This is a genomic window from Allobosea sp. UNC402CLCol, from assembly GCF_000745475.1.
GTDB classification, from domain to species: Bacteria; Pseudomonadota; Alphaproteobacteria; order Rhizobiales; family Beijerinckiaceae; genus Allobosea; species Allobosea spartocytisi.
Window position 1 is genome coordinate 113353 of sequence record NZ_KN050692.1, and the last position, 112239, is coordinate 225591.

General features: G+C 67.0%; 106 protein-coding genes and 2 pseudogenes (2 of these 108 cut by a window edge). 38 read left to right on the forward strand and 70 right to left on the reverse strand.

The genetic code is table 11. The features are described from left to right. Positions 1-468, forward strand: the end of a protein-coding gene (locus GY40_RS23045) for a UbiH/UbiF family hydroxylase (protein WP_038367517.1). The gene continues 708 nt to the left of window position 1, outside the view; 468 of the gene's 1176 nt are visible here — the last part of the coding sequence; its start codon lies beyond the left edge, outside the window; its stop codon occupies positions 466-468. A gap of 196 nt (positions 469-664) precedes the next feature. Here GY40_RS23045 and GY40_RS23050 read toward each other — a convergent pair whose 3' ends face one another. From GY40_RS23050 to GY40_RS23060, 3 genes are all read right to left on the reverse strand, one after another. Then, positions 665-1786, reverse strand: coding sequence for a CaiB/BaiF CoA transferase family protein (locus tag GY40_RS23050; RefSeq protein ID WP_038367520.1), 1122 nt, complete (start codon positions 1784-1786; stop codon positions 665-667). An 11-nt stretch (positions 1787-1797) separates the two neighbouring features. Continuing rightward, positions 1798-2769, reverse strand: coding sequence for an AEC family transporter (locus GY40_RS23055; RefSeq protein WP_051988442.1), 972 nt, complete (start codon positions 2767-2769; stop codon positions 1798-1800). Positions 2770-2942: 173 nt separating this feature from the next. Continuing rightward, positions 2943-4058, reverse strand: a complete 1116-nt coding sequence (locus GY40_RS23060) for an acyltransferase family protein (RefSeq protein ID WP_038367523.1) — start codon at positions 4056-4058, stop codon at positions 2943-2945. A gap of 264 nt (positions 4059-4322) precedes the next feature. On the opposite strand from GY40_RS23060, the gene GY40_RS23065 reads away from it, so the two are divergent. Further along, on the forward strand, positions 4323-5372 hold the full coding sequence (locus GY40_RS23065) for an HpcH/HpaI aldolase/citrate lyase family protein (RefSeq protein ID WP_038368671.1): 1050 nt from the start codon (positions 4323-4325) through the stop codon (positions 5370-5372). A gap of 113 nt (positions 5373-5485) precedes the next feature. Then, positions 5486-5815, forward strand: coding sequence for a heat shock protein HspQ (hspQ, locus tag GY40_RS23070; RefSeq protein ID WP_038367525.1), 330 nt, complete (start codon positions 5486-5488; stop codon positions 5813-5815). A 105-nt stretch (positions 5816-5920) separates the two neighbouring features. On the opposite strand, the gene GY40_RS23075 is transcribed toward hspQ, so the two are convergent. Then, the gene (locus GY40_RS23075) at positions 5921-6715 is read right to left on the reverse strand and encodes an invasion associated locus B family protein (protein WP_038367528.1); all 795 of its coding nucleotides are present in this window, start codon (positions 6713-6715) and stop codon (positions 5921-5923) included. A 289-nt stretch (positions 6716-7004) separates the two neighbouring features. Here GY40_RS23075 and GY40_RS23080 point away from each other — a divergent pair, with 289 nt between their 5' ends. The 3 genes from GY40_RS23080 to GY40_RS23090 all read left to right on the forward strand — a co-directional run bounded on the left by GY40_RS23080 (position 7005) and on the right by GY40_RS23090 (position 10205). Then, the gene (locus GY40_RS23080) at positions 7005-8822 is read left to right on the forward strand and encodes an extracellular solute-binding protein (protein WP_051988443.1); all 1818 of its coding nucleotides are present in this window, start codon (positions 7005-7007) and stop codon (positions 8820-8822) included. A gap of 10 nt (positions 8823-8832) precedes the next feature. Then, positions 8833-9846, forward strand: coding sequence for an AMP-binding protein (locus GY40_RS23085; RefSeq protein ID WP_038367529.1), 1014 nt, complete (start codon positions 8833-8835; stop codon positions 9844-9846). A gap of 68 nt (positions 9847-9914) precedes the next feature. Beyond that, positions 9915-10205, forward strand: coding sequence for a hypothetical protein (locus tag GY40_RS23090; protein WP_038368674.1), 291 nt, complete (start codon positions 9915-9917; stop codon positions 10203-10205). Here the strand turns inward: GY40_RS23090 and GY40_RS23095 are convergent. Further along, on the reverse strand, positions 10186-10872 hold the full coding sequence (locus tag GY40_RS23095) for a ceramidase domain-containing protein (protein ID WP_038367531.1): 687 nt from the start codon (positions 10870-10872) through the stop codon (positions 10186-10188). The two genes, GY40_RS23090 and GY40_RS23095, sit on opposite strands and share 20 nt — an antisense overlap. Before the next feature lie 133 nt (positions 10873-11005). On the opposite strand from GY40_RS23095, the gene GY40_RS23100 reads away from it, so the two are divergent. From GY40_RS23100 to lexA, 9 genes are all read left to right on the forward strand, one after another. Continuing rightward, entirely contained in the window at positions 11006-11338 is a 333-nt protein-coding gene (locus GY40_RS23100; RefSeq protein WP_081925627.1) for a YARHG domain-containing protein, read from the forward strand. Between the two features lie 128 nt (positions 11339-11466). After that, complete coding sequence (locus GY40_RS23105) at positions 11467-12978, forward strand: helicase HerA domain-containing protein (protein ID WP_038367534.1); 1512 nt, start codon at positions 11467-11469, stop codon at positions 12976-12978. Positions 12979-13218: 240 nt separating this feature from the next. Beyond that, positions 13219-14253, forward strand: coding sequence for an aldo/keto reductase (locus GY40_RS23110; RefSeq protein WP_038367536.1), 1035 nt, complete (start codon positions 13219-13221; stop codon positions 14251-14253). A gap of 190 nt (positions 14254-14443) precedes the next feature. Further along, on the forward strand, positions 14444-15061 hold the full coding sequence (locus GY40_RS23115; RefSeq protein ID WP_038367539.1) for an anthranilate synthase component II: 618 nt from the start codon (positions 14444-14446) through the stop codon (positions 15059-15061). 16 nt (positions 15062-15077) lie between these two features. Next, complete coding sequence (gene trpD / locus GY40_RS23120) at positions 15078-16091, forward strand: anthranilate phosphoribosyltransferase (protein ID WP_038367540.1); 1014 nt, start codon at positions 15078-15080, stop codon at positions 16089-16091. 11 nt (positions 16092-16102) lie between these two features. Next, positions 16103-16915, forward strand: coding sequence for an indole-3-glycerol phosphate synthase TrpC (gene trpC, locus GY40_RS23125; protein ID WP_038367541.1), 813 nt, complete (start codon positions 16103-16105; stop codon positions 16913-16915). After that, positions 16912-17394 (forward strand): cyclic pyranopterin monophosphate synthase MoaC, encoded by a 483-nt coding sequence (gene moaC, locus GY40_RS23130; RefSeq protein WP_038367542.1) that lies wholly within the window; start codon positions 16912-16914, stop codon positions 17392-17394. The genes trpC and moaC overlap by 4 nt, the downstream gene beginning before the upstream one ends. A 1-nt stretch (position 17395) precedes the next feature. Further along, positions 17396-18607: a molybdopterin molybdotransferase MoeA gene (gene glp / locus GY40_RS23135; protein ID WP_038367544.1), complete on the forward strand. Its 1212-nt coding sequence runs from the start codon at positions 17396-17398 to the stop codon at positions 18605-18607. A gap of 83 nt (positions 18608-18690) precedes the next feature. Beyond that, complete coding sequence (lexA, locus tag GY40_RS23140) at positions 18691-19401, forward strand: transcriptional repressor LexA (RefSeq protein ID WP_038367545.1); 711 nt, start codon at positions 18691-18693, stop codon at positions 19399-19401. On the opposite strand, the gene GY40_RS23145 is transcribed toward lexA, so the two are convergent. Further along, positions 19395-21674: a ComEC/Rec2 family competence protein gene (locus GY40_RS23145; protein WP_051988444.1), complete on the reverse strand. Its 2280-nt coding sequence runs from the start codon at positions 21672-21674 to the stop codon at positions 19395-19397. The two genes, lexA and GY40_RS23145, sit on opposite strands and share 7 nt — an antisense overlap. A 169-nt stretch (positions 21675-21843) precedes the next feature. On the opposite strand from GY40_RS23145, the gene gltX reads away from it, so the two are divergent. From gltX to GY40_RS23160, 3 genes are all read left to right on the forward strand, one after another. Continuing rightward, the gene (gene gltX, locus GY40_RS23150; RefSeq protein WP_038367548.1) at positions 21844-23262 is read left to right on the forward strand and encodes a glutamate--tRNA ligase; all 1419 of its coding nucleotides are present in this window, start codon (positions 21844-21846) and stop codon (positions 23260-23262) included. A 306-nt stretch (positions 23263-23568) separates the two neighbouring features. Then, the gene (gltA, locus tag GY40_RS23155; RefSeq protein ID WP_038367551.1) at positions 23569-24858 is read left to right on the forward strand and encodes a citrate synthase; all 1290 of its coding nucleotides are present in this window, start codon (positions 23569-23571) and stop codon (positions 24856-24858) included. 136 nt (positions 24859-24994) lie between these two features. Then, positions 24995-25984, forward strand: coding sequence for a Bug family tripartite tricarboxylate transporter substrate binding protein (locus GY40_RS23160; RefSeq protein ID WP_038367554.1), 990 nt, complete (start codon positions 24995-24997; stop codon positions 25982-25984). A gap of 14 nt (positions 25985-25998) precedes the next feature. On the opposite strand, the gene lpxB is transcribed toward GY40_RS23160, so the two are convergent. From lpxB to frr, 11 genes are all read right to left on the reverse strand, one after another. Next, a complete protein-coding gene (gene lpxB, locus GY40_RS23165) occupies positions 25999-27177 on the reverse strand; it encodes a lipid-A-disaccharide synthase (RefSeq protein ID WP_038367556.1) in 1179 nt (392 codons plus the stop codon). Continuing rightward, positions 27177-28028, reverse strand: a complete 852-nt coding sequence (lpxI, locus tag GY40_RS23170; protein ID WP_038367557.1) for an LpxI family protein — start codon at positions 28026-28028, stop codon at positions 27177-27179. The genes lpxB and lpxI overlap by 1 nt, the downstream gene beginning before the upstream one ends. Then, positions 28025-28834 carry an acyl-ACP--UDP-N-acetylglucosamine O-acyltransferase gene (lpxA, locus tag GY40_RS23175; RefSeq protein ID WP_038367559.1) on the reverse strand — a complete coding sequence of 270 codons (810 nt, stop codon included), beginning with the start codon at positions 28832-28834 and terminating at the stop codon, positions 28025-28027. The genes lpxI and lpxA overlap by 4 nt, the downstream gene beginning before the upstream one ends. Before the next feature lie 36 nt (positions 28835-28870). Next, entirely contained in the window at positions 28871-29329 is a 459-nt protein-coding gene (gene fabZ, locus GY40_RS23180) for a 3-hydroxyacyl-ACP dehydratase FabZ (protein WP_038367560.1), read from the reverse strand. A 186-nt stretch (positions 29330-29515) separates the two neighbouring features. Further along, complete coding sequence (lpxD, locus tag GY40_RS23185; RefSeq protein ID WP_038367562.1) at positions 29516-30577, reverse strand: UDP-3-O-(3-hydroxymyristoyl)glucosamine N-acyltransferase; 1062 nt, start codon at positions 30575-30577, stop codon at positions 29516-29518. Positions 30578-30613: 36 nt separating this feature from the next. After that, a complete protein-coding gene (gene bamA, locus GY40_RS23190; RefSeq protein WP_038367565.1) occupies positions 30614-33118 on the reverse strand; it encodes an outer membrane protein assembly factor BamA in 2505 nt (834 codons plus the stop codon). Positions 33119-33342: 224 nt separating this feature from the next. After that, on the reverse strand, positions 33343-34491 hold the full coding sequence (rseP, locus tag GY40_RS23195) for an RIP metalloprotease RseP (RefSeq protein ID WP_038367566.1): 1149 nt from the start codon (positions 34489-34491) through the stop codon (positions 33343-33345). A gap of 22 nt (positions 34492-34513) precedes the next feature. Next, positions 34514-35695 (reverse strand): 1-deoxy-D-xylulose-5-phosphate reductoisomerase, encoded by a 1182-nt coding sequence (dxr, locus tag GY40_RS23200; protein WP_038367569.1) that lies wholly within the window; start codon positions 35693-35695, stop codon positions 34514-34516. Between the two features lie 4 nt (positions 35696-35699). Continuing rightward, entirely contained in the window at positions 35700-36527 is an 828-nt protein-coding gene (locus tag GY40_RS23205) for a phosphatidate cytidylyltransferase (protein WP_038367570.1), read from the reverse strand. Beyond that, positions 36524-37282: an isoprenyl transferase gene (locus tag GY40_RS23210; protein ID WP_051988445.1), complete on the reverse strand. Its 759-nt coding sequence runs from the start codon at positions 37280-37282 to the stop codon at positions 36524-36526. The genes GY40_RS23205 and GY40_RS23210 overlap by 4 nt, the downstream gene beginning before the upstream one ends. A 61-nt stretch (positions 37283-37343) precedes the next feature. Beyond that, the gene (gene frr, locus GY40_RS23215; protein ID WP_038367572.1) at positions 37344-37907 is read right to left on the reverse strand and encodes a ribosome recycling factor; all 564 of its coding nucleotides are present in this window, start codon (positions 37905-37907) and stop codon (positions 37344-37346) included. Positions 37908-38158: 251 nt separating this feature from the next. On the opposite strand from frr, the gene GY40_RS23220 reads away from it, so the two are divergent. Continuing rightward, positions 38159-38572 carry a VOC family protein gene (locus GY40_RS23220; RefSeq protein ID WP_038367574.1) on the forward strand — a complete coding sequence of 138 codons (414 nt, stop codon included), beginning with the start codon at positions 38159-38161 and terminating at the stop codon, positions 38570-38572. A 95-nt stretch (positions 38573-38667) separates the two neighbouring features. Here the strand turns inward: GY40_RS23220 and pyrH are convergent, their stop codons facing one another. From pyrH to coaD, 12 genes are all read right to left on the reverse strand, one after another. Next, positions 38668-39375 carry a UMP kinase gene (gene pyrH, locus GY40_RS23225; protein WP_038367577.1) on the reverse strand — a complete coding sequence of 236 codons (708 nt, stop codon included), beginning with the start codon at positions 39373-39375 and terminating at the stop codon, positions 38668-38670. 109 nt (positions 39376-39484) lie between these two features. Continuing rightward, positions 39485-40408 (reverse strand): translation elongation factor Ts, encoded by a 924-nt coding sequence (gene tsf, locus GY40_RS23230; RefSeq protein ID WP_038367580.1) that lies wholly within the window; start codon positions 40406-40408, stop codon positions 39485-39487. A gap of 182 nt (positions 40409-40590) precedes the next feature. Next, positions 40591-41592, reverse strand: a complete 1002-nt coding sequence (locus tag GY40_RS23235; RefSeq protein WP_038367582.1) for a 30S ribosomal protein S2 — start codon at positions 41590-41592, stop codon at positions 40591-40593. 243 nt (positions 41593-41835) lie between these two features. Beyond that, positions 41836-42219 carry a pore-forming ESAT-6 family protein gene (locus tag GY40_RS23240; RefSeq protein WP_051988549.1) on the reverse strand — a complete coding sequence of 128 codons (384 nt, stop codon included), beginning with the start codon at positions 42217-42219 and terminating at the stop codon, positions 41836-41838. 249 nt (positions 42220-42468) lie between these two features. Continuing rightward, the gene (locus tag GY40_RS23250) at positions 42469-42846 is read right to left on the reverse strand and encodes a VOC family protein (RefSeq protein WP_038367587.1); all 378 of its coding nucleotides are present in this window, start codon (positions 42844-42846) and stop codon (positions 42469-42471) included. Positions 42847-42928: 82 nt separating this feature from the next. Then, positions 42929-43624, reverse strand: coding sequence for a helix-turn-helix transcriptional regulator (locus tag GY40_RS23255; RefSeq protein WP_038367590.1), 696 nt, complete (start codon positions 43622-43624; stop codon positions 42929-42931). A gap of 9 nt (positions 43625-43633) precedes the next feature. Beyond that, positions 43634-44362 (reverse strand): bifunctional nicotinamidase/pyrazinamidase, encoded by a 729-nt coding sequence (gene pncA, locus GY40_RS23260; RefSeq protein ID WP_038367592.1) that lies wholly within the window; start codon positions 44360-44362, stop codon positions 43634-43636. A gap of 88 nt (positions 44363-44450) precedes the next feature. Beyond that, positions 44451-47927 (reverse strand): DNA polymerase III subunit alpha, encoded by a 3477-nt coding sequence (dnaE, locus tag GY40_RS23265; RefSeq protein ID WP_038367595.1) that lies wholly within the window; start codon positions 47925-47927, stop codon positions 44451-44453. 631 nt (positions 47928-48558) lie between these two features. Beyond that, the gene (locus tag GY40_RS23270; RefSeq protein ID WP_038367597.1) at positions 48559-49248 is read right to left on the reverse strand and encodes an ABC transporter ATP-binding protein; all 690 of its coding nucleotides are present in this window, start codon (positions 49246-49248) and stop codon (positions 48559-48561) included. Beyond that, complete coding sequence (locus GY40_RS23275) at positions 49248-50540, reverse strand: lipoprotein-releasing ABC transporter permease subunit (protein WP_051988446.1); 1293 nt, start codon at positions 50538-50540, stop codon at positions 49248-49250. The genes GY40_RS23270 and GY40_RS23275 overlap by 1 nt, the downstream gene beginning before the upstream one ends. A 28-nt stretch (positions 50541-50568) precedes the next feature. After that, on the reverse strand, positions 50569-51900 hold the full coding sequence (gene proS / locus GY40_RS23280) for a proline--tRNA ligase (RefSeq protein WP_038367599.1): 1332 nt from the start codon (positions 51898-51900) through the stop codon (positions 50569-50571). A gap of 211 nt (positions 51901-52111) precedes the next feature. Next, the gene (gene coaD, locus GY40_RS23285; RefSeq protein WP_038367602.1) at positions 52112-52612 is read right to left on the reverse strand and encodes a pantetheine-phosphate adenylyltransferase; all 501 of its coding nucleotides are present in this window, start codon (positions 52610-52612) and stop codon (positions 52112-52114) included. A 363-nt stretch (positions 52613-52975) separates the two neighbouring features. Here coaD and GY40_RS23290 point away from each other — a divergent pair, with 363 nt between their 5' ends. Next, positions 52976-54847, forward strand: coding sequence for an ABC-F family ATP-binding cassette domain-containing protein (locus GY40_RS23290; RefSeq protein ID WP_038368686.1), 1872 nt, complete (start codon positions 52976-52978; stop codon positions 54845-54847). A 149-nt stretch (positions 54848-54996) separates the two neighbouring features. Continuing rightward, positions 54997-55683: a DUF2161 domain-containing phosphodiesterase gene (locus tag GY40_RS23295; protein ID WP_038367605.1), complete on the forward strand. Its 687-nt coding sequence runs from the start codon at positions 54997-54999 to the stop codon at positions 55681-55683. 80 nt (positions 55684-55763) lie between these two features. On the opposite strand, the gene GY40_RS23300 is transcribed toward GY40_RS23295, so the two are convergent. The 4 genes from GY40_RS23300 to GY40_RS23315 all read right to left on the reverse strand — a co-directional run bounded on the left by GY40_RS23300 (position 55764) and on the right by GY40_RS23315 (position 59016). After that, positions 55764-56474, reverse strand: a complete 711-nt coding sequence (locus tag GY40_RS23300) for a L,D-transpeptidase family protein (protein ID WP_038367608.1) — start codon at positions 56472-56474, stop codon at positions 55764-55766. 136 nt (positions 56475-56610) lie between these two features. Continuing rightward, entirely contained in the window at positions 56611-57024 is a 414-nt protein-coding gene (locus GY40_RS28395) for a hypothetical protein (RefSeq protein ID WP_248311265.1), read from the reverse strand. Next, positions 57021-57473, reverse strand: coding sequence for a DNA polymerase III subunit chi (locus GY40_RS23310; RefSeq protein WP_038367611.1), 453 nt, complete (start codon positions 57471-57473; stop codon positions 57021-57023). Before GY40_RS23310 ends, GY40_RS28395 begins: the two co-directional genes overlap by 4 nt. Positions 57474-57522: 49 nt before the next feature. Further along, a complete protein-coding gene (locus tag GY40_RS23315; RefSeq protein WP_038367613.1) occupies positions 57523-59016 on the reverse strand; it encodes a leucyl aminopeptidase in 1494 nt (497 codons plus the stop codon). A 157-nt stretch (positions 59017-59173) separates the two neighbouring features. Between GY40_RS23315 and lptF the strand changes: the two genes are divergently transcribed. From lptF to rsmA, 5 genes are all read left to right on the forward strand, one after another. Beyond that, a complete protein-coding gene (gene lptF / locus GY40_RS23320; protein WP_248311266.1) occupies positions 59174-60367 on the forward strand; it encodes an LPS export ABC transporter permease LptF in 1194 nt (397 codons plus the stop codon). Beyond that, positions 60367-61461 carry an LPS export ABC transporter permease LptG gene (gene lptG, locus GY40_RS23325; RefSeq protein ID WP_038367618.1) on the forward strand — a complete coding sequence of 365 codons (1095 nt, stop codon included), beginning with the start codon at positions 60367-60369 and terminating at the stop codon, positions 61459-61461. The genes lptF and lptG overlap by 1 nt, the downstream gene beginning before the upstream one ends. A 49-nt stretch (positions 61462-61510) precedes the next feature. Then, positions 61511-64063: an LPS-assembly protein LptD gene (locus GY40_RS23330; RefSeq protein ID WP_248311267.1), complete on the forward strand. Its 2553-nt coding sequence runs from the start codon at positions 61511-61513 to the stop codon at positions 64061-64063. Positions 64064-64193: 130 nt separating this feature from the next. Beyond that, entirely contained in the window at positions 64194-65225 is a 1032-nt protein-coding gene (gene pdxA / locus GY40_RS23335; protein WP_248311268.1) for a 4-hydroxythreonine-4-phosphate dehydrogenase PdxA, read from the forward strand. Then, positions 65222-66094, forward strand: a complete 873-nt coding sequence (rsmA, locus tag GY40_RS23340) for a 16S rRNA (adenine(1518)-N(6)/adenine(1519)-N(6))-dimethyltransferase RsmA (RefSeq protein ID WP_038367624.1) — start codon at positions 65222-65224, stop codon at positions 66092-66094. The genes pdxA and rsmA overlap by 4 nt, the downstream gene beginning before the upstream one ends. On the opposite strand, the gene gmk is transcribed toward rsmA, so the two are convergent. The 7 genes from gmk to fabD all read right to left on the reverse strand — a co-directional run bounded on the left by gmk (position 66067) and on the right by fabD (position 73001). Next, positions 66067-66714, reverse strand: a complete 648-nt coding sequence (gene gmk, locus GY40_RS23345; protein WP_038367626.1) for a guanylate kinase — start codon at positions 66712-66714, stop codon at positions 66067-66069. The two genes, rsmA and gmk, sit on opposite strands and share 28 nt — an antisense overlap. A gap of 3 nt (positions 66715-66717) precedes the next feature. Beyond that, a complete protein-coding gene (locus GY40_RS23350; protein ID WP_038367628.1) occupies positions 66718-67599 on the reverse strand; it encodes a YicC/YloC family endoribonuclease in 882 nt (293 codons plus the stop codon). 132 nt (positions 67600-67731) lie between these two features. After that, positions 67732-68964: an endolytic transglycosylase MltG gene (mltG, locus tag GY40_RS23355; protein ID WP_248311269.1), complete on the reverse strand. Its 1233-nt coding sequence runs from the start codon at positions 68962-68964 to the stop codon at positions 67732-67734. A 448-nt stretch (positions 68965-69412) separates the two neighbouring features. Then, a complete protein-coding gene (gene fabF, locus GY40_RS23360; RefSeq protein WP_038367631.1) occupies positions 69413-70684 on the reverse strand; it encodes a beta-ketoacyl-ACP synthase II in 1272 nt (423 codons plus the stop codon). A 77-nt stretch (positions 70685-70761) separates the two neighbouring features. Continuing rightward, complete coding sequence (locus GY40_RS23365; protein WP_038367632.1) at positions 70762-70998, reverse strand: acyl carrier protein; 237 nt, start codon at positions 70996-70998, stop codon at positions 70762-70764. Positions 70999-71255: 257 nt separating this feature from the next. After that, entirely contained in the window at positions 71256-71993 is a 738-nt protein-coding gene (gene fabG / locus GY40_RS23370) for a 3-oxoacyl-[acyl-carrier-protein] reductase (RefSeq protein ID WP_038367635.1), read from the reverse strand. A gap of 63 nt (positions 71994-72056) precedes the next feature. Then, positions 72057-73001 (reverse strand): ACP S-malonyltransferase, encoded by a 945-nt coding sequence (gene fabD, locus GY40_RS23375; RefSeq protein ID WP_038367638.1) that lies wholly within the window; start codon positions 72999-73001, stop codon positions 72057-72059. A 338-nt stretch (positions 73002-73339) separates the two neighbouring features. Between fabD and rpsF the strand changes: the two genes are divergently transcribed. From rpsF to GY40_RS26750, 11 genes are all read left to right on the forward strand, one after another. Beyond that, a complete protein-coding gene (gene rpsF / locus GY40_RS23380) occupies positions 73340-73771 on the forward strand; it encodes a 30S ribosomal protein S6 (protein WP_038367640.1) in 432 nt (143 codons plus the stop codon). Positions 73772-73774: 3 nt separating this feature from the next. Continuing rightward, a complete protein-coding gene (rpsR, locus tag GY40_RS23385) occupies positions 73775-74020 on the forward strand; it encodes a 30S ribosomal protein S18 (RefSeq protein WP_038367644.1) in 246 nt (81 codons plus the stop codon). A gap of 170 nt (positions 74021-74190) precedes the next feature. Further along, entirely contained in the window at positions 74191-75138 is a 948-nt protein-coding gene (locus GY40_RS23390) for a DUF2232 domain-containing protein (RefSeq protein WP_038367647.1), read from the forward strand. Between the two features lie 31 nt (positions 75139-75169). Then, positions 75170-75733: a 50S ribosomal protein L9 gene (gene rplI, locus GY40_RS23395; RefSeq protein WP_038367650.1), complete on the forward strand. Its 564-nt coding sequence runs from the start codon at positions 75170-75172 to the stop codon at positions 75731-75733. A 217-nt stretch (positions 75734-75950) separates the two neighbouring features. Then, on the forward strand, positions 75951-77438 hold the full coding sequence (locus GY40_RS23400; protein ID WP_038367653.1) for a replicative DNA helicase: 1488 nt from the start codon (positions 75951-75953) through the stop codon (positions 77436-77438). Further along, positions 77438-78565: an alanine racemase gene (gene alr, locus GY40_RS23405; RefSeq protein ID WP_038367655.1), complete on the forward strand. Its 1128-nt coding sequence runs from the start codon at positions 77438-77440 to the stop codon at positions 78563-78565. Before GY40_RS23400 ends, alr begins: the two co-directional genes overlap by 1 nt. Then, positions 78565-79965, forward strand: coding sequence for a DNA repair protein RadA (gene radA / locus GY40_RS23410; RefSeq protein ID WP_038367658.1), 1401 nt, complete (start codon positions 78565-78567; stop codon positions 79963-79965). Before alr ends, radA begins: the two co-directional genes overlap by 1 nt. A gap of 107 nt (positions 79966-80072) precedes the next feature. Continuing rightward, positions 80073-80690, forward strand: a complete 618-nt coding sequence (locus tag GY40_RS23415) for a CvpA family protein (protein ID WP_038367659.1) — start codon at positions 80073-80075, stop codon at positions 80688-80690. A gap of 45 nt (positions 80691-80735) precedes the next feature. Then, positions 80736-82208, forward strand: a complete 1473-nt coding sequence (gene purF / locus GY40_RS23420; RefSeq protein ID WP_038367662.1) for an amidophosphoribosyltransferase — start codon at positions 80736-80738, stop codon at positions 82206-82208. 14 nt (positions 82209-82222) lie between these two features. Then, the gene (locus GY40_RS23425; RefSeq protein WP_038367664.1) at positions 82223-82963 is read left to right on the forward strand and encodes an SDR family NAD(P)-dependent oxidoreductase; all 741 of its coding nucleotides are present in this window, start codon (positions 82223-82225) and stop codon (positions 82961-82963) included. 157 nt (positions 82964-83120) lie between these two features. Beyond that, complete coding sequence (locus GY40_RS26750) at positions 83121-83804, forward strand: tetratricopeptide repeat protein (RefSeq protein ID WP_197062806.1); 684 nt, start codon at positions 83121-83123, stop codon at positions 83802-83804. On the opposite strand, the pseudogene GY40_RS28400 reads toward GY40_RS26750, so the two are convergent. The 4 genes and pseudogenes from GY40_RS28400 to GY40_RS23445 form a co-directional block, all read right to left on the reverse strand. After that, positions 83791-83967, reverse strand: a pseudogene (locus GY40_RS28400) (sarcosine oxidase); the annotation flags it as partial. The gene GY40_RS26750 and the pseudogene GY40_RS28400 overlap by 14 nt on opposite strands. 69 nt (positions 83968-84036) lie before the next feature. Beyond that, a pseudogene (locus tag GY40_RS28575) lies at positions 84037-84111 on the reverse strand (FAD-dependent oxidoreductase); the annotation flags it as partial. Then, positions 84111-85508 (reverse strand): ribosome biogenesis GTPase Der, encoded by a 1398-nt coding sequence (gene der, locus GY40_RS23440; protein ID WP_038368697.1) that lies wholly within the window; start codon positions 85506-85508, stop codon positions 84111-84113. The pseudogene GY40_RS28575 and the gene der, both read right to left, overlap by 1 nt. Positions 85509-85654: 146 nt before the next feature. Next, positions 85655-86317, reverse strand: coding sequence for a tetratricopeptide repeat protein (locus GY40_RS23445; protein ID WP_038367668.1), 663 nt, complete (start codon positions 86315-86317; stop codon positions 85655-85657). Positions 86318-86506: 189 nt separating this feature from the next. On the opposite strand from GY40_RS23445, the gene GY40_RS23450 reads away from it, so the two are divergent. Further along, positions 86507-87541: a purine-nucleoside phosphorylase gene (locus tag GY40_RS23450; protein WP_081925629.1), complete on the forward strand. Its 1035-nt coding sequence runs from the start codon at positions 86507-86509 to the stop codon at positions 87539-87541. 110 nt (positions 87542-87651) lie between these two features. Here the strand turns inward: GY40_RS23450 and queA are convergent, their stop codons facing one another. From queA to GY40_RS23580, 26 genes are all read right to left on the reverse strand, one after another. Next, positions 87652-88737, reverse strand: a complete 1086-nt coding sequence (gene queA / locus GY40_RS23455) for a tRNA preQ1(34) S-adenosylmethionine ribosyltransferase-isomerase QueA (protein WP_038367670.1) — start codon at positions 88735-88737, stop codon at positions 87652-87654. Positions 88738-88838: 101 nt separating this feature from the next. After that, positions 88839-89309: a peptidylprolyl isomerase gene (locus GY40_RS23460; protein ID WP_038367672.1), complete on the reverse strand. Its 471-nt coding sequence runs from the start codon at positions 89307-89309 to the stop codon at positions 88839-88841. Then, a complete protein-coding gene (locus GY40_RS26755; RefSeq protein ID WP_051988449.1) occupies positions 89309-89953 on the reverse strand; it encodes a hypothetical protein in 645 nt (214 codons plus the stop codon). Before GY40_RS26755 ends, GY40_RS23460 begins: the two co-directional genes overlap by 1 nt. 76 nt (positions 89954-90029) lie before the next feature. Beyond that, on the reverse strand, positions 90030-90584 hold the full coding sequence (locus tag GY40_RS23470; RefSeq protein WP_038368701.1) for a peptidylprolyl isomerase: 555 nt from the start codon (positions 90582-90584) through the stop codon (positions 90030-90032). Positions 90585-91118: 534 nt separating this feature from the next. Beyond that, a complete protein-coding gene (locus tag GY40_RS23475) occupies positions 91119-91754 on the reverse strand; it encodes a DUF1062 domain-containing protein (protein ID WP_038367674.1) in 636 nt (211 codons plus the stop codon). A gap of 410 nt (positions 91755-92164) precedes the next feature. After that, a complete protein-coding gene (locus GY40_RS23480; protein WP_038367676.1) occupies positions 92165-92395 on the reverse strand; it encodes a DUF1467 family protein in 231 nt (76 codons plus the stop codon). Continuing rightward, complete coding sequence (locus tag GY40_RS26760; protein ID WP_051988450.1) at positions 92392-92784, reverse strand: RidA family protein; 393 nt, start codon at positions 92782-92784, stop codon at positions 92392-92394. The genes GY40_RS23480 and GY40_RS26760 overlap by 4 nt, the downstream gene beginning before the upstream one ends. Before the next feature lie 3 nt (positions 92785-92787). Then, positions 92788-93192 carry a methylmalonyl-CoA epimerase gene (gene mce / locus GY40_RS23490; RefSeq protein ID WP_038367679.1) on the reverse strand — a complete coding sequence of 135 codons (405 nt, stop codon included), beginning with the start codon at positions 93190-93192 and terminating at the stop codon, positions 92788-92790. A 172-nt stretch (positions 93193-93364) separates the two neighbouring features. Beyond that, a complete protein-coding gene (locus GY40_RS23495) occupies positions 93365-95035 on the reverse strand; it encodes a ribonuclease J (protein ID WP_038367681.1) in 1671 nt (556 codons plus the stop codon). Between the two features lie 261 nt (positions 95036-95296). Next, positions 95297-96052 (reverse strand): biotin--[acetyl-CoA-carboxylase] ligase, encoded by a 756-nt coding sequence (locus GY40_RS23500; RefSeq protein WP_038367683.1) that lies wholly within the window; start codon positions 96050-96052, stop codon positions 95297-95299. A gap of 139 nt (positions 96053-96191) precedes the next feature. After that, positions 96192-97619: an NADH-quinone oxidoreductase subunit NuoN gene (nuoN, locus tag GY40_RS23505; protein WP_038367685.1), complete on the reverse strand. Its 1428-nt coding sequence runs from the start codon at positions 97617-97619 to the stop codon at positions 96192-96194. A 10-nt stretch (positions 97620-97629) separates the two neighbouring features. Further along, complete coding sequence (locus GY40_RS23510; protein ID WP_038367688.1) at positions 97630-99141, reverse strand: NADH-quinone oxidoreductase subunit M; 1512 nt, start codon at positions 99139-99141, stop codon at positions 97630-97632. A gap of 4 nt (positions 99142-99145) precedes the next feature. Beyond that, complete coding sequence (nuoL, locus tag GY40_RS23515; RefSeq protein WP_038367691.1) at positions 99146-101176, reverse strand: NADH-quinone oxidoreductase subunit L; 2031 nt, start codon at positions 101174-101176, stop codon at positions 99146-99148. Between the two features lie 29 nt (positions 101177-101205). Further along, positions 101206-101514 carry an NADH-quinone oxidoreductase subunit NuoK gene (gene nuoK, locus GY40_RS23520; RefSeq protein WP_038367693.1) on the reverse strand — a complete coding sequence of 103 codons (309 nt, stop codon included), beginning with the start codon at positions 101512-101514 and terminating at the stop codon, positions 101206-101208. Next, positions 101511-102134, reverse strand: a complete 624-nt coding sequence (locus GY40_RS23525) for an NADH-quinone oxidoreductase subunit J (RefSeq protein ID WP_038367696.1) — start codon at positions 102132-102134, stop codon at positions 101511-101513. Before GY40_RS23525 ends, nuoK begins: the two co-directional genes overlap by 4 nt. Positions 102135-102356: 222 nt before the next feature. Next, positions 102357-102845 carry an NADH-quinone oxidoreductase subunit NuoI gene (gene nuoI, locus GY40_RS23530; RefSeq protein WP_038367698.1) on the reverse strand — a complete coding sequence of 163 codons (489 nt, stop codon included), beginning with the start codon at positions 102843-102845 and terminating at the stop codon, positions 102357-102359. A 19-nt stretch (positions 102846-102864) separates the two neighbouring features. Then, positions 102865-103101: a hypothetical protein gene (locus GY40_RS23535; RefSeq protein WP_038367700.1), complete on the reverse strand. Its 237-nt coding sequence runs from the start codon at positions 103099-103101 to the stop codon at positions 102865-102867. Beyond that, complete coding sequence (gene nuoH, locus GY40_RS27770) at positions 103098-104150, reverse strand: NADH-quinone oxidoreductase subunit NuoH (protein ID WP_038367703.1); 1053 nt, start codon at positions 104148-104150, stop codon at positions 103098-103100. The genes GY40_RS23535 and nuoH overlap by 4 nt, the downstream gene beginning before the upstream one ends. A 6-nt stretch (positions 104151-104156) precedes the next feature. Beyond that, positions 104157-106220, reverse strand: coding sequence for an NADH-quinone oxidoreductase subunit NuoG (gene nuoG, locus GY40_RS23545; protein WP_038367706.1), 2064 nt, complete (start codon positions 106218-106220; stop codon positions 104157-104159). Between the two features lie 4 nt (positions 106221-106224). Continuing rightward, positions 106225-107529 carry an NADH-quinone oxidoreductase subunit NuoF gene (gene nuoF, locus GY40_RS23550; protein WP_038367709.1) on the reverse strand — a complete coding sequence of 435 codons (1305 nt, stop codon included), beginning with the start codon at positions 107527-107529 and terminating at the stop codon, positions 106225-106227. Positions 107530-107540: 11 nt separating this feature from the next. Beyond that, on the reverse strand, positions 107541-108758 hold the full coding sequence (nuoE, locus tag GY40_RS23555; protein WP_038367711.1) for an NADH-quinone oxidoreductase subunit NuoE: 1218 nt from the start codon (positions 108756-108758) through the stop codon (positions 107541-107543). 290 nt (positions 108759-109048) lie between these two features. After that, positions 109049-110239 carry an NADH-quinone oxidoreductase subunit D gene (locus tag GY40_RS23560; protein WP_038367714.1) on the reverse strand — a complete coding sequence of 397 codons (1191 nt, stop codon included), beginning with the start codon at positions 110237-110239 and terminating at the stop codon, positions 109049-109051. Continuing rightward, entirely contained in the window at positions 110236-110679 is a 444-nt protein-coding gene (locus GY40_RS23565) for a GFA family protein (protein WP_038367716.1), read from the reverse strand. The genes GY40_RS23560 and GY40_RS23565 overlap by 4 nt, the downstream gene beginning before the upstream one ends. Then, positions 110679-111284 carry an NADH-quinone oxidoreductase subunit C gene (locus GY40_RS23570; RefSeq protein ID WP_051988451.1) on the reverse strand — a complete coding sequence of 202 codons (606 nt, stop codon included), beginning with the start codon at positions 111282-111284 and terminating at the stop codon, positions 110679-110681. The genes GY40_RS23565 and GY40_RS23570 overlap by 1 nt, the downstream gene beginning before the upstream one ends. A 41-nt stretch (positions 111285-111325) precedes the next feature. Continuing rightward, complete coding sequence (locus GY40_RS23575) at positions 111326-111910, reverse strand: NuoB/complex I 20 kDa subunit family protein (RefSeq protein WP_038367718.1); 585 nt, start codon at positions 111908-111910, stop codon at positions 111326-111328. A gap of 63 nt (positions 111911-111973) precedes the next feature. Next, positions 111974-112239: the 3' portion of an NADH-quinone oxidoreductase subunit A gene (locus GY40_RS23580; protein ID WP_038368706.1), read on the reverse strand. Its footprint extends 100 nt past the window's final position; 266 of the gene's 366 nt are visible here — the last part of the coding sequence; its start codon lies beyond the right edge, outside the window; it ends in the stop codon at positions 111974-111976.

Consider the following 112239-nt stretch of genomic DNA (forward strand, 5'->3'; position numbering starts at 1 on the left):
GCGGCGCTCGACGATGCCGCTTTCGCCCGGCGGGTCGAGACACAGGTGCAGTCGCTGCTCGGCGCGATGAGCGTCGCGGGGCCGCGCGGACGCATCCCGATGGGTGGGCTCTCGGTGGATCGCTTCGCAGCCGGCCGCATGGCGCTGATCGGCGAAGCCGCGCATGTCTTCCCGCCGATCGGGGCGCAGGGGCTCAATCTCGGCCTGCGCGACGTCGCGGCACTGCGCGATGCGGTCGCAGAGCGTGACGATCCGGGCGCGGAAGGGGCAATGACCGCCTATGACGCGGCGCGGCGCACCGATGTCCGGTTGCGGACGGGCGCCGTCGATGCGCTCAACCGAACCCTCCTGAGCGATCTGCTGCCGGCCGATCTGATGCGTGGCGCGGGCCTGCTGGCGCTGTCGCGGATCGGGCCGTTGCGCCGCTTCGTCATGCGGCAAGGGCTGGCGGGCGGCGCGGCGCGGTAAGATCCAGGCGTCATGCCCGGGCCTGACCCGGGATCCATGCCGGAGCATTGCCGATCAGGGTTCAGGCATGGATCCCGGATCTCCGCTTCGCTCCGTCCGGAATGACGCAGCGCTTCCGTGAAAACCCAACTGACTCCAGCCTGAACTTCTCGGGTCTGCGCCTCGCTGCGCTCGAGAATGACGGTCCAGAGTTCCGTCACTGTTCTCCCAGCACGATCCTGGTATCGGCGCCGCTTGCCGCGACGCGCCGCGTCTCGGCGGCCTTGTCCCGAAACACCGGTGCCAGCGGCAAAGGCGTCGAGACGAGCCGGCGCCCGCCCGGCTCCTGTGCCTGGGCGTCGAGCAGGCCGCGCGCCGTGACATGCGGGTCGGCGACCGCCTCCTCCAGCGTGCGGACCACGGTGCAGCAGCAGTCGAGCGGCTCCAGATGGGTGCGCCAATGCGCGGCGCTCTCGCCGGCGATGATCGCGGCGATGGCAGCGCGCGTCGCTTGCGGGTTGCGGCGGTCGTCGCGCAGGGCCTCGTCGAGGCCGATGCCTTCGCAGAAGCCCTGCCAGAATTTCGGCTCCAGCGCTCCGACGGCAAGAAACCAGCCATCGGCGGTCTCGTAAAGGCCGTAGCGCGGGCTCGCGCCCGTCAAAAGCGCCTCGCCGCCATCCGGGAAAGAGCCGGTCGCCTGGCCCTGCGCCAGCCCGTACCAGGCGAAGGTCGGCATGGCGTCGGCCATGGCGATGTCGAGATGGCAGCCCTGCCCGCTGCGCTCGCGCTGGCGCAGCGCCAGCAGGATGTTGAGCACCGCCGGCATGGTGCCGCCGGCAATGTCGGCGACCAGCGGCGGCGGCAGCGGCGGGGCGGCGCCACGCTGCAGCGACTGGCCGAGCAGGCCGCCGACCGCCTGGTAGTTGATGTCGTGGCCCGCCTCCTGCGCGCGCGGCCCGTCCTGGCCGTAGCCGCTGATCGAACAGTAGATCAGGCGCGGATTGAGCGCGGCCAGCGCTTCGTAGCCGAAGCCGAGGCGCTCCATCACGCCCGGCCGGAACTGCTCGATCAGGATGTCGGCCTGAGCGACCAGTGGCTTCAGCCGCTCCAGCGCATCGGGCGCCTTCAAATCGAGCTCGACGCTCTGCTTGCCGCGATTGAGCACGGCGAAGGGAGCGGACGTCTCGCCGAAGCGCGGCGGAAAGCCGCGCATGTCCTCGCCGCCCGGCCGCTCGATCTTGATCACCCGCGCCCCGGCTTCCGAAAGAAACAGGCTCGCCAGCGGGCCGGGCAGCAGGGTCGAGAAGTCGAGAACCAGCAGATCGTCCAGCGGCAGCATGGGCGGCTTTCTCAGTGGAAGAGATCGGCCGCTATCCTGCCTGTCTTCACCAGCCACAGGAAGCCCGGCAGCGTGATCATCGAGACGATGGTGCCGACGAGGATGCAGGCCGAGGCGCGCTCGACGCCGACCCTGTACTGCGTCGAGATGACGAAAATGTTCAGCGCCGGCGGCAGCGCCGCCATGATGAGCGCGACATAGATCCAGTTCGCCGGAATGCCGCCGACGGCCGAGAGCAGCAGCCAGACCAGCAGCGGATGCAGCAGGAGCTTGATGACGACGAGACCCGGCACCTCGCCCGGCATCGACTTCATCGGCCTCAGCGCCACCGTGACGCCAAGCAGGAAGAGCGCGCAGGGCGCGGCCGCCTGCGAGAGCCAGAGCGTCATCCGGTCGATCGCAGTGGGGAGCTCGAATTTGAGATAGCTTGCCAGCACGCCGGCCAGTGTCGCGACATTGAAGGGATGGGTCAGCACCCGCCAGACCACCTCGCGCAGCGTGGCGGCGAGGCTGCGTTTCTCGACGCCCGCGAAAGCCATCAGGAGCGGCACGAGCGAAAACAGCAGGACGCTGTCGAAGACGAAGATCAGCACGACCGGGGCGCTGGCCTCCGGCCCGAGCGCAGCCAGGATCAGGGGCGGCCCCATATAGCCGATGTTGGAATAGGCGCCCGCGACGCCCTGCATCACGGCCTGGGGCATGTTGCCATGCGCATGCTTGAGCCCGAGCGCGAAGGAGAGACAGAAGGCGCAGAAGGTCGCCGTGGTGGTGCAGGCGATGAACTTCCAATTGGCGAGCTCGCTCAACGGCTTGTCGGCGATCAGCCGATAGAACAAGGGCGGCAGCGCGACATAGATCAGGAAGAACTGCAGCCAGGCGAGCCCCTCCTCCGGCAATTGCTTCCAGCGGCCGATGACGAAGCCGAGCAGGATCAGCCCGAAGAAGGGCGCGACCAGATTGAAGATGCTGAGAAGGTCGGCCATCGCGAAACGTTCGGATCCTTATGGGTGCCGACCGAACCGGCCGGGTGATCCGTCGATGGCTGGATCAGGTGGCCAAAAAGCTTCCGGGCCGGCGCGTGCACAGGCCCCGAAGTGGATGGCAGCGCCTCGAAACAATCCGAAGGATCGGCCCGGAGCCTAAAACCCGGGCGCGATCAGTTGGCAATCCCCGCCCGCGGCCGCGCCCCATTCGCTGGAAGCAAGGCGCCGGCCGCGGCCAGCCCGGTCAGGGTGGACTTCGTCCAGCTCTGAGCCGGGCGCTCCACAAAACGCCAGATCAGGCAGGACAAAACCAGCAGCACCAGCGTCACCGCCGCAACAAGGGCCGCCGGCGAAAGCGCATCGCCCAGCCGGTTGAACGCGACATAGCCGATGTGCTGATGCAGCAGGTAGAACGGATAGGTCAGCCCGCCAATGGCCAGCGTCACCCCCGACGGCAGCGGCAGGCGTGGAAACCTGATCGCAGCCGCCACGATCGCGACGATCGCCACGCAGGAAGCGGCGACGGCGAAGTCGTCATAGGCAGCGTGGTAGTTCGCCCTGTACCACTGCGTCAGTTCGAGAGCTTGATAGATGGCCACGGTCGTGGTGAGCGTGAGAAGGGCGAGGTTGCGCCGCGTATGTCCGTCCCGGAAGGCGGCATAGAGCAGGAGCCCAGCGCAGAAGAACGCGCTCTGATCGGTCAGGAGGAGATAGCGCAGGATTTTGCTGGACAGGAAGGCGCGATCGAGAACGGAAACCAGAAGCCAGACGAGAACGATGAGCGGATAGCGATCGCGCCGAAAAGCTCCCAGCGCCATCAGCAGGAGAACCCAGCCGTAGAAGATCACTTCGTAGAAGATCGACCAGTAGGAGCCATCCATGGCCTGATAACCGAGCAGCTCGGGCTTGATGACCAGATTCGCTGCCCATTGCGCAGCGCTGGCCTGCAGGAACGGCGCGCCCCAGGCGAGCACCACCAGAAAGGTGAGCGTCATGCAGAGCAGGAAAGTGGGATAGATCCGGGCGAAGCGAGCAATGGCGAACTGAAGCGGCGTCCGCCCCTCGGCGGAATAGGCGATCACGAAGCCACTGATCACGAAGAAAAGCGGCACGCCAAGATAGCCGTATTTCAGCACGCTCTCGCCGGCCGGCAGCGACGTCTGCGTAAAGCCGATCGCCAGACCGCAGAACCCGAAATGGAACAATGCGACCGACAACGCCGCGAGAAGGCGCAGGCCGTCGAGCGTTTCGAGGCGAAGACCGGGCTGGAGGTGGTTCGGCTGACTCATGGCTCACGTCACGTTTCGGCACAGGTTCCGGGCGATGCGGCTCACGCAGCAAGCCGCGCGCCAGACCGTTGGGAGCCTTCATGGTTTCGCCAGACCGCCGCAGGTCAAGGATATTGATCCTAGGCATATTTACCTAATTCGCCGGTTGAGCTTATTTTCCTAAAGCCTTATCTCTTCGAAGCCCCCTTCCCGCTCGACAAAGGCATGATGGACGGCCTCGCCAAGGCATGCTCACATTCGCTGCATCGCAGCATGGAGCCCCCGATGACGAGCAAGACGCCACGCCAGTTCTTCCGGCCGCTCGCCATCGGCGCCCCCGAGCCCTATCGGGAACTCCCGCTCAAGCTCGAAAGAATGATCCATTTCGTGCCGCCCCACCTGGAGAAGGTGCGCGCCAAGGTCGGCGAGCTCGCCGGCCAGGTCGATATCGTGCTCGGCAATCTCGAGGATGCGATCCCGGTCGAGGCCAAGCAGGCGGCGCGCGACGGCTTCATCGCCATGGGCAAGGCGGTCGATTTCGGCAAGACCGGGCTGTGGACCCGCGTCAATGCGCTGAACTCGCCCTGGTTCCTCGACGACATCACCGCGATCATGGCCGAGATCGGCGGCAAGCTGGACGTCGTGATGGTACCGAAGGTCGAAGGGCCGTGGGACATCCACTATGTCGACCAGCTGCTCGCGCAGTTCGAGGCACGCCATGCGCTGCCCAAGCCGATCCTGATCCACGCCATCCTGGAGACGGCCGAGGGCGTGAAGAATGTCGAGGCGATCGCCACCGCCTCGCCGCGCATGCATGGCATGAGCCTCGGCCCCGCCGACCTCGCCGCCTCGCGCGCGATGAAGACCACCCGCGTCGGCGGCGGGCACCCCGAATACAAGGTGATCGCCGACCCCTCTCCCGATGGCGGCCCGCGCGCCGTCGCCCAGCAGGATCTCTGGCACTACACGCTGGCCAAGATGGTCGATGCCTGCGCGGCGGCGGGCATCAAGCCCTTCTACGGTCCCTTCGGCGATTTCGCCGATGCGGCCGCCTGCGAGGCGCAGTTCCGCAACGCCTTCCTGCTCGGCTGCGCCGGCGCCTGGACGCTGCACCCCTCGCAGATCGAGATCGCCAAGCGGGTGTTCAGCCCGGACCCGACCGAGGTGATCTTCGCCAAGCGCATCCTGGAAGCGATGCCGGACGGCTCGGGAGCGGTCATGATCGACGGAAAAATGCAGGACGACGCGACCTGGAAGCAGGCGAAAGTGATCGTCGATCTGGCGCGGCAGGTTGCCGCAAGGGATCCGGCATTAGCAGAACGTTACGGATTGTGATGGGACTGCGTCCTTGGCTCGATTGATTTTGACGCATTTACGACGCATTGCTCTCGCAAGGGCGGCGACGACCCCGGCCGGCAAAGGATCGGCGGGGATAGCGTAGGTTTGTCATGGAAGCGCGTTCGGCCAAATTCTGCATCGGGCAAGTGGTCAAACACCGCATCTATCCGTTTCGCGGGGTCATCTTCGACGTCGACCCGGTCTTCTCCAACACCGATGAGTGGTGGGAGGCGATTCCGGAGAACATGCGCCCGTCGAAGGACCAGCCCTTCTACCATCTCTTCGCGGAGAACGAGGAGACGGAATACGTCGCCTATGTCTCCGAGCAGAATCTCGTCGTCGATGATTCCGGCGAGCCGGTCCGCCATCCGCGGGCGCGCGAGTTCTTCCGCCGCGACCGCAAGGGGCGCTACCGGATCGACCGCACCGGATTGAACTGAGGGCGACGCCCCAGCGCCCAAGCCCCTGCGCGCTGACGTTTTTGCTCAAAAGAAAAAGGCCGACCCTTTCGGGCCGGCCTTTTCGATTCTCGACCTGTTGCCCGATCAGGGCTTCGGCGGCGTCGCCGGGGCAGTGCCGGGAGCAGGCGCGGCACCGGGAGCTGCGCCCGGGGCGGCGTTGGCGCCGCCGGCGCCGAGCCGCTGGCGCAGCTCTTCCTGGCGCTTCGCCACCTCGTCCTGAAGCTTCTTCTGCTGCTCCTCGAGCACCTTCGGGTCGATCGGCGCGCCGTCGAAGCCCTTGGCGAAATCGGCGAGCGGGATCTGGAAGGTCACCTCGCGGGCGCCCTGGTTCTGGACGCTGACGTTGAGGTTGGTGCCCTTCTTCATCGAATTGATGAAGTCGTCCTTGATCTGCGCCTCGGCGAAGCAGCCGTTCGGGAAGCAGATCGCATAGCGGCCGCCGACCGGCTGGGCGCTGTCGACACCGAAGCGGATGCCCGGCTGGAGCAGGAGGCCGAGCGGCATCAGGAAGCGCACGATCTTGTTCGGATCGCCCTTCACGTCATAGATCGCGACGGCCAGCACCGGCTGGTCCTGATCCGAGACGAAGTCGCGGGTCGTGTAGCAGATTTCCTTGTTGGCGGCCTGGTCCTTGCCGCAGACCTTGGTCCAGCTGGTCTGCTCCGGATTGGACTTGACCTGCACGACGGTGGGGCCGGCAGGCGCGGCAGCGCCGGGCTGCTGGGCGGGAGCGGCCGGCTGCTGGGCCGGGGCGGCCGGACGCGCGGGCGCCGGCCGCTGGGCCGGGGCCTGAGCGAAGGCCGCGATGGGCGAAAAGCCCACGGCCGCGCTGAGCACGAGCGCCAGGGCAGACGATGACAAGCGAAACGGAGCGGGCATTCCTTGCTTTTCCTCACAGGCGAATTCGGGATCACGACTTCGCAAGCCGCGTGCGTCACCGCCGGCGGCCCAATCGCATGGTTGCGCCGGCCACCGCAAGCCGTGCACATCAAGGGCGATTGAGGCGTTTGAATGACACCCGCCCTCGCCTTTAGCGAGTTCGCCCGCCCAATTCCAGCCCGAATAACTGCCTGACGAGCCCATCCCCATGCTATTCTTCGGCAGGGAATCAGGTCGTGCGATGGATTTGCCTCGATTAATCGTGACGCCGTCGCGTCGCGAATTCAGTTTGCTGCTTGCCTTGGGCTCCTTCGCCACCGCGTCGGGCAGGCCCGCTCGCGCCGATTCGGTTCCCGCAGGCCAAGCCATCGCCAGCCATGCGATCGCGATGCATGGCACGCCGGCCCTGCAGCCAGGATTCGGCCACCTGCCCTATGCCGACCCGAAGGCGCCGAAGGGCGGGCGCATCGTTTTGGGCATCCAGGGCACCTTCGACAGCCTCAACCCGCTGATCGTGCTCGGCGTCGCGCCCGACGCGGTCCCGAAATACGTCCAGCAGAGCCTGCTCTACCGCTCGGCCGACGAGCCCTTCACCGCCTATGGCCTCCTCGCCTCGCAGGTCGAGCTCGATCCCGACAGGACGATGCTTGCCTTCGAGATCGATCCGCGCGCAACCTTTTCCGACGGCAAGCCGGTCACGGCCGAGGACGTGCTCTTCACCTTCGAGATGCTGAAGACGAAGGGAAAGCCGTATCACCGCGCCAGCCTGTCCGGCGTCACTGGGGCGTCGGCGCCCTCGCCCCACCGCGTCGTCTTCGCGCTCGGCGACGGCGCCAATCGCGAATTGCCGCTGATGATCGGCGCCATGCCGATCTTCGCGAAGCACGCCACCGACGCCGAGACCTTCGGCGACACCAGCTTCAAGCCGGCGCTCGGCTCGGGTCCCTATGTCGTCAGCGAGGTCAGGCCCGGCGAATCGCTGACGCTGAAGCGGCGCAAGGATTTCTGGGCCGAAGAGCTGCCCGTGATGCGCGGCCTCTTCAACGCGGACGAGATCCGCTACGATTTCTATCGCGATTCCAACGCGCTGTTCGAGGCGTTCAAGGCCGGGCTCTACGATCTCCGGCTCGAAGGCGATCCGACCCGCTGGATGACGGGCTACGACATCCCGGCCGTCCATGACGGGCGCATCCGCCGCGAGACCCTGCATTTCGACACGCCGAAGGGCATGACTGGCCTGGTCTTCAACACGCGCCGGCCGATCTTCGCCGATATCCGGGTACGCGAGGCACTCGGGCTCCTGTTCGACTTCGAATGGGTCAACCGCAACCTGTTCCACGGCGCCTATCGCCGGGCGGGCAGCTTCTTCTCCGATTCGGACCTGTCGGCGCTGGGCGTGCCCGCCGATGCGCGCGAGACCGCGCTGCTCGCGGCCTTCCCCGGCGCCGTGCGCGAGGACATCCTCGCCGGAACCTGGCGGCCCTCCGAGACGGACGGCTCCGGCCGCGATCGCGAGCAGGCGCGCCGGGCGCTCGACCTGCTCAAGGATGCCGGCTTCACGCTGCAGGACGGCGCCCTGCGCAACGGCAAGGGCGAGCCCTTCAGCTTCGAGATCATGGTGACGAGCCGGCCGCAGGAGCGGCTGGCGCTGAACTTCGCGCAGTCGCTCGGCCGCCTCGGCATCGCCGCGCAGGTGCGGCTGATCGACGACGTGCAGTATTGGCGGCGACTGTCCGCCTTCGATTTCGACATGATCCAGTGGACCTGGCCCGCTTCGGCCTCGCCCGGCAACGAGCAGATCGGGCGCTGGGGCTCCGCCAATGCCGCGCGCCGGGGCTCGCTCAACTATGCCGGGGTCAAGTCGCCGGCCATCGATGCCGCGCTGCAAGGCCTGCTGAAGGCACGCGAGCGGGAGGATTTCGTCGCGGCGGCGCGCACGCTCGACCGGCTGCTGATCTCGGGCTTCTACGTGGTGCCGCTCTATTACCTCCCGGACACATGGCTCGCCCTTGCACGCGACGTCGTGCTGAGCGGCCGGCAGCCGGCCTATTTCCTGTCCACCGAAACGCTGGCGCGGCTTCCGGCCGCTCCGCCCGCGGCGAACTGAAGGACCGTCGATGCGGGCTGAACAGGACGAAGCCACCGCCTTGCTCGACGGGCTCGATCTCGACGCGTTGCTTTCGGCGCTGACCCGTGGGCGCGGCTATGAGGCAGCCCTGCGCGATCCGCCCGGCCGGCGCGGCTGGAGCGACGTCAACCCGGCCTCGATCAACTTCCTGCAGCTCGACCAGCGCATCGACCGGCTGGCGAGGCTGCTCTCGATCAACAAGGGGCAGCCCGGCGCGAGTGTCGCGATCCTGGCTCCGCTCGGCCCCGAGGCGATCGTTTCCATTCTGGCCTGCCTGCGCGCCGGTCTTTCGCCCCTGATGCTGCCGCTCCACGGCAACGAGCTCGAATTGCTCCGGCTGATCGAGGCATCGGACGCGGTGATGGCGCTCGGCGTCAGCCGGGTCGGTCCGCTGCGCCCCCTGCTGACGCTGCGGAATCTGGCGATGCGCGCCTTCAGCACCCGCTTCGTCGGCGGCTTCGGCCCCGATATCCCCGACGGCGTCGCACCGCTCGACATGCTGATGGCGAATGCCTCGCTGCATCCGCTGCCGACCATCACCGAGCGGCCGTCGCTCCAGGTCGTGGATGCGGCGACGATGGCCGGGCCGCTCGTCGTGCCCGAGCGCGACGTGCTCGGCAAGGCGCTGGAGCTGTCGCGGCTCTTGAAGCCGGTCACCTCCTCGCGCATCGTCACCACCCTGGTCGGGGGCGACCTCGCGGCGCTGGCCAGCGGGCCGGGCATGGCGATGCTGACGGGGGTCGAGCTTTTACCGCTCGGCCTGTTCAGCCTCGGCGACCTGCAGGCCTGCATCGAGGGCGGCCGCCATGTCCATCTCGTCCTGCCCGGCGAGATGGAGCCGGCGCTGGCGCATTCGCGGCTGGCGAGCCACCATGCGCTGGCCAGCGTCGTCTTCGTGCAACGGACCGGCCAAAGCGCCTATCCGGCGCTCGACAGGCCCGATCTCGCCATCGTCGACATCGATGCCCGCTCGGCGGCGGACATCACGGTTGCGAGACGTTAGAATCAGAGGCGGAACAGCGCCCGTATCTACGCGTTGATCAGGCCGGGCGCGCCAATGGAGAGTTCGCCATGCTCATCGTCAGCCTCGTTTCGCTTTCGCTCTCCTCCGGCCTGATGGTTCCCGTCGCCGATGGGCCGCCGAAGTTCAACATCGAGGCGACCTGTCGCGATGTCGGCAAGTCGAGCAACAGCGTCGGCGGCACGGTCAGCGCCTGCCGCACGGATGAGGAAAAGGCCCGCAACGACCTCACCGCGAAATGGTCGCAATACCCTGCCGCCAAGCGCAACACCTGCGTCGAGGGGGCGAAGCTCGGCGGGCCGCCGAGCTATGTCCAGGTCATCACCTGCCTGGAGATGTAGGCCCGGCCTCCGCGCCCCTGACTGCTTCACGGCCCGGAAGCGCCGCGCGCAGCAGACAATAGAGCACCAGCGCGTTCATGAGGTGCCAGAGCCAATGCGTGCCGATCGGCAGCGCCCCGCAGAGCGCGCCATCCGTGCTGCGCCATGTCAGCGAGACGGCGAAAGCGAGGCCGGCCAACGAGACGAGCCGCCGCACCCGGCCCAGTTCCGGCCGGCGCGGCAATGCGGCGGCGATGCCGAACAGCCCGAGCAGGAAGGCGGCATAGCCGGCGGAGCCGGCCATGATCGGCGGCAGCACGGCACGCCCGGCCCAGGACAGGGCCAGCGCAAAGCCGAAGAAGGCGAGCGTTCCGGCCGCGGTCACGGCCGGGGAAGCGCCGAGGAAGCGGCGCAGGGCAAAAGCGAAATAGCCGAAGGCGAAGAGCTGGATCGGCACGACATCGGCCGCCAGCGTCCAGCCATCGGGCATGGTGTGGAACAGGAATGAGCCGATGCCGATGGTCAGGACGAGCAGGATCAGCGCGAGCGTAGCGGCCTCGCCCCTGCCATGGCGCCGCCAGAGCCACAGAGCGCCGATACCGGCGATGAGAAACGCCGCATTCGTCACGGCGTTGAGCGGCTCGGCCCAGAAGCCAGCATCCAGCCTCTCGCAATAGCCGAATCGCATCCGCAGGGTTCCCGGTTCGAGCCTGTGCCAGCGGAGCCTGTCGCCATGACGCCGTCATGTCGCGGTTTCCCGCTTGTTTCGGGCGCCGGGCTTCTTCACAACGTCGCGAGAACCGGCTGAGGAGGATATCGCCATGCGCCGCTGCATTTCTTCGGGCCTGCCGCTCCGCGGCGCACTGGCCGGATCGGCCGTGGTTGGATCGGGCTTGGTTGGATCGGTCTTGGCGATCCTGCTGGCGGCCGGTCCGGCCCAGGCCCAGTCGGAACGCTGCGCCGACTTATGGACGTCGCGCAACGAGATCTACAAGGCGCGAGGCTACTGCTTCCGGACCCAGCGCGCGATCGACGCCTTCGGCAATGCCGGCTGCCAGTACGACGCGATCGAGGACGTGCCGCTCTCGGCCAATGACCGGCGCACGGTCGCCGACATCGTCCGGCAGGAACGGGAGCTGCGCTGCCCGCGCTGAGCTGACCTCACCCCACCGGCGATTGCCTGTGGAATGCAGCCCTGCCCTGCGCCCGGCGGGGACGAGGCCATGCTAGAAGCGCCGGCCGCGCTTCTGCGCACCATCATTCAAGGCGATTCACGACCGGCATGACGACGGCAATCGAGATGGGAACGACACGGACCGGCGAGCCCGGTCTCATCGATCTCGCCGAATTGCTGGCGACGCGCCTGCTCGTCCAGGGCAATTCCGGCTCGGGCAAGTCGCATCTGCTGCGGCGCTTGCTGGAGCAGAGCGCGCCGCTCGTCCAGCAGGCCATCATCGATCCGGAGGGAGACTTCGTCTCGCTCGCCGACCAGTTCGGCCATGTCGTGGTCGATGCCGAATGCGGCGAGGCGGAATTGCAGCGCGTCGCGCTGCGCGTGCGCCAGCACCGCGTCTCGGTGGTGCTGAACCTTGAGAACCTCGAAGCCGACGATCAGTTGCGCGCGACCGCCGCCTTCCTCGGCGGGCTTTTCGACGTCGACCGCTCGCTCTGGTTCCCGATGCTGATCGTGGTCGACGAAGCACAGCTCTTCGCGCCGGTGATGGCGGGCGAGGCCTCCGACGAGGCGCGCCGGCTCTCACTGGGCGCCATGACCAACCTGATGTGCCGGGGCCGCAAGCGCGGGCTCGCCGGCGTCATCGCGACCCAGCGCCTCGCCAAGCTCGCCAAGAACGTCGCGGCGGAAGCCTCGAACTTCCTGATGGGCCGCACCTTCCTCGACATCGACATGCAGCGCGCCGCCGACCTGCTCGGCATGGACCGGCGCCAGGCCGAGATGTTCCGGGACCTGGAGCGCGGCCAGTTCGTCGCGCTCGGCCCCGCTTTGTCGAAGCGCCCGCTGCCGATCCGGATCGGCGCGGTGAGTTCCGTCGACCGTGGCAGCGCGCCGGGGCTGATGCCCCTGCCCGAGCAGGCGCCGGAGGATGCCGGCAAGCTGATCTTCACGCCGGGCGAGGACGAGCCGCCGCCGATGGCCCGGCCGGTCCGCCCGGCTCCACGCCCGCGCCCGAATCCGAGCGAGGTGCTGCGCCAGATCGAGACCTATCGCCCTGCCCCGCTGCCGGAGCCCGAGCCGGAGATCGAGCTCGAGCCGGCGGAGCGCGAGGCGATCATGGCCGAGATCCTGCGCGAGCTGATGGCCGACCCCGAGGCGCGCTCGCGCCAGGTCGCGGTGCTGTATCAGGATTTCACCGTGCGCTGCCGGATGCGGCGACTCGGCCGGACCCATCTCAGCCTCGAGGAATTCCGCCGCAAGCTCGCCGTGGCGCGTGCCGGCGTGAACGACAGCATCGCAGCGAGCGAGGGCTGGCAAGCGGCGGTGGAAGCTTCCGGCACCTTGCCGGAGGACCTGCAGGGGCTGTTCCTGTTCATCGCGCGCACGGCGATCGAAGGCGGAACCTGCCCGAGCGACGCGGAGCTGGCGCGGGTCTATGGCAGCCATTCACCCAGCCGGGCGCGGCGGTTGCTCGGCTATATCGAGGAGCGCGGGCTGATCGTCTGTCATGTCGATTTCCGCGGCCAGCGCACGCTGGCCCTGCCGACGCTCGGCGTCGAGACCGCGCCGGGACTGGCCCAGCCGCGCACCGCCGGCATGCCGCGCAGCGCGCGCGGCTGAACCACCTTTTCTACAAAACCTCCAGCTCATCCCGGGCTTGACCCGGGATCCATCGTAAGGCTTCCAGCTCGACGATGGATCTCGGATCTCCGCTTCGCTGCGTCCGGGATGCCCCGCGCTCCGATGTCCGCCGCGTGGTGCGGGATCGATGACTTCAACTCACGAATGATGTTCCCCTGGACGGGCTAATCGCGCCGGCACGGCGCCTCCATGTTTGCGGCCTCACAGGAGATTCTGACCATGGACTATCGGCGTTTGGGCCATTCGGGACTGAAGGTTCCCGCCCTCAGCTTCGGTGCGGGCACTTTCGGCGGGCAGGGGCCGTTGTTCAGCGCCTGGGGCAATACCGACGCCCAGGAGGCTCGCCGCCTCGTCGACATCTGCCTCGAAGCCGGGCTCAACCTGTTCGACACCGCGGATGTCTACTCGAACGGCGCTTCCGAGGAGGTGCTCGGCGAAGCGATCAAGGGCCGGCGCGACAAGGTGCTGATCTCGACCAAGACCACCCTTCCGATGGGCGACGGCCCGAACGATGCCGGCTCCTCGCGCAGCCGGCTGATCAAGGCGACCGAGGATGCGCTGCGCCGCCTCGGCACCGACTACATCGACCTGCTGCAATTGCATGCCTTCGATGCCGGCACCCCGGTCGAGGAGGTTCTCTCGACGCTCGACGAGCTCGTCCGGGCCGGCAAGCTGCGCTATGTCGGCGTCTCCAATTTCTCCGGCTGGCACGTGATGAAATCGCTCGCTGCGGCCGAGCGTCATGGCTGGCCGCGCTATGTCGCGCATCAGGTCTACTATTCGCTCGTCGGGCGCGACTATGAATGGGAATTGATGCCGCTCGGCCTCGACCAGGGCGTCGGCGCCCTGGTCTGGAGCCCGCTCGGTTGGGGCCGCCTCACCGGCAAGATCCGCCGCGGCCAGCCCCTGCCCGCTTCGAGCCGCCTGCATGAGACCGCCGCATTCGGGCCGCAAGTCGAGGACGAGCAACTCTATGCCATCGTCGACATGCTCGACGCGATCGCGCAGGAAACCGGCAAGAGCGTGCCGCAGATCGCGCTCAACTGGCTGCTGCAACGGCCGACCGTGTCCTCGGTCATCATCGGCGCCCGCAACGAGCAGCAATTGCGCGACAATCTCGGCGCCGTGGGCTGGAACCTGACGCCGGAGCAGGTCGCGAGGCTGGACGCCGTCAGCGAGCGCCCTGCGCCCTATCCCTATTCCCCCTATCGTCGACAGGAAGGTTTCGCACGCCTCAACCCGCCTGCGGTCTGAGCTGCCTCTCAAAAAACCGAGCCCTCATCCTGAGGAGCGCCGCGAGGCGCCATTCCCAAGGGAATGGCGCCTCAGGATGAGGGCTCGGAATCTTGCCCGCCGACTTGGAACCTCGTCCGCGCCCCGCGCAAAACTTGACCACCCCGCCCCCGAACGTGCATGACCTCAAGCCGCATTCACAGGTCCGGCCATGCGCGTTCTGTTGATCGACAACTACGACAGCTTCACCTGGAACCTGGTCCACCTGATCGGTGGGCTGGGCGCCGAGGTCGATGTCTGGCGTAACGACGCGCTCACGGTCGAAGAGGCGCTCAACGGCGAGCACGACGCGATCGTGCTCTCGCCTGGCCCCTGCACGCCCAACGAAGCCGGCATCTGCCTCGATCTCGTGCGCGAGGGCGCCGGCGTGAAGCCGATCTTCGGCGTCTGCCTGGGCCTGCAGGCGATGGGACAGGCCTTCGGCGGCGATGTCGTGCGGGCGGCCCTGCCGATGCACGGCAAGGTCTCACCGATCAAGCACCGGTCGCGCGGCCTGTTTCGTGGCATCAACGGCCCTCTGCAGGCGACGCGCTATCATTCGCTGGTCGTCGACCGCGCCACCTGCCCCGCGGTCTTCGACATCGAGGCGGAGACCGATGACGGGCTGATCATGGCGCTGTCGCATCGCGAATTGCCGATCCACGGCGTCCAGTTCCATCCGGAGAGCATCGCCTCCGAGCATGGCGCCACGATCCTGCGGAACTTCCTCGATCTCGCCCAGCGATGGCGCAGCGAGCACGAAGCTGCCGCCCTGTCCCCATCCGCCTGATTTCCGCAGAGTTTCCATGGACGATTTCAAACCCTTCATCGCCAAGGTCGCCACCGGTGCGAGCCTCTCGCGAGAGGAGGCGCGCGACGCCTTCGACACGATTCTTTCAGGCGAAGTGACGAACGCGCAGTCCGCCGCCTTCCTGATGGCGCTGCGCGTGCGCGGCGAGACGATCGACGAGATCGCCGGCGCCGTCGGCGCCATGCGCGGCAAGATGATGCCGGTGAAGGCCCCGGCCGATGCCATCGACATCGTCGGCACCGGCGGCGATTCGTCGGGCTCCTACAATGTCTCGACGCTGGCCTCGATCATCACCGCCGCCTGCGGCGTGCCCGTCGCCAAGCATGGCAACCGCGCGGCCTCCTCGCGTTCGGGTGCGGCGGATGTGCTGACTGCGCTCGGCGTCAAGGTCGGGCTCGATGCCGCCGGCACGGAGCGCTGCATCCGCGAGGCCGGCGTCGGCTTCATGTTCGCGCCGACGCATCATGCCTCGATGCGCCATGTCGCGCCGGTGCGCACCGAGCTCGGCACGCGCACCATCTTCAACCTGCTCGGCCCGCTCTCCAATCCGGCCGGCGTCAAACGCCAGCTCGTCGGGGCCTTCTCCGAGACCTGGCTGGAACCGATGGTCAAGGTGCTGGCCACGCTCGGCTCGACCCGCGTCTGGGCCGTGCACGGTTCGGATGGGCTCGACGAGATCACCACCACCGGCCCGACCCGCGTCGTTTCGCTGGAGAACGGCAAGATCGAGAGCTTCTCGATCAGCCCGGCCGATATCGGCCTCGCCCTCGCCAAGCCCGAGGATCTGCGCGGCGGCACGCCCGAGCAGAACGCCGCAGCCCTCAATGCCGTGCTTGGCGGCGAGAAGACCGCCTTCCGCGACATCGCGGCCTTCAATGCGGCGGCGGGACTGCTCATCGCCGGCAAGGCGGGGGATCTGAAGGACGGCTTCGCCCAGGCCACGGCTGCGCTCGATTCCGGCAAGGCCAAGGCGGTGCTGGCGAAGCTCATCGCCGTCTCGAACGGCTGAGGAGGCTGGCCATGACCGACATCCTCGCGAAGATCGAAGCCTATAAGCGCCAGGAGATCGCCGCCGCCAAGGCTGCGATCCCACAGGCCGAGATCGCGCGCCGCGCGCGCGCCGCCGGCAAGCCGCGTGGCTTCGCCGACGCGCTCGCCGCCAAGGTCGCGGCCGGGACGCCGGCGTTGATCGCCGAGATCAAGAAGGCGAGCCCGTCCAAGGGGCTGATCCGCGCCGATTTCGATCCGCCGGCGCTGGCACGCGCCTATGCGGCGGGCGGGGCAGCCTGCATCTCGGTGCTGACCGACGCGCCCTCCTTTCAGGGCCAGCCGGAATTCCTGACGCAAGCGCGCGAGGCTTGCGGCCTGCCGGGGCTGCGCAAGGATTTCCTCTACGACCCCTATCAGGTCTTCGAGGCTCGCGCCTGGCGCGCCGATTGCATCCTGATCATCATGGCCGGCGTCGACGACGCCACCGCCCGGGTGCTCAACGACACGGCGCGCGAGCTCGGCATGGATGTCCTCGTCGAGATCCATGACGATGCCGAGCTCGACCGGGCGCTCAAGCTCGAAAGCCGGCTGCTCGGCATCAACAACCGCGACCTGCGCAGCTTCAACGTCGATCTCGCCGTGACCGAGCGGCTGGCGCCGCGCGTGCCGTCCGACCGCATCGTCATCAGCGAGAGCGGCATCTTCACCCACGCCGACATCCAGCGTCTCGGCAAGGTCGGCGTCGAGACCTTCCTCGTCGGAGAAAGCCTGATGCGGCAGGCCGATGTCGCGGCCGCGACAGCGCTGCTGCTCACCGGCAAGGCGCGCGAGAACGCGGCGTGAGCCGGCTCAGCCATCTCGACGCGCAAGGCCAGGCGCATATGGTCGATGTCGGCGACAAGGCCGAGACCGGGCGCATCGCCATCGCCGAAGGCTGCGTCGTGATGGCGCCGGAAACCATCGCGATCGTGCGCGACGGCAACGCCAAGAAAGGCGACGTGCTCGGCACCGCCCGGCTCGCCGGCATCATGGCGGCCAAGCGCACCCATGAACTGATCCCGCTCTGCCACCCGCTGCTGCTGAGTAAGATCGCCGTCGATCTCGAACTGGACGAGGCCCTGCCCGGCGTGCGCGTCCGCGCCGAGGTCAAGATGAAGGGCCAGACCGGCGTCGAGATGGAGGCGCTGACCGCCGTCTCCGTCGCCTGTCTGACCGTCTACGACATGGTCAAGGCCGTCGACCGCGCGATGCGGATCGAAGGCATCCGCCTGCTGCACAAATCCGGCGGACAATCCGGCGATTACGACGCCAAGGCGCTCTGACATGGCTCTCACCCCGGTCCCCGTCGCGCTCAAGGCCCTGCTCGACAGCGTTCCGGGGCCGACGGGCAGCGAGATGCTGCCCCTGCCGCGCTGCGCCTGGCGCGTGCTCGCGGCCGATGTGAAGGCGCTCCGCACCCAGCCGCCTTTCGCCAACTCCGCCATGGACGGCTATGCCGTCCGCGCCGCCGACATGGAAGCCGGCAAGCAACTCCGCGTGATCGGCGAATCCGCGGCGGGGCGGCGTTTCGACGGCAGCGTCCGCCCGGGCGAGGCTGTGCGGATCTTCACCGGCGCGCCGATGCCGGAGGGCGCAGACAGCGTCCTCATGCAGGAGAATGCCGATGGCGTCGGCAGCGAAACCATCACGGTGCGCGTGCCGGCCCATAAGGGCCAGTTCGTCAGGGCGGCCGGGCTCGATTTCCGCGAAGGCGACGTGCCGCTGACGGCCGGGCGCATGCTCGACAGCGCCGCGCTCGGGCTCGCCGCCGCGATGGGGCATCCGCAATTGCCGGTACGCTGCAAGCCGCGCGTCACCATCCTCGCCACCGGCGACGAATTGGTGGCGCCGGGCGAGCCGACCGGGCCGGACCAGATCGTCGCCTCGAACTCCTTCTCGCTGATGGCGCTGGTGGAAAAGGCCGGCGGCGAGGCGCTCGACCTCGGCATCGCCCGCGACGATCACGACGACCTCGCCGCGCGGATCGCCGCTGCCCGTGCCGCGGAGGCCGACGTGCTGATCACCCTCGGCGGCGCCTCGGTCGGCGAGCACGACCTCGTGCAGGAGGCGCTGAAGCGGGCCGGCATGAGCCTCGGCTTCTGGAAGATCGCGATGCGGCCGGGCAAGCCGATGATGACCGGTCGGCTTGGCCGGATGGTCGTGCTCGGGCTGCCCGGCAATCCGGTCTCGTCGATCGTCTGCGGCCATCTCTTCCTGCTGCCGCTGATCGAGGCGCTGCTGGGCATGGCCGATCCGGATCGTGACCGCAGCATTCCGGCGATTCTCGGAAAAGATATGCCGGCTAATGACGAGCGCGAGGACTATCTTCGCTCGGATCTTGCCCTGACGCCGGCCGGCTGGGTGGCGACACCGTTCGACAGGCAGGATTCCTCGATGCTGGGCACCTTGGCGCGCGCCAAGGCCCTGACGATCCGACCGGCCTATGCAGAGCCGGCTCACAAAGGCGATATCTGCCGCATTCTGCCGCTGCGGTAGCAGTCGCTTGCGGAACACAAGGCGAACAGTTATAGTGTTCTGGCTTTGTTTCGAATCTGTATCGCGGGGCACCGGCGGGGATCATGCTGACACGCAAGCAACACGAACTCCTGCGCTTCATCCAGGAACGCTTGCGCGAAAGCGGCGTGCCCCCCTCCTTCGACGAGATGAAGGATGCGCTCGACCTGCGCTCGAAATCCGGCATCCACCGGCTGATCATGGCGCTGGAGGAGCGCGGCTTCATCCGCCGCCTGCCCAATCGGGCGCGGGCGCTCGAAGTCATCAAGATGCCGGACGGGCTCGCTGGCCCGCAGCCGCGACGCTTCAACCCGGCCGTCGTACAGGGCGGCCTCGGCTCACAGCCCTCTCTCGCCAAGCCGCGCCCTGCCCCGGCCGATGACGATGCCCGTTCCCCGGTCGCGATTCCCGTGATGGGCCGCATCGCCGCCGGCACGCCGATCTCGGCGATCCAGAGCCGCAGCCATACGGTTTCGCTGCCGCCGGACATGCTGGGGTCGGGTGAGCATTATGCACTGGAGGTACGCGGCGATTCGATGGTCGAGGCCGGCATCCTCGACGGCGACACCGTCATCATCCGCAAGCAGGACACGGCAAACACCGGCGACATCATCGTTGCGCTGATCGACGAGGAGGAGGCGACGCTGAAGCGTCTGCGCCGGCGTGGCTCCTCGATCGCGCTCGAAGCGGCCAATCCGGCCTATGAGACACGCGTCCTGGGCCCCGACCGCGTCAAGATCCAGGGCCGGCTGGTCAACCTGCTGCGCCGCTACTGAGCGAACTCGGTCTCGTCCGACGCGACCTCCGGAGCAGCAGAGGCCCGTGTCGCAGCGGGGGCCGGCGCGCCGGACCGAGCTGCGGCTTCGGAAGGCTTGCGGCGGCTCCAGGGCCGGTCTGCGACGGCGTTTTCCGAGGAATGGCTGCGCCAGCCGAAGGCGGCGCGGTAGAGCGAGGTCGCGCCGTCCCGCGACAGCGCCATCCGATCGACGAGCCTGGCCTCGCAAGGCGCGCTCCAGGGAATGTTGGTGACGACGAGATCGGCGCGGCGGCAATCCTCGATGATGGCGATCCGATCCCGGGCATAGGAGATGCTGCGCCCGTCGGCGGTCCGGACGATGCAGGCATTGCTGTCGCAGGCGCTTCCGGCCCGCAGGGTCGCGTCGTCCGGCGCGCGGCTGTCGCCATCGGAAGCGAGCCATTGCTGCAGGACGAAGCGGCTCGGCCGGCCGGCGATGGCGAGGCGGCCGTCGCTGCCGCGCACGGCGATGCCGGAGCCGTCACGCTCGATCAGGATCTCCGGCCGCTCCGGCTTCGCGGCGAAGGCGACGCCGAGGATGAGCGGCAACGCCGCCAGCCAGCGCAGCCCCGTGGTCCAGAGCGTGATCCAGAGCAGCGAGGCGGCAAAGGAGAGCAGCACGGCCGGGCCGAATGCCACCACCGTCACGGTCGAATGGTCGATGGTGGCGACCCAATGCGCGACTTTCAGTACGATGTCGGAAGCGAGCCCCATCAGCGCCCAGGCCGGCCAGTCCAGACCGAAGGGGTAGGCCAGCACGCCGAACACCGCCGCCGGCATCACGAAGAGCGAGACGAAGGGCAGCGCCATGGCATTGCCGAGCAGGCCGAAGGGATTGAAAGTCTGGAAGTGATAGGCGCCGAAGGGCGCCGTCGCGGCCGTGGCGAGGAGCGTCGTCACCACGATGCCGAGCGAGGCCGTCCAGAGCGCGCCCAAAGGCCAGGGCAAGGCCGCCGGCGGCTTCGACCGGTCGCGCTTCTCCCAGCGCTCGGCGAAAGCGACCAGCGCCGCGACCGCACCGAAGGACATCTGGAAGCTCGGGCCGAGCAGGGCCTCGGGCTCGCGCAGCAGCACGATGATCGCGGCGAGCGCGAGATTGCGCATGCTGAGCGCCGCCCGGTCGACGAGGATCGCGCCGAGCATGACCAGCGTCATGATGAGCGAACGTTCCGTCGCGACGTCGCTGCCGGAGAAGATGCAATAGGCGGTGGCGCCGATCATCGCCGCGATCGCCGCGATCTTCTTCACCGGCCAGCCGAGCGCCAGCGTCTGCGACAGCGCCAGCAGAGCCCGCACGAGCCAGAAGATCGTCCCGGCTGCAAGCACCATGTGCAGGCCGGAGATCGAGACGATATGATAGATACCGGCGGCGCGCAGATCGTTGTTCGACGCCTCGGTGATGAGGCCGCGCTTGCCGGTGACGAGCGCGGCCGCGACCGCCCCGCCCTGCCCGCCGCCGACGCTGGCGATGCGCTGCGTCAGGACGTTGCGGGCCTTGTCGATCTCCACGTCGAGCGCGAGGCGCCATGGCAGGGGATGCGGCGCCGGGACGAGTGCGATCTTGCCGGCGATGCTGCCGACGGCGCCGATGCCGCGGAAGAAGGCGTCGCGCCCGAAATCATAGCCTCCGGCGCGGGCCGGCCCCGGTGGCGGCAGGAGCCGCGCGGTGCCGGCGATATGGTCGCCGGGCGCGACCGTGCCGCTGCGAATGTTGACGCGCACGCGCTTCGGCCGGCTCTCGGGCGGCACGCCGGCGATGTCCGTCACCACCAGGACGAGGCGGGCGCCGGCATCGCGCGCCTCGACGCTCTCGACGAAGCCGGTGATCTTGCCGATGCGCGGCCGCTCCAGCATCGGCGCGGCGATATCGGCCGCGCGCCAGACGCCTGCTGCGAAGCCGGCGAAGGCCGCGGCGAAGGCGATGCAGACTGCGGCAGCGGCGGGTCGCAGACGCAGTGCGACAGCGAGGCCGCCGGACAGGACGAAGCCCGTGAGCGGCGCCCAGAGTGCGGGTTCCCGATCGGCGGCGAAATAGAGCAGGATGCCGAAGCCCATCGCCACGGGCAGCCAGAGGAACGGGCGGCGGCGCTCGGCCTCCTGCGCCAGCGACGCGCCAAGCCAGTCCCGCAGCGCCTGGAGGCGCTCGGCCAGCGGCAGGCTTCCCAGTGCGACAGGCGGCAGGCGCGCCGGCAGGATGCCGGCGACAGCCCTCAGCGCGCTCCGGCGCTCCGGCGATGCAGGTTGCCGCGCCATCCCCCTTCCCAGCCCCTGCCTGTCGGTTGCGCATTGAACGCTTAACCGCCCGGCGAAGCCATGTTACAGGGCGCGCGCTGGTTGTCATGCACGCTTTGGCGTGAAGGCCGGCGCCACATCCTCAAGTCTTGCCCCGGGCGGTTTCATCGCCCGGTCGGAGCTGCCTTCCATGAGCAACGCCGTCGTCACGCGCTTTGCGCCGTCCCCCACCGGATTCCTGCATATCGGCGGCGCCCGCACCGCGCTGTTCAATTGGCTCTATGCCCGCCGGCACGGCGGCAAGATGCTGCTGCGAATCGAGGATACCGATCGGGAACGCTCGACCGACGCCGCCATCGCCGCGATCCTCGACGGGCTGGAATGGCTCGGCCTCGATTGGGACGGACAGACGGTCTACCAGTTCCAGCGCGCGGCACGGCACCGCGAGGTGGCCGAGCAGATGCTCGCCGCCGGCAAGGCCTATTATTGCTATGCCAGCCAGGCCGAGCTCGAGGAAATGCGCGAGAAGGCGCGCGCCGAAGGCAAGCCGCTGCGCTATGACGGGCGCTGGCGTGACCGCGATCCGGCGACCGCCCCGGAAGGCGTGAAGCCGGTGATCCGGCTCAAGGCGCCGCAGACCGGCGAGACGGTGGTGAACGACGAGGTGCAGGGCCGCGTCGTCTGGCAGAACGAGAATCTCGACGACCTCGTGCTGCTGCGCTCGGACGGCACGCCGACCTATATGCTCGCGGTCGTCGTCGACGACCACGACATGGGCGTCACCCACATCATCCGCGGCGACGACCACCTGACCAACGCCGCCCGCCAGACCCAGATCTACGATGCGCTGGGCTGGGACGTGCCGAGCATGTCGCATATCCCTCTGATCCACGGGCCTGACGGAGCCAAGCTGTCCAAGCGCCACGGCGCGCTCGGCATCGATGCCTATCGCTCGATGGGTTATCTGCCGGCGGCGCTGCGCAACTATCTCGTGCGGCTGGGCTGGAGCCATGGCGATCAGGAGATCTTCTCGACGCAGGAGATGATCGACGCCTTCAATCTCTCCTCGATCGGCCGCTCGCCGGCGCGCTTCGACTACGCCAAGCTGGAGAACCTCAACGGGCTCTATATGCGCCAGTCGAGCGATCGTGATCTGCTTGAGGCCCTCAAGGTCATCCTGCCCGAGATCGGTCCGGCGCGGGGGCTCGGCCCCACGCTCTCGCCCGAGCTGGAGGCGAAGTTCCTGGCCGCCATGCCGGGGCTGAAGGAGCGCGCCAAGACGCTGATCGAACTGCTCGACAGCGCCTTCTATCTCTATGCGCAGCGCCCGCTGCAGCTCGACGACAAGGCCAAGAGCCTGCTCGACGAGGCGGCGCGCGGCCGCCTGCCCGCGATCGCCGCGAAGCTCGCCGCCGTCGGCGACTGGGCGGCGGCGTCGCTGGAAGCCGCCGTGCGCGCCTTTGCCGAGGAGAACGGGCTCAAGCTCGGCCAGGCCGCTCAGCCGCTGCGGGCCGCCCTGACGGGCCGGGCGATGTCGCCGGGATTGTTCGACGTCATGGCGGTTCTGGGCCGCGAGGAGACGCTGGCGCGGCTGGCCGACCAGGGTTGAGGCGGCGCCTGCGCGTGCCTGGCGCGACAGCCGGATCGCTATGCTTGGGAGGCGGCACAAACCGCCTTTCGGCTCGGTTGAATGCATGGGGCAAATGGTCTAGTGACGCGCAAGTGCATTGCGCCGCACAACGGCACAGGGCACGAAAATTGCTTGTAAATCAGTCGCATGGATTGCCTTTGCCCCTTCCGTTGACATGCTCTCGTCACGTCAGGCTATTCGGATGAAGGACCTTCCGCGGAGAACCGCGGACGGGGCGCGCAAAACACGGCCGAACAGCAGCGAGCCTTGAAAGGATCGGTATCGATGAGCGGAAACACCAGCCAGCTGAAGGTCGGCGACAAGACCGTCGACATGGCGATCAAGGAGGGGTCGGTCGGCCCCGCCGTCATCGACATCGCCAAGCTCTACGCCCAGACGGGCATGTTCACCTACGACCCCGGCTTCACCTCGACGGCGAGCTGCGAGTCGCAGATCACCTATATCGACGGCGATGCGGGCGTGCTGCTCTATCGCGGCTATCCGATCGAGCAGCTCGCCGAGCATGGCGACTTCCTCGAGACCTGCTACCTGCTGCTTTACGGGGAGCTGCCGACGGCCGCGCAGAAGGCCGATTTCGACTATCGCATCACGCGCCACACCATGGTGCACGAGCAGATGGCCCGCTTTTTCCAGGGCTTCCGCCGCGACGCGCACCCGATGGCCGTCATGGTCGGCTCGATCGGCGCGATGTCGGCCTTCTATCACGACTCGACCGATATTTCGGACCCGCAGCAGCGCATGATCGCCTCGATGCGGATGATCGCGAAGGTCCCGACGCTCGCGGCGATGGCCTATAAGTACACGGTCGGCCAGCCCTTCGTGTATCCGCTGAACTCGCTGGACTACACCTCGAACTTCCTGCGCATGTGCTTCGCCGTCCCGGCCGAGGAGTACAAGGTCAATCCGGTGCTGTCGCGCGCGCTCGACCGCATCTTCATCCTGCACGCCGACCATGAGCAGAACGCCTCGACCTCGACGGTGCGTCTGGCGGGCTCGTCGGGCGCCAACCCCTTCGCCTGCATCGCGGCCGGCACGGCCTGCCTCTGGGGCCCGGCCCATGGCGGCGCCAACGAGGCGGCGCTGAAGATGCTGGAGGAGATCGGGACGGTCGACAACATCCCGAAATTCATCGCCAAGGCGAAGGACAAGAACGATCCGTTCCGCCTGATGGGCTTCGGCCACCGGGTCTACAAGAACTACGATCCGCGCGCCAAGATCATGCAGAAGACCACGCATGAGGTGCTGAACGAGCTCGGCATCAAGGACGATCCGCTGCTCGACGTCGCGATCGAGCTCGAGCGCATCGCGCTTTCGGACGAGTACTTCATCGAGAAGAAGCTCTATCCGAACATCGACTTCTATTCAGGCATCACGCTGAAGGCGATGGGCTTCCCGACCTCGATGTTCACGGTGCTCTTCGCCGTCGCCCGCACGGTCGGCTGGATCGCGCAGTGGAAGGAGATGATCGAGGATCCGTCCCAGAAGATCGGCCGTCCGCGCCAGCTCTACACCGGCTCGCCGAAGCGCGACTACACGCCGATCGGCCGCCGCTGAGAGCAATGCCAGCGTAAGAACGACAGGGCGCGGCCAGATGGCCGCGCCCTTATTGTTTCGGATAATTGATATCGCCGGTGGCGATGACGCTCCGGACGAGGCCGCTACAGTCGTCTCCCTTTTCGGGAGACGCTTCATGACCAGCCATAGCTTTATCGACCGCCGCTCGTTCCTGGTCGGTGCCGGCGCCGCCGGACTCGCGGCCACCGCGGCCGGCGCGCAGGACAAGTATCCGACCCGCCCGATCACGCTGATCGTGCCCTTCGCCGCAGGCGGCTCGACCGACATCGTCGCCCGGCTGGTCGGGCAGAAGATGAGCGAACTGCTCGGCCAGAACGTCGTGATCGAGAACCGCAGCGGAGCCGGCGGCAATGTCGGCTCCACCGCCGTCGCCCGCGCGGCGCCCGATGGCTATACGCTGCTGCTCGGCACGATCTCGACACACGCCCTCAACCCGGCGATCCTGAAGACCGTCACCTTCGACGCCGTGAAGGACTTCACCCCGATCTCGCTCCTGGCGATCGTCCCTAATGTGATGGTGGTGAACCCCAGCTTCCCGGCCAAGACGGTCAAGGAGGTGCTGCAGGTGCTGAAGGACAATCCGGGCAAATATTCATACGCCTCCTCCGGCGTCGGCACGCCGCTGCATCTCTCCGGCGAATTGTTCAAGTCGATCGGCAACGTCCAGATGAACCATGTGCCCTATCGCGGCGCCGGCCCGGCGCTGAACGACGTCGTCGCCGGCGCGGTGCCGATCATGTTCGACAACCTGCCCTCCTCCGCCGGATTCATCCGGAACGGGCAATTGCGGGCGATCGGCGTCACCACCCGGGAACGGGTCGCCTCCTTCCCGGATGTTCCGACCATCGCCGAGGGCGGGCTCACCGGCTATGAGACCTATACTTGGAACGCGCTGTTCGGGCCGGCGAACCTGCCGCGCCCGATCGTCGAGAGGATCAATCAGGCCGCGAACCAGGCGCTCAAGGACGAGACCGTGAAGAAGCGGCTCAACGATGTCAGCGCCGATATCGTCGGCTCGACGCCGGAGCAGCTCGGCGAGCACGTCAAGACCGAACTCGCCAAATGGGGGCCGATCGCCAAGGCGTCCGGCGCGGTCGTCGAGTAAACCGGCTTACAGGCTCAAGCTTCGCGGCGCGGCCGAGAAGCGACGAGTGCCAGCGCCGCTTCGACGGCGTTGGCGGCTGGGCTCGGGCCGGCCGAGCGCATGATGTTCTCGACCTCGGCGAAGCCGTCGAGCTGCACCTGCCGGTCCGGTCCCTCGATGAGCGCCGCCAGCATATGCCGGCTCAGGGCCTCGGCCGTCGCATCGTCCTGAATGAACTCCGGGACGACGTTCCGCCCGAGGATCAGGTTGGGCAGGATCACGCTTGGTAGCTTGACCAGCCGTCGGGCCAGCACGGCCTCCCAACCTGCCCCGCGATAGGCCGCAACCGTCGGGACGCCGGACAGGGCCAGTTCGAGCGTGACCGTACCGGAAGCGGCCAGGGCCGCGCGGGCATTGCGGAACGCTGCGAGCTTGCCCGCCTCGCCGGTGACGATCTCCGGCGCGACCGGCCAGCGCGCCGCCGCCTCCGCAATCATGGGCTGGAGCCGGGCGACGGCCGGCAGGATAAAGCGCGCGCCGGGAACAGACGCCGCGATCCGGGCGACCGCCTCGCCAAAAACCGGCATCAAATGATGGATCTCGGAGCGCCGGCTGCCGGGCAGGACCAGCACCTGCGGCCGCAATGCATCATCCCGCACGGCCTGCTCGACCGGGCCCGGCCGAAATTCGGCGAGACGCTCCATCAAGGGATGGCCGACATAGATCGTTTCGGGGCCGTGCAGCCGCGCGAGAGCCGCCGGCTCGAAAGGCAGCAGCGCCAGGATGCGGTCGACATGCGGCGCCATGCGGCGCGCCCGGCCGGAGCGCCAGGCCCAGACGCTGGGGCAAACCCAGTGCGCAATCGGGATATGAGGAGCGCGCGCGCGAACTTTCTTCGCCACCCGCAAGCAGAAATCAGGACTGTCGATGGTCAGCAGCAGATCCGGCTGAAAAGCGGCGATTCCCCGCGCCGCATCCTCCATCCGCCGCAACAGCAGCGGCAGGCGCGCGATCACCGGGCCAAAACCCATCACCGCGATGTCGGCCTGCGGAAAGAACGGCTGCAACCCCGCTTGCGGCAGGCCGTGATCGCCCACCCCGCGCAATTCGATGGGACGATTTCCCAACCGCTCTCGCAGCGCCGCAAGAAAGCGCAGGGCGAGCGCGTCGCCGGAGGCCTCGCCCGCGATGATGGCGAGCTTGAAGGGGCGCATCAGGCGCTGCCCTCGATGAACAGGCCGAGCTGATCGGCCTGCCGCCCAAGCGCCGCACGGTCACCGACCAGCACCTCGCCCGCCCTGAGACCGATGCCCGACAGGCCCGCTTCGGCAATGTTGCGAAGCGTGTCCGGGCCGATGGCCGGCATGTCGACGCGAAGATCCTGCCCCTTCTTCGGAGCCTTCACGAGAACACCGTCGCCCTTGCCGATCTTGAGACGTCCCCGCGCGACGAGATCCGCCACGCGCTTGATCATCGCGTCGGTCCCTTCGGCGGCCTCGACCGCGACGACGCGGTGGTCGGCGAGGATTGCCGCCTGGCCGATATCGAATGGCGACAGCGCCGCCAGCAACGAGAATCCGTGTTCAAGCAGAGCCTGCTGCTTTGCCGTGGCCGGCTTGCGGCCGAGCGGCCCCCGCGGCGCCGTCAGCTCCGGTGCGATATCCGCAGGACCGTGGACGCGGAAGCCCTGCTCCTCGAAGAAACGCACGACGCCGCGCAGAAGGTGGTCGTCACCACCGCGGAAGGCGCGGGCGAAATAGGGCAGATATTGCAAGGTCGAAGCTTCGGGCCGCAGCGCCCCGAAGCTGGGGCGCGGCAGGCTCCCGAGCATGACGATGTCGCTGACGCAGCGTCGGCGCAATTCGCCCAGCAAGCTGCCGAGCTGGCCAAGCCGGTAGCTCCGCACATCGGCATCGCCGAAAGCAGCCGGATCGGCCGCGCCCTCCAGCGCCGCGATGAAGGGAGCCTCGCCCTGATCGGAAAGGATTCGCGCCAGCCGCAGCGGGTACTCGCCTGCACCGGCGATCAGGACGAGAGGGCCACGTACGGTTCCCGCGGCGCTCACCTGTCCGCGGCGGTGACGTCGCGCGGCACGCACAGCGCCTTGTCGCCGCCCTCCCTGATGAAATCGAGAATCTCGTGGATCAGCGGGTGCGCGGCGAATTCGCTTGCGACATCCTCGACGCGCTCCGCGAGCGTGCCTTCATCCGCAAACAGCAGACGATAGGCCCGGCGCAGCTCGTGGATCTGCTCCCGTGTGAAGCCGCGGCGCTTCAGGCCGATCAGGTTCAGCCCCGCCAGATGCGCGGGGTTGTCGCGGATGGTGCCGAAGGGAATGACATCGCTCAGCACCCCGGCGCCGCCGCCGATGAAAGCATGGTCGCCAACGCGGATGAACTGCTGCAAGCCCGCGCCGCCACCGACGACGACGAAGTTGCCGATGGTCACGTGCCCCGCGCACATGACATTGTTCGAGAAGATGATGTTGTTGCCGAGCCGGCAATCATGGCCGACATGGGAATTGGCCAGGAAGAAGCAGCGGTCGCCGACGGAGGTGACCATGCCGCCGCCCTCGGTGCCGGGGTTCATCGTGACGCCTTCGCGGATCTGGCAATCCGCGCCGATGGTCAGCGTCGATGGCTCGCCGCGATATTTCACATCCTGCGGCGGGTGGCCGATCGATGCGAAGGGGTAGATGCGCGTGCGCGGGCCGATCGTGGTCCGGCCGGCGACGACGACATGGCTGACCAGCTCGACACCCTCGCCAAGCACGACGTCCGGGCCGACCATGCAGAAGGGGCCGATGCTAACCCCGTCCCCAAGCTGTGCCTTGGGGTCGACGATCGACATGGGGTGGATGGTAACGCTCATCGAAAGCTGCCTGACCTTAGTGGCACGACAATGGGTTCAGGACACCATCGCCGAGATCTCGGCCTCGGCGACGAGCGCGCCGTCGACCTTGGCCTCGCCGCGATAGAACCAGATGTTGCGCTTGCGTGCGATCTTGGTGAGGTGGAAGCGAATCTGATCGCCCGGGATAACCGGCTTGCGGAACTTCGCCTTGTCGATGGTGGTGAAGAGCACTGTGTTAACGTGCTGCTCGCCGTCGGGGCGGGCATTCACGACCAGAACGCCGGCCGTCTGCGCCATGCCTTCGATCATCAGCACGCCCGGGAAGACCGGCCGTCCGGGAAAATGGCCGGTGAACTGGGGCTCATTGGCGGTGACGTTCTTGATGCCGACGCCGGAATCGTCGCCGTTGATCTCGACGACGCGGTCGACCAGCAGGAACGGATAGCGATGCGGGATGCTGGTCATGATCTTCTGGATGTCGATCACATCCAGCGTCGTCTTCGGCTCGCTCATCGCCCTTGTTCTCCACAACTGCGGCGCGCCGCCGAAGCGCTCGCGCCGTTTGATCTATCGTCCTGCTGATGCGGGCTTTTCACGCCGTGCAGGTTTTCGGAAATTCATGCCCCTTTGCCGGAAACCTGACGCCTTCGGCAACAGAAATCTCCCGCCAGCACGCCGGAGATGCGGGTTTCCAGTCGCTCATTCCTGGCTATCGCCCGGCTTGCGGCCACGTCGCGCCACCGCCGCCTTGAGCCAGGCGCTTTCGCGGGCCCAGCTCAGCGCCGGCTGCGCGGGGTAGCCGCCGTAACGAGCGCCGCGCGGAACATCGCCGGCAACGCCGCTCTGTGCGGCAATCTGGGCGCCGGCGCCGATGGTCAGGTGACCGGCGAGGCCGACCTGGCCGCCAAGGACCGCGAAATCCTCCAGCGTCGAGGACCCGGCCAGGCCCGACTGGGCACAGATCACGCAATGGCGCCCGATGACGCAATTATGGCCGATCTGGACGAGATTATCGATCTTGGTGCCCTCGCCGATCACCGTATCGCGGCTGGCGCCACGGTCGATCGTGGTGTTGGCGCCGATCTCGACATCGTCCTGGATGATGACGCGGCCGATCTGCGGCACCTTCATGTGGCCCTTCGGGCTCATGGCGAAGCCGAAGCCGTCCTGGCCGATGCGGACACCGGGATGAACGATGACGCGGTTGCCGAGGAGCGCCGCCTGGATCGTGCTGCCGGCGCCGATCGAGCAATTGCGGCCGATCCGGACCTGCGGGCCGATGACGGCATGCGAAGCCACGACCGTTCCCGCGCCGATTTCGGCGCCCGGCCCGATCACGGCGCCCGGATCGACCGTGACGCCCGCCTCGAGCACCGCCGTGGCATGGACGATGGCGCCAGGGGCCACGCCTTGCGAGGCGAAGACCGATTCAGGCCGCAATGCCGTCGGGAAGAAGCGTGCGAGGATGCGCGCGAAGGCGTGATAAGGCGTCGGGGAAATCAGGGCGACGGTGCCGGCCGGCACCCGATCGGCGAAGCGGGCCGAGACGAGGCACAGCCCGGCCTTGGTGGCCGCCAGCGCCTCGACATATTTCGGGTTGTCCATATAGGCGAGATCGGCCGGGCCGGCCGTCTCGAGCGCCGCAGCGCCTTCGACGCGGCGGCGCGCCTCGACTCCCTCCGGCAAGGAGGCGCCGCAAATGCTTGCGACCTCGCCGAAGTCGAGCGAGGTCGCGAACGGAAAGAAAACGGGATCTGCCATCGGATTGATCCGAAGCGGGGCCGAAGCCCCGCCCCGTCAGAAGCGCGTGCCGCCCGAGAAGCGGAAGGCCTGGAGGCGGTCGCCACCATACTTGGCGAAGCCGAGCGGGCCGAGGCCGTACTGGCCGTCATCCTTGCTGAGCGCATAGGCGTAATCGAAGCGGATCGGTCCCAGCGGCGACTGCCAGAGGATCGAGGCGCCGATCGACGAGCGGAGCACGTTCTTGTCGCGCACGCAGGCGATGCTCGACTGCGCACCACCGGTGACGACGTTGAAGGCTCGCGCCTCGGAGCCGGCGGGGCAGCCACCGAGCGCCGTCTTCGTGCCGCCGTCATAATTGAACAGCGTACCGGCGTCGGCGAAGATCGCGCCGCGCAGGCCGATGTCGCGCGGCAGGCCCCAGATCGGGAACTGCACTTCGAGCGTGCCACCGAAATAGGTCGTGCCGCCGAGAGCGTTGGCCGTCGGATCGTTCAGCACGTCGCGCGGACCGATGCCCGAGGGCGCGAAACCGCGGACCAGTGTCGGTCCGAGGAAGTAGTGATCGGCCATGCGGAGATTGCCGCTGGTCGCCTGGACGTGGCCACCCTGAAGCCGGACGAAGCCGACGACGTCGTCGAAGATCTCGCGGTAGTAGCGCGCATCCGCCGCGACGCGAAGGAACTTCGAGTCGCCGCCCACACCGGCGAATTCCGGCTTCAGCTCGGCGATGAAGCCGTTGCGCGGGTTCTGAACGCTGTCGAGCGAGTTATAGTTGAAGTTCAGGCCGACGAGCGAGGTCAGGGTGTCGCCCTGCGCTTCCTTGACCGCGACCGAGGCCTCGCCGTTGGTGACGCAGTTGTAGAGCTGGTCCGAAGCGACAGCGCCAGCCGTACCGGGAGTAATGCCCGGGATCGGGTTGGTACAGTCGTTATACGGCCGGCTGACGTCGTTCGGGATCTTGATATTCGTCACGTAGAGCGAATAGCGCGGCGTGATCGAGAATTCTTCCGTGATCGGGAAGGTGAAACGCACCTGACCGCCGGTCACACGGCTCTGGAAGCGGCCGACATTGTAGTTGTCGTTGTACTTCGAGAACAGGTCGAAGCCGGCCGCGACGCGGTAGCCGAGGAAATACGGCTCGGTGAACGAGAAGTCGATACCCTGGGTACGCTGGCCGAGCGTGCCGGCGATGCGGACGAACTGGCCGCGACCGAGGAAGTTCGACTCCGAGAGCGAGACCTCGCCGATCATGCCGTCCGAGGTCGAGTAGCCGCCGGCGATCGAGAAGGAGCCGGTCGCCTTGTCCTCGACGTCGATGTTGACGACGACGCGGTCCGGAGCCGAGCCCGGCTCGTTCGTGACGCGGACCTTGTTGAAGAAGCCGAGATTGTTCAGGCGCCGCTCGGCGCGGTCAATCATGACCTTGTTGTAGGCGTCGCCTTCGCCGAGATCGAGTTCGCGGCGGATGACGTAGTCGCGGGTGCGGGTGTTGCCGCGCACATTGATGCGCTCGACATAGACCCGCGGGCCCTCATCGACGACATAGGTGATGCCGATCAGGTGGCCGGAGGCGTCGCGATCGCCGCGCGGACGAACCTGCGCGAAGGCGTGCCCCTCGCGGTTGACCTCGGTGGTCAGCGCGACGAGCGACTTCTCGACCGCCTCGGCATTGTAGGTGTCACCCGTCGAGGTCGCCAGATAGCGCTGCAGGCGCGCCGCATCGACGCCCGGCACCGAGGAATCGACGGAGACGTTGCCGACCTTGTACTGCGGGCCTTCCTCGACCTGGACATCGACGACCCAGCCGCCGGCAGACTCGTCGAAGCGCGCGGTGTTGTTGACGATCTGGAAGTCGGCATAGCCGTTCTTCAGATAGAAGCGGCGGATCAGCTCGAGATCGGAATTGATGCGATCCGGATCGTAGACGTCGGACGTCTTGATCCAGCTCAGGAAGTTCGATTCGGTCGACGTCATCAAGCCGCGCAGGCGCCCCGCCGAATAGACGTTGTTGCCCGAGAAGTTGATCGACTTGATGCCGGTCTTGCCGCTCTCGTTGATGGTGAAGACCACGTCCTGCCGGCCATTCGGCAGCGGCGCGATGCGGCCGCTGACCGAGGACAGGCCGTAGCCGGCGCGGCGGTAGGCCTCGCGCAGGCGCTCGACGTCGGAATCGATCAGGGCCTGGCTCAGCGGACCGCCGGCCTTGGACTGCACCAGCGGCGTGAGCTGGTCACTCTTGAGGCGGCGATTGCCCTCGAAGGCGACGCGGTTGACGGTGCCGTTCTGCTCCTGGACGGAGATCACGGTCTGCGCGCCGCGGCGGCTGACCTGAACGTTGGAGAACAGCCCCGTCGCCAGCAGGCTCTCGCGAATCTCCTGCGGGTTGTCGCGGCCGACCGCGTAGGAGCGGATCGTCTCGGCATCGACTCGCCGGTTGCCGTGGACAACCACGGCCTGAGCGAACGCAACGCCACCACTCACGGCCAAGATCAAGGCCGAAAGTCCGATCGATCGAGAGAGCCGCGTCTTGGTCGTCCGGCTCTTTTGGGTCGACGTCATCGGGTCGCCTATTCCATTTCTCTGGTCACCACCCCAACAGGGGTCCGCCATCCGGGAGATGGCGGCAGGGCGAGATTTGCAGTGCAATCGCTTCTACAAAGTTTCCCGCGGGGTGCAAACCGCCATCGTCGTTAATAAAGTATTTTTAGATGGCTCGTTGCCAGGACGCCACGCGCGCTGCCGTGATTCCGCCGCAAAGCGGCCACGCAGCGAGGCGGTAACCGTCAGAGCAGGCCCTTGACGTGGACGAGATCGTTCCAGGTCACGAACAGCATCAGCATCAGAACGAGCGCCAATCCGAACCGGAAGCCGATCTCCTGCGCGCGCGGGCTCAAGGGGCGCCCGCGAACCGCCTCATAGAGATAGAAGAGCAGATGCCCGCCATCGAGCATCGGCACGGGCAGCAGATTCATCAACCCGATCGAGACCGAGAGGATGGCCGCGAGGTTGATGAGCCCGAACAGGCCGCCATTCTGGGCGACCGCTCCGGACACCTGCGCGATCCGAATCGGACCCGAGAGCTGGTCGGTCGAGGCGCGCCCCTGCACCAGCTTGGCGACGTAGTCATAAGTCTGCGCGACGATGAACCAGCTTTCGGAGACGCCCTGCTTGACGGAATCGACCAGGCCGAAATGCTGCGTCGTCCAGTCTTCCGGCCGGGGCGAAGCCTTGACGCCGATCACGCCGATGCGCTGCTTGCCGAGCGGGGAATCCATCTCGAGCAGCGCCGGCGTCACCGGCAGGGTGACCGTATCCGTTCCGCGCTCGACGGTGACCGATAGGCGCTCGTCGGGCCGTGTCGAGACGATACGCTGCATATCGGAGAAGCTGACGATCCGCTGCCCGTCGATGGCGATCACGAGATCGCCCGGCCGCAGGCCCGCGCGCTCGGCCGCGCTGCCGGCCACGATCTCGTCGACTCGCGGCGTCAGCACCTGCTTGCCGAAGATGAAGGCCGAGCCGGCGAAGATCAGGATTGCCAGCACGAAATTGGCGATCGGTCCGGCTGCGACGATGGCGGCCCGCTCTCCGATCGACTGCGCCGGGAAGGAGCGGGCGCGCTCCTGCGCGGTCATCCGGCTCACGGCCTCGTCGTCCGGCGCACTGGAGGCATCCGCGTCACCCGAGAACTTGACGTAGCCGCCGAGCGGAATCAGCGCGAAGCGCCAGCGCGTGCCGTGTCGGTCGTTGAACCCGAAGATCTCGCGCCCGAAGCCGATGGAGAAGGTCTTCACATCGACGCCGCACCAGCGGCCCACCAGGAAATGCCCGAGTTCGTGGACGAAGACCACCAAGGTGAGAACGAAAAGGAAAGGCACGAGATAGCCGAGCACGAAATGGCCCGCGCTGCCGATCGACCCCAAGATTTCCATCGAACTCTCCTGCTACGTTCCCCTAGGTGGCAGCGAATGGCGCTCGCGACAAGAGCAAGGCAGCCCGCTGGCGTGCGTCATGGTCAACAGCCAGCGCCTCGGCGACGTCCTGCGGCGCGCGCGCGGTGCCGAAATCCTGCGCGCAGACCGCCTCGACGAGCGCGGCGATCCCCGGGAACCGGATCCGGCCGGCGAGAAAGGCCGCGACCGCCATCTCGTTTACGGCATTGAGAATGGCAGGCTTGGCCCCGCCTTCGGCCAGGGCCGCCAGCGCAAGGCCCAGCGCCGGGAAGCGCTGCAAATCAGGCCGTTCGAAGGTCAGCGGCTCGCCGGAGGCGAGATCGAGGAAGCGAGCCGGCGGCGCGTCGAGCCGGCCATCGATCCCCAGGCAATGGGCAGCCGCGACCCGCATGTCGGGCACCGCCATGCCGGCGCTGACCGAACCGTCCCGGAACGTCACGAGGCCGTGGACGACCTGCTGGGGATGCACGAGGACATCGAGCTGCGCCGGCTCCAGGCCGAAGAGGAAGCGGGCCTCGATCACCTCCAGCCCCTTGTTCATCAGGCCAGCGGAATCGACCGTGATCTTGGCGCCCATGGCATAGTTCGGATGCCGCAGCGCCTGCTCGGGGCCTGCATTCGCGATCGCCTCCGCACTCCAGGTGCGGAACGGGCCACCCGAGGCGGTGAGCGTCATGCTCCGGATCGAATCCAGCGGCTCGTGTCCGAGCACCTGGAACAGGGCGTTGTGCTCGGAGTCGAGCGGCAGCATCCGGGCTCCGGCGGCGGCGGCGCGCGCCATCACCGCCTCGCCGGCGCAGACGAGGCTTTCCTTGTTGGCGAGGGCGATCGTCCGGCCCGGCAGGAGGGCGGCGAAGGTCGCCTCCAGGCCCGCCGCCCCGGAGATCGCGCTGACGACGATATCGGCCGGGCGGGCGACAGCCTCGAGCACGGCCGAACGCCCTGCCCCGCTTTCGATGCCGCTTCCGGCGAGTGCGCGCTTCAGCGCGTCGCCGGCGGTCGCGTCGGCAAGCGCCGCGAAACGCGCTCCCGTCTCGACCGCGACACGGGCCAGCGCCTCGGCATCGCGGCCGCCGACGACCGTTCCGATCGCCAGGCGCTGCGGATTCTCGGCGACGACATCGCGGACGGAACGGCCAACGGAGCCAGTGGCGCCCAGGAGCGTGATGGTGCGAAGCGGCATCGGGTCAAATGTCGATCTGGAACGCGAAGAGCGCGAGCCCGGCCAGGACCAGCACGGCCCAGTAGCCGTCGAGCCTGTCGAGGAAGCCGCCATGGCCCGGAATGAGATGGCTGGAATCCTTGGTGTCGAAACGGCGCTTGAGTGCGGATTCGAACAGGTCTCCGGCCTGGCTTGCGACCGAGGCGGCGAGCGAGGCGGCGATCACCCAGCCATTCGCGCCCGGCGCGCCGAGGGTCGCGAAGCTCCAGATCAGCGTGCCCGCGACCGTTCCCGCGAGGGTGCCGCCGATGGCGCCCGACCAGGTCTTCTTGGGGCTGACACGCGGCATCAGTTTCGGGCCGCCGAAGCTGCGGCCGGTGAAATAGGCGGCGATGTCGGTCAGCCAGACGACGGCAAAGCTCCACAGGATGAGCGCGAGCCCGACCACGGGCCAATCGCGCAGGGCCGGCGTGATCAGGGCGAAGGCGAGCGCATAGGCGACGCCGCATAATTCGAGCGCCAGGCGCGCCCGCACGAAAGGCGCCGCCAGCGCGCCGATGAGAGCGGCGGCGGCCGTCGCGCCCGCGAGGGCGGCGGGAGCGATCGGCAGGAAGGACAGGGCGAGCCCGGCCACGACGACGCCGGCTCCGGCCGCGACCGCGTTGCCCCGGCTGACGATCGAGAACCATTCATAGGCGACGATACCGGCGACCAGCACCCAGACCAGCCGGAACGGCCAGCCGCCCCACAGCGTCAGGGCCAGGACGACGGCTGCGAGGACGAGCGCCGAGACGACGCGCCGCTTCAGTTCGCCCGAGCCCGATCCGGGCGAGGCGGGAGCAGGTTCATTCACGCGACGTCCACGCTGCGGTCTGGCGGCGCCGCGACGCCGCCGAAGCGGCGCTCGCGCTGCCGGTATTGTGCCAGCGCGTCCTCGAAGGCGGCGCGGTCGAAATCCGGCCACATCACCGGCGTGAAGACGAATTCGGCATAGGCCGCCTGCCAGAGCAGGAAATTGGAGATGCGCGTCTCACCCGAGGTGCGGATCACCAGTTCGGGGTCGGGCAGGTCATGGGTATCGAGCCGGGCGGTGAGCGCCGCGTCGTCGATGGCGGCCGGATCGATCCGCCCGGCCGCGGCATCGGCCGCGAGTTGGCGCGCTGCGCGGACGATCTCGTCGCGCGAGCCGTAATTGAAGGCAATCGCCAGGATGAGCCCGGTATTGCCGCGCGTGCGCGTCTCGGCATGCTCGACCAGGCGACGCAGATCCGGCGCCAGATCCAACCGGCTGCCGATGATGCGCACCTGCACATTGGCGGCGGAGAGCTCGGCCAGATCCTTCTCGACGAAGTGCTTGAGCAGCCCCATCAGGAAGCTGACCTCGGCATGGGGCCGCCGCCAGTTCTCGGTCGAGAAGCTGTAGAGCGTCAGCACCGCGATGCCGAGATCGCTGGCGTTGCGCACCGTGCGGCGCAGGGCCTCGAGGCCACGCCGGTGCCCTTCCTGACGCGGCAGGCCGCGCATCTGCGCCCAGCGGCCGTTTCCATCCATGATGATGGCGACATGGGCCGGGTTGGAAACGCCTGCGTCGCGCTGGCCAGATGACATGCGATTGAGCCTCGTTGGGCCTTGGCAGAAACCGATGCGCGCAGCCCCGGAGGGCTGCGGATCAGACGTGCAGGATTTCCTTTTCCTTCGCCGCCAGCGCCTGATCAATCTCGGCGATATGCTGGTCGGTCGCCTTCTGGACCTGGTCGGTGTGACGGGTCACGTCATCCTTGGTGATGTGACCGTCCTTCTCCAGCTTCTTGATCACATCGATGCCGTCGCGGCGGACATGGCGGACCGAAACCTTGGAATCCTCGGCATATTTATGCGCGACCTTGACCATCTCCTTGCGGCGCTGCTCGTTCAGCTCGGGGATGCGGATGCGCAGCACCTGACCCTCGGTCTGGGGGTTGAGGCCGAGATCGGATTCGCGGATCGCCTTGTCGACGGCCTGGACCATCGAACGGTCCCAGACCTGGACGGAAAGCAGGCGCGGCTCCGGCACGCTCACCGTCGCAAGCTGGCTGAGCGGCGTGCGCGCGCCGTAGGCCTCGACCTGGATCGGATCGAGCATGTTCGAAGAAGCGCGACCACTACGCAGCGAAGCCAGATCACTCTTGAAGGACTGCACGGCACCCGCCATGCGGCGCTTTATGTCATCGAGGTCGAACGTCGTCTGGGCCATTTCAATCAAGACCTTACGGAACATCAAAAATCGGCGCGACCATGGCGGGGCGGCCGCGCAGGGTCAAGAACTACCTGCCGGAACAGCATTTTCCCCGCCGATGGGCAAGGGTAAAGCTGTCAGTGCAGGCAAATCATAGCCGGGCGGCGGGACAGGCCGTTGGCGGACCGCTCGCGGAAACCCATCTCCACCCTACCGCCTCGCCTTGCGGCGAGCCAGTTCCGGCTTGCAGAAACCTTGGGAGAAACAGAGTGCCCCGCCTGAACCGCATCATCGAGACCGCGCTCTATGTCGATGATCTCGAACGCGCCCGCGACTTCTACGAGACGAAGCTCGGCCTCGCGCCGCTGCTCAAGACCGCGACGCTGTTCGCCTATGATGTCGGAGGGCAGAGCGTGCTGCTGCTGTTCCAGCGCGGGGCGTCGCTGCAGACGCAGCGCTCCGACAACGGCAGCATCCCGCCGCATGACGGCAGCGGCCCCCTGCACATCGCCTTCGCCGTCGAGGAGGCGGAGCTGGCCGCCTGGGAAGAGAAGCTGGAACAGCTCGGCATCGCCGTCGAGGGGCGCATGCAGTGGGGCGGCGGCGGCAAGAGCCTCTATTTCCGCGATCCGGACGGGCACATGCTCGAGCTGGCGACGCCCGGCCTCTGGCGTACTTACTGAGAATCCGTCCGCTCTTCCGCAGCCCTCATCCCGAGAAGTGCTCGAAGGATGAGGGCTTGAGCTCTTCAAGCGGGGCCAGTGAAGGTGCGCCCCGCTCAGGGAGTCACATAGGTCGCCCGCCCCTCGCCCCGGAGCACGGCCGCGAGAGCGCCCGACTCGGCGATGGAGAAGACGACGATGGTGAGGCCGGCATCGCGGGCGAGCGCGAAGGCGGCGGTGTCCATCACCTTGAGATCGCGCCGGATCGCGTCCTCATGGGTCAGGGTGTCGTAGCGGGTCGCGGTCGGATCCTTCTTCGGATCGGCGCTGTAGACGCCGTCGACCTGCGTCGCCTTGAGCAGGTGGCTGCAATCGAGCTCCGCCGCGCGCAGGGCCGCGCCGGTGTCGGTGGTGAAATAGGGATTGCCGGTGCCGCCGCCGAGGATGACGACCTTGCCGTTGCTGAGATGGTCGAGCGCGCGCTTGCGGGCATAGCTCTCGCAGAGCGAGGGCATCGGCACCGCCGACATGGCGCGGGCCGGCGCACCGGCCGCCTCGATGGCGTGCTCCAGCGCGAGCGCATTCATCACCGTGCCGAGCATGCCGATCGAATCGGCGGTGGTGCGGTCCAGCCCCTTGTTGAGCCCCTGCACGCCGCGGAAGAAGTTGCCGCCGCCGACGACGATGCCGACCTCGACGCCTTCGCGCGAGGCATGGGCGATGTCGGCCGCCAGCGCCACCAGCGTGCCGCCGTCGAGGCCGTAGCCCTGCGCTCCCGCAAGGGCTTCGCCGGAGAGCTTCACGAGAACGCGTTTGGGTCGCATCGATGATCTCTCCGTCCATTCGGGCCGCCGCCGGGAATCGGCGCGGCCCTTCTTCCTACAAAAAAGGCCGCGCGATGCGCGGCCTTTCTGTCATTCCTGAACAGGCTTGTCAGCCCGTGGTGCCGCCGGCAGCAGCGACTTCGGCAGCGAAGTCCTGCTCTTCCTTCTCGATGCCCTCGCCGAGCGCGTAGCGGACGAAGCCCGTGAGCTTCACCGGAGCGCCGAGCTTGCCTTCGAGCTCCTTGAGCACCTGCGCGACCGACTTCGAGCCGTCATGGATATAGGCCTGCTCGAGCAGGCAGTATTCCTTGGCGTAGCTCTTCAGGCCGCTCTCGGTGATCTTCTCGAGCACATGGGCGGGCTTGCCGGCATTCTTCTCGGCCAGGATCGCCTTCTCGCGCTCCAGCACGTCGGGAGCGACCGAGGCGAGGTCGAGCGCGACCGGGTTGGTCGCGGCGACGTGCATGGCGAGCTGGCGGCCGAGCGCGACGAGCTCGTCGCTCTTGGAGGTCGTCTCCAGCGCGACGATGACGCCGATCTTGCCGAGGCCCTCGGCGATCGCGCCGTGGACATAGGAGCCGATCAGGCCCGAGGAGACCTTGAGCGCGGCGACCCGGCGCAGCGTCATGTTCTCGCCGATGGTGGCGATGGCGTTGGCGATGGCTTCCTGCACCGTGCCGCCACCCGGATAGTGATGGCCGAGCAGCGCCTCGGCGTCGCCGCCGCGCTCCAGCGCGACATCGGCGATGCTCTTGGCGAGCGCCTGGAATTCGGGGTTGCGGGCGACGAAGTCGGTCTCGGAGTTGACCTCGACCACGACACCCTCATGGCCCTGCACGGCGACGGCGACAAGGCCCTCGGCGGCGACGCGGCCGGCCTTCTTGGCGGCCTTGGAGAGGCCCTTGGCGCGCAGCCAGTCGATGGCGGCCTCGAGGTTGCCGTCATTGGCGGAGAGCGCGGCCTTGCAATCCATCATGCCCGCGCCAGTCTTGTCGCGGAGTTCCTTCACGAGTGCGGCGGTGATCGCTGCCATTGTCTCAAATCCTTAGCTGTCGTGCGGTGCGGGCCCGGGAGGCCGGCCGCGGATCTCTCGTTGCGACGCCATCGATGGGGAAACGCCGACGCTCCGTTTCCGGCCGTCGGCGCTGTTTGGCATCACATCAGAAGCCTGATTGCGACGCGCGAATGACGCGCCGCCATCATTCATTCGGCCGATCAGGCGTCGGCGAGCTCGCGCGCCTGGGCGACCCAGCCCTCGCGCTCGATCTTGCCACCGAGCTTGAGGTCGTGGTCGATCTTGGTCACGTCGGCCGGCGACATCGCCGCGATCTGCCAGAAGTGGTAGATGCCGCCGTCGTTCAGCTTCTGGACCGCGTCGGGGCCCATGCCGGAGAGCTTGGTGAGATCGTCCGGAGCGCCGCGCGGCGTGGTCAGCACCTCGAAGACCTGGCCTTCGGCCGCAACCGGCTCCAGGGCCTCCTCGACGATCGGAGCTTCCGACGCGCCGAGATCGACGCCGTGGTCGCCCGAGGCGCGGCCGATGCCGTCGATCGCCGAACGGGCGATCAGGTCGCAATAGAACTGGATGGCGCGGCCGGCGTCGTCATTGGCCGGGACCGGGAAGGTGATGCCGTCCGGATCCGAGTTCGAATCGACGATGGCGGCGACCGGGATGCCGAGGCGCTGGGCCTCCTTGATCGCGAGCGCTTCCTTGTTGGTGTCGATCACGAAGATCATGTCCGGCGTGCCGCCCATGTCCTTGATGCCGCCGAGCGCCTTCTCGAGCTTGTCGCGCTCACGCGACAGCATCAGACGCTCCTTCTTGGTCAGGCCGGAGCCGCCGCCATTGAGCAGCTCGTCGACCTTGCGCAGGCGCTGGATCGAGGCCGAGATGGTCTTCCAGTTGGTCAGCATGCCGCCGAGCCAGCGGGAGTTGACATAATACTGGGCCGAACGCTTGGCGGCATCGGCGATGGCATCCTGCGCCTGGCGCTTGGTGCCGACGAAGAGGACGCGGCCGCCCTTGGCGACGGTGTCCGACACGGCCTGCAGGGCGCGATGCAGCATCGGCACCGACTGCGACAGGTCGAGGATGTGGATGTTGTTGCGGACGCCGAAGATGTACGGGGACATCTTGGGGTTCCAGCGGTGGGCCTGGTGGCCGAAATGGGCGCCGGCCTCAAGGAGCTGGCGCATCGAGAAATCAGGCAGAGCCATGGTATTCGTTATCCTTCCGGTTGAGCCTCTGGAGCGCGAATGAACAGGCATAGGCTGCCGCGTCACCGGAACGCCTCTTAGGACAGAGGCGATGCGCTCCATGTGGGATGGCGTGCGCCATACAAGGGATAGCGCCGCAATGCAAGCCGGCAAGGCATAGAAAAGCCGATGGAGCCGGCAAATACCCCGCGCGAGCGGCTCGCGCGGGGTCGTTCCTGACGAAATCGGTGCCCGATCCGCCCCTTACTGCGGCAGCTTGGCGCCCATCTGCTTCACGAGATCGCCGATCTGCTTGCAATAGACGGCCGACGTGCCGTTCTGCGCCTTGGCGATGGCCTCGATGTCCTGCTCCATCCCCATGGCGGAGATCTTGCCCTTGCGGCCGGCAGCCTCGGCGGCATCACCGCCGCTGAGATCGGCCGGGGCCGGGATCAGCGCGACCAGCTTCTTCTGGACCTCGACCGCACCGCCATCGGTGTAGCCCTTGTCGACGCAATAGCCGAGAAGGCCGAGCTGATTGCGCGCCGCCTGATAGGCGAGCTTGAGCTGGTCGGCCTGGGTCTGGGCGAAGGACGGCAGGGCGGAAGACAGCAGCGTGGCGGCCGCAACGACAACCTTCAATGACATTTTCGAGATCATTTTGGAGTATCCTTCAAGCTTTCAAATCAATCGCATGCGAGACATGCGCTCCCTCCCCCCGCCTCGTGCCTAACCGCCCCGGCCCATGCCGACAACCCCCGCTGCCGAACGGCACGCATGCCGTTCGTGCCAGGCCGGAAACCGCTGCTGGGCGGCTCCTGAAGGACCGACCATCCAGGCAGGTTCCTGCCAAGCGGTTCTTGCCAGGCAGGTTCCGGGAAACACCTGCCGGACGCTTCAGCCTTCCGCCGGAAACGGCCAGAACACGCGCAGGCGATGACCGTTGGGATCGGACGCCGTGAAGGTGCGGCCGAAATCGAGATCGGTCGGCTCCTGCAGGATCGCGATGCCACGCCCACGCCACGCCGCGCAGGTCGCATCGACGGCCGCGGCAGACGGCGCCATCATCGCGACCTCGGCCGCTCCGCCCTGCGCGGTTGCGGCAGGCTCGACCGTATGGCGCGACCAGAGCCCGAGCCGGATGCCCGAGGGCAGCACGAACATCGCGAAGGTCGGCGACAGTTCCTTCGGCTCCTGACCGATCAGATCGGCATAGAAGCGCGCACTCGCTGCCGGGCTCTCGACATGCAGCAGGATGAAATGAGCATCGAACATGATTGGCCTCCAGGGCTCGTCTTCGGCGGTTTCGACGATGCAGACCGTAGAATCAGATGCTGCCAATTTCCGGCAGTGTCCGTCACTGAGGCGACGGAATGCCCTCCTTCTCGCGCCAGGCCTTGAGCAGCACTGCGCGCCGCTGCGGATAGCGCGCATCCAGCGGCTCGAACCGGTCGATACGATCGACCCGGAAATGGCGAAAATCCTGCCGCAGTTCGCACCAGGCGACGAGGACGCGGACATGATCGAAGAAGGACAGCGCCAGCGGCCAGACGATGCGCTCGCTCGCCCGCCCCTGCCCGTCGCCGTAGGCCATGCGAGCCCGGCGCTCGGCGCGGATCGTGCGCCGCAGGGCGGCGAGATCGATGCCCTCTCCGGCGGCGATCGCCCGACCCGGCCCGAGGATCAGCACCGCATCCTCGACGCGGCGCGTCAGGTCGGTTGGCAGCACGGCGACGATCTTCGCCATGGCATCGCGCGCCGCGAGCGCGAGCGGGCCGTCGGCGCGGTCCGCGACCCAGCGCGAGCCAAGCAGCAGCGCCTCGATCTCGTCCTCGCCGAACATCAGCGGCGGCAGCATGAAGCCCGGTTTCAGCACATAGCCGAGGCCGGGCTCGCCCTCGATCGGGGCGCCCTGCCCCTGCAGCGTGACGATATCGCGATAGAGCGTGCGAATGCTGACGCCGAGTTCATCGGCGAGCCGGCGACCGGAGACCGGACGCCGGTGGCGGCGCAGGAGCTGGATGAGATCGAGCAGGCGCTGGGCGCGCGACACCGACGCGGCTCAGCCCGGCAGGTCGCTCACCCTGATCCGGGTGATGTCGTTCTCGGCCATCTCGGCCCAGGCCTTCTCCAGCGAACCTTCGAGATCGATGGCGCGGCAGGCATCCTCGACGACATAGGTCTCGAAGCCGGCGGCGGATGCATCCTGCGCCGTCCAGCTCACGCAGAAATCGGTGGCGAGCCCGACGATGACGGCGCGCAGGATGCCGCGCTCCCTGAGATAGCCGGTGAGGCCGGTCGGGGTCTTGCGGTCGGCCTCGACGAAGCCGGAATAGCTGTCGACCTCGCGGCGATAGCCCTTGCGGATGATCGCCTGTGCGCTGGAAACGTCGAGATCGGCGCGGAACTCCGCCCCCTTCGAGCCCTGGATGCAGTGATCCGGCCAGAGCACCTGCCGGCCGTAAGGCATCTCGACCGTCTCGAACGGCTTCTTGCCGGGATGGCTGGAGGCGAAGGAGGAATGCCCGGCCGGGTGCCAGTCCTGCGTCAGCACGATGTTCGAGAAGCGCTTCGCCAGCGCGTTGATGACCGGGACGACCTCGTCGCCCCTGGGAACGGCAAGGTTGCCGCCGGGGCAGAAATCGTTCTGGACATCGACGACGATGAGAACGGCGCGCTCGTCGATCACGGGTGTCTCCTGTGCCCGGGCGCCATGCGGTACGCCGGCAACGGTCAGCACCGTCGCCCCCGCGATCAGCATGCGCCTGTCGATCTCGAACGGTCCAGCCATGGCCGCCCTCCTTGCGGTCTACAGCGTGCTTCAACCCTATGCCGCGGGCAAGTGCCGGCAAGGCGGGAAACAGGCCGGCCGGCAGGTCTCAACGCAGTTCGACGCTCACAACACCGGGAGCGGCGCGCACCGCATTGGCGACCTGCTGGGTGACCGGGTATTTGCCCGGCAGCTCGATCTCGACCTCCTGCGCACCATCGTCGAGAATCATGACGATCGATACCTTGCCGTCGGAGCGCGAAGCCTCGCCGCGCGGCCGGATGCGCTCGGCGATGGAGGGCACGGCCTTGTCGTCGCGCAGATAGATCAGGAGGTCCTGCTTCTGGCGCGAGGCGAGATCGTCGAGCACCTCGACATCCTCGATGCGCGGACGCACCTCCTCGCCGTCGAGCACGGCGGAAAGCCGCAGCACCAGCGCCCGGCCCGGCTCCAGCAAATCGCGGTAGCGCATCAGCCCTTCCGAGAACAGGACCGCCTCGAACTGGCCGCTCGGATCCGACAGGTTGACGATGCCCATCTTGTTGCCGGATTTGGTGCGCCGCTCCGACTTGTCGATGACGGAGACCGCGACCTTGCCGACGCCGGTGCCGTTGGCGCGCACGGTCTGGGCGAAATCGGCATAACGCTGCACGCGCAGGCGCTTCAGCACATGCTCGTAATCGTCGAGCGGATGGCCCGAGAGGAAGAAGCCGACCGCCTCGTGCTCGCGCTTGAGCTTCTCGGCCGGAGCCCAGGGCTCGACCTGCGGGATGCGGAAGGCTTCCTGGACGACGCCGCCGCTCAACAGGTCGAACTGGCCGGCGGCCGCCTCGTCGCGGGTGCGGTTGGAGAGCGCCAGCATGCCATCGATGGCGGCCATGGCGCGGGCCCTGTCCTCCTGGAGCTCGTCGAGCGCGCCGGCGGCGATGAGCGCTTCCAGCGTGCGGCGGTTGACCAGCCTGGTGTCGATGCGGCGCGCGAGATCGGCGAGATCGCGGAAGGGACCGCCGGACTGGCGCGCCGCGACCAGCGCCTCGACCGCCGCCCGGCCGACGCCCTTGATGGCGCCGAGCGCGTAGAAGATCTTGCCCTCGGCGACGTCGAACTCGACGCCGGAATGGTTGATCGCCGGCCGCTCGACCTTGATACCGAGCCGCTCGGCATCGCGGCGGAATTCCGAGAGCTTGTCGGTGTTGCCCATGTCGAGCGTCATCGACGCGGCGAGGAACTCTACGGGAAAGTTCGCCTTGAGATAGGCGGTCTGGAAGGCGACGACCGCATAGGCCGCCGCATGGCTCTTGTTGAAGCCGTAGTCGGCGAACTTCGCCAGGAGGTCGAAGATCTCGGAGGCGATGTCCTTCTTGATGCCGCCCTCGATGGCGCCCTTCACGAAACGGTCGCGCTGGGCGTCCATCTCCGCCTTGATCTTCTTGCCCATGGCGCGGCGCAGCAGGTCGGCTTCGCCGAGCGAATAACCCGAGAGCGCCTGCGCGACCTGCATCACCTGTTCCTGGTAGACGATGATGCCGTGCGTCTCGCGCAGATAGGGCTCCATGCCGGGGTGGAGATAGGTCGGATCCTCCAGCCCGAGCTTGCGGCGGCAATAGGTCGGGATGTTGTCCATCGGGCCGGGACGGTAGAGCGCCACCAGCGCGATCAGATCCTCGATCCGGTCGGCCTTCATCTCGACCAGCGCCTTGCGCATGCCGACCGATTCCACCTGGAACACGCCGACCGTCTCGCCGCGCGCCAGCATGGCGTAGGTCGGCGGGTCGTCGAAGGGCAATTGGGCGAGGTCGATCTGGATGTCGCGCTGGGCGATGAGCTTCACCGCCGTGGTCAGCGTGGTCAGCGTCTTGAGGCCGAGGAAGTCGAACTTCACCAGCCCGGCCTGCTCGACCCATTTCATGTTGAACTGGGTGACGCGCATGCCGGTGCGCGGATCGACCGAGAGCGCGACGAGCTGTTCGAGCGGCCGGTCGCCGATCACCACGCCTGCGGCGTGAGTCGAAGCATGGCGGTGAAGCCCTTCCAGCTTCTGGCCAATTTCGAGCAGCCGCGCGACGATCGGCTCCTCTTCGGCCGCCTGCTGCAGCTTCGGCTCGCCCTCGATGGCATCCTTCAGCGAGATCGGCTTGGCCGGGTTCTGCGGCACCAGCTTGGTCAGCTTGTCGACCTGGCCATAAGGCATTTCCAGCACGCGGCCGACGTCGCGCAGCACGCCGCGCGCCAAGAGCGTGCCGAAGGTGATGATCTGGGCGACGCGCTCCTGTCCGTAATGATGCTTGACGTAGTCGATCACCTCTTCACGCCGGTTCTGGCAGAAGTCGATGTCGAAGTCCGGCATCGAGACGCGATCCGGGTTGAGGAAGCGCTCGAAGAGCAGGCCGAAGCGCAGCGGATCGACGTCGGTGATGGTCAGCGCATAGGCGACGAGCGAGCCAGCGCCCGAGCCGCGACCCGGGCCAACCGGGATATCCTGGGCCTTGGCCCATTTGATGAAGTCCGAGACGATCAGGAAGTAGCCCGGGAACTTCATCCGGGTGATGATCGAGAGCTCGAAATCGAGCCGCTTCTCGTAATCCTCGACGGAGAAGCCCTCGGCCGGGCCATGCTTGGCGAGCCGCGCGGCAAGACCGGCGCGCGCCTGTTCCTGCAATTCCTCGGCCTCGTCGCGGCCCTCCTCGCCGAAGCGCGGCAGGATCGGCTTGCGGGTGGTGACGCGCCAATGGCAGCGCATCGCGATCTCGACGGTGTTCGCCAGCGCCTCGGGCAGATCGGCGAAGCGCTTCTTCATCTCGGCGCGCGAAGCGAAATAGTGCTCGGGCGTGACGCGGCGGCGCGTGCCATCCGAGACGAGGCGCCCTTCCGCCACGGCCAGCAGCGCGTCATGGGCGTCGAAATCGGCGGGCTTGGCGTAGAAGGGCTCGTTGGTCGCGACGATCGGCAGATCGGCATCATAGGCGAGGCGCAGGAGATGCGCCTCCAGCGCCGCCTCGTTCTCGCCGCCATGGCGCTGGATCTCGACATAGAGCCGGTCGCCATAGATTTGAGCGAGCGTGGCGAGCCGCGCCGCCGCCACGGGAATCTGGCCATTGCGCAGCGCCGTATCGACCGGCCCTTCGCTGCCGCCCGTCAGCGCGATCAGCCCGTCGTGATAGGCCGCAAGGCGCTCGATCGTGGTCACCGGCTGGCCGGCGCCACCGGTCGCCAGCGCGGCCTCGCTGACGAGCTTCATCAGATTGCCGTAACCGGCCTCGTCCATGGCGAGCAGGACGATATGCGGCAGGCGCTGCGGCTGCACCGGCCTGCGGCCGCCCTCGCCCTCATCGGCAAAATCGACCGAGAGCTGCACACCGACGATCGGCTGCAAGCCGGAGCCGGACAGCTTCTCGGAGAATTCCAGCGCGCCGAAGAGATTGTCAGTGTCCGTCAGCGCCAGCGCCGGCTGGCCGTCGGCGGCGGCCATCTTGGCGAGCGTCGTGACCGTCATCGCGCCTTCGAGCAAGGAATAGCTCGAATGGACATGGAGATGGACGAAGCCGATATCCGACAGGATGCGTGTCTCGCCTGCGTCCCGTCCCATGTCCCTCTCCCGCCGCCGCGCCGCGACTCGCTCACCCGTGCCTTTTCTTATGGAACTCCCCGGGGGCGCCCGTCGATAGCCTCTTCGGGCCGGCTGTGGACGGCGCGCCTCCCGCCCCCTCCTGCCATGATCAGACCTGCGGCCCTGAGAGAAGAGCGGCCCAGAGCCAGATCATGCCGAGGAAGACCGCAAGCGAGGCGATCTCGGCCAGGCCGGCGGCGAATTTACGCGCTGCAGTCATAGCGAACCTCCGTTGTTCTCGATAGGTTCATGTTAGTTCATCTTTTGTTCTCGTCAATTGCCGAGGCGAAAGGGACCGGCCCAGCCTCCTTGAAGAGTCAACGATTGCTTAACGATTGACGCTTGTGGCGCCTCGCCTGGCGTAAAACCGCGTCATGCTCGGGCTCGACCCGGGCATCTCTCGCAAAATGAACTGCGGAACCACCCCGTCATCCCGGACAAGTGGCGAAGCCGCGTAGATCCGGGATCCATCGTAGAGCGGAGCGCCCTATCATGGATCCCGGCCCTCCGCTTCGCTGCGGCCGGAATGACGGGGTGGTTCCGCAGTTCATCATCAGGCAGGGGAGCTCCGGGTCGCCGCTCCGCGGCGCCCGGGAATGGCGGCAGGCTCTTAAGCCAGCGGCACGACCAGCCCTTCGCGGATGGTGACCTGGCGGTCCATCTTGCGGGCGAGATCGAGGTTGTGCGTCGCGATCAGCGCCGCGAGCCCGGAGGCGCGGGCGAGCGCGATCAGCGTGCCGAAGACATGCTGCGCGGTTTGCGGATCGAGATTGCCGGTCGGCTCGTCCGCCAGCAGCAGGCGCGGACCGTTGGCGACAGCGCGGCCGATGGCGACGCGCTGCTGCTCGCCGCCCGAGAGCTCGCCCGGCAGATGGTCGAGCCGCTGGCCGAGACCAAGGAAGCTCAGGAGCTCCGCCGCCCGTTCCTCCGCGACATCCCGGTCCAGCCCGCGGATGCGCTGCGGCAGCACGACGTTCTCCAGCGCCGTGAATTCCGGCAGGAGATGGTGGAACTGATAGACGAAGCCGATCTCGGTGCGGCGCAGCCGCGTGCGGCCCTTGTCGTCGAGCTTGGTGGTGGCCAGCCCGCCGACGAAGACCTCGCCGCCATCCGGCTTCTCCAGCAGGCCGGCGACATGCAGCAGGGTCGACTTGCCGGTGCCGCTCGGCGCCACCAGCGCGACGACCTCGCCCGGCCAGAGCGCGAAATCGGCCTTGCGCAGCACTTCGAGCGGCGCATCCGCCTGCGGATAGAAACGCTCGACCTGCGACAGGAAGAGCGCGGGCGTTTCCTGCGCCATCAGCCCATCCTCAGCGCTTTGACGGGGTCGAGCCGTGCCGCCTTCCAGGCCGGATAGAGCGTCGCCAGCAGCGACAGCGTCAGCGCCATCAGGACGACGTTCACGACATCGCGCCAGTCGAGCACCGAGGGGATGTCGCTGAGGAAGCGCACCGTCGGGTCCCAGAGATTGGCACCGGTGATCCAGTTCAGCGCGGCCATGATCGACTTGATGTAGTGGGAGAAGAGAACGCCGAGGATCAGCCCGGCGAGCGTGCCGACGACGCCGATCGCTGCGCCGGTGATCAGGAAGACGCGCAGAACCGTGCCGGCCGTCGCGCCCATGGTGCGCATGATCGCGATGTCCTCGGTCTTGTCCTTCACCAGCATGATCAGGCCGGAGACGATGTTGAGCGCCGCCACCAACACGATCAGCGTCAGGATGATGAACATGACGTTGCGCTCGACTTCCAGCGCATTGAAGAAGCTGCGATTCCGCTGCCGCCAATCGGAGAGGACGAGCGGGCGCGGCGCATCCGCTTCGATGGCGTCGCGGACCTTCTGCGTGTTGTCGGGATTGTCGACGAAGATCTCGATGACGTTCACATCGCCGTCGCGGTTGAAATAGGCCTGGGACTCGGCGAGCGGCATGTAGACGAAGGTGCCGTCGAACTCGGTCATGCCGATAGAGAAGATCGCCTTGACCGGGTAGGCCTTGATGCGCGGCGCCGTGCCGAAGGGCGTCGAGGCGCCCTGCGGCGTCACCAGCGTGATCGTGTCCCCGACCTGGACGCCGAGCGCGTTGGCGAGGCGGATGCCGATGGCGACGCCGGGCGGAGCGGCATCGAAGCCATCGAGCGTGCCGGACTTGATGTTGCCGCCGATGAAGGGGATCGCCTTGATGTCGGCCTCGCGCACGCCGCGCACGAGCACGCCGTTATTGCCGGTCTGGGAGGATGCCAGGGCCTGGCCCTCGACCAGCGGGATGGCGAGCTGGATGCCGGTGATCTTGCGCAGCCGCTCGGCCACGCTGTCGTAATCGTCGAGGGGCCGGTCGATCGGGGTTGCGAAGATATGGCCGTTCACGCCAACGATCTTCTCGAGCAGCTCCTTGCGGAAGCCGTTCATCACCGACATCACGATGATCAGCGTCGCGACGCCGAGCATGATGCCGAGAAAGGAGAAGCCGGCGATGACCGAGACGAAGCCCTCGCGCCGGCGCGTCCGGAGATAGCGCCCGGCGAGCAGCCATTCGAAGCCGGCAAAAGGCTTCGTGCCGGTCGGGATGTCCGAACTTTCGGCGACGGCGCTCATGCCCAATATCCCGCTGCCCGATATCCCGTCACGCCGCCTTGCCCTTGAAGCGATCGAGAGCGGCCTCCAGCGAGACGAGCTCGCGCTCGCCGCCGGCACGGCGCTTGATCTCGACCTTGCCCTCGGCCAGCCCCTTGGGGCCGACGATGATCTGCCAGGGCACGCCGATCAGGTCGGCGGTGGCGAATTTGGCGCCCGGCCGGTCGTCGGTGTCGTCGAGCAGCGCGTCGTAACCCTTGGCGAGCAGGTCCTTGTAGAGGCGTTCGGCTGCGCCGTCGGTTGCGGCGTCGCCAGCCTTGAGGTTGATGACGGCGATGTCGAAGGGTGCGATCTCCTCGGGCCAGACGATGCCGGCATCGTCATGTCCGGCCTCGATCAGCGCCGCGACGAGGCGGCTCGGCCCAATGCCGTAGGAACCGCCATGGAGCAGGACCTGCTGGCCGTCCGGGCCAGTGACGCTCGCGCCCATGGGCTCGGAATATTTCGTGCCGAAATAGAAGATGTGACCGACCTCGATGCCGCGCGCCGAGACGCGCTTCTCCTCGGGAATCGCTTCGAAAGCGGCCTTGTCGTGCATCTCCTCCGTGGCGGCATAAAGGCTCGTCCACTTGTCGACGACGCCCTGCAGGCCCGGAACGCTGTCGAAATCGGTGTCGGCCGCCGGAGTCTGGAAGTTCAGATAGTCGCTGTGGCAGAACACCTCGCTCTCGCCGGTCGAGGCCAGAACGATGAACTCGTGAGACAGGTCGCCGCCGATCGGGCCGGTATCGGCGCGCATCGGGATCGCCCTCAGGCCGAGCCGCGCGAAGGTGCGCAGATAGGCGGTGAACATGCGGTTATAGGCGTGGCGGGCCGTGTCCTTGTCGAGGTCGAAGGAATAGGCGTCCTTCATCAGGAACTCGCGGCCGCGCATCACGCCGAAGCGCGGACGCACCTCGTCGCGGAACTTCCACTGGATGTGGTAGAGATTGAGCGGCAGGTCCTTGTAGGACTTGACATAGGCCCGGACGATCTCGGTGACCATCTCCTCATTGGTCGGGCCGTAGAGCATGTCGCGATCATGCCGGTCCTTGATGCGCAGCATCTCCTTGCCATAGGCGTCGTAGCGCCCGCTCTCGCGCCAGAGATCGGCCGATTGGATCGTCGGCATCAGGATCTCGACGGCGCCCGAGCGGTTCTGCTCCTCGCGCACCACCTTGCAGATCTTGTCGAGCACGCGCAGGCCCAGCGGCAGCCACGCATAAATGCCGGCCGATTCCTGACGGATCATGCCGGCGCGCAGCATCAGCCGGTGCGAGACGATCTCCGCTTCCTTGGGCGTGTCGCGCAGAATGGGCAGGAAATAGCGGGAAAGACGCATCGGAAAACCTGTCGGAGGGCGTCGCGCAGGGCCCTGCACGACGAGTCGCTTCACCTGAGAGACACCATCGCTCTCGGCAAAATGCAAACCAAAATCGGCAGAAAGCGGCGGAAGATGGCGAAGTTATGTGTCTTGCGCCCCGCCCCGTCGGCCGAGCTGGAACCGGACCCGTCATTCCGGGCCATGATCCGGAATGACGGCCGTTTATGCTTCAGCCTTTGGCGAAGCGCGCCTTCAGCGCCGCCAGCACCGGCGGCGGCACGAAAGCCGAAACATCGCCGCCCATCGCCGCGATCTGCCGGACCAGCGTCGCGGTGATGTGGCGCACACCGGGCGAGGCCGGCAGGAAGACCGTCTGCACATCGGGCGCCATCGTGCCGTTCATGCCGGCCATCTGCATCTCGTAATCGAGATCAGTGCCGTCGCGCAGGCCGCGGATGATGAGCGTGGCGCCCGCGCGACGGGCCGCGTCGACGGCGAGATCGTCGAAGGTCACGACGTCGAGCACGGCCCCCTTCGCCGCCAGCAGCGGGGATGCGACTGCGCGCACTAGATCGGCGCGCTGCTCGACGGGGAGAAGCGGCGCCTTGCCGGGGTGAACGCCGATCGCGACGACCAGCCTGTCGCAAAGCCCTGCTGCGGCGGCGATGACGTCGGCATGGCCGTTGGTCACGGGGTCGAAGGAGCCGGTGTAGAAAGCGGTGCGCGTCATGATCCAGCGTTAGCGGCTGGCATCGCCGGCGACAAGCACCGCCGGCTGCAAAGCCGCGTGCCGCCGCATCGGTTGCCGCAACAGGATCAGGAGAACGGAACGATCGCCGTAAGCGCCGCAACGCTGCCGAGGATGATCGCGACGCAGATCATCAGGGGCGCCAGGAAGGAAACAGGGCGGGACGCGACTTGGAACGGGTAGGCATGCATCGAAGACAGCCTCGCGAATCAAAGAATTACTGCATTTCCGTTGGGTGAAGGCGCCAGCGGGCCGCGCCGCGGCAGGATCGTGACGAAATCGTGACGTTTGCCCCGTTTCGCGCTTTCGATTGGCTTTTCCGGCCGACCGCCCTACATCGCCGGAATGCTGACGATCAACGACATCACCTATCGCCTCGGCGAGCGCCTGCTGCTCGACCACACCGGCGCCGCAATTCCCGATGGCGCGCGCGTCGGCTTCGTCGGCCGCAACGGCACCGGCAAGACCACGCTGTTCAAGATCATCACCGGTGATCTCGGCACCGAGAGCGGCAATATCAGCCTGCCGAAGGGACGGCGCATCGGCGGCGTCGCGCAGGAAGCGCCGGGCGGGCCGGAATCGCTGATCGAGGTGGTGCTCGCCGCCGACATCGAGCGCACCGCCCTGATGAAGGAGAGCGAGACCGCGACCGATCCGCATCGCATCGCCGAGATCGAGACGCGGCTCGCCGATATCGGCGCCCATTCCGCGCCGGCCCGCGCCGCGATGGTGCTGCACGGGCTCGGCTTCAACGAGGAGGCTCAGCAGCGTCCCTGCTCCGATTTCTCGGGCGGCTGGCGCATGCGCGTCGCCCTGGCGGCCGTGCTGTTCTCGGAGCCCGACCTGCTGCTGCTCGACGAGCCGACCAACTATCTCGATCTCGAAGGCACGCTCTGGCTCTACGACTACCTCGAGCGCTATCCGCATACCGTGATCGTCATCAGCCATGATCGCGAATTGCTGGACACCTCTGTCGACCACATCATGCATCTCGACCAGGGCAAGCTCACGCTCTATCGCGGCGGCTATTCCTCCTTCGAGAAGCAGCGGGCTGAGAAGCAGATGCAGCTCGCCCGCGCCAAGGAGAAGCAGGACGCCGAGCGCAAGCATCTCCAAGCCTTCGTCGACCGCTTCAAGGCCAAGGCTTCGAAGGCGCGGCAGGCCCAGTCGCGCGTCAAGCGGCTGGAGAAGATGCAGACGATCGCCGCCATCACCGACCGCGACGTCCAGCCCTTCGCCTTCCCGGGCCCCGAGAAGCCGCTCTCGCCGCCGATGATCGTGCTGGAGGATGCGAGCGCCGGCTATGGCGAGCGCAAGGTGCTGTCGCGGCTCAATCTCAGCCTCGCGCCGGACGATCGCATCGCGCTGCTCGGCTCCAACGGCAACGGCAAGTCGACCTTCTGCAAGCTGATCGGCGGCCGGCTCGACGCCATGTCCGGCGAGATGAAGAAGTCGAGCAAGCTGGAGACCGCCTATTTCGCCCAGCACCAGCTCGACGAATTGCGGATCGAGGATACGCCGGTCGGCCATCTGCGCGATCTGATGCCGGATGCGCCTGAGGCAAAAGTGCGCTCCAAGGCGGCGCAGATCGGCTTCCCCGCGTCCAAGGCGGATACGCCGGTGAAGCTGCTCTCCGGCGGCGAGAAGGCACGGTTGATGCTCGGGCTCGCGACCTTCCACGGGCCGCATCTGCTGATCCTCGACGAGCCGACCAACCATCTCGACATCGACAGCCGCACGGCGCTGGTCAATGCGATCAACGACTATCCCGGCGCCGTCATGCTGGTCAGCCACGACCGCTTCCTGATCGAGGCCTGCGCCGACAGGCTCTGGCTGGTCGCGGGCGGCACGGTGAAGAATTTCGACGGCGACATGGACGACTACCGCACCTATGTGCTCGGCGCAGCCAAAGCCGAAAGGCGCGGCAAGCCGGCGCCGGAGGCCACTGCGAAGCCGAAAGCGGACGAGCGCAAGGAAGCGGCGACCAAGCGCGTGGCGCAGGGGCCGCTCCGGCAGAAGCTCAACCTCGCCGAGGCACGCATCGCCAAGCTGACGGGCCTCATCGAGAAGGTCGATGCCGCGCTCGCCAACGGCGCCTTTTCGCGCGAGCCCGACAAGGCGCTGCAGCTCTCCCGCCAGCGGGCCGAGCTGGCGGAAGCGCTCGCGGCGGCGGAGGAGGAGTGGCTGGTGCTGGGCGAGGAGTTGGAGAGCGCCTGAAGCACGCGCTTCGGGCCGAACGAACATGGTCCGAGCCAGGCACGCGTTTATCCGAGCAAGCGGCGCATGTCGTGCGCCCGTTCGCGGCGGCGTTTGCCTCTCTGAAACGACTATCGGGGCATGCTCGACGGGTTGCCCGGAGATCCGATGTGGAAACGTCCCTTTATCTACCCGTCAAACGCTTCCTCGAGGGCCTCGGCTATAGCGTCAAGGGCGAAATCGGGCATTGCGATCTCGTCGGGCTGCGGGATGACGATCCGGCCGTGGTGGTCATCGGCGAGCTCAAGCTGACGTTCAATCTGGAGCTCATTCTGCAGGGTGTGGACAGAATGAGCCTCGGCGACGAGATCTGGCTGGCCGCCCAGCTTTCCGCCAAGGGCAAGGGCCGCGAAAGCGATCCGCGATATCGCAATCTCTGCCGACGCCTCGGTTTTGGACTGCTGGGCGTCTCCTCATCCGGCCGCGTCGACGTCCTGGTGTCTCCCACCGCGCCGACGCCCCGGAAGGATCCGCGCCGGCGCTCGAGATTGGTCGAGGAGCATAAACGACGCCAGGGCGACCCCGCCGCCGGCGGAGGCACGCGCAAGCCGATCATGACGGCCTATCGCCAGCAGGCGCTCGCCTGCGCGGCAGCGATGACATCGGCGCCGCAACGGCCGCGCGATCTCAAGCGATCCTTCCCCGATGCCCAGAAGATCCTGCGCAGGAATGTCTATGGCTGGTTCGAGCGCTCCGAGCGCGGCGTCTACGCGCTGACCGAGACAGGCCGCAGCGCGTTGGCGACATGGCTGCCGGAGCCTCCTGCGGGCCAGGATGGCAGCGGAGTGGCTGCCTGAGGTCCGGGCATCCGCCATCGGCAGCGCCGCGCAGCGAGCATCAACTGCCCGCTGCCCGCACCGGAGGCTGACGCCGTCGCCTAGGCCGGCAGGACGACCACCTTCGTCTTGACCGGCGTGCGATTGTACAGGTGGATCATGTCCTGGCTGAGCAGGCCGACACAGCCGCTCGTGACCCCCGAGCCGATCGACTCGGGATCGCTCGACGCATAGATCGTGTAGAGCGTGTAGACGCCGTTCTGATAGAGATGGAGCGTGCGGGCGCCGAGCGGGTTGTCGAGGCCACCCGGCATGCCGCGGGCGTATTTGGCGGCCTCGGGCTGGCGCTTGATCATTTCCTTGGGCGGTGTCCAGGTCGCCCATTCGGACTTGCGCCCGACATAGGCGTCGCCGTTCCAGCGGAACCCGTCGCGGCCGACATTGGCGCCGTAGCGTGTGGCGGCCCCGTCTTCCTCGATGCGGTAAACGTAGTAATTGCCGGGATCGACGATGATCGTGCCGGGCGCTTCCTTGGTTTCGTAGCGCACGGTCTTGCGGAAATATTTCGGATCGACCTTGGTGACGTCGACCGCCGGGATCGGGAATTTCTCCTCAGGCACGGGCCCGTAGACCTTCTCCGCCTCGGCGAGGCTCATGCCGTCGGAGATCGCGCAACCGCCCAGCGTCAGCGCGCCGAGCCCCATGGCGGAGCCGGCCAGAAACGACCGGCGGTTGAGAAGCCCCGCGCGACGCTCCAGCAGAGCAATCTCGTCCATCTTGCCGGAATCGGCATTCCTACCGTCCATGATCATCTCTGGTCGCTTCCCATGTCCTGCTGCCCGACGAGAACATACGCCGGTCTAGTTCCGCTGAACGTCTTGTTGAATTGAGAGTGCCGCCACGGGGCTCGACTGGCAAGCCCGGGGATGACGGCCGAGCAGACGCCGCTCAGCCCTCCCCGCCCGGCTTCACGATTCGGCCCAACCTGTTGTCGGTGAACAGATAAAGCTCGCGGCCACCAGGCTCGGCATAGAGCACCTGCACCTCGCGCTGACCCTTGCCGCTCTCGCCGATCAGCACGTCGGTCGGGGCCTTGCCCTTGAGCTTGACCAGCTCGCATTCGGTGATGCCAGGCGCGATCTCCTTGGGCAGCGGCCGTGTCGAGGGGTCGAGCGAGACGCCGACGCTGCACTCGCCTTCCGGCGTCAGCACCGGCTCGCGCGTCGAGATGCCGGCGCTGCCGGTGGTCGTCGTCGTGGTGGTGACGCCACCTTTCGTCTCCGACTGGAAGGCGAAGCCGCCCATGTCGACCGAGCAGCCGCCGAGCGCCGCGGCGCAGAGGAACAGGACAGGCAGTCTCACGCTTTCTTCTCCCAGCGGCCGGCCTCGTCCTGCTGCCAGTAGCTGGCGGCATGTCCGGAAGCCCTCGCCTTCTTCCAATCCTCGCGAGCGGCACTGAGCGCCTCGGGATCGTCACCATCGAATATCAGAACGACGCGCTCGTAGTCCTGCATTGCGTCCGGAATGCGAACGCCATCCGCGCAGATTCTCACCTGCGCGGCATTGGGGTTATGCGCCTGCGTCGTCACCACGATCGGGTTCTTGGCCGCGTCGGCTTCCATCGCCGTGACATGCGGCAGGAAGCTCTCATCGGCATAGGTCCAGAGATGGTCGTCGACGACGCTCATCCGCTCCTGGCTGGAAACCTCCACCACGACCTTCTGACCACGCGCCAGCGCCCGGTCGAGGATGGTCGGCAGGACCTGCTCGAGCGGGCGCGACTGCAGATGGAAGAACAGGATCTCAGCCATAAAAACCCCTGCGACCCAAAACTTTACCGATACTTCCTGAGAAAGCGAATCACCCTTCGTAATGGTCCTTCACCAGCCGGTCGAGCAGGCGCACGCCCCAGCCCGGCCCCCAGGAGCGGTTGATCTCGCTGTCCTTGGCCGCCATGCCCGTGCCGGCGATGTCGAGATGAGCCCAGGGCGTGTCGTTGACGTGGCGCTGCAGGAACTGCGCTGCGGTGATCGAGCCGGCATAGCGGCCGGACGAGTTCTTCATGTCGGCGAATTTCGAATCGATCATCTTGTCGTAGGCCTTGCCGAGCGGCATGCGCCAGACCGTCTCGCCCGTCGCGAGGCCGGCCGCCGTCAGGCGCTGCGCCAGCTCGTCGCTATTGGTGAAGAGGCCGGCATTCTCCTGCGCCAGCGCGACCAGGATCGCCCCCGTCAACGTCGCCAGGTTGATCATGAAGCGCGGCTTGAAACGATCCTGCGCGTACCAGAGCACATCGGCCAGGACGAGCCGGCCCTCGGCGTCGGTGTTGATGATCTCGATGGTCTGGCCTGAGAGCGAGGTCACGATGTCGCCCGGGCGCTGGGCATTGCCGTCCGGCATGTTCTCGACGAGGCCGATCACGCCGATGGCGTTGACCTTGGCCTTGCGGGCCGCGAGCGCATGCATGAGACCGACGACGCAGGCCGCGCCCGCCATGTCGCCCTTCATGTCCTCCATGCTGGCGCCGGGCTTTAGCGAGATGCCGCCGGTGTCGAAGGTGACACCCTTGCCGATGAAGGCGACCGGCGGCTCGTCCTTGCCGGCGCCGTTCCAGCGCATGACGACGACGCGGCTCTCGCGGCGCGAGCCCTGACCGACGCCGAGCAGCGCCCGCATGCCGATCTTCTTCAGATCCTTCTCGTCGAGAATCTCGACCTCGACGCCGAGCTTTTCGAGCTTCTTCGCACGATCGGCGAACTCCTCCGGATAAAGGACGTTCGGCGGCTCGTTGACGAGATCGCGCGCCAGAACGACACCGGCAGCGATGGCATCCGCCGCTTTCAGGGCCTTCTTCGCGGCCGCGGGATCGGCCACCCGGAGCGTGACCGCGATGGAGCCGGTCTCGTCCTTGTCCTTGCTCTTCGTCTTGTAGCGGTCGAAGACATAGCTCCGCAGCCTGAGGCCCAGCGCCAGATCGGCGGCCTGTTTCGCCTCCACCATGCCCTCCGGCAGAGCGAGGACGATCTCCGCGCTACGCCCGGCGGCAAGCCGGCCTGCGATCACTCCGCCGAGCTTCACGAAATCGAGTTCGCCGCGATCAGCGGCGGATCCGGTGCCGATCGCGATCAGCCGCTCATAGGCGGCGCCTTCGGGCGCAGGCAGCGTCAACCCGGCATAAGCCTTGCCCTTGAAGCGCTCGGCGGCGGCGGCACGCGTGAGCAAAGCCTGCGCGCCCGGCCCCGCAGCCTCCTGCGCCGCTCCCGAAAGGGTCAGCGCGTCGGAAACGAGGACGACGAGATCGTGCCCCTCGACCGTATCCGGGGCTTTGATCTCGAGCTTCAGGCGCTGCGACATGATCCGCTCACAATCTTGCGAAAATTGCTTGGAAGAGACAGTTGGAGGACACGGCGCCGACGATTCCCGTTTGCGCCGCAAATCCGCCTATACCATAGGGTGAGTTCGACGAACCACCTCGGGGCCCTTCGGTTCCCCGCCTGCCGGAAAGCAACGCGTGTTCCTGAACCGCCTCGACCGATACATCCTCAAGACCGCGGCGGGCGCGGCGATCGTGCTGCTGCTCGGCCTCACCGGCGTGATCTGGGTAACGCAGGCGCTGCGCGAGGTCGACCTCATCACCGGCAAGGGCCAGACGGTCCTGATCTTCCTGACCGTGACCCTGCTCTCGCTGCCGGCGCTGGTCGCGGGCATCGCGCCGGTCGCGCTGTTCATGTCGACGCTCTACACGCTGAACAAGCTCAACGGCGATTCCGAGCTCATCGTCATGAACGCGGCCGGCATCGCGCCGCACCGCGTCACGCGCCCCTTCCTGGTCCTGACCGTGGCGACGGCCGTCGTCGTCGCCTGGATGACGGTGTCGGTGATGCCGGCAAGCTTCCGGATGCTGCGCGACCTCATCACCCTGATCCGGGCCGATTTCGTCACCAACGTCGTCAAGGAAGGCCAGTTCGTCTCGCTCGATTCCGGTGTGACCTTCCACTACCGTGAAAAGGTGGGCGACTCGCTGGTCGGCATCTTCATGCAGGACCGGCGCGACCCGACGCAGCCCTCGATCTACCTCGCCGAGCGGGGACGCACCGTCGAGGCGGAGGGCCAGAGCTTCCTGATGCTGGAAAAAGGCACGATCCAGCGCGAGGCCAAGAACACCAACACGACCTCGATCATCTCCTTCGAGCGCTACGCCCTCAATCTCTCGGCGCTGACCGGCGATCCGACCGGCGGGGCCGGCGAAGGCGACGGCGACAAGGTGGTCTACAAGCCGCGCGAGCGCTCGACCTGGGAGCTGATCAACCAGAACCCGAACGAGGCCTATTACAAGATCCAGGAAGGCCGGTTCCGGGCCGAGCTGCATAACCGCCTCTCGGCGCCGCTCTACCCCTTCGCCTTCATGCTGATCGCCTTCGCAGCCATCGGCGAGGCGCGCACCACGCGCCAGGGCCGCGCTCTGGCGATCCAGGCGGCGATCATGATCGTCGGCGCGACGCGCATCGCAGCCTATGCCGCCTGGACGGCGAGCGTGCGCTCGCCCGTCGCCGCCGCGATGCTCTATATCCTGCCTCTCCTCGCCATCATCCTGGCGGTAACCCTCATCTATTACGGCGAGCGGCTGCGACCGGTCCTCGCCCGGATGACGGCCCCGCTGACATTGCCGCTGGTCAACCTGGCGGCCCGGTTCCGGCGCGCCTGATGCTGCTCTTCACAACCCTCGGCCGTTATCTGACGCTGCGCTTCACCCGCGCGATCATCAGCGTGTTCGGCACCTTCTTTTTCCTGATCGGTACGCTCGACTTCGTCGAGCTGATGCGCCGGGCCGGCGACTCGCCGATCGCCACCACGCCGCGCATCATCATGCTGGCGCTCTATCGCGTTCCGAGCGTCGCCGAGCAGATCTTCCCCTTCGCGGCCTTGTTCGGCGGCATGTTCGCGCTGCTGACGCTGAGCCGGAAGCTCGAACTGGTCGTCGCCCGTTCGGTCGGTGTCTCGGCCTGGCAGTTCCTGCAGCCGGCGGCCGTGGTGGCGGGGGTGATCGGACTGATCTCGATCACGGTCTACAACCCGCTCGCCTCCGAGATGAAGCGCCGCGCCACCGCCCTCGAGACCCGGCTCTTCGTGCGCACGGGCGGACCGGCGGCCGCGAGCGTGCCGGAAATCTGGCTGCGGCAGAGCAGCGTCGACGGCCAGGCGATCATCCGTGCCGCCGGTGCCTTGCCGGACGAGGACGGGCTCTCGCAGGTCGCGATCTTCAACTTCAACCCGGACGGCTCCTTCAGGGACCGAATCGATGCCCGCCAGGCCATCCTGCGACCCGGGCACTGGCAGCTCTCCGATGCGCGCGTGATCTCCGCCTCGGAAGAGCCACAGAATTACAAGAACTACGATCTCGCGACGACGCTGGAGCCGGATCAGATGCGCCAAAGTTTCACACCGCCCGCGGCGGTCGGCTTCTGGTCCATGCCGACGGCCATCGAGCGGACGAAGCGCGCCGGCCTCGACACAACGCCTTATGAGCTGCGATATCAATCGCTTATGGCGCGCCCGCTGCTGCTGATCGCCATGGTGCTGGTGGCAGCATCCGTTTCTTTAAGATTTTTCCGCTTTGGTGGTGTCACGAAACTGGTGATCGCTGGCGTCGCGGCGGGGTTCGTGCTCTATGTGGCGACACAACTGTCGGAGGAACTCGGATCGTCGGGAATCGTCAATCCGGTCGTCGCGGCGTGGCTGCCCGCAGCATTGGGGACGATGCTGGGCGCTCTCGCCCTCCTCCATCAGGAAGACGGGTAAATCTTACTGTGCCTATGGTTAATTTTGCGTTTCACGGATGGGTCAAGGCGTGACGAGCGTGGCACGATTTGCTGCGGCGACGGCGCTTGCCTCCAGCCTCGCCTTCCTGCTGGCCGGCCCGGGCTTCGCCCAGGGCAAGCCCTCGGCAGGCGGCAAGCCGGCGGCGGGAGCCGCAGCGCCTGCCAAGCCGCAGGACCGCATGGTCGTCGATGCGCGTGAACTCGTCTACGACAACGACAAGAAGACCGTCGCCGCCGTCGGCGACGTGCAGATCCTTTATCAGGGCCGCACGATCGAAGCCGACAAGGTCATCTACGACCAGGCGAACAAGCGCGTCACGGCGATCGGCAATGCGCGCATCACCGAATCGAACGGTAGCGTCATCACCGGCGACCGCTTCAACCTGACCGACGATTTCCGTGACGGCTTCATCGATTCGCTCAGGGTGGTGAACCCCGACAAGACCCGCTTCTCGGCGCCCCGCGCCGAGCGGACGGACGGCGAGACCTTCGTCTTCGACAAGGGCATCTACACGGCCTGCGAGCCCTGCAAGGACAACCCGGAGCGGCCGCCGCTCTGGCAGGTCCGTGCGGCGCGCATCATCCACAAGAAGTCCGAGCAGACCATCTATTACGAGGATGCCCGCGTCGAATTCGCCGGCATCCCGATGGCCTATATCCCCTACATGTCGGGGCCGGATTCGACGGTGAAGCGCAAGACCGGCTTCCTGGCGCCAAAATTCATCAATACCGGGGCTCTCGGCTTCGGCGTCGGGCTGCCCTATTTCCTCAATCTCGCGCCGAACTACGACCTCACGCTGACGCCGACCTTCCTCACGCGCCAGGGCGTGCTGGGACAGGTCGAGTGGCGCCACCGGCTGCTGAACGGCTCCTACACGATCCGCGCCTCCGGCATCTTCCAGCAGGACAAGGGAGCCTTCGTCGCCAGCCCGCTCGGTCCCGGCGACGACAGCTTCCGCGGCTCGGTCGAGACGACCGGCAAGTTCTACATCAACCCGCGCTGGACCGTCGGCTGGAACGCCGCCATGTCGACGGATCGCTGGTTCTACAAGAACTACCGCATCCTGAACGAGAGCTTCAGCAACACCACCTATCTGCAGGAATCGATCTCGACGGCCTATCTGAACGGCCAGAGCCCGACCGCCTGGTTCGACCTGCGCGGCTACTATTTCCAGCCGCTCAACTATCAGGACTGGCAGAAGCAGCAGCCCGTGGTGCTGCCGGTGCTTGACTACGACAAGCGCATCCACAAGCCGTCCTTCCTGGGCGGCGAGCTGGAGTTCAACGTCAACGTCACCAGCCTGACCCGCGATACGGCCGCCTTCACCCAGCTGCCCGTACAGAAGAACTATCTGATCACCACACCGGGCTACTCGCTCTATGACGGGTGCGCGGTCTACGACAAGAACAACTGCCTCGTGCGCGGGCTGGCGGGCAACGTGTCCCGCGCGACCGCGCAGGTCTCGTGGCGGCGCAACATCATCGATCCGATCGGGCAGATCTGGACGCCCTATGCCTCGCTGCGGGCCGACGTCTTCGCGATCAACCCGGATACCAGCGGCATCATCAATTCGCGCGTCTCGACGATCGCCGACAGCTCGGACGAGGTCTTCGGCCGGGTGATGCCGGCGATCGGACTGATGTACCGCTACCCCTTCGTCGCCAAGACCGACTGGGGCACGCATATCATCGAGCCGGTCGCGCAGATCGTCGCTCGTCCGAACGAGACGAACAGCCTGCGGATCGCCAACGAGGATTCGCAGAGCCTCGTCTTCGACGCCAACAACCTGTTCGAATGGAACGGCAAGTTCTCCGGCTACGACCGCGTCGAGGGCGGCACACGCGCCAATGTCGGCGCGCTCTATACCGGCCGCTTCGGCAAGGAAGCCTATGCCAACTTCCTGGTCGGCCAGTCGTTCCAGCTCGGCGGTCGCAATTCCTACGCGACCGGCGACCTGCTCAATACCGGCCTCGATTCCGGCCTCCAGACGGCGAGCTCCGACATCGTCGCCCGGGCGCAGGTCTCTCCGATGAAGGGCTTCTTCCTGACCGGTGCCACGCGCCTGAACTCGACGACCTTCGAGGCGCAGCGCATCGATGCCGCGGCGACCTATTCGACCGGCGTCGTCACGGCCTCGGTCGGCTATGCCCGCTACGAGCCGCAGCCGGATCTCGGCATCCCTCGCCGCCGCGAAGGCCTTTCGCTGAACGGCTCCCTGCTCGTCACCCCGAACTGGCGCGTCAGGGCCGGCGTGCTGTTCGACCTCGACAAGTACAAATACGACCGCGAGCTCTGGCGGAACGCCTATGCCGCCGCCCTGGCGGCGTCGACGGCCATCCCGGCCTATCCGACGACCGGTCCGTTCCAGACCGCCTCGACCTCGCTCGGCATCAACTACACCGACGAGTGCACGGTCTTCGACGTCAGCTACTCGCAAAGCTATGCCGACCGGCAGGCCGGCGCGACGAAGGATACGCGCACCGTCATGTTCCGGCTCGAGCTGCGGACTCTGGGCGAGATCAGCTATTCCCAGAACCTCGGCGGAACCTCGACCGGCGACGGCGTGGGCGGCTCGAACTAGAACGCGTGATCCCATCGATATCTGAGAGGCGGATGCACCGATCGGGTTGTTTCGACCTGATCGGATCCGGCTCAAGCAAAGCGACGCGGGCTGTCCAATGGCCCGCGCTTCCGCGACATCGGAGCGTCCCTTGCCGACCCTGCCGCTAGCTCTGACCCAGGGCGACCCCGCCGGCATCGGGCCGGAACTCAGCCTGCGTGCCTGGCAAGAACGCAAAGAGCGCGCGCTGCCGGCCTTCGCCTGCATCGCGAATGCGGAGCAGCTCGCGCGAATCGCCGAGCGGCTTGGATGGCCGATCCCGATCCGGGAATGCTCCTGGGAGGAGGCCCCCGCGGTTTTCCAAGAGGCGTTGCCGGTGATCCCGCTCGCACAGGCGGCCGATGTCCTGCCCGGCAGGCCCGATGCCGTTTCGGCTGCGGCCACGATTGCCTCGATCGACCGGGCCGTGGCGGCGGTCCGGGCCGGACAGGCTGGCGCAGTCGTAACCAATCCAATCGCGAAATCAGTGCTTTACGCGGCCGGCTTCAAGCATCCCGGACATACGGAATATCTCGCTCATCTCGCGGCCGAGGGCGGGGTCGAGCCTCTGCCGGTGATGATGCTGTGGTGCGAGGAGCTCGCCGTCATCCCGGTCACGATCCATGTGCCGCTGCAACGGGTGCCGGAGCTGCTGACGACGAAGCTCATCGTCGACACAGCCCGGATCGTCGCGGCGGGTCTGCGTCAACAATTCGGTATCGCCAGCCCCCGGCTCGCCCTCAGCGGATTGAACCCGCATGCCGGCGAGAACGGGACGATGGGACGCGAGGACGAGGACATCGTGAAGCCGGCCATCGCGCAGCTTCAGGCCGAGGGTATCGATGCGCGCGGGCCCTATCCAGCCGATACGATGTTCCATGCGCGGGCGCGGGCGGGCTACGACGCGGCGCTGGCGATGTATCACGACCAGGCGCTGATCCCGATCAAGACCATCGCCTTCGACGAAGGCGTCAACGTCACGCTCGGCCTGCCCTTCATCCGGACCTCTCCCGATCACGGCACGGCCTTCGACATCGCCGGGCGTGGCATCGCGAGGCCTGACAGCCTCTGCGCCGCTCTGCGGCTTGCCGCGCGCATGGCCGGACGGCGGGACGCGGCCCATGAGGCGGCGGGCCAGCCATGAGCCAGATCGACGATCTGCCGCCGCTGCGCGAGGTGGTGGAGCGCCACGGGCTGATGGCCCAGAAAGCGCTCGGCCAGAACTTCCTGTTCGATCTCAACCTGACGAGCCGGATCGCCCGCTCCGCCGGCCCGCTCGACGGCGAGACGATCGTCGAGATCGGCCCCGGCCCCGGTGGCCTGACCCGCGCCTTGCTCGCCAACGGGGCGGGCCGGGTCATCGCCATCGAGCGCGACCGGCGCTGCCTGCCGGCGCTGGCCGAGATCGCGGCGCGCTATCCGGGGCGACTGGAGGTCGTCGATGGCGATGCGCTTGCCGTCGATCTCTCGTCGCATCTGAAGGGCGAACGCGCCCGCATCGTCGCAAACCTGCCCTATAATATCGGCACGCCGCTGCTGGTGGGTTGGCTCAGTCTCGAGCCCTGGCCGTCCTGGTGGAGCTCGCTCACGCTGATGTTCCAGCGCGAGGTCGCCGAGCGCATCGTCGCCTCGCCGGAAGAGCGGGCGGATTACGGCCGGCTCGCCGTGCTGGCGAACTGGCGCTGCCGGACGAAGATCCTGTTCGACGTGCCGCGCGACGCCTTCGTGCCGCCGCCGAAGATCACCTCCTCGGTGGTCCAGCTCCTGCCGCGCGAGGAGCCGGAGCCTTGCGACCGGCGCCTGCTGGAGCGGGTGACGCTGGCCGCGTTCGGCCAGCGTCGCAAGATGCTGCGGCAGAGCCTGAAGGCCGTGCTGCCGGACCCGGCGCCCATCCTCGCGGCGGCCGGCCTCGCCGAGACGGCGCGGGCGGAGGAAGTGCCGGTTTCCGGCTTCGTGCGACTCGCGAACGCGCTCGCCGCAGAGCTTCAGGGCAGCTCCTCGGCCAGAAGCTGATCGACGAAGGCGCCGAGCCCCACCGCGCGGCTGCGCTTGAGGCGCTCTGCCGTCAGGATCGCCTTGATCGACTCGTAGGCTGCGTCGAGATCGTCATTGACGATGACGTAGTCGTACTGGCTCCAGCGCGCGATCTCGTCGCGGGCATTGGCCAGCCGCTTGGCGATGACCTCCGGCGCATCCTCGGCCCGGCGCACGAGGCGCGAGCGCAGCTCCGCCATCGACGGTGGCAGGATGAAGATCGTCACCACGTCGGCGCGCGCCTTCTTGACGATCTGCTGTGTGCCTTGCCAATCGATGTCGAACAACACGTCGCGCCCGGCCGCCAGCGAAGCCTCGACCTCCTTGCGCGGCGTGCCGTAGCCGTTGCCGTGGACCTCGGCCCATTCCAGCAGGTCGTTATGCTGGCGCATGGCGTCGAAGGCGTTGCGGTCGATGAAGCGGTAATGCACGCCGTCGATCTCGGACGGGCGCCGCGGCCGCGTCGTCACGGAGATCGAGAGGTCGAGATTGTTCTCGCTCTTGAGGTTACGGGTGAGCGTCGTCTTGCCGGCGCCCGAGGGCGAGGACAGGATCAGCATGAGGCCGCGGCGGGCCGGGCGATGGCTCTCGGCCGTCATCTCTCACTCCACATTCTGGACCTGCTCGCGCATCTGGTCGACGACCGTGCGCAAGTCGAGGCCGATCCGCGAGAGGCCGGGGTCGTTCGCCTTGGCGCAGAGCGTCGAGGCCTCACGGCCGAATTCCTGGGAGAGGAAATCGAGCTTGCGGCCGATGGGACCGCCCTTCGCCAGGAGCTCCCGCAACGCCCCGACATGGGCATGGAGGCGGTCGATCTCCTCGCGGATATCGGAGCGAACCGCGACGAGCGCAGCCTCCTGATGCAGGCGTTGCGGATCGAGCCCGTTGGCTGCGCCCAGCAGGGCTTCGACCTGGGCGGCAATCCGGGCACGGATGGCCTCCGGGCTGCGGGCAGGATGTCGCTCGGCTTCCGTCGTCAGGCGCGAGATCGTCTCGACCTGGCCGAGCACGATCGCCTCCAGCGCCCGTCCCTCGGCGGAACGGGCCTCCTTCAGCGCCTCGGCAATCGATTCGAGGCCGGCGAGTGCCGGCTTCTCGATGGCGCCAAGCGCATCCTGAGCCTCATCGGCGTATTCGACCACGCCGCGGATGCCGAGCAGCCCGTCGAAGGTCGGCGGATTGATGCCAGCAGCCGGCGGCAGCTTCTCAATGGCCTCCAGCAGGGCCGCGAGCACCGTCTCGTTGACGCGGGGGCGCGGCGGCCCTGCATCGCTGGTCACGGAGAGATTGACGTGGAGCGTGCCGCGCGAGAAGGCGCTCGTCAGGCGCTTGCGGGCCGCCTCGGCCAGCACCTCGAAACCGGGCGGAACCCGCACGCGCAGATCAAGTCCCCGGCCGTTGACGCTGCGGATTTCCCAGGCCCAGGCGTGAACGCCGGCTGTCCCCGCCGCGCGGGCAAAGCCCGTCATGCTCTCGATGCCCATTCAATCCCCGCTTTGCGATCCGCTTGCCGCCACCCCGCCGGGCGCGATGCGGCGGGACCGTAGTGGCGCGCCGCAGCCATCGCAAGCATAGCGGCGCGGAAGATGGGGACGGCGAGCCGTCCCGGGAATGTCTCAGGGCATCTTGAGCTGCGGCAACTGCTTGGGCGAGTTGAGATCGAAGGTCTTGTTCAGCAGCGGATCGCGCGGGGTGCCTTCCGAGGCGTCGAAAGCCCGGGCTCGGGTGCCCGCCACGCCGCCGGCCGGCAGGGCGACAGGAGCCGAGCCGTCGCCCGCGGCGACTGGCTGGGCGCTCGCCGGCGCCTCGGTGCGGTTGTCGGGGCCCGCAGGCGGCTCGACCTTGTCGACGCTGTCCGCCGGGGGCTTGCCGGTCTGCTGCTGGCGCGTCGTTTCGATCTGGCGCCAGCGGCCGACATTGCGGTTGTGCTGGTCGAGCGTCTCGGCGAAGACATGGCCGCCCGTGCCGTCGGCGACGAAGAAGAGCTCCTTCGTGCGCGAATGATTGACCACCGCCTCCATCGCGGCGCGGCCGGGATTGGCGATCGGCCCCGGCGGCAGACCGGGGATGACATAGGTGTTGTAGGGCGTCGCCTGTGTGATCTCGTTGCGCTGGATCGGGCGGCCGAGCGTGCCCTTGCCGCCGACGAGGCCGTAGACGATCGTCGGGTCGGATTGCAGCCGCATCTTCTGGTTCAGGCGGTTGATGAAGACCCCGGCGACGCGCGGACGCTCATCGGCGCGGCCGGTCTCCTTCTCCACGATCGAAGCCAGAATGACGAGATCCTGCGGTGTCTTGATCGGCAGGTCGGCGGGGCGACGCTCCCAGATCCGGCTGAGGATCACACGCTGGTCGCGCGCCATGCGGTCGAGGATGGCCTGCCGCGAGAAGCCGCGTGGGAAACGATAGGTATCCGGGAGGATGGACCCCTCCTTCGGGATCTGCGTGATATCGCCGGTCAGCAGGTCGTTCTCGCGCAGGCGCTCGACGATCTGCTCGCTGGTCAGCCCCTCGGGAATGGTGACCGAATGCTCGACCACCTTGCCGCTCGAAATGATGCCGAGGATCTCCTGCGGGCTGACGCGCGCCTTGAACAGGTATTCGCCGGCCTGGAGCTTGTGCCAGTCACCGCCGATGATGGCGGCGATGCGGAAGGTGAGCGGATGCTCGATCAGCCCTTCGCGCTGCAGCAGCTCGGCGATCTCGGTGAGCCCACTCTCCTTCGGGATGATCAGCGCGCGGTCGCTTGCCAGCGGACCCGGCGACTTGCTCTGGTTGGAGACGATGGCGATGCCGGCCCCGACCACGCCGGCGCCGACGAGGGCGAGCGTGAACAAGCCGCTCAGCATGGAGAGGAATGGGCTGCGTCGCCGGTGGCGCACCTTCGGCGGCGGCGCCGGAGGCGCTACGGGCTTGAGGGCCTCGCTCGGGCTTTTTGGGGCGACGCGGGGCGTATCGTTCACAGTTTCAGCGCTCGCAGCACGGGATAGACGACCTCGGCACGATGCGTTCGTCCGCATCGGCCGGATGAAGAACCGGGCATATCGGCTCCGGGGCCGCATTAGAGCCGGTTTCGTCGCCGCTGTGAACGCGGAATCACGCCTTCAGCAGCATCAGCCGCGAACTCTACCCAAGATTATGGCGAAACCGCGCTGTCGGGACGGGGCAAGGCCGCGGGCAGCGCATCGCGGCGCCCGAGAATCTCCGGCCGAGAAGGGCGCCTCTAGGCCGCAAGATGCTCGGGTCGAGCCCGAGCACGGTGCCTCCCGGTCGTGATCGAGCCGGCCGGTGAAAGCCTCAGCCGTCGGCCCGATAGCGCTGCAGCACCAGCGAGGCGTTGGTGCCGCCGAAGCCGAAGGAGTTCGACAAAGCGTACTCGATCTCGCGCTTGCGGGCGACATGCGGCACCAGGTCGATGTCGGTCTCGACGGAGGGATTGTCGAGATTGATCGTCGGCGGCGCGACCTGGTCGCGAATGGCGAGCACGGTGAAGATCGCCTCGATGGCACCCGCCGCACCCAGCAGATGGCCGGTCGCCGATTTCGTCGAGGACATCGACGGGCGCTTCGGCGCGTTCGCCAGCAGCCGCTCGACAGCGCGCAGCTCGATCTCGTCGCCGAGCGGCGTCGAGGTGCCGTGGGCATTGACGTAATCGAGGTCGGACGCCGCGATGCCGGCGCGGTCCAGCGCCATGCTCATGCAGCGATAGGCGCCGTCGCCGTCCTCGGCCGGCGAGGTGATATGGTAGGCGTCACCCGACATGCCGTAACCGATGACCTCGGCATAGATGCGCGCGCCGCGGGCCAGGGCATGCTCCAGCTCCTCGAGCACGACGACGCCGGCCCCCTCGCCCATGACGAAGCCGTCACGGTCCTTGTCGTAGGGGCGCGAGGCCTTTTCGGGCGTGTCGTTGAAGCTGGTGGAGAGCGCCCGGCAGGCGCAGAACCCGGCGATGCCGATGCGGTTGATGGCCGATTCGGCGCCGCCAGCCACCATGACGTCGGCATCTCCGAGCGCGATCATGCGCGCGGCGTCGCCGATCGCATGCGCGCCGGTCGAGCAGGCGGTCACGGCCGAATGGTTCGGCCCCTTCAACCCGTGCTCGATCGAGACATAGCCCGCAGCGAGGTTGATGAGGCGGCCGGGAATGAAGAAGGGAGAAAGGCGGCGCGGGCCACGCTCCTTGAGCAGGAGCGAGGCCTCATAGATGCCGCCGAGGCCGCCGATGCCGGAGCCGATGGCGACGCCGGTGCGGGTCTGGTCCTCGTAGCTTTCCGGTTTCCAGCCCGCATCCGCCAGCGCCTGCGTGGCGGCAGCCATGCCGAAGACGATGAAGTCGTCGACCTTGCGCTGTTCCTTCGGCTCCATCCAGTCGTCGGGATTGAAGGTCCCGTCGCTGCCGTCACCCCGCGGGATGTTGCAGGCGATCTGCGCCGGCAGGTCGCTGGCGTCGAAGCTGGTAATGGGGCCGGCGCCGCTGGCGCCGGCAAGGATCCGCGTCCAGGTCGGTTCGACGCCGCAACCGAGCGGCGTCACCATGCCGAGCCCGGTCACGACGACGCGCCGCATCGAAACACTACGAGGAGCCATGAGACTTTCTGTATGAAACGACCCTTGGGTCGATCAGCGCCCGATCAGGCGCCTAATCAGGCACTCTTGGCCGAGAGGAACTTGACCGCGTCGCCGACCGTCACGATCGTCTCGGCAGCATCGTCCGGAATCTCGACGCCGAACTCTTCCTCGAAGGCCATGACCAGCTCGACGGTGTCGAGGCTGTCCGCACCCAAATCCTCGATGAAGTTGGCGCTATCGACGACCTTCTCGGGCTCGACGCCGAGGTGCTCGACCACGATCTTCTTCACGCGCTCGGCGACATCGCTCATGGGTCTCTTCCTTAGAAACTGAAAACGCACCGCAGAGCTGCGACGCGCATATGGATCTTCATTCCGACCCGCCGCGCCATCATGATGATGCACGCGATCCGGAAAGCTTGAAGCCTGCACAAACGCAACAACCGGGTTTTCGTCAAGTCCCCAGGAGCCGGAAAGGCAGCGCGACGGCGCTAGTTAACACACCCTGTCCACAGTGGCGAGAGCGTCGAACGGCTTCTGGAACGCTTCCAGAATGCGCCGCAACCCGTTCAGATCATGGCCATTCCGCCGTTGACGTGAAGCGTCTGGCCGGTCACGTAGCCGGCTTCCGTGCTGGCGAGATAGGCGACCGCCGCCGCCACATCGGCGCCCGCGCCGAGCCGCCCCATCGGCACGTCCGAGAGAATGCCTTCGCGCTGCTTCTCGTTCAGGGCCTGCGTCATCGGTGACTCGATGAAGCCCGGAGCCACGACATTGACGGTGATGTTGCGACTCGCCACCTCCGCCGCCAGCGCCTTGGACATGCCGATGAGACCGGCCTTGGCGGCGGCGTAGTTGCCCTGCCCGGGATTGCCCATCGTGCCGACGACGGAGCCGATCGAGACGATTCGGCCGTAGCGCCTGCGCATCATCGACTTCACCGCCGCGCGCGACAGCCGGAAGGCGGCGGTCAGGTTGATCGCGATGACCGCGTCCCAATCCTCGTCCTTGAGGCGCAGGAACAGGTTGTCCTTCGTGATGCCGGCATTGTTGACGAGAATGTCGAGCCCGCCGAGCTTCTCCTCGGCGCTCGGCAGCAGCGCCTCGACCGAATCCTTGTCCGCGAGGTTGCAGGGCGCGATCACGACCCGCTCGCAGAGCTCAGCCGCCAGGGCCTCCAGCGCTTCGGCCCGGGTGCCGGAGATGGCGATGGTCGCGCCCTGGGCGTGAAGGGTTCTCGCAATGGCTCCGCCGAGGCCACCGGTCGCGCCGGTGACCAGGGCCTTGCGGCCGGTCAGATCAAACATGTCCACTCCCCGTTTCCGGCGTTCTGCCGTCTTAGCGTCCGGATTTCCTCCGGACCTTTCCGATCAGCCCTTGCGAGCCTTATAGGCGGCGATGTCCTCGGCCGTGCCGACCGAGGCCGTGGCGGTCCCGGCGGCGATGCGCTTCACCAGGCCGGCGAGAACCTTGCCGCTGCCCAGCTCGACGAAATCGTCCACGCCAGCCGCCGCCATCGCCTGCACGCATTCGCGCCAGCGCACGGTTCCCGTCACCTGCGCCACCAGCGAGGCGCGAATCGCCTCCGGGTCGCTCAGCGGCGCGGCGCCGACATTGGCCATCACCGGCACGACCGGCGCCTGCATCGCAATCTTGGACAGGGCCTCCTGCATCGCCTCGGCCGCCGGCTGCATCAGCGCGCAATGGAAGGGCGCGGAAACCGGCAGCAGCATGGCGCGCTTGACGCCCCGCTCGGTGGCGAGCGCGATGGCGCGATCAATCGCCGCCTTCGCGCCGGAGAGCACGACCTGCCCGCCCCCATTGTCGTTGGCCGCCTCGCAGACTTCGCCCTGCGCCGCCGCGGCGGCGATCTCGCGGGCGAGGTCGAGCTCGGCGCCGAGCAGCGCCGCCATGGCACCCTGCCCCGCCGGCACGGCCTTCTGCATCGCGTCGCCGCGGATGCGCAGCAGGCGGGCCGCGTCGCTGACCGAGAAGGTCCCGGCCGCAGCCAGCGCGGAATACTCGCCAAGCGAGTGGCCGGCGACGAAGGCGGCATCGCGCCCGAGATCGAGCCCGGCCTCGGCCTCGAGCACCCGGACCACCGCGAGGCTGACCGCCATCAGCGCCGGCTGGGCGTTGGCCGTCAGCGTCAGCTCCTCGGCGGGGCCTTCCCACATCAAGGTAGAGAGCTTCTGCGACAGGGCCGCGTCGACCTCGTCGAACACCGCCTTCGCGACCGGGAAGGCGTCGGCCAGGCTCCTGCCCATGCCGACGGCCTGGGAGCCCTGGCCGGGAAAGATCAACGCTGTCGTCATGTCGGGAACGCCTCGTCCTGCAAAACTTTTGTATTATGACGCGGCTGTCACAACGGTTTCGCCGCCAAGTCAAGCACGGAGCCCAGCTTTTCCGCTCCGTGGGCGGGTTTTACCGTCAGATTCCGGTTGCCATGGCGGCTCGGACACTGTAACGACCGCCTCCTGCTTGTTCGGCCGGAGGCTGAACGGATGGCGCGTGCCTTTTTGAAGGCCGCGCAGACTTCGATGGAGTCGTCATCCTGTGTCTCCGCCTTCGATGAAATCCTGTCGGGCCTTATCCAGGGCTCGGAGGGCTCCGCGCCGGGCGAAGCAGGGTGAAACAGAAAGGCCAAATCTAGATGGCATTGTACGAGCATGTGCTGCTCGCGCGGCAAGATGTCAGCGCGCAGCAGGTCGAAGCTCTTGTCGAGCAGTTCAAGGGCGTGATCGAAGCGAATGGCGGCGCCATCCGCAAGGTCGAGTACTGGGGCGTCAAGTCCCTCGGCTACCGCATCAAGAAGAACCGCAAGGCGCACTACACGCTGCTGAACATCGAGGGCCCCTCCGCCGCCGTGCTGGAGATGGAGCGCCAGATGCGCATCAACGAAGACATCCTGCGCTTCATGACCATCAAGGTCGAAGAGCTGGAGGAAGGTCCGTCGGCCATGCTCCAGAAGCGTGATCGCGACGACCGTCCCGAGCGTGGCGGCGACCGTTTCGAGCGCGGCCCGCGCCGTGACCGTCCGCGTCGTGACGACGAAGTGACCGAAACCGCCGAAGTGGGGGCCTGATCCATGTCGACCGCATCTGCCGGCGCCCGCCGCCCCTTCTTCCGCCGCCGCAAGTCCTGCCCGTTCTCGGGCGAGGGCGCGCCGAAGATCGACTACAAGGACGTCCGTCTGCTCTCGCGCTACATCTCCGAGCGCGGCAAGATCGTGCCGTCCCGCATCACGGCGGTCTCCGCCAAGAAGCAGCGCGAGCTCGCCCAGGCGATCAAGCGCGCCCGCTTCCTCGGCCTGCTGCCCTACGTCATCCGCTGATCCGCTAAGCGGATTTCGGAATTTCCGGAGGCGCCCCGGCGCCTCCGGCTTTCACGTTCAAGATCAACCAGTCGCCCGGCGGTGAGACTCCCCCGGGTTCGTTGAGGCGAGACGCCTCTCACCCTGCCGGGCCAGAACGGCCAGCGAGCAGCGGGACAGCAGGACGGACCATGATTCCGATTGTCGGCATCGGCGCGGGCCTCGTTGCGGCCCTGCTCTTCTCAGTGGTGATCACCGGATCGCCGCTGTCTGCGCTGCTGTACTCGGCCGCTCCTCTCCCAATCTTCATCGCCTCGCTGGGCTGGAACCACCGCTCCGGGCTGTTCGCCACGGCCGCGGGCGCGCTCGCCGTCGCGGTGGCGCTGGCGCCGACGGGCGGCGTCGCCTTCGCCCTGATCATCGGCCTGCCGGCCTGGTGGATCGGCTATCTCGTCTTGCTCGCACGCGGCGATGCGCAGGGCACGACGGAATGGTACCCGCTCGGCAATCTCATGGTCTGGATCGCCGCCACCGCCGCGCTCGCGACCGTCGGCAGCGCGCTGGTGATGACCACCGACTACGAAACCTATCGCTCGGTGATCGCGCGGATGATCGAGAACCTGCTGAACGAGATGGTACGCGGCCGTCTGATCGCCCTGCCGGCCGGCATCGAGGTCGGCGAGCTGGCGCAGAGCCTCGCACCCGCCGTGCCGCTCGGCATCGGCGCTTCCTTCGTCACCACGATCACGGCCAATCTCTGGCTCGCCGCCCGCGCGGTGAAGGTCTCCGGCCGGCTACCGCGGCCCTGGCCCTTCATCCCGGCCACGACGCTGCCGCGCCCCGCGCTGCTGCTGCTGCTCGCCTCTGCCTTCCTTGCCACGCTCGGCAGTTTCGTCGGCGTCGCGGCGATGGCCCTCACGGGCGCCCTGCTCGCCGCCTTCATGTTCTGCGGCTTGAGCCTGCTCCACGACATCTCGCGCGGCCGCCCCTGGCGGGCGCCGATGCTGATCTCGGTCTATGTCGCGCTCGTCGTGATGCAGGCCCTGCTAACGCCGCTGCTCGCGCTCATCGGGCTCGCCGACACGCTGTTCGGCCTGCGCAAGCGTTCAGCGTCGCCGCCTCCGCCTACCCAATCCTGAAAACCAGACCAGACCTGTAAGGAGAAGACAAATGGAAGTGATCCTGCTCGAACGCGTCGCCAAGCTCGGCCAGATGGGCGACGTCGTGCGCGTCCGCGACGGCTTCGGCCGCAACTACCTGCTCGCCCGTGGCAAGGCGCTGCGCGCCACCGAGGACAACAAGAAGCGCTTCGAGAGCCAGAAGCTCGAGCTCGAGACCCGCAACCTCGAGCTGAAGTCGGAAGCCGATGCCGTCGCCGCCCGCCTGAACGGCCAGAGCGTCACCATCCTGCGCCAGTCCGGCGAGTCCGGCGTGCTCTACGGCTCGGTCTCGACCCGCGACATCGCCGAGGCCCTGACCAAGGACGGCTTCAACGTCGCCCGCAGCCAGGTGACGCTGAACACCCCGATCAAGACGCTCGGCCTGCACACCGTCCCGGTCGTGCTGCACCCGGAAGTCGCCGTCACGGTCACCGTCAACGTCGCCCGCTCGGCCGAAGAGGCTCATCGCCAGGCCGCCGGCGAGGACGTCACCGCCCGCGAGGAGTTCGACCTCGACGATCTCGGCCTCGAGGTCGGCGCGGCGCTGGCCGAGGCCGGCGACGACGATCGCTGAGCCGAACCGCTCGGACGACGAGTCAAGGGCGCCGTGGCAACACGGCGCCTTTTTCGTTCCGTGGCCTGTGCAAAGGAGTGGATCACGCATCACGCTGCTGGCAGGAGATGGCGGGGTGGTAATCTAAGAGTCTTCCGAATCAGCCGCCGCGCGTTTCGTATCCAGCGGCCGAATGTCGGCTTGAAGTATCAATCAGCATCGATTTATCGGGACGGCCATGGCCACCGCTACAGCCCTCGTCGCTCGCCTCGACAACCGCGAGGCGGAATACCGCGTCCAGCCTCACAACATCGAGGCCGAGCAGGCGCTGCTGGGCGCGATCCTGGTCAATAACGACGCCTTCTATCGCGTCTCCGACTTCCTGCTGCCGGACCATTTCTTCGAGCCGATCCACCAGCGCGTCTTCGAGCTGAGCTCCAGCCTGATTCGCTCCGGCAAGCTTGCGACGCCGATCACGCTCAAGACCTTCGTCAACGACCTCGATCTCGGCGACATCACGCCGAGCCAGTATCTCGCCCGACTGGCTGCCGAGGCGACGACCGTCATCAACGCCGGCGATTACGGCCGTACGATCTACGAACTCGCCGTGCGCCGCCTGCTCATCGGCGTCGGCGAAGACCTCGTCAACGTCGCCTATGACGCCCCCGTCGAGATGGCGCCGCGCGAGCAGATCGAGGAAGCCGAGCGCAAGCTCTACGAACTCGCCGAAAAGGGCCGCTACGAGGGTGGCTTCCAGAAATTCGACGGGGCGCTGCGTCTCGCCATCGACATGGCGGCGAGCGCCTATCAGCGCGCCGGCGGCCTGTCGGGCATCTCGTCGGGCCTGCGCGATCTCGACCAGCGCATGGGCGGCCTGCAGCCCTCCGACCTCATCGTGCTCGCCGGCCGCCCGGCCATGGGCAAGACCTCGCTGGCGACCAACATCGCCTTCAACATCGCCAAGGCCTGGCGCGGCGAGCGGCAGGCGGACGGGACGATCAAGACGGTCGATGGCGGCGTCGTGGCCTTCTTCTCGCTCGAAATGTCGTCCGACCAGCTCGCGACCCGTATCGTCGCCGAGCAGTCCGGCATTTCCTCCTACAAGATCAGGCAGGGCCGCATCACCGAGGCCGATTTCGCCCGGCTGACCGATGTCGCCGCGCAGATCGAGCGAATCCCGCTCTATATCGACCAGACCGGCGGCATCTCGATCGCGCAGCTCGTCGCTCGCGCCCGGCGGCTCAAGCGGCAGAAGGGGCTGGACGTCCTGTTCATCGACTACCTCCAGCTTCTGTCCGGCTCCTCCAAGAACAGCCAGAACCGCGTGCAGGAGCTGACCGAGATCACGACCAGCCTGAAGGCGCTGGCGAAGGAGCTCTCGGTTCCGATCATCGCGCTGTCCCAGCTCTCGCGCCAAGTCGAGAGCCGCGACGACAAGCGCCCGCAGCTCTCGGACCTGCGCGAATCCGGCTCGATCGAGCAGGACGCCGACGTGGTCATGTTCGTCTATCGCGACGAATACTACCTCAAGGGCAAGGAGCCGCGCCCCGGCACCGAAGAACACAACAAATGGCAGATCGAGATGGAGGCGGCGCATGGCGTCGCCGAGCTGATCATCGGCAAGCAGCGCCATGGCCCGACCGGGACGATCGCCCTCCAGTTCGACGCCGATGTGACGCGCTTCTCCGACCGCGCCGACGACCTTCGCCTCCCGGACCGTGAATGATGTCTGTCGAAACGCCTGAACCCGGCGCCTATGGCGCGACACTGACCATCGACCTCGATGCGCTGGTCTCGAACTGGCGGCTTCTCGGCAAGCGCGCCGGCACGGAGGCGGGCGCCGTCGTCAAGGCGGACGCCTACGGCATCGGCATCGAGCCGGCCGTGACGGCTCTGAGCCGGGCGGGCTGCCGGAATTTCTTCGTCGCCCATCTCTCCGAAGGCATCCGCGCCCGCAAGGTCGCGCGCGAGGCGACGGTCTACATCCTGAACGGCCTGCTGCCCGGAAGCGGCGGGATCTATGCCGAGCATGAATTGTCGCCGGTGCTCGGCTCGCATGAGGAATTGCTGGAATGGGCCTCGTTCCGGCAGACCGGCGCGAAAGTCCGGCCGGCAGCGCTGCATGTCGACACGGCGATGAACCGGCTCGGGCTCTGGCCCGGCGAGGGGCTGAACCTCGCCCGCGAGAAATCGGGCACCCTCGCCGCGGCCGATATCGGCCTGCTGATGAGCCATTTCGCCTCTTCCGAGGACGAGGCCGACCCGGCCAATGCCCGCCAGATCGCCGCCTTCGCCGAGATCGCCGCCGCCTTCCCGGAGCTGCCGGCTTCGCTGCTCAACTCGTCCGGACATTTCCTGAAGGACTGCCCATCCTACCAGCTCACCCGGCCGGGCTACGCGCTCTATGGCGGCAATCCGACGCCGGGCCGGCCGAACCCGATGCAGCCCATCATCGGGCTCGAAGCGACGATCATCCAGACCCGCGAGGTCGAGGATGGGACCCAGGTCGGCTATAACGGCCGCTGGACCGCCAAGGGCAAGCGCAAGCTGGCCACGATCTGCCTCGGCTATGCCGACGGCTATCCGCGCAACGGGAGCTGGACCGACACGATCACCGGCGGCTCGGCCCTCGTCGCCGGCGTGGCCTGCCCCTTCGTCGGCTCGGTCTCGATGGACCTGATCATCATCGACGTCACCGATGCGCCCGCGGGCGCCGCCCAGCGCGGCGCGAGCGTCACGCTGATCGGCGGGCCACTCGATCTGGAGTCCGTCGGCGCCGGCGCCAAGACGATCGGCTACGAGATCCTGACCAGCCTCGGCCGTCGCTATGAGCGGCGGTATTTGGGCGGCTGATGGCCAAGCGCGGCCCGACCTATCATTGTCAGGCCTGCGGGGCCGTCTATCACCGCTGGCAGGGCAAGTGCGACGCCTGCGGGACATGGTCCTCGCTCGTCGAGGAAGCGCAAGCGGCGCCGGTTCCGGGCGGCGGGCGCCCCTCGTCCGGCGGGAGGGCGCGGGGCCGCGTCTTCGCGCTGGAGACGCTCAAGGGCGAGACGCAGGACGCGCCGCGCATCGTCTCAGGCATAGGCGAACTGGATCGCGTCACGGGCGGAGGCTTCGTGCCGGGCTCGGTGCTGCTGATCGGGGGCGACCCCGGCATCGGCAAATCGACGCTCCTGATGCAGGCCTGCGCCGCGCTCGCGCTGGGCGGACGGCGGGTCGTCTATGTCTCGGGCGAGGAATCGACCGGGCAGGTCAGGTTGCGCGCCGAGCGCATGGGGCTGGCCGAGGCGCCGGTCGATCTGGCAGCGGAAACCAATGTCGAGGATATCATCGCGACGCTCGGCCAGGGTGAGCGCCCTGCCCTCGTCGTGATCGATTCGATCCAGACGATGTGGTCGGGCGAGGTCGAGAGCGCGCCCGGCACGGTGACGCAGGTGCGCGGCTCGGCCCAGGCGCTGATCCGCTATGCCAAGACCAGCGGCGTCTGCCTGATCCTGGTCGGCCATGTCACCAAGGACGGGCAGATCGCCGGCCCGCGCGTGGTCGAGCACATGGTCGACGCCGTTCTGTCGTTCGAAGGAGAAGGGGCGCACTCGTTCCGGATCCTGCGCGGCCAGAAGAACCGCTTCGGCGCGACCGACGAGATCGGCGTCTTCGAGATGACCGGCAAGGGACTGTCGGAGGTCACCAACCCCTCCGCCCTGTTCCTCGCGGGCAGAGACCAGCCGGCGCCGGGCGCGGCCGTCTTCGCCGGCATCGAGGGCACGCGGCCGGTGCTGGTCGAGATCCAGGCGCTGGTGGCGCCGACCGCGCTGGGCACGCCGCGGCGCGCCGTGGTGGGCTGGGAGAACAGCCGGCTCGCCATGGTGCTCGCGGTGCTCGAAACCCATGGCGGCCTCAGACTCGGCCAGCACGACGTCTATCTGAACGTCGCCGGCGGCTTGCGCGTCAACGAGCCGGCGGCGGATGTCGCGGTGGCGGCGGCGCTGGTCTCCTCGTTGACGGGTGCGATCCTGCCGCAGGAGGCGGTCTATTTCGGCGAGATCGCGCTGTCGGGCGCGGTCAGGCCGGTCTCGGTCGCGGCGGCGCGACTCAGGGAGGCGGCGAAGCTCGGATTCGAGGCGGCGCTCATGCCGGCGGGCGGTGCCGACCATGGCGACGGCAATGGCCTGTTGCTGCGCCGTTTCGGCCATGTGACGGAACTCGTTGCCGATATCGCCGCCCGCGCGCCACGCAAGAGTGTGAAATGACATCGCCGGCAGGGTGACGCAGGGGCGAGGAACGCGTATAGCAAAACCGAAACGGTGGTCCGTCGGCGGGCCGGCCGTCGTGAGTCATCAGCAAAGCGGCCTTCCCAATGCCTGTCACCATTCTCGATCTCGTCGTCATCGGCGTGGTTCTGATCTCGGCTTTGCTGGCCGCGGTCCGCGGCTTTACCCGCGAAGTGCTCGCCATCGTCTCATGGATCGCCGCGGCGGCCGTCGCCTGGGTGTTCCATCCGCAGCTCGTGCCCTTCATCCAGCAATACATTCCGGCAAGCTCGGCGCAGGGCACGATCGCGCTCGTCGCCTCGATCGCGTTGTTGTTCCTCGGCACGCTGATCGTCGTCTCGCTGCTGACGGCGCGCATCTCCGACTTCGTGCTCGACTCGCGCATCGGCGCGCTCGACCGCACCTTGGGCTTCGTCTTCGGCGCGGCGCGCGGGCTGCTGCTGGCGGTGATCGGCTATGTCTTCTTCGCGGCGCTGGTCGGCAACGAGAAGATGCCGGTCTGGGCCAAGGAGGCCAAGGCCAAGCCGATGCTGGAGGAAACCGGACGCTCGCTGATCGCGATGCTGCCGCAGGACGTGAATGCCGACTTCATCAAGAACCTGCTGAAGAAGCCCGGCACCGAGGCTGCGCCCGAAGCGCCCGCAGAGGAGCCCCGCGCTCCGGGCACGCCGGCGCCCGTTGCGCCTGCCCCAACCCGTCCCTAATTAGCGCGTAGAAAGTTCGCCTCTAAACCCCGTGTGGAGCTCGCCATGATCTCGCCGACCGAGACGGAGACCGCCTTCGATCCCAACGCCGACCGGCTGCGGGAGGAATGCGGCGTCTTCGGGATCTACGGCCATGCCGATGCCGCGGCGCTGACGGCGCTGGGCCTGCATGCGCTCCAGCATCGCGGGCAGGAGGCGGCGGGCATCGTCTCCTTCGACGGCACCCGCTTCCACTCGGAGCGGCGGCTCGGCCTCGTTGGCGATGCCTTCTCGGAAGCGAGCGTCATCGACAAGCTCAAGGGCAAGCAGGCGATCGGCCATGTCCGCTATTCGACGACGGGCGAGACCATCCTGCGCAACGTCCAGCCTCTCTTCGCCGAGCTGCATGGCGGCGGGTTCGCCCTGGCGCATAACGGAAACCTGACCAACGGGCTGACGCTGCGCCGCAACCTCGTGCGCGACGGCGCGATCTACCAGTCGACCTCCGACACCGAGGTGCTGCTGCATCTGGTGGCGCGCAGCCGCAAGCAGAATTTCGTCGACCGTTTCGTCGAGGGCATCCGCCAGATCGAGGGCGCCTATGCCTTCGTCGGCATGACCAACAAGAAGCTGATCGGCGCGCGCGATCCGCTCGGCATCCGCCCGCTGGTGCTGGGCGAGCTCGACGGTTGCCCGATCCTGACCTCCGAGACCTGCGCGCTCGACATCATCGGCGCCAAGTTCATCCGCGAGGTCGAGAACGGCGAGGTGCTCATCGTCTCCGAGAGCGGCATCGAAAGCCACAAGCCCTTCCCGCCGATCGCGGAACGGCCCTGCATCTTCGAATACATCTACTTCGCCCGGCCCGATTCCATCGTGAAGGGCCGCAGCATCTATGAGCGCCGCAAGGCGATGGGCGCCGTGCTGGCGCAGGAATCCCCTGCCAATGCCGATGTGGTCGTGCCGGTGCCGGATTCGGGCGTGCCGGCCGCGCTCGGCTATGCCCAGGCCAGCGGCATCCCCTTCGAGCTCGGCATCATCCGCAACCACTATGTTGGGCGCACCTTCATCGAGCCGACGCAGAAGGTCCGCGAGCTCGGCGTCAAGCTGAAGCACTCGGCCAACCGCTCGGTGGTCGAAGGCAAGAGCATCGTGCTGGTCGACGATTCGATCGTGCGCGGCACGACCTCCTTCAAGATCGTCAAAATGATGCGCGAGGCCGGCGCCCGCGAGGTGCATTTCCGCATCTCCTCGCCGCCGATCACCCATCCCGACTATTACGGCATCGACACGCCCGACCGCGAGAAGCTGCTCGCTGCGACGCACTCCCTCGAGGAGATGCGGCAGTTCGTCGGCGCCAACTCGCTCGCCTTCATCTCGGTCGACGGGCTCTATCGCGCCATGGGCCATGAGCGGCGCGATCCGCTGAGGCCGCAATTCACCGACCACTGCTTCACCGGCGACTACCCGACCTCGCTGACCGACGTGATCGGCGAGAGCGCCAAGCAGCAGATCTCCCTGCTGGCCGAAGCCGGCTGAACCGGCGGCGTCTGATGTCCAAGCCTTTGCAGGGGCGTATCGCGCTCGTCACCGGCGCCTCGCGCGGCATTGGTCGTGCGGCGGCGCTCGCCTTCGCCGCAGCCGGCGCCCATGTCGTGGCGCTCGCCCGCACCACCGGCGCGCTCGAGGAACTGGACGACGAGATCAACGCGCTCGGCGGCAGCGCCACGCTGGTGCCGCTCGACCTCGCCGATGCGGGCGGGCTCGAGAAGCTCGGTCCTGCCCTGCTGGAGCGCTGGGGCAAGCTCGACATCCTGCTCGCCAATGCCGGCGTCCTCGGTTCCCTCTCCCCGCTCGGCCACGTGACCGAGAAGGACTGGGCCAAGGTGCTCGACATCAACGTCACGGCCAACTGGCGATTGATCAAGTCGCTCGACCCGGCGCTGCGCGCTTCCGATGCCGGACGCGTCATCCTGCTCTCCTCGGGCGCGGCGCATAAATGCCTGGCCTATTGGGGGCCGTACTCGATCTCCAAGGCGGCTGTGGAGGCTCTGGGGCGCACCTATGCGGCCGAGACGGCGACGACCCCGGTCAAGGTCATGCTGGTCAATCCCGGCCCGCTGCGCACCAAGATGCGTGCCGAGGCGATGCCGGGCGAAGACCCGGCGACGCTGAAGACGCCGGAGGACCTCGCTCCGCATCTCGTCACTCTGGCCTCGCCGGACTGGGCCGAGAGCGGCAAGATCTTCGACTTCCCGCAAGGCAAGGTTCTGGCGCCGCAAATGCCGGCCTGAGAGCGTCTCACCGCTCCCGACCATCGGAGGCAGAATGCTCGCAGGTTTCGTCTGGCGTCCGCTTTCCCTCCCGGCCCTCGGCGCGGCTATGGTCCTGACCACCGGGCATGCTCTTGCCGATGACGGGGCGGCATCTCCTCGCCCGGCCATTTCGGACTTGCGCCAAACCTGTCGCTCCGGCCTCACGGAAGCGGCCCTCGATCCGCTGGAGAGCATCGCCCGCCATGACCGGGCTCTGGCGGCCTGCAATGCCTTGATCGACAAGGGCGGTCTCGCAGGTGACGCGCTCGCCGCGGCCCTGCTCGATCGCGCGGACCTGCTGGCGCCGGGGACGGGCGCAATCTATACGCGAGCGCTCGCTGATTACGCCCGCGCCATCGCGCTTGCGCCGACGCTCGCGGTCGCCTTCTGGAAGCGCGGAAAGGCCCATCTATTCTACATGCGGGATCTTCCGCGGGCCCTGAGCGATCTCGACACCGCCATCCGTCTCGACCCAGCGCAAGCGGAGTTCCTCGTGACGCGCGCCTCGATCCAGGCCTCACTCGGTGAAGCGGACAAGGCGCTCGCCGATCTCGATCGCGCTGTCGCCCTCGCCCCGGGATTGGAAAAGGCGCGCACCGTCCGCGGCCTGACCTATTTCAACAGGGGCGACACGGCCCGTGCCATCGCCGACTTCAGCGAGGCGATCCGTCTCGCGCCCGAATCGGACGCGAATTACCGGTTCCGCGCCGCGGCCCGGCATGCGGCAAAAGACGAGGACGGGGCTCGGGCAGACGAGGCGAAGGCCGAGGAGCTCTCGGCGCGCGACGCGGGCAAGCCAGCCGGTGTCACTCGGCCCTGAGCCAGCGCAGCAGCCCGGCCTGATCGTCGCTCTCGACCGCCGCAGCGACCCGCCGGCCCACGGCCGCGCCGAATTTGTAGCCGTGGCCCGAACAGGCCGAGACGACCGTGGCCCGGCCGATCTGCCGCGAGAGGAACCTCTTGTCGGCGGTGAAGGTGTGGGCGGACGCGGTGCTGGTCGCCGGAAGCGGCGTAGGGGTTGGGGATCTGCGGTGCCTGCTCGAACAGCGTACCGCATGCCCGCGCCGGTTCAACGACCAGGCGGTCGAAAGACCGGCGATGCCGGCGCCCACGACCGCGACACGCATCAGCCCTTGCGTTCCTTGTCGTAAGGATTGTGGCCGCCGCGCGTATGCAGCCGGATCGGCGTGCCCGGCAGCTCGAAGGCCTCGCGCAGATTGTTGACGAGGTAGCGGGTGTAGGACACCGGCAGATGGTCGAGCTGATTGCCGAACAGGGCGAAGGTCGGCGGCCGGGCCTTGGCCTGCGTCATGTAGCGGATCTTGATGCGGCGCCCGGCCACCGCCGGCGGCGGATGGGCCGAGAGCACGCCTTCGAGCCAGCGGTTGATGCGCGCGGTCGAGACGCGGCGGTTCCACACCTCATAGGCCGAGAAGACGCCCTGCATCAGCCGGTCGATGCCTTCGCCCGCCAGGCCCGAGAGCGGGATGATCGGCACGCCGCGCACCTGCGCCAGCAGATGGTTGGCCTTCTCCTTGAGTTCGGCGAGCAGGCCCTGCTTGTCGGCGACGAGGTCCCATTTGTTGAGGCCGATGACGACGGCCCTGCCCTCGCGCTCGGTCAGGTCGACCAGCGTCAGGTCCTGCTTCTCGAAAGGAATGGTCGCATCGAGCAGCACGACCACGACCTCGGCGAAGCGGATGGCGCGCAGCGAATCCGCGACGGAGAGCTTCTCCAGCTTCTCCTCGATGCGGGCGCGCTTGCGCATGCCGGCGGTATCGAAGAGCTTGACCTTGCGGCCGCGCCATTCCCAGTCGACCGAGATGGTGTCGCGGGTGATGCCGGCCTCTGGGCCGGTGAGCAGCCGCTCCTCGCCGATCATGCGGTTGACCAGCGTCGACTTGCCGGCGTTGGGCCGGCCGATGATGGTGACGCGCAGCGGCCGGTCCGGATCGATATCCTCTTCGGTCCCCTCTCCTGCGACGTTCTCCCAGGCGGCCTCGCTCTCCTCCCCATCCTCATCGGGCTCGTCGTCGATGAAAGGGGCGAGCGCTTCCAGCAGATCCGAAGTGCCCTCGCCATGCTCGGCCGAGAACGGCACGGGATCGCCGAGGCCGAGCGAATAGGCGTCGATGATGCCGTCCGCGCCCTTTTTGCCCTCGGCCTTGTTGGCCAGCAGGATCACCGGCTTGCCGGAGCGGCGCACCAATTCGGCGAAGGGCTGGTCCATCGGCGTCAGGCCCAGCCGGGCGTCGATCATGAAGACGACGACATCGGCCTGGGCGATCGCCGTCTCGGTCTGGGCGCGCATGCGGCCCAAAAGTGAATCCTTGTCGGCCTCTTCCAGACCGGCGGTGTCGATGACCTTGAAGCGCAGATGGCCGAGCGAGGCGTCGCCCTCGCGGCGGTCGCGCGTCACGCCCGGGCGGTCATCGACCAGCGCGAGCTTCTTGCCGACGAGCCGGTTGAACAGGGTCGACTTGCCGACATTGGGGCGCCCGATGAGGGCAACGATGGCTGTCATTCGCTTCACATCTTCCGTCATCATCCCGGTCACGCAAAGCGCAGAGCCGAGATCCATTGCCTGAACCTTAGCTGGAAACGCTCAGGCATGGATCCCGGGTCTCCCTGCGGTCGCCGGGATGACGCGCGCGATGATAAGGGTTTTTTCTAGTTCTGCACCGTCACCGGCCCGCCACGGACCAGCGCGAGGTAGAGGTCGGCCCGCTGACGCTCGGCCTGCGGTGTCGCCGGATCGGTGACGATGGCGTCGAACCAGCGCCCGGCATCCTCGAAGAGGTTGTTCTTCAGGGCCGAGACGCCGAGGAATTCGCGCGCGGAATGGCGCCAGATGCCCTGCGGCGTCGCCAGCGGCTCCAGCGCCTGCTTGATCTCGGCATAGGGAACGAGATCGACGCGCAGGATGCCGGCGCGCAGCCGGGCCAGGTCGCGATAGCTCTGGTCGAGCGAGCCGTCATTGGCGAGCGCGTCGAAGGCGGTGGCGCCGGCGGCGGGATCGTTCTTGGCCGTCTCGGCGGCGAGACGGAAGCGGGCGATCTCGCGATAGCCGGCCGGAGCACCCGCGGCGAGCTCCTTCAGGATCGACTCAGCCTGGGTGCTATCGCCGTCGCGCGAGGATTTCAGCGCCGCCTCGAAGCGCGCGCCAACGGCCGCCGCCGCCTGATTCTGCTGGTGCTGCCAGAACTGCCAGCCGGCCACGCCGATGACGGCAAGCACGGCCAGCGCCACTGCGGCCCAGCCATATTTCTTCCAGAACTGCGCCGCCTTGTCCCGGCGGACTTCCTCATCGATCTCGCGAAAAATATCGGCCATTTGACTGTCAAAATCCCTGTTGGGAGCCCGGTAGCATTTTCACGGCCGGAATGCGAGCCGGTTCAACGACCGTGGCGTCGCAGATTGCGGCGTCGACATGGACGGCCCGGCCGCCGCCATGGCAGAACACGGCACGAGGCTTGCTGTGACTCGCTGGAAAGCGGGCAGATCGCCGCTGCGGAGGCCGACATGGCTCAGAACATCATCTCGCGTTACGGCATGGCTACCCTCGCCCTTGCCACCCTTGCCCTTGGCACCGTCACCTTGCCGGCGAGAGCCGCCTCGGAGCCGATCAAGGTCAAGGTCTTCGTCGCGGCGATGTTCGAGATCGGCGAGAATACGAGCGATCGCGCCGGCGAATTCCAGCACTGGTACGAGCGCTACTGGATGAAAAGCCCGCCCCATGCCGTCAAAGGCGCGCTGAAGCCGGTCTATTGCAACGATGACGGCGTCTGCGGGGCCGTGCTCGGCATGGGCAAGGTCAACTCCTCCTCCTCGATGCAGGCGATCCTGCTCGACCCGGCCTATGACTTCTCGCAGGCCTATTTCATCCTGAGTGGCGTCGCCGGCACGCCGCCCTCGCGCGGCACCATCGGCGACGTCTCCTGGGCGAGCTGGCTCGTCGATTACGATCTCGGCCATCGCTGGGCGCCGGAGGAAGGCAAGCCGGGCGAGCCGGTCTTCATGCCGCGCAAGGGCTATGAGAGCTACCGCGTCTTCCCGCTCAACCCGGCGCTGGTCGGCTGGGCCGTCAAGCTGAGCCAAGGCACCAACCTGCAGGATTCCGATGCGGCGCGGCAGTACCGCATGCGCTATCCGGAGAAGCGCGCGCAGGCTGCGCCGGCCGTGACGACCGGCACGCATATGACCGGCGACACCTTCTTCCACGGCCCCGGCCTGTCGAAGGAGGCCCAGTACATCGCCAAGCTCTACGGCGCCGACGACTATGTCATCACCGAGATGGAGGCGGCGGCGATCACGCTGGTGATCAAGCGCCAATTCGGCACCGACCGTGTCCTGAGCCTGCGCGGCGCGGTCAATTTCGACCAGGGCAACCCGAACGAGACGACGCTGCAGCATCTCGACCCGGCGCCGGGTCAGACCGCCGGCGGCTTCGCCGAAACCGTCGCCAATATCGAGGCGGCCGGCTCGCGCGTGGTCGATCACATCGTGACGGACTGGCCGGAATGGCAGAAGGGCGTGCCGCCGCTGCCGGGGAACTGAGACTGGAAGCGTCATTCTCGGGCGAAGCGAAGCGCGGACCCGAGAATCTCAGGACGAGAAAGCACTGGTTTCCGAGATGCTCGGGTCAAGCCCGAGCATGACGGCTGCAGTCAGCCCGCCCTGAACAGCAGGCTGCCGTCGCCATAGCTGTAGAAGCGGTATTGCTCAGCGATCGCATGGGCATAGGCGCGTTTCATCACGTCGAGTCCGCAGAAGGCGGAGACGAGCATGAACAGCGTCGAGCGCGGCAGATGGAAATTGGTCATCAGCACGTCGACCGCGCGGAAGCGATAGCCCGGCGTGATGAAGATCGCCGTGTCGCCGGAGAAGGGCCGGATCGCCCCGTCCTCGCCGGTCGCGCTTTCGAGGAGGCGCAGCGAGGTCGTGCCGGCGGCGACGATGCGCCCGCCCCTCGCCTTCACCGCGTTGAGCGCGGCCGCCGTCTCGGCCGAGACCGTGCCCCATTCGGCATGCATGCGGTGTTCGTCGGTGTCATCGGCCTTGACCGGGAGGAAGGTGCCGGCGCCGACATGCAGCGTCACGAAATGGCGGGAGATGCCGCGCGCCTCCAGGCCTGCGAACAGCTCCGGCGTGAAATGTAAGCCAGCCGTCGGCGCCGCGACGGCGCCCTCATGGCGGGCGTAGGCCGTCTGGTAGTCGCGGGCATCGGCGGGGTCGGCGGGCCGCTTGCCGGCGATATAGGGCGGCAGCGGCAATTCGCCGAGCCGCGCGATCGCCTCGTCGAGATAGGCGCCGGTCAGGCTGAAGCGCAACTCGACCTCGCCGCCCTCGCCCTTCTCCAGGACTTCGGCCTGCAAGCGGCCGAGCTCGCAGGCATTGCTGGCGCCATCCGCGTCGAACATGACGGTCTCACCCAATGCCAGCTTCTTGGCCGGGCGGGCGAAGGCGCGCCAGCGATCCTCGCTCTCGCGCTTGTGCAGCATGATCTCGACGCGCGCCGAATCCTCGCCGCGATAGCGCCGGCCGCGCAGGCGCGAGGGAATCACGCGGGTATCGTTGAGAACCAGCGCGTCGCCCGGATGCAGCAGGGACGGCAGGTCACGGATGCCGAGATCGGCGAAGGGCTGGGCTGCGTCAGGACGCACCACGAGCAGACGCGCCGCATCGCGCGGGCTTGCCGGCCTCAGCGCGATACGGTCCTCGGGCAGATCGAAATCGAAGAGGCCGACATCCATCGGTCTACATCTCTCTTCAAACGCAAAGAGCCCTCATTCCGGGCGTTGAGCGCGGCTGGCGCCGCATCTCCCGGAACGAGGGCTCGGGTTGAGCGAAGCGATCAGGCCGCGTCGGCCATCACCTTCATCGAGACGATGGAGTCGGGATCGCGCACGGGCTCGCCGCGCTTGATCTTGTCGACATTCTCCATCCCTTCGACGACCTGGCCCCAGACGGTGTACTGCTTGTCGAGGAAGCGGGCATCGTCGAAGACGATGAAGAACTGGCTGTTGGCCGAGTTCGGGTTCTGGGAGCGGGCCATCGAGCAGATGCCGCGGACATGCGGCTCGGCGTTGAATTCCTGCTTCAGGTCAGGATAGTCCGAGCCGCCGGTGCCCGTGCCATGGGGGCAGCCGACCTGGGCCATGAAACCGTCGATGACGCGGTGGAAGACGATGCCGTCATAGAAGCCCTCGCGAGCGAGCGTCTTGATGCGCTCGACATGGCCCGGAGCGAGATCGGGGCGCAGCTTGATGACCACCTTGCCCTTGGTCGTCTCCATGACGATGGTGTTTTCTGGATCGAGCGACATCAGCTCTGCCTTTCGTTAAGCGGCACGTGGCCGTGGAAGCGTATGATGAAGGGTCGCCCCGCGATACTCGCTCCGAGGCCCTTCGACAACCTCATCGGCGTGCAGGCATGCACGGCGGCAACGGCGGACTCGCTGAAGCGTCTCTGGAAAGCGGGATCGCCGCGCCGGGTTTCCCAGGTCACGCGCGGCTGGCCGAACAGCGTGCCGTCACGCCGCAGGCTGAAGCGGAGCGAGACCATCGCGCCGGTCAGGTCGCCCGGCAGCGGCGGCGGCTGCCAGCAGCGGCGCAGGGCCGGCGCGATGTCGGTGAGCTTGTCGACAGCCTCGTCCGGCTCGTTCGGCGTCTGGGGCGAGACGTCGCCGATCAGGCCGATCTCGCCCGCGCCGCCCCTGAGGCGAGACGGGCCGATCCGGCGCTGATCGATGCCGGGGATGTCGTTGCCGCTGAACGGCCCACCGACGCCCGGAGCGTAGCGCTGGCCGCTCTGCGGCGGCAGGATCGGGTTCTGCGAGCCGGAAGGCGGCGGCAGAACCGGATTCTGCGAGCCGGAGGGCGGTGGCCGGCCGAGATCGAGCGTTTCCTGCGCGGCGGCCGGCGCGAGCGCCGCGCCGAGGAGAAAGGCAGTCAAGACGAGAGGGCGCATGGCCTGCTCCTTTGCACCAGCCTGCCCCATCCGCCGGAGACGCTCACGCCTGACTTGGCCGGCTTACTTGGCCCGCTTACTTGGCGTCGGCCTGCATCCGCATGGAGACGATCTTGTCCGGGTTCGTGACCTGGCCGCTGCCGGGCGCGCCCTTCTTGATCTTGCGCACGGCATCCATGCCGGAGACGACTTCGCCGAAGAGCGTGTAGCTGCCGGTCAGAGAGCCGCAGCCCTCGTAGCAGATGAAGAACTGCGAGTTGGCGGAATTGGGCGATTGCGAGCGCGCCATGCCGACGGAACCGACCTTGTAGGGCGTCTGGCTGAACTCGGCCGGGATATTCGGCAGGTCGGAGCCGCCGGTGCCGGTGCCGGTCGGATCGCCGGTCTGGGCCATGAAGCCATCGATGACGCGGTGGAAGACGACGCCATCATAGAAGCCGCGCTTCACCAGCGCCTTGATCTGCGCGACATGCTTCGGCGCCAGATCGGGCCGCAGGCGGATCGTCACCGGGCCGTCCTTGGTGGTCAGCACCACGGTGTTGTCGGGATCGGGCTTCGGCGCGGCAGTCTGTGCCTGGGCAAAGCCGAGCGAGGCGAGAAGGGCAAAAGCGGCGAGCGAGCTGCGCAGCATGAAGATCTCCATGGCCGCAAATGAGGCGGCGACCTTTCGGTCAGTAGCGATATCCTTTGGCCGGAACAAGGCATGCGGCGGCCGCGAATCCAGCCTTGTTGCACTGCACAAGTGCAGCCGAGAATGAATTTGCAAAAAGTTGAGGCTGGAGGTGCCTAAACTGATGACAACTCCGTCACAATCGGCTAATCCTTTTTGCGCTGGGCACGCTTTGTTAAGGCAAGGCGCCGCGGACCAGGTCTCGGGAGGAACGAACGCCCGCTAGTATGCAAGTCGTACGCACATAGACGTACGCCGATACTGCGGAAAAAGGCGGACTCACCAAGGCAAGGCTGCGGCCTTGCCTTTTTTCTTTTGGGGCTCCCGTTGAGGCGCCGCGTGAGCGACGCCCCAGCCTGAATCGATATGGCGACTGCGAATGGCGGGCTCGAACCGCCCTTTTTTCGCTGCCGCTTCGTCGCCCGAGCCGTTCTTTCGATCATGGCGAAGCCGTGGAAGGCATGGGGGCTCGAAAACCGGCCCCCGCGCCAAGAACTAAAGCACGGCTCCCGTTGCCCGAGATCTCCAGAGCCGTTCTCGATCGGGCTCCGGCGACAGATCAAAAATTGCCACGGTCCCGGTTCGGATGTGACGTCGCAGAGCATCGCTGCGCTGCGCATCGATCCGAAGCCTGCCCAGGTCGTGGAGTTCCTGAAGCCGTGTGCGCGAAACCGCCAGCTCGGACGCCAGCAGACGATCGAGGCGCGTGCCGACCTGAAGCGGCACCGTCAAAGCGATCTGCAATTCCGTCCAACAGGGCGCTTCACATACGACATCCTTCAAGATGTCGTACTCGGAGAACTCGTCGATGCGTTGCGACTTGCGCCTCAATGCATCGAGATTGAACGCTTCTACCCGGATCCATTCCGGATCGTTGGACTGAAGCGCCTCCAGAACCGAGGGGTCGATATCGCGAAGGTTGCGTCGCTCGAAGAGCGGACGGTTCCAGGTTTTTTCGCAATCCACGCATTTGTAGATGAGCCAGGCGTCAAGCTTGCGGCCATTGGCGTTGAGCCGGATCTTCCCACTGGATTGGAAGGCTTTCAGCCCGCCGCAACCGCTACAAGCAATCCAAGGCCGGGGGGCGATTTTGGGCGTGATGGTCCAACGGACCCGAAGTGCTCTGCACATAGTCGTCTTGGTCTTCCGTTCGGAAGTTCACCAAGATGGCGCGTGAGAGACCCTTGCCGGGCGCGGTATGGCGGTGTCGTGATGGTCGAAGAGCAGAGACAGCGGGAGCTGTGCTGGCGCATTTGAACAGTGCCAAACCGGTCTCTCGCCACCACCCGACGAACGCATTCATACGCCGACGGCGTTCCGCCACCGGCTGTACGGGTGAACTGGATTGAGACCGGACTTACTTAGGCAAAGTCTACCTCGAGGCACCAAAGCTCTTCGACGCCAGCGATAGCAGGTGATCGGTGCTAGCGGGAGCCCCGGGTAGCGCCCGAGGGAAAGAGCCGCCGGATGAGATAATTCTGCAACGACACCCGATGACGGTGATCGACTGGGACAGCACGCCTCAGAGCACAGCGGCCGCTTCAGAAGTCGTAATTCGCCCAGATATACCAGACGAAGACGAAGATGACGGCCGCGATGACCGAGGTGATCGCCGCCTTCCTCAGCAGCCCGGGCAGGACCGGCGCGCCGGGCTCGGTGCCGTCGACGACCTCCCCGCTTTCCTGCTGGCTGCGGATGCCGAAGGGCAGCACCGCGAACAGCACCGTCCACCAGATGATGAAATAGACCGCAAGCGCGCTGGCGATGGTCATGGCGTGGTCCCTGTCAGCGCGATGCAGGAAAAGGCGACGCGCGCCTCGGTCGGAACACCGAAACGGGCCGTGTGGCGCGCCGGCAGGCCGTTCGGGAAATGCTTCACATATTCGGCGTTGCAGGCGGCGTAGTCGGCCGGATCGGTGATCAGCATCGTCATCTGGACGACGCGATCGAGAGCGCTGCCCGCCTCTGCCAGAATCTCGGCGACCCGGCCCAGCGCGTTGCGCACCTCCTCGGCCGGCGTCGCGCCGCGATGGATGCCCCGCGCCGGATCATGCGGCGCGGAATGCCCGGAAACGAAGACGAGGCCGCCGGCGACCGTCGCGGCGCTGAAGGGGCGCGGCGAGCCGGGTTCAGGCTGGCCGAGAAAGCTGATGTCGGACATGGCTCAGGCCTGCTCCAGCTCAACCAGCGTGCCGAGGAAATCCTTGGGGTGCAGGAACAGCACCGGCTTGCCATGGGCGCCGATGCGCGGCTCGCCGGAACCGAGCACCCGGGCGCCCTGCTCCTTCAGCCGGTCGCGGGCGGCGAGGATGTCGTCGACCTCGTAGCAGATGTGATGGATGCCGCCGTCCGGGTTGCGCTCGAGGAACTTCGCGATCGGAGAATCGGCGCCGAGCGGCTCGAGCAGCTCGACCTTGGTATTGGGCAGTTCGACGAAGACGACGGTGACGCCGTGCTCCGGCTCGGGCTGCGGCTGCGAGACGCGCGCGCCGAGCGTGTCGCGATAGAGCGCCGTCGAGGCCGCGAGATCCTTCACGGCAATGGCGACGTGGTTGAGGCGTCCGATCATGTCTCTCTTCCCGCTCACACCCATTCTCGGAAACGCTACGTCATCCCGGACAAGCGGCGCAGCCGCGCCGATCCGGGATCCATCGAAGGGCGATGTCCCTCCTTATGATGGATTCCGGATCTCCGCTTCGCTGCGTCCGGAATGACGGCGCGTGACCATACGAGATCGTACTCTAGACCTCGATCACCAGCGCATGCACCTGGGGCTTCTTGCCCCATTCCTCGTTGACGGCGCTGCGGACGCCGCGCTCCAGCGCGTTACGCAGAGCCTCGGGGTCGCGGCGGCGGGCCTTGGGAATGCCGTCGAGCAGTTCGGCGACGGTGTCGGCGACGTATTCTTCGAAATCCGTGCCGTCCTGCGTGCGCGGCGGCAGGCCGAGGATGGCGATCTCCGGCTCGCCGGCGATGCCACCCTTCTCGTCGACCGCGACCGCGACCGAGACCATGCCGGCGAAGGAGAGCCTACGGCGCTCGGCAATCGTCTTCTCCAGCGAATTCACCAGCAGGCTGCCATCCTGATAGAGCCGGCCATGCGGGGCTTCGTCGATCTTCCGCGCCCCCTCGGCCGAGATCGCGACGACATCGCCATTGACGGTGCGCAGCACATGCTTGACGCCGAGGCTGCGGGCGAAGCTCTCATGCTCGGCGAGGTGCAGATCCTCGCCATGGGCGGGGATCGCGATCTGCGGCTTCAGCCAGCCATAGAGCCTGGCCATCTCCTCACGGCGCGGATGGCCGGACACGTGCACGAGATGGGTGCGGTCAGTGATGATCTCGATGTTGTCGCGCGCCAGGGCGTTCAGGATGTTGCCGACCGATTTCTCGTTGCCGGGGATGGTGCGCGAGGAAAAGATCACGCGATCGCCGGCCGAAAGCGCGATCTCGGGATGGTCGTCGGCGGCGATGCGCGAGAGCGCGGCGCGCGGCTCGCCCTGGCTGCCGGTGACCAGCGCCACGACCTTGTCGCGCGGCAGGTAGCCATAGGCATCGACCGGGCGGAAGGACGGGATGCCGTCGAGATAGCCGCATTCGCGCGCGACATCGATGACGCGGTCCATGGCGCGTCCGACGACGACGACCTCGCGATCATTCGCCATCGCCGCTTCGGCGACGGCGCGCAGCCTTGCGACATTGGAAGCGAAGGTGGTGACGGCGACACGGCCCGGCGCGGAAGCGACCAGTTCCTTCAGCTTGGCCGCGACATCGGCCTCGCTCGGGCTGGTGCCGTCGCGCATGACGTTGGTCGAGTCGCAGATCAGGGCGAGCACGCCCTCCTCCCCGAGCTCGCGCAGGCGCTTCTCGTCGGTCGGCAGGCCGACGCGCGGGGTCGGGTCGATCTTCCAGTCGCCGGTATGGACGACGAGGCCGGCCGGGGTGCGGATCGCGAGCGCGTTCGATTCGGGGATGGAGTGCGCAACGGGCACGAACTCGATGTCGAAGGGGCCGAGCGTGATGCGCCCGCCCTGCGGCACGACATTGATCTCGACCTTGGGCGCGCCGGGCTCCGAGAGGCGGCGCGTGCCGAGCAGGCCGGCGGCGAATCGCGTGCAGTAGACCGGGGCGCGCAGGCTCGGCCAGAGCGCCGCGAGCGCGCCGATATGGTCCTCATGGGCGTGGGTGATGACGATGCCGATGAGGTTCGCCCGCTCCTCGATGATATAGCGCAGGTCGGGCAGGACGATGTCGACGCCCGGCGCCTCCGGCCCGGCGAAGGACAGGCCGCAATCGACCAGGATCCATTTTCGCCGCCCTTCCGGCCCGAAGCCGTAGAGGGCAGCGTTCATGCCGATCTCGCCGAGGCCGCCAAGGGGAACGAAAACAAGCTGGTCGCTGGAACGGGTCACGGATGATCCTGCAGGCACGGAGAGCCGCCAGCGGCATGCCTCATCGCACGCCGGTCGCAGCTTCCTGGAAGATGTTTCGGAAAACGCAGGTCATCCCGGACGAAGCGAAGCGGAGATCCGGGATCCATGCCGGACCCTTTCCGGTCGGCGTTCCGGCATGGATCCCGGGTCGTCCCTTGGCCGTCCGGGATGACCGCGTTGAACCGGAAATGTCCTTTAGCACGGTCGCGTCGCGGCAGGCCAGCATTGCCGCCCGCCACCTCAGGGCGCCCCGAAGAACAGATCGCCCGCATCGATCAGGCGTCGGCCGGTTTCGGTTTCGAGCTCGAGGCGGCCGGTCGGATCGAGGCCGTTGAAACGGCCCGCAAGCGGCCCTTCCGGCAAACGGATCGTGATGGTTTCGCCGAGAAAGGCGGCACGTTCGAGCCAGGCGGCGCGGATCGGGCCGAAACCGCCGGGTTGCGACCAGACGGCGTGGCGCTTCGCCCAGGCGTCGCTGAGTGCGAGCAGCATCGCCTCGACATTCGCGCGGGGCGCGGCGGTCTTCAGGTAAGTCGCCGGATAGGGCGTGTCCGTCGGGCAGGAGGCGATGTTGACGCCGCAGCCGAGGATCACGTTGAGCCGCCCTGCCCGGCTTTCGCCTTCGAGCAGCAGGCCCGACGTCTTGGCGCCGCCGAGCAGCAGGTCGTTCGGCCATTTCAGCTTGAGCCCGCCAGCGGCGGGGCCGAGCAGTTGCGAGGCGGCATCATGCAAGGCGAGCCCGGCGACGAAGCCGAGCTGCGGCGCCAGCGCCGGCTCGCACGGGTCGGTCAGCAGCAGGCTGGCGTAGAGATTGCCGGGCGGCGAGCCCCATTGCCGGCCGTGACGCCCGCGCCCGGCCTTCTGGCTGCGGGCGACGATCCAGAGCTTGCCCGGCTCACCCTGATGCAGGGCGCGGCGGGCCTCCTCCATGGTCGAGCCGACCTCGTCGCGGATGATCAGCCGGTAGCCGGCGGCGCGGGCGGCTTCACCGAGCATGGGGCACAACGCACGGAGACGACATGCCCCCGTCATTCTCGGGTGAAGCGAAGCGCAGACCCGAGAATCTCAGGCGGGAAAAGGCGCCTCTCCTTCGCGAGATGCTCGGGTCAAGCCCGAGCATGACGGCCCGCATCGCTCAAAACAGCGACTTCGCCGCAGCCGCCGCCGAGTCGAAGAGCGGTGCCGGCACGAGCGACAGCGCCAGCACGAAGACGGCCGAGACGAACAGCACCGTGCGCACGCCGAGATCCGAGCGCTCGAAGGCCGGCTTGGGATCGTCGAAATACATCACCTTGACGAGGCGCAGATAGTAATAGGCGCCGACGACGCTGGTCAGGACGCCCACCACGGCGAGCGTGTAGAGCTTGGCGTCGATCGCGGCGAGGAAGACGTAGAACTTCGCCCAGAAACCGGCCAGCGGCGGGATGCCGGCGAGCGAGAACATCATCATCGAGAGCGCGAAGGCCATCCAGGGGTTCGTCCGGGAGAGGCCGGCAAGCTCGTTGATGTCCTCGACCAGCTTGCCGTCGCGGCGCATCATCAGCACGCAGGCGAAGGCGCCGAGCGTGGTGGCGAGGTAGATCGCCATATAGGTCATCACGCCCTGCACGCCGCCGGCCGTGCCCGCGGCGAGGCCGACCAGCGCGAAGCCCATATTCGCGATCGAGGAATAGGCGAGCAGGCGCTTGATGTTGCGCTGGCCGATCGCGGCGAAGGCGCCGAGCGCCATCGAGGCGATCGAGATGAAGATGATGATCTGCTGCCAGTCATGGATCGCGCCGGGGAAGGCGCCGATGAAGACGCGGATCACCATCGCCATCGCCGCCATCTTGGGCGCCGAGGCGAAGAAGGCGGCGACCGGGGTCGGCGAGCCCTCATAGACATCCGGCGTCCACATATGGAACGGCACGGCCGAGATCTTGAAGGCGACGCCGGCGGCGATGAAGACGATGCCGAAGACGAGACCGAGGCCGGCATGGCCGCCCTGCGTCGCCGCCGCGATGCCCGGGAAGGTCACCGTTCCGGTGAAGCCATAGGTCAGCGAGGCGCCATAGAGCAGCATGCCGGAGGAGAGCGCTCCGAGCACGAAGTACTTGAGGCCGGCTTCCGTGGAGCGGGCATTGTCGCGGTCGAAGGCGGCGACGACGTAGAGCGCCAGCGACTGCAATTCGAGGCCGACATAGAGGCTGATGAGATCGTTGGCCGAGATCATCATCATCATGCCGATGGTCGAGAGCACGATCAGGATCGGGAACTCGAAGCGCATCACGCCCTGACGGCGCAGCGTCTCCGAGGCCAGGAGGATGGTCGCACCAGCGCCCAGCAGCGTCAGCACCTTCATGAAGCGGGCGAAGCCGTCGGCGACGAAGCCGTCGTTGAAGGTCAGGAGCCTGCCCTCGCCCGAGACGACCACCACGAGCGCCACGGCAAGCAGGACAAGCGCCAGACCTTCCAGCAGGCGGCCGGCACGCTCGCCGCGGACGGCGCCGATCAGCACCATGGCGATGGCGCCAAGCGCCAGGATGATTTCCGGCAGGGCCGGGCCGAGAGCGGGCAGAGCCATGTCCGAGACCTTACTGCGCGGCGAGCATGGCCGTCTTCGCGACGGTCAGCGCAGCCTGATAGTTCTTGATGAGCATTTCGGTCGGCGCCGCGAAGGCGTCGAGGATGGTGTGGGGCTGGATGCCGTACCAGATCGTCAGCAGGACCAGCGGAGCGAGGATCGCGATCTCGCGGCCGTTCAAATCCTTGATGTCCTTGAGCTCGGGCTTCACCAGTTCACCGAAGACGACGCGGCGATAGAGCCAGAGCGCATAGCCCGCCGAGAGGATGACGCCCGACGTTGCGAAGAAGGCGACCCAGGGATTGGCGCGGAAGGCGCCGAGCAGCGTCAGGAACTCGCCGACGAAACCGGCCGTGCCGGGCAGCCCGACATTGGCCATGGTGAAGACCATGAAGACCACGGCGTAGAGCGGCATCCGGTTCACCAGCCCGCCATAGGCGGCGATCTCGCGGGTGTGCATCCGGTCGTAGATCACGCCGACGCAGAGGAAGAGCGCGCCCGAGACGAGGCCGTGGCTCATCATCTGGAACATGGCGCCCTGGATGCCCTGCGGGGTCAGGGTGAACAGCCCCATGGTGACGAAGCCCATATGCGCCACCGAGGAGTAGGCGATCAGCTTCTTGATGTCCTCCTGCATCAGCGCCACCAGCGAGGTGTAGACGATGGCGATGACGGAGAGCGCGAAGACCAGCGGCGCGAAATCATGCGACGCCTCCGGGAACATCGGGATCGAGAAGCGGATGAAGCCGTAGCCGCCCATCTTCAGGAGGATCGCCGCCAGGATGACGGAGCCGGCGGTGGGCGCCTCGACGTGGGCGTCAGGCAGCCAGGTATGAACCGGCCACATCGGCATCTTCACCGCGAAGGAGGCGAAGAAGGCGAGCCAGAGCCATTTCTGCATGCCGGCCGGGAACTGGTGGGCGAGCAGCGCCGGAATGTCGGTGGTGCCGGCGTTCCAGTACATCGCCATCACGGCCAGCAGCATCAGCACCGAGCCGAGCAGCGTGTAGAGGAAGAACTTGTAGGAGGCGTAGACGCGCCGCTTGCCGCCCCAGATGCCGATGATCAGGAACATCGGGATCAGGCCGGCCTCGAAGAACAGGTAGAACAGCACGAGGTCGAGCGCCGCGAAGACGCCGATCATCAGCGTCTCCAGCACCAGGAAGGCGACCATGTACTCCGCCACCCGCTTCTCGACCGAGGTCCAGGAAGCGAGGATGCAGAACGGCATCAGGAACGCCGTCAGCACGATGAAGGGGAAGGAGAAGCCGTCGACGCCGAGCTTGAAGCGGATCGACTCCGAGATCCAGCCATGGCTCTCGACGAGCTGGAAGCCGGGATCGGCCGGGTTGAAGCGGCTCCAGGCGACGCAGGCGAGCACGAAGGTCAGCACCGTCGTGACCAGCGCCGCCCAGCGGGCGTTTGAAGCGACCGAAGCCTCGTCGCCGCGCTGCGCCAGGATGAAGGCGGCGCCGACCAGCGGCAGGATCAGGAGACCGGTGAGAATACCGAAACCGAACATCATCTCACCCGCGGGTCACGAGATACCAGGTCACCAGCCCGGCGACGCCGATCAGCATGGCGAAGGCATAGTGGTAGAGATAGCCGGTCTGCAGGCGCACGACGCGGTTGGTGACGTCGACGACGCGGGCCGAGACGCCGTCCGGGCCGAAGCCGTCGATGACGAAGCCGTCACCCTTCTTCCAGAGGAAGCGGCCGAGCCACTTCGCCGGACGCACGAACAGGAAGTCGTAGATCTCGTCGAAGTACCATTTGTTGAGCAGGAACCGGTACAGAACCGGGTTCGCTGCCGCGAGCCTGCCCGGGATGTCCGGCCGGCGGACATACATCCAGTAGGCCAGCACGAAGCCGATCGCCATCGCCACGAAGGGCGACCAGACCACCCAGCCCGGCACTTCATGCATGGTGTGCAGGATGTGGTTGTCCTTGCCCATGAACAGCGCCGACTTCCAGAAATGCTCGAAGTCGTGGCCGATGAAGTACTCCTTGAAGACGTAGCCGGCAGCGACCGCGCCCAGCGAAAGCAGGGCGAGCGGCAGCAGCATCACCCAGGGGCTCTCATGCGGGGTGTGACCATGGCCGTGGCCGTGATCGTCATGCGCATGGTCATCTTGGCCGTGAGCGGCGTGCGCGTGATCGTCGTGACCATGTGAACCATGGCCATGGGACGCATCATGGCCCCAGCGCGGCGCACCCTCGAAGGTCATGAAATAGAGCCGCCAGGAATAGAAGGAGGTCATGCAGGCCGCGACGACCAGCAGGACGAAGGCGTAGGACGAGGCGAAGCCGCCATGCGCCACCGAGGCATAGGCGCTCTCGATGATGGCGTCCTTGGAGAAGTAGCCGGCGAAGCCAGGGAAGCCGGTCAGTGCCAGCGTGCCGATGGTCATGGCGGCGGCGGTGAAGGGGATATGCTTCCGCAGGCCGCCCATATGGCGCATGTCCTGCTCGTGGTGCATCGCGTGGATGACCGAGCCGGCGCCCAAGAAGAGCAGCGCCTTGAAGAAGGCGTGCGTGAACAGGTGGAAGATGCCGGCGCCGTAATTGCCGACGCCGAGCGCGACGAACATGTAGCCGAGCTGCGAGCAGGTCGAATAGGCGATGACGCGCTTGATGTCGTTCTGCACGAGACCGACCGTCGCGGCGAAGAAGGCCGTGGTGGCGCCGATGACGACGACGACGGTGAGCGCGACCGGAGCGTATTCGAAGATCGGCGAGAGGCGCGCGACCATGAAGACACCTGCCGTGACCATCGTCGCGGCATGAATGAGGGCGGAGACCGGGGTCGGGCCTTCCATCGCGTCCGGCAGCCAGGTGTGCAGCAGGAACTGCGCCGACTTGCCCATGGCACCCATGAACAGCAGCAGGCAGGTCAGCGTCAGCGCATTCCAGTCATAGCCGAGGAAATGGAAGGGCTTGCCGACCATCTCGCCGACGCGCGGGAAGATCGAGTCGAAGGTGACCGCGCCGAAGAGCACGAAGATCAGGAAGATGCCGAGCAGGAAGCCGAAATCGCCGACACGGTTGACGATGAAGGCCTTCATCGCCGCGGCATTGGCCGAGGGCTTCTGGTACCAGAAGCCGATCAGCAGGTAGGAGGCGAGACCGACGCCTTCCCAGCCGAAGAACATCTGGACGAGGTTGTCCGCCGTCACCAGCATCAGCATGGCGAAGGTGAACAGCGAGAGATAGGCGAAGAAGCGCGGCCGGTGCGGATCCTCGTGCATGTAGCCGATGGAATAGAGGTGCACGAGCGACGACACGGTGTTGACGACGACCAGCATCACCGCCGTCAGCGTGTCGATGCGGAAGGCCCAGTCGACCTGCAGGGCACCAGAGGAGATCCAGTTCGCGACCTGGATGCGCGTCGTGCCCGAACCCAAGCCGACCTGGAAGAAGGCGACCCAGGACAGCACCGCCGAGACGATGAGCAGCGAGGTCGTGACGATCTCGGAGCCGCGCGCGCCGATCAGCCGGCCGAAGAGCCCGGCGATCAGGAAGCCGATGAGGGGGAGGAAGACGATCAGGTGATACATGTCCGTGAGGTCCAGGCGCCTTGCGACGCTCAGCCTTTCATCATGTTGATGTCTTCCACCGCGATCGAGCCGCGGTTGCGGAAGTAGACGACGAGAATGGCGAGACCGATCGCGGCCTCCGCCGCCGCCACCGTAAGCACAAGCAGCGCGAAGACCTGGCCGACGATGTCGCCCAGGAAGCTCGAGAAGGCGACGAAGTTGATGTTGACCGAGAGCAGGATGAGCTCGACCGACATCAGGATGACGATGATGTTCTTGCGGTTGACGAAGATGCCGAGCACGCCGAGCGTGAACAGGATCGCGCTGACGGCGAGATAGTGGCCCAGTCCGATCATCATGCCATCTCCTCGGGAACGCCGGCGCGCGAGGGCACCTGCTTGACCTCCATCGCCGCGGCCTTGGTACGGGCGTTCTGGGTCGGGACGTGCTGGCGCTTGATGCCGTGGCGCTCGCGCAGCGTCAGCACGATCGCGCCGATCATGGCGACGAGCAGCACGAGGCCGGCCGCCTGGAAGTAGTAGATGTACTGCGTGTAGAGCACGCGGCCGAGCGCCTCGGTATTCGTGATCCCGCCGGGAATCGCGGCGACCGGCGCCTTGACGAGCTGCGGATTGATGACCCAGGCGCCGACGACCATCAGGAGCTCGACGGCGAAGATGAAGCCGATCAGCGCGCCGATCGGCAGATAGTTGAGGAAGCCCTGGCGGAACTCGGCGAAATCGACGTCGAGCATCATCACCACGAAGAGGAAGAGCACCGCGACCGCGCCGACATAGACGACGACCAGCAGCATCGCGAGGAACTCGGCGCCGAGCAGCATGAACAGCCCGGCCGCGTTGACGAAGGCCAGGATCAGGTAGAGCACCGAATGCACGGGATTGCGCGAGGTCACCACCATGAAGGCGGATGCCACGGTCACCCCTGCGAAGAGATAGAAGAAAGCCGCTGCGGCATTCATCTCGGCCAGCCCTTCCCGCCCCTTTTCGGCGCGGTCCTCGTTTGGTTCGTGCTCCGGGACTCAAAAGACCCCGAGCAATTTGGAGCGTCTATAATCAGGCCCGCCGGGCGGGACAACCGCACGGCGGGTCTGGTCTCGTTCTAAGGGCGTCATTCTCGGGCTTGACCCGAGAATCTCCGGCAAGAGATGCTCGGGTCAAGCCCGAGAATGACGGCGCTTCAACTACCGATAGGGCGCGTCCATCGCGATGTTGCGCGCGATCTCGCGTTCCCAGCGCGCGCCGTTCGCGAGCAGCTTGTCCTTGTCGTAGAACAGCTCCTCGCGGGTCTCGGTCGCGAACTCGAAATTCGGCCCCTCGACGATGGCATCGACCGGGCAGGCTTCCTGGCAGAAGCCGCAGTAGATGCATTTGGTCATGTCGATGTCGTAACGGGTGGTGCGGCGCGTGCCGTCGTTGCGGCGCGGGCCGGCCTCGATCGTGATGGCCTGCGCCGGGCAGATCGCCTCGCAGAGCTTGCAGGCGATGCAGCGCTCCTCGCCGTTCGGATAGCGGCGCAAAGCATGCTCGCCACGGAAGCGCGGCGAGAGCTGGCCCTTCTCGAACGGGTAGTTCAGCGTCGCCTTCGGCTTGAAGAAATAGCGCATCGAGAGCCCGATCGCCCCGACGAACTCCTTCAGCAGCAGGCCCCTTGCGGCTTGCGCGAGTGACATCGCCTTCGTCCTTCCATCCTCAGCCGAACAGCGTCCGGCCGATCACGAAACCCAGGACCGGCATCAAGCCGATCGTCATCACAACCAGAGCCGCCCGCAGGATGCGGATACGGCGCTCGTAATCATCCTTCTCGGCCTGCGTCTCCGAGCGATCCGTGCGCCGGAGCGCCCCGATCACCACGGCCGAGATCAACCGGTATTCCAGCAGGCCCAGCCCGAAGCCGATCAGGGCGCCGAGCGGGCCGGCCCAACTCATCCGCCGACCGGGCCCCAGCCCGTCAATTGCAGCACCAGCGCCACGATCACCACGCAAGCGAGCGAGAGCGGCAGGAAGACCTTCCAGCCCAGGCGCATCAGCTGGTCGTAGCGGTAGCGCGGCACGAAGGCCTTCACCAGCGCGAACATGAAGAACACCAGGCAGACCTTGAGCGCGAACCAGAACACGCCGGGCAGCCAGGTGAAGGGCGGCAGCGCGACCGGGGGCGCCCAGCCGCCGAGGAACAGGATCGTGGTCAGCGAGCACATGGTCATGATCGCCACGTATTCGCCGAGCATGAACAGCAGGTACGGCGTCGAGGAATACTCGACCATGAAGCCCGCCACGAGCTCGGATTCCGCTTCCGCCAGATCGAAGGGCGGCCGGTTCGTTTCGGCCAGCGCCGAAACGAAGAAGACCACGAACATCGGGAAGAGCGGGATGAAGTACCAGTTCAGGATCGAGAGCCACGGCACGCCCAGCGCATGCGCCAGACCCCGGTTCTGCTGCGCCTCGACCACGGCCGAGAGGTTCAGCGAGCCGACGCAGAGCAGCACGGTGATGATGACGAAGCCGATCGAGACCTCGTAGGACACCATCTGCGCCGCCGAGCGCAGCGCGCTCATGAACGGGTATTTCGAGTTCGAAGCCCAGCCGGCCATGATGATGCCGTAGACGCCGAGCGAGGAGATCGCGAGGATGTAGAGCACGCCGACATTGATGTCGGCGATCGCCCAGCCTTCCGCCACCGGGATCACCGCCCAGGCGCCGAGCGCCAAGAGGCAGGAGATGAAGGGCGCCAGCAGGAAGATGCCCTTATTCGCGCCGGACGGGATGATCGGCTCCTTGAGCGCGAACTTGATCAGGTCGGCGAAGCTCTGGAACAGGCCCCAGGGGCCGACCACGTTCGGGCCACGGCGGAGCTGCACCGCCGCCCAGACCTTGCGGTCGGCCAGCAGGATGTAGGCGATGAAGACCAGCAGGCAGACCAGCAGCAGCAGGCTCTTGCCGAGAACGATCGCGATATCGAGGACGAGGTCCCAGTTCATGGCCGGTTACTCCGCCGCCTGCTGGTGCCGGCCCGAGGCCAGCGCCGAGCATTCCGCCATGATGGCGGAGGCACGCGCGATCGGGTTGGTCTGATAGAAATCGGCGACGGGCGAGACGAAGCCCGCCTTGTCGGTCTTGCCGCCGAGGCCGGCGAGCTTGCCGATCTCCGAAGCGTCATTGGCCGGCAGGCCGTCGAGCGCCGCGAAATGCGGATGCGCCTCATAGAGCGCCTTGCGCAGGCCGGACAGCGAGTCGAAGGGCAGCGTCTTGCCCAGCGTCGCGGAGAGCGCGCGCAGGATCGCCCAATCCTCGCGGGCATCGCCCGGCGGGAAGGTGGCGCGGTCGCCCATCTGCACACGGCCTTCCGTGTTCACATAGGTGCCGGACTTCTCGGTATAGGCCGCGCCCGGCAAGATGACGTCGGCGCGATGGGCGCCCTTATCGCCATGCGTGCCCTGGTAGACGACGAAAGCGCCTTCCGGCACCTCGATCTCGTCGGCGCCGAGCAGGAAGAGCACATCGAGCGCGCCCGGCTTGACCATCGCAGCGGCGTCCAAACCGCCCTCGCCCGGCACGAAGCCGAGATCGAGCGCCCCGACACGCGACGCTGCGGTGTGGATGACGCCAAAACCGTTCCAGCCTTCGCGGACGGCACCGAGCGCTTGTGCCGCCTTGGCGGCGAGCGAGAGCACAGCCTCACCGTCAGTGCGGGTCAGAGCGCCCTGCCCGACCAGTACCATCGCCTTGCCCTCGCCGGCCTGGGCCGATTTCACGACATCGGCCAGCGTCTCCGGGCCGGCGCCGAGATAATCATAGGCATAGGTCAGATCGGCCTTCTCGCCGATGACGCTGACCTTGAAGTTGCCGCGCAGCCAGCGCTTGCGGATGCGGGCATTCAGGATCGGCGCCTCGCGGCGCGGGTTCGAGCCGATGATGAGCAGCGAATCCGCCTGCTCGATGCCCGCGATGCCGGCGTTGAGCACGTAGGAGGCGCGGCCGAACTTCGGATGCAGCCTGGTGCCGTCCTGGCGGGCGTCGAGATTGGCCGATCCGAGCGAGGCGATCAGCGCCTTCAGCGCGAACATCTCCTCCACGGCCGCGAGATCGCCCGCGATGGCGCCAATCTTCTCTGGGCTCGCGGCCTTCACCTTGTTGGCGACGGCAGCGAAGGCCTCCGTCCAGCTCGCGGGGCGCAAGCGCCCGTTCTCGCGGATATAGGGCCGGTCGAGGCGCTGGGTCTTGAGACCGTCGGCGATATGGCGGGTCTTGTCGGAGATCCACTCCTCGTTCACCGCCTCGTTGAGGCGGGGCAGGATGCGCATCACTTCCTTGCCGCGCGAGTCGACGCGGATGGCGGAGCCGACGGCGTCCATCACGTCGATGCTCTCGGTCTTGGAGAGCTCCCACGGGCGGGCCTTGTTCTGGTAGGGCTTCGAGGTCAGCGCGCCGACCGGGCAGAGATCGACGATATTGCTCTGCAATTCAGAGCTCATCGCGTGCTCGAGATAGGTCGTGATCTCCATGTCCTCGCCGCGGCCGATGGCGCCGAGATCGGAGGCGCCGGCAACCTCGGTGGTGAAGCGGACGCAGCGCGTGCACTGGATGCAGCGCGTCATCGTCGTCTTGACCAGCGGGCCGATATACTTGTCCTCGACCGCGCGCTTGTTCTCGGCGAAGCGGGAGGTTTCCGCGCCGAAGGCCATGGCCTGGTCCTGCAGGTCGCATTCGCCGCCCTGATCGCAGATCGGGCAGTCCAGCGGGTGGTTGATGAGGAGGAACTCCATCACCCCCTCGCGCGCCTTCTTGACCATCGGCGACTTGGTCGAGACGACCGGCGGCTCGCCGTTCGGGCCAGGGCGCAAATCGCGCACGCCGATGGCGCAAGAGGCCTGCGGCTTCGGCGGGCCCCCCTTCACCTCGACGAGGCACATGCGGCAATTGCCGGCGATGGACAGCCGCTCGTGGAAGCAGAAGCGCGGCACCTCGGCGCCAGCCGCCTCGCAGGCCTGGAGAACCGTGTAATCGGCCGGGACGTCAACCTCGATGCCGTCGATGACGAGTTTGGTCATGGTCTCACTCCGCCGCCATCAGGCGCACAGGCTCGCTGTGCGGGTTGGCGGCATAGTCGTCGATGCGCTGCTCGATCTCGTGACGGAAATGCGCGATCAGGCCCTGGATCGGCCAGGCGGCTGCGTCACCGAGCGCGCAGATCGTGTGGCCCTCGATCTGCTTGGTGACGTCGAGCAGCATGTCGATCTCGCGCTTCTGGGCGCGGCCCTCGGCCATGCGCTCCATGACGCGCCACATCCAGCCCGTGCCCTCGCGGCAGGGCGTGCACTGGCCGCAGCTCTCATGCTTGTAGAAATGGCTGATGCGGGCGATGGCGCGGACGATGTCGGTCGACTTGTCCATCACGATCACCGCCGCCGTGCCGAGGCCCGAGCGCAGCTTCGACAGCGAGTCGAAATCCATCGGCGTGTCGATGATCTGCTCGGCCGGAACCATGCGCACCGAGGAGCCGCCGGGGATAACCGCCTTCAGGTTGTCCCAGCCGCCGCGGATGCCGCCGCAATGCTTGTCGATCAGCTCGCGGAAGGGGATGCCCATCGCCTCCTCGACGTTGCAGGGCTTGTTCACATGGCCGGAGACGCAGAACAGCTTGGTGCCGACATTGTTCGGCGTGCCGATCGAGGAGAACCAGGCGGCGCCGCGGCGCAGGATGGTCGGGGCGACCGCGATCGACTCGACGTTGTTCACCGTGGTCGGGCAGCCATAGAGGCCCATATTGGCGGGGAAAGGCGGCTTCAGCCGCGGCATGCCCTTCTTGCCTTCGAGGCTCTCCAGCAGCGCCGTCTCTTCGCCGCAGATATAGGCGCCGGCGCCATGATGCACATAGAGATCAAAGGGATAGCCGTGGACATTGTCCTTGCCGATGAGCTTGGCCTCATAGGCCTCATCGACGGCGCGCTGCAGCGCCTCGCGCTCGCGAATATATTCGCCGCGAATATAGATATAGGCCGCATGCGCGCCCATCGCGAAGGAGGCGATCAGGCAGCCCTCGACCAGCGTATGCGGGTCGTTGCGCATGATCTCGCGATCCTTGCACGTGCCCGGCTCCGACTCGTCGGCATTGACGACGAGGTAGTGCGGGCGCCCGTCGCTGACCTTGGGCATGAATGACCATTTCAGCCCGGTCGGGAAGCCGGCGCCACCACGACCGCGCAGGCCGGACTTCTTCATCTCGTCGATGATCCAGTCCCGGCCCTGCTCCAGGATGAACTTGGTACCATCCCAGCCGCCGCGTTGGATCGCGCCCTTCAGGGAGCGGTCATGCAGGCCGTAGAGATTGGTGAAGATGCGGTCGCGATCTGCGAGCATGTCCTAGTGCCTCACTCTGCCGGCTTGTCGCCAAGCTTCGACTCCGGGCGCCAGCCCGTCGCGAGCTTCTTCGACTGAGCAATCCAGTCGTCACGCAGCGCCCGGCCCTTGAAGCCGGTCAGCCGCGCATCGACCCAGGCGAGCTCCGCCGGTGTCCATTTGGCGATCTGGTCGTAATGCCAGATGCCCATCTCGTTGAGCATCTTGCCAAGCTTCGGCCCGACGCCCCAGATCAGTTCGAGATCGTCGCCCTTGCCGTCGCGCGCGGCGGTCAGCAGTTCGGGCTTGCTCTCGTCGGTCGCGGCGGCTTTGTCCGCTCCCGCGGGCTTGGCAGCCTCGGCGACATCCTTCTTCTCGACCTTGCCCTTGGCAGCCGGCGTGTCGTTCGCAGCGCTGGAGGGCTGGGCCGGCGCCGAAGGCTGCGGGCGGGCGGCGGCGGCCGTCTCTGTGGCGGGCTTCTCGGCAACGGCGGCCGGGGTCGCCTCGGCCTTTTTGGCCTCGGCTTCGGCGGCCTTCTTGGCTTCTGCCTCGGCGGCAGCCTTGGCGGCTGCGGCTTCGGCGGCAGCCTTGCGCTGCTCGGCGATGCGCTTCTGCCAGTCGCCGGCGCCGATCATCGAGCCGTCATAGAGGGCCTTGTCGGTCAGGGTCTGCGGACCACCTTCCGGCTCGGAGCCGGTGCGGCCGTTCTGCGGGCCGGGCTTGGTGGCGCGGCCGTTGCGGAGATCGTCGAGAAGCTGGCGGAAATTCGCCGGCGTCAGGTCCTCGTAGTAATCGACATTGATCTGCGCCATCGGGGCGTTGCAGCAGGCGCCAAGGCACTCGACTTCGAGCCAGGAGAGCTTGCCGTCGGCGGTCACGGTCGATTGCGGGCCGATGACGTCCTCGCAGACCTTCTTCAGCGCTTCCGCACCACGAAGCGCGCAGGGCGTCGTGCCGCAGAGCTGGACGAAGAACTCGCCGACCGGCTGCAGGTTGAACATCGTGTAGAAGGTCGCGACCTCCAGCACGCGCATCGGCGCCATGCCCAAGCGCTTGGCGACGGTCTCGATCACGGCGCGCGAGACCCAGCCCTCCTGCTCCTGCGCCTTCCACAGCAGCGGAATGACGGCGGAAGCCTGGCGGCCTTCGGGGTACTTGGCGATCTGCTGGTCGATCCAGTTCTCGTTCGCCGCAGTGAAGGCGAAGGAGGCCGGTTGGATAGGATCAGGTGCGAGACGACGGACGGACATTCGGCTTTCTCAACCCTGGCAATAGCTTCGATATTGGGCGGCGGCACGCGGCAGAGCCGGCACACAACGCCCATAATTCGGATCCTGGCCGCCGCAGCTGCAGCTGAAGACCGGATCCGTACAACGGCGGACATAAATCCAGGAGCACCAGCTCACATAGCCGGGCTGATCCTTGGCAACATAGCGAAATCCGGCCTTCTCAAGCTGCTGATAGGTCGGACGGCCCTGCGCCGACGCGCCACTCGCGGCGATCGCGCACCCAACCAGACCCATCAAGGCAGCGGCCAATCTCACCGATCGACCTCCCCGAACACGATGTCCAGCGAGCCGAGGATCGCGGAGACGTCGGCGAGCATGTGCTTGCGGCACATGAAATCCATGGCCTGGAGATGGGCGAAGCCCGGGGCCTTGATCTTGCAGCGATAGGGCTTGTTGGTGCCGTCGGAGACCAGATAGACGCCGAACTCGCCCTTCGGGGCCTCGACCGCGGCATAGACCTCGCCGGCCGGCACCTTGTAGCCCTCGGTATAGAGCTTGAAATGGTGGATCAGCGCTTCCATCGAGCGCTTCATCTCGCCACGCTTGGGCGGCACGACCTTGCCGTCGAGCGAGGAGACCGGGCCGCCGCCATCTGGCGCCAGCAGCTTCTCGCAGCACTGCTTCATGATGCGCACCGACTGGCGCATCTCTTCCATGCGGATGTGATAGCGGTCGAAGCAGTCGCCGTTCTTGCCGACGGGGATGTCGAATTCCATCTCCTCGTAGCATTCGTAGGGCTGCGACTTGCGCAGATCCCAGGGCGCGCCGGAGCCGCGCACCATCACGCCCGAAAAGCCCCATTTCCAGCAGGTCTCGAGATCGACGACGCCGATATCGACGTTGCGCTGCTTGAAGATGCGGTTGTCGGAGAGCAAGCCCTCAAGGTCGTCGCAGACCTTGAGGAAGGGATCGCACCATTCGGCGATGTCGTGGATCAGCGAAACCGGCAGGTCCTGATGGACGCCGCCGGGGCGGACATAGGCCGCATGCATGCGCGCGCCGCAGGCACGCTCATAGAAGACCATCAGCTTCTCGCGCTCCTCGAAGCCCCAGAGCGGGGGCGTGAGCGCGCCGACATCCATCGCCTGCGTGGTCACGTTGAGGATGTGCGAGAGGATGCGGCCGATCTCGGAATAGAGCACGCGGATGAGCTGGCCACGGCGCGGCACCGTGATGCCGAGCAGGCGCTCGACCGCGAGCGCGAAGGCATGCTCCTGATTCATCGGCGCGACATAGTCGAGCCGGTCGAAATAAGGCACGGCCTGGAGATAGGTCTTGGCCTCGATCAGCTTCTCGGTGCCGCGATGCAGCAGGCCGATATGCGGATCGACGCGCTCGACCACCTCGCCGTCGAGCTCCAGCACCAGGCGCAGCACGCCGTGCGCAGCCGGATGCTGCGGGCCGAAATTGATCGAGAAATTGCGGATGTTGTGCTCGGTCATGCCGTGCCGCCCTGCTTTGCCGCGACGCGGGCCAGGAACTCGTCCCCGGTCAGTCGTGGCCGCTCGCCGGCAAACGCATAGAGCGCCGGCTTGTCATCAATGAAGATCTCCGCGACGAAGTCGAAGGACGATTGGTCGTCGAAGGCCTGGAAGGCCACCGCGACATGGCCGTCCGCACCTTCGCGCAGGCGCCAGAACAGGCTCGACCCGCAGGTCTTGCAGAAGACCCGCTCACCCCAGTCGGACGACGGATAGACCTCGAGCGCCTGCTCATCCGCCACGGACACGCCGGAGCACGGCACCGCCATGAAGACGCCGCCGCTCCATTTCCGGCACATGCCGCAATGGCAGACATCCATCTCCTGCTTCTCGGGCGTCGCGGTGAAGCGCACCGCGCCGCAGAGACAGCCGCCGGACAGGGTTTGGTGGCCTGACGCCATCACGCCCCCTTCGCCTTCTCGTCGCCCGGCAGCACGTAATCCGTGCCTTCCCAGGGCGAGAGGAAATCGAAGTTGCGGAATTCCTGGTTGAGCTTCACCGGCTCGTACACGACGCGCTTCTGCTCGTCGTCATAGCGAACCTCGACGAAGCCGGTCAGCGGGAAGTCCTTGCGCAGCGGATAGCCCTCGAAGCCGTAATCGGTGAGGATGCGGCGCAAATCCGGATGGCCGGTGAACAGGATGCCGTAGAAATCGTAGGCCTCGCGCTCGAACCAGTTGGCCGCCGGGAAGACGTCGACGACGGAGGGAACCGGCGTCGCCTCGTCAGTCTGGACCTTGACGCGGATGCGCCGGTTATGGTGCGGCGCGAGCAGGTGATAGACGACGTCGAAGCGCTTCTCGCGGCCGGGATAGTCGGCCCCGGCGATGTCGGTGAAGTTCACGAAACGGAAGCGCGGGTCGCTGTAGAGCGTGCGCAGAACCTCGACGATCGAAGCCGCTTCGGCATGGATCGTCAGCTCCCCGAAAGCGACGACCGCTTCCGTGACCGCGCCGGGCAGCGCAGCCATGATCTCTTCACCGAGCTTTTCGAGCGCTTCGCTCATCGTCTCACCTTCATCGCCTGCAGCATCGACACAAAGAACGCTCAGCGCTCGATCGTGCCGGTGCGCCGGATCTTCTTCTGCAGCAGCAGCACGCCGTAGAGCAGCGCCTCGGCCGTCGGCGGGCAGCCCGGAACGTAGATGTCGATCGGGACGATGCGATCGCAGCCGCGGACCACCGAATAGCTGTAGTGGTAGTAGCCGCCGCCATTGGCGCAGGAGCCCATCGAGATGACGTAGCGCGGTTCCGGCATCTGGTCGTAGACCTTGCGCAGGGCCGGAGCCATCTTGTTGGTCAGCGTGCCCGCCACGATCATCACGTCGGACTGGCGCGGTGAGGCGCGCGGCGCGAAGCCGAAGCGCTCGACATCGTAGCGCGGCATCGAGAGCTGCATCATCTCGACGGCGCAGCAGGCCAGGCCGAAGGTCATCCACATCAGCGAGCCGGTGCGGGCCCAGTTGATCAGATCGTCCGTCGCGGTGACGAGGAAGCCCTTGTCGGCCAGCTCGTTGTTGATCTCGACGAAGAAGGGATCACGCGCCCCGACGGGCTTGCCGTCCGGACCGAGCAAACCCCTCGGCGCCTGCGCGACGAGCGGATCACCACGATCGATCGCTGTGACTGCCATGTCCTAATCCTCGTGAACGTCTAGTCTGCCTGACAGAAAACGGAAAACCGCCTCACGATCAGGTCAGTCCCACTCCAGCGCGCCCTTGCGCCACTCGTAGATGAAACCCACGGTGAGCACGCCGAGAAAGACCATCATCGACCAGAAACCATACCAGCCGAGCCCGCCGAAGGCGACGGCCCAGGGGAACAGGAACGCGACCTCGAGATCGAAGATGATGAAGAGAATCGCGACCAGGTAGAACCGCACGTCGAACTTCATGCGCGCATCGTCGAAAGCGTTGAAGCCGCATTCGTAAGCCGAGAGCTTTTCGGCGTCAGGCTTCGAAT

Excerpts from the sequence above, each read along its gene's own strand:
- dxr (WP_038367569.1), bottom strand. The coding sequence starts at position 35,695 with ATGCCGCTTCGCACCATCACGCTCCTGGGCGCCACTGGCTCCGTTGGC.
- GY40_RS23290 (WP_038368686.1), top strand. The coding sequence starts at position 52,976 with ATGCTGACGATCAACGACATCACCTATCGCCTCGGCGAGCGCCTGCTG.
- GY40_RS23075 (WP_038367528.1), bottom strand. The coding sequence starts at position 6,715 with ATGCCCGCTCCGTTTCGCTTGTCATCGTCTGCCCTGGCGCTCGTGCTC.
- queA (WP_038367670.1), bottom strand. The coding sequence starts at position 88,737 with ATGGATGTCGGCCTCTTCGATTTCGATCTGCCCGAGGACCGTATCGCG.
- lexA (WP_038367545.1), top strand. The coding sequence starts at position 18,691 with ATGCTGACACGCAAGCAACACGAACTCCTGCGCTTCATCCAGGAACGC.
- bamA (WP_038367565.1), bottom strand. The coding sequence starts at position 33,118 with ATGACGTCGACCCAAAAGAGCCGGACGACCAAGACGCGGCTCTCTCGA.
- mltG (WP_248311269.1), bottom strand. The coding sequence starts at position 68,964 with ATGCTGAGCGGCTTGTTCACGCTCGCCCTCGTCGGCGCCGGCGTGGTC.
- GY40_RS23350 (WP_038367628.1), bottom strand. The coding sequence starts at position 67,599 with ATGGGCATCGAGAGCATGACGGGCTTTGCCCGCGCGGCGGGGACAGCC.
- fabF (WP_038367631.1), bottom strand. The coding sequence starts at position 70,684 with ATGCGGCGCGTCGTCGTGACCGGGCTCGGCATGGTGACGCCGCTCGGT.
- gltA (WP_038367551.1), top strand. The coding sequence starts at position 23,569 with ATGAGCGGAAACACCAGCCAGCTGAAGGTCGGCGACAAGACCGTCGAC.
- trpD (WP_038367540.1), top strand. The coding sequence starts at position 15,078 with ATGGACGATTTCAAACCCTTCATCGCCAAGGTCGCCACCGGTGCGAGC.
- fabD (WP_038367638.1), bottom strand. The coding sequence starts at position 73,001 with ATGACGACAGCGTTGATCTTTCCCGGCCAGGGCTCCCAGGCCGTCGGC.
- GY40_RS23095 (WP_038367531.1), bottom strand. The coding sequence starts at position 10,872 with ATGCGATTCGGCTATTGCGAGAGGCTGGATGCTGGCTTCTGGGCCGAG.
- GY40_RS23500 (WP_038367683.1), bottom strand. The coding sequence starts at position 96,052 with ATGCTCGGTGAAGCCGCCCGCGCCGCCGGCTACCGGCTGATCATCCGC.
- GY40_RS23100 (WP_081925627.1), top strand. The coding sequence starts at position 11,006 with ATGCGCCGCTGCATTTCTTCGGGCCTGCCGCTCCGCGGCGCACTGGCC.
- purF (WP_038367662.1), top strand. The coding sequence starts at position 80,736 with ATGATCTCGCCGACCGAGACGGAGACCGCCTTCGATCCCAACGCCGAC.
- radA (WP_038367658.1), top strand. The coding sequence starts at position 78,565 with ATGGCCAAGCGCGGCCCGACCTATCATTGTCAGGCCTGCGGGGCCGTC.
- rplI (WP_038367650.1), top strand. The coding sequence starts at position 75,170 with ATGGAAGTGATCCTGCTCGAACGCGTCGCCAAGCTCGGCCAGATGGGC.
- nuoN (WP_038367685.1), bottom strand. The coding sequence starts at position 97,619 with ATGGCTCTGCCCGCTCTCGGCCCGGCCCTGCCGGAAATCATCCTGGCG.
- hspQ (WP_038367525.1), top strand. The coding sequence starts at position 5,486 with ATGGAAGCGCGTTCGGCCAAATTCTGCATCGGGCAAGTGGTCAAACAC.
- nuoG (WP_038367706.1), bottom strand. The coding sequence starts at position 106,220 with ATGACCAAACTCGTCATCGACGGCATCGAGGTTGACGTCCCGGCCGAT.
- GY40_RS23110 (WP_038367536.1), top strand. The coding sequence starts at position 13,219 with ATGGACTATCGGCGTTTGGGCCATTCGGGACTGAAGGTTCCCGCCCTC.
- GY40_RS23470 (WP_038368701.1), bottom strand. The coding sequence starts at position 90,584 with ATGCTGCGCAGCTCGCTCGCCGCTTTTGCCCTTCTCGCCTCGCTCGGC.
- GY40_RS23425 (WP_038367664.1), top strand. The coding sequence starts at position 82,223 with ATGTCCAAGCCTTTGCAGGGGCGTATCGCGCTCGTCACCGGCGCCTCG.
- mce (WP_038367679.1), bottom strand. The coding sequence starts at position 93,192 with ATGATCGGACGCCTCAACCACGTCGCCATTGCCGTGAAGGATCTCGCG.
- alr (WP_038367655.1), top strand. The coding sequence starts at position 77,438 with ATGTCTGTCGAAACGCCTGAACCCGGCGCCTATGGCGCGACACTGACC.
- gltX (WP_038367548.1), top strand. The coding sequence starts at position 21,844 with ATGAGCAACGCCGTCGTCACGCGCTTTGCGCCGTCCCCCACCGGATTC.
- GY40_RS23415 (WP_038367659.1), top strand. The coding sequence starts at position 80,073 with ATGCCTGTCACCATTCTCGATCTCGTCGTCATCGGCGTGGTTCTGATC.
- lpxD (WP_038367562.1), bottom strand. The coding sequence starts at position 30,577 with ATGGCAGATCCCGTTTTCTTTCCGTTCGCGACCTCGCTCGACTTCGGC.
- nuoL (WP_038367691.1), bottom strand. The coding sequence starts at position 101,176 with ATGTATCACCTGATCGTCTTCCTCCCCCTCATCGGCTTCCTGATCGCC.
- trpC (WP_038367541.1), top strand. The coding sequence starts at position 16,103 with ATGACCGACATCCTCGCGAAGATCGAAGCCTATAAGCGCCAGGAGATC.
- GY40_RS23460 (WP_038367672.1), bottom strand. The coding sequence starts at position 89,309 with ATGTCGCTCGATCCAGAAAACACCATCGTCATGGAGACGACCAAGGGC.
- GY40_RS23065 (WP_038368671.1), top strand. The coding sequence starts at position 4,323 with ATGACGAGCAAGACGCCACGCCAGTTCTTCCGGCCGCTCGCCATCGGC.
- GY40_RS23535 (WP_038367700.1), bottom strand. The coding sequence starts at position 103,101 with ATGAGTTGGGCCGGCCCGCTCGGCGCCCTGATCGGCTTCGGGCTGGGC.
- GY40_RS23105 (WP_038367534.1), top strand. The coding sequence starts at position 11,467 with ATGACGACGGCAATCGAGATGGGAACGACACGGACCGGCGAGCCCGGT.
- GY40_RS26755 (WP_051988449.1), bottom strand. The coding sequence starts at position 89,953 with ATGCGCCCTCTCGTCTTGACTGCCTTTCTCCTCGGCGCGGCGCTCGCG.
- rsmA (WP_038367624.1), top strand. The coding sequence starts at position 65,222 with ATGAGCCAGATCGACGATCTGCCGCCGCTGCGCGAGGTGGTGGAGCGC.
- GY40_RS23390 (WP_038367647.1), top strand. The coding sequence starts at position 74,191 with ATGATTCCGATTGTCGGCATCGGCGCGGGCCTCGTTGCGGCCCTGCTC.
- rpsF (WP_038367640.1), top strand. The coding sequence starts at position 73,340 with ATGGCATTGTACGAGCATGTGCTGCTCGCGCGGCAAGATGTCAGCGCG.
- GY40_RS23525 (WP_038367696.1), bottom strand. The coding sequence starts at position 102,134 with ATGAATGCCGCAGCGGCTTTCTTCTATCTCTTCGCAGGGGTGACCGTG.
- rpsR (WP_038367644.1), top strand. The coding sequence starts at position 73,775 with ATGTCGACCGCATCTGCCGGCGCCCGCCGCCCCTTCTTCCGCCGCCGC.
- nuoK (WP_038367693.1), bottom strand. The coding sequence starts at position 101,514 with ATGATGATCGGACTGGGCCACTATCTCGCCGTCAGCGCGATCCTGTTC.
- GY40_RS23565 (WP_038367716.1), bottom strand. The coding sequence starts at position 110,679 with ATGGCGTCAGGCCACCAAACCCTGTCCGGCGGCTGTCTCTGCGGCGCG.
- GY40_RS23250 (WP_038367587.1), bottom strand. The coding sequence starts at position 42,846 with ATGTTCGATGCTCATTTCATCCTGCTGCATGTCGAGAGCCCGGCAGCG.
- GY40_RS23300 (WP_038367608.1), bottom strand. The coding sequence starts at position 56,474 with ATGATCATGGACGGTAGGAATGCCGATTCCGGCAAGATGGACGAGATT.
- frr (WP_038367572.1), bottom strand. The coding sequence starts at position 37,907 with ATGGCCCAGACGACGTTCGACCTCGATGACATAAAGCGCCGCATGGCG.
- GY40_RS23160 (WP_038367554.1), top strand. The coding sequence starts at position 24,995 with ATGACCAGCCATAGCTTTATCGACCGCCGCTCGTTCCTGGTCGGTGCC.
- fabG (WP_038367635.1), bottom strand. The coding sequence starts at position 71,993 with ATGTTTGATCTGACCGGCCGCAAGGCCCTGGTCACCGGCGCGACCGGT.
- nuoF (WP_038367709.1), bottom strand. The coding sequence starts at position 107,529 with ATGCTCGCAGATCGCGACCGCATCTTCACCAATCTCTACGGCCTGCAT.
- proS (WP_038367599.1), bottom strand. The coding sequence starts at position 51,900 with ATGCGTCTTTCCCGCTATTTCCTGCCCATTCTGCGCGACACGCCCAAG.
- GY40_RS23575 (WP_038367718.1), bottom strand. The coding sequence starts at position 111,910 with ATGGCAGTCACAGCGATCGATCGTGGTGATCCGCTCGTCGCGCAGGCG.
- gmk (WP_038367626.1), bottom strand. The coding sequence starts at position 66,714 with ATGACGGCCGAGAGCCATCGCCCGGCCCGCCGCGGCCTCATGCTGATC.
- dnaE (WP_038367595.1), bottom strand. The coding sequence starts at position 47,927 with ATGGGACGGGACGCAGGCGAGACACGCATCCTGTCGGATATCGGCTTC.
- GY40_RS23365 (WP_038367632.1), bottom strand. The coding sequence starts at position 70,998 with ATGAGCGATGTCGCCGAGCGCGTGAAGAAGATCGTGGTCGAGCACCTC.
- GY40_RS23570 (WP_051988451.1), bottom strand. The coding sequence starts at position 111,284 with ATGAGCGAAGCGCTCGAAAAGCTCGGTGAAGAGATCATGGCTGCGCTG.
- GY40_RS23085 (WP_038367529.1), top strand. The coding sequence starts at position 8,833 with ATGCGGGCTGAACAGGACGAAGCCACCGCCTTGCTCGACGGGCTCGAT.
- pncA (WP_038367592.1), bottom strand. The coding sequence starts at position 44,362 with ATGGCTGGACCGTTCGAGATCGACAGGCGCATGCTGATCGCGGGGGCG.
- nuoE (WP_038367711.1), bottom strand. The coding sequence starts at position 108,758 with ATGTCCGTCCGTCGTCTCGCACCTGATCCTATCCAACCGGCCTCCTTC.
- glp (WP_038367544.1), top strand. The coding sequence starts at position 17,396 with ATGGCTCTCACCCCGGTCCCCGTCGCGCTCAAGGCCCTGCTCGACAGC.
- nuoH (WP_038367703.1), bottom strand. The coding sequence starts at position 104,150 with ATGAACTGGGACCTCGTCCTCGATATCGCGATCGTTCTCGGCAAGAGC.
- der (WP_038368697.1), bottom strand. The coding sequence starts at position 85,508 with ATGACAGCCATCGTTGCCCTCATCGGGCGCCCCAATGTCGGCAAGTCG.
- GY40_RS23315 (WP_038367613.1), bottom strand. The coding sequence starts at position 59,016 with ATGTCGCAGCGCCTGAAGCTCGAGATCAAAGCCCCGGATACGGTCGAG.
- GY40_RS23050 (WP_038367520.1), bottom strand. The coding sequence starts at position 1,786 with ATGCTGCCGCTGGACGATCTGCTGGTTCTCGACTTCTCGACCCTGCTG.
- GY40_RS23480 (WP_038367676.1), bottom strand. The coding sequence starts at position 92,395 with ATGACCATCGCCAGCGCGCTTGCGGTCTATTTCATCATCTGGTGGACG.
- GY40_RS26760 (WP_051988450.1), bottom strand. The coding sequence starts at position 92,784 with ATGTCCGACATCAGCTTTCTCGGCCAGCCTGAACCCGGCTCGCCGCGC.
- GY40_RS23510 (WP_038367688.1), bottom strand. The coding sequence starts at position 99,141 with ATGTTCGGTTTCGGTATTCTCACCGGTCTCCTGATCCTGCCGCTGGTC.
- GY40_RS23210 (WP_051988445.1), bottom strand. The coding sequence starts at position 37,282 with ATGTCATCTGGCCAGCGCGACGCAGGCGTTTCCAACCCGGCCCATGTC.
- GY40_RS23400 (WP_038367653.1), top strand. The coding sequence starts at position 75,951 with ATGGCCACCGCTACAGCCCTCGTCGCTCGCCTCGACAACCGCGAGGCG.
- nuoI (WP_038367698.1), bottom strand. The coding sequence starts at position 102,845 with ATGTCACTCGCGCAAGCCGCAAGGGGCCTGCTGCTGAAGGAGTTCGTC.
- GY40_RS23450 (WP_081925629.1), top strand. The coding sequence starts at position 86,507 with ATGGCTCAGAACATCATCTCGCGTTACGGCATGGCTACCCTCGCCCTT.
- GY40_RS23310 (WP_038367611.1), bottom strand. The coding sequence starts at position 57,473 with ATGGCTGAGATCCTGTTCTTCCATCTGCAGTCGCGCCCGCTCGAGCAG.
- GY40_RS23560 (WP_038367714.1), bottom strand. The coding sequence starts at position 110,239 with ATGACCGAGCACAACATCCGCAATTTCTCGATCAATTTCGGCCCGCAG.
- GY40_RS23060 (WP_038367523.1), bottom strand. The coding sequence starts at position 4,058 with ATGAGTCAGCCGAACCACCTCCAGCCCGGTCTTCGCCTCGAAACGCTC.
- fabZ (WP_038367560.1), bottom strand. The coding sequence starts at position 29,329 with ATGAGCGAGCCGAAGACGACGCTGGATGTGATCGACATCCAGAAGATC.
- coaD (WP_038367602.1), bottom strand. The coding sequence starts at position 52,612 with ATGACGCGCACCGCTTTCTACACCGGCTCCTTCGACCCCGTGACCAAC.
- pyrH (WP_038367577.1), bottom strand. The coding sequence starts at position 39,375 with ATGCGACCCAAACGCGTTCTCGTGAAGCTCTCCGGCGAAGCCCTTGCG.
- GY40_RS23090 (WP_038368674.1), top strand. The coding sequence starts at position 9,915 with ATGCTCATCGTCAGCCTCGTTTCGCTTTCGCTCTCCTCCGGCCTGATG.
- tsf (WP_038367580.1), bottom strand. The coding sequence starts at position 40,408 with ATGGCAGCGATCACCGCCGCACTCGTGAAGGAACTCCGCGACAAGACT.
- lpxB (WP_038367556.1), bottom strand. The coding sequence starts at position 27,177 with ATGCGCCCCTTCAAGCTCGCCATCATCGCGGGCGAGGCCTCCGGCGAC.
- GY40_RS23145 (WP_051988444.1), bottom strand. The coding sequence starts at position 21,674 with ATGGCGCGGCAACCTGCATCGCCGGAGCGCCGGAGCGCGCTGAGGGCT.
- GY40_RS23115 (WP_038367539.1), top strand. The coding sequence starts at position 14,444 with ATGCGCGTTCTGTTGATCGACAACTACGACAGCTTCACCTGGAACCTG.
- rseP (WP_038367566.1), bottom strand. The coding sequence starts at position 34,491 with ATGGAAATCTTGGGGTCGATCGGCAGCGCGGGCCATTTCGTGCTCGGC.
- GY40_RS23475 (WP_038367674.1), bottom strand. The coding sequence starts at position 91,754 with ATGTGCAGAGCACTTCGGGTCCGTTGGACCATCACGCCCAAAATCGCC.
- GY40_RS23240 (WP_051988549.1), bottom strand. The coding sequence starts at position 42,219 with ATGTCATTGAAGGTTGTCGTTGCGGCCGCCACGCTGCTGTCTTCCGCC.
- GY40_RS23055 (WP_051988442.1), bottom strand. The coding sequence starts at position 2,769 with ATGGCCGACCTTCTCAGCATCTTCAATCTGGTCGCGCCCTTCTTCGGG.
- lpxA (WP_038367559.1), bottom strand. The coding sequence starts at position 28,834 with ATGAGCGTTACCATCCACCCCATGTCGATCGTCGACCCCAAGGCACAG.
- GY40_RS23270 (WP_038367597.1), bottom strand. The coding sequence starts at position 49,248 with ATGGCGCAGGAAACGCCCGCGCTCTTCCTGTCGCAGGTCGAGCGTTTC.
- lptG (WP_038367618.1), top strand. The coding sequence starts at position 60,367 with ATGCTGCTCTTCACAACCCTCGGCCGTTATCTGACGCTGCGCTTCACC.
- GY40_RS23235 (WP_038367582.1), bottom strand. The coding sequence starts at position 41,592 with ATGGCTCTGCCTGATTTCTCGATGCGCCAGCTCCTTGAGGCCGGCGCC.
- GY40_RS23275 (WP_051988446.1), bottom strand. The coding sequence starts at position 50,540 with ATGAGCGCCGTCGCCGAAAGTTCGGACATCCCGACCGGCACGAAGCCT.
- GY40_RS23445 (WP_038367668.1), bottom strand. The coding sequence starts at position 86,317 with ATGGCCGATATTTTTCGCGAGATCGATGAGGAAGTCCGCCGGGACAAG.